This is a genomic window from Pseudomonas sp. (assembly GCF_048265905.1).
GTDB lineage: Bacteria > Pseudomonadota > Gammaproteobacteria > Pseudomonadales > Pseudomonadaceae > Aquipseudomonas.
The window spans coordinates 346,030-460,164 of sequence record NZ_JBLXAP010000002.1 but is presented as its reverse complement, the minus strand read 5'-3'; the positions used below and the strand labels follow the sequence as shown (position 1 = coordinate 460,164).

108 protein-coding genes, 1 other RNA gene and 1 pseudogene (2 of these 110 cut by a window edge) are annotated in these 114,135 nt (G+C 55.2%); 55 read left to right on the top strand and 55 right to left on the bottom strand.

All coding sequences use genetic code 11. The features are described 5' to 3' along the window. On the bottom strand, nt 1-195 hold the beginning of the coding sequence (locus ACN0UH_RS05315; RefSeq protein ID WP_417661063.1) for a TetR/AcrR family transcriptional regulator. The gene continues 465 nt to the left of window position 1, outside the view; 195 of the gene's 660 nt are visible here — the first part of the coding sequence; the start codon lies at nt 193-195; its stop codon lies off the left edge, out of view. Nucleotides 196-467: 272 nt separating this feature from the next. On the opposite strand from ACN0UH_RS05315, the gene ACN0UH_RS05310 reads away from it, so the two are divergent. The 6 genes from ACN0UH_RS05310 (at nt 468) to ggt (ending at nt 7,016) form a co-directional block, all read left to right on the top strand. Further along, entirely contained in the window at nt 468-1,898 is a 1,431-nt protein-coding gene (locus ACN0UH_RS05310; protein ID WP_417661062.1) for a coniferyl aldehyde dehydrogenase, read from the top strand. 63 nt (nt 1,899-1,961) lie between these two features. Next, complete coding sequence (locus ACN0UH_RS05305; RefSeq protein ID WP_417661061.1) at nt 1,962-2,507, top strand: twin-arginine translocation pathway signal protein; 546 nt, start codon at nt 1,962-1,964, stop codon at nt 2,505-2,507. A gap of 68 nt (nt 2,508-2,575) precedes the next feature. Beyond that, a complete protein-coding gene (locus tag ACN0UH_RS05300) occupies nt 2,576-4,171 on the top strand; it encodes a GMC family oxidoreductase N-terminal domain-containing protein (protein ID WP_417661060.1) in 1,596 nt (531 codons plus the stop codon). A gap of 150 nt (nt 4,172-4,321) precedes the next feature. Then, nucleotides 4,322-4,801: a pantetheine-phosphate adenylyltransferase gene (gene coaD / locus ACN0UH_RS05295; protein ID WP_010489480.1), complete on the top strand. Its 480-nt coding sequence runs from the start codon at nt 4,322-4,324 to the stop codon at nt 4,799-4,801. A gap of 165 nt (nt 4,802-4,966) precedes the next feature. Next, a complete protein-coding gene (locus ACN0UH_RS05290) occupies nt 4,967-5,218 on the top strand; it encodes a YfhL family 4Fe-4S dicluster ferredoxin (RefSeq protein ID WP_339488794.1) in 252 nt (83 codons plus the stop codon). 103 nt (nt 5,219-5,321) lie between these two features. Next, on the top strand, nt 5,322-7,016 hold the full coding sequence (gene ggt, locus ACN0UH_RS05285) for a gamma-glutamyltransferase (protein ID WP_417661059.1): 1,695 nt from the start codon (nt 5,322-5,324) through the stop codon (nt 7,014-7,016). Between the two features lie 158 nt (nt 7,017-7,174). On the opposite strand, the gene ACN0UH_RS05280 is transcribed toward ggt, so the two are convergent. From ACN0UH_RS05280 to ACN0UH_RS05270, 3 genes are all read right to left on the bottom strand, one after another. Further along, nucleotides 7,175-8,452, bottom strand: coding sequence for a TRAP transporter large permease (locus ACN0UH_RS05280; RefSeq protein ID WP_417661115.1), 1,278 nt, complete (start codon nt 8,450-8,452; stop codon nt 7,175-7,177). 16 nt (nt 8,453-8,468) lie between these two features. Beyond that, nucleotides 8,469-9,005 (bottom strand): TRAP transporter small permease, encoded by a 537-nt coding sequence (locus ACN0UH_RS05275; RefSeq protein ID WP_417661058.1) that lies wholly within the window; start codon nt 9,003-9,005, stop codon nt 8,469-8,471. A gap of 145 nt (nt 9,006-9,150) precedes the next feature. Then, on the bottom strand, nt 9,151-10,551 hold the full coding sequence (locus ACN0UH_RS05270; RefSeq protein WP_417661057.1) for a PLP-dependent aminotransferase family protein: 1,401 nt from the start codon (nt 10,549-10,551) through the stop codon (nt 9,151-9,153). A 272-nt stretch (nt 10,552-10,823) separates the two neighbouring features. On the opposite strand from ACN0UH_RS05270, the gene doeA reads away from it, so the two are divergent. The 9 genes from doeA (at nt 10,824) to ACN0UH_RS05225 (ending at nt 20,614) form a co-directional block, all read left to right on the top strand. Then, entirely contained in the window at nt 10,824-12,011 is a 1,188-nt protein-coding gene (gene doeA, locus ACN0UH_RS05265) for an ectoine hydrolase DoeA (protein WP_417661056.1), read from the top strand. Nucleotides 12,012-12,027: 16 nt separating this feature from the next. Next, nucleotides 12,028-13,080 (top strand): N(2)-acetyl-L-2,4-diaminobutanoate deacetylase DoeB, encoded by a 1,053-nt coding sequence (doeB, locus tag ACN0UH_RS05260; RefSeq protein ID WP_417661114.1) that lies wholly within the window; start codon nt 12,028-12,030, stop codon nt 13,078-13,080. A 39-nt stretch (nt 13,081-13,119) separates the two neighbouring features. Then, nucleotides 13,120-14,145, top strand: a complete 1,026-nt coding sequence (locus ACN0UH_RS05255) for a DctP family TRAP transporter solute-binding subunit (protein ID WP_417661055.1) — start codon at nt 13,120-13,122, stop codon at nt 14,143-14,145. Between the two features lie 112 nt (nt 14,146-14,257). Further along, nucleotides 14,258-14,734 (top strand): Lrp/AsnC family transcriptional regulator, encoded by a 477-nt coding sequence (locus tag ACN0UH_RS05250; protein ID WP_417661054.1) that lies wholly within the window; start codon nt 14,258-14,260, stop codon nt 14,732-14,734. A gap of 186 nt (nt 14,735-14,920) precedes the next feature. Then, the gene (locus tag ACN0UH_RS05245; protein WP_417661053.1) at nt 14,921-16,393 is read left to right on the top strand and encodes an NAD-dependent succinate-semialdehyde dehydrogenase; all 1,473 of its coding nucleotides are present in this window, start codon (nt 14,921-14,923) and stop codon (nt 16,391-16,393) included. Between the two features lie 47 nt (nt 16,394-16,440). After that, entirely contained in the window at nt 16,441-17,847 is a 1,407-nt protein-coding gene (locus ACN0UH_RS05240) for an aspartate aminotransferase family protein (protein WP_087518621.1), read from the top strand. Nucleotides 17,848-17,915: 68 nt separating this feature from the next. Further along, on the top strand, nt 17,916-18,911 hold the full coding sequence (gene eutB, locus ACN0UH_RS05235) for a hydroxyectoine utilization dehydratase EutB (RefSeq protein WP_417661052.1): 996 nt from the start codon (nt 17,916-17,918) through the stop codon (nt 18,909-18,911). Further along, complete coding sequence (locus ACN0UH_RS05230) at nt 18,898-19,842, top strand: cyclodeaminase (protein ID WP_417661051.1); 945 nt, start codon at nt 18,898-18,900, stop codon at nt 19,840-19,842. The genes eutB and ACN0UH_RS05230 overlap by 14 nt, the downstream gene beginning before the upstream one ends. Nucleotide 19,843: 1 nt before the next feature. Then, nucleotides 19,844-20,614, top strand: coding sequence for an aspartate/glutamate racemase family protein (locus ACN0UH_RS05225; RefSeq protein WP_417661050.1), 771 nt, complete (start codon nt 19,844-19,846; stop codon nt 20,612-20,614). Nucleotides 20,615-20,802: 188 nt separating this feature from the next. Here the strand turns inward: ACN0UH_RS05225 and ACN0UH_RS05220 are convergent, their stop codons facing one another. After that, entirely contained in the window at nt 20,803-21,150 is a 348-nt protein-coding gene (locus tag ACN0UH_RS05220; RefSeq protein WP_339513991.1) for a multidrug transporter, read from the bottom strand. 174 nt (nt 21,151-21,324) lie between these two features. Next, nucleotides 21,325-22,137, bottom strand: a complete 813-nt coding sequence (mutM, locus tag ACN0UH_RS05215) for a bifunctional DNA-formamidopyrimidine glycosylase/DNA-(apurinic or apyrimidinic site) lyase (RefSeq protein ID WP_417661049.1) — start codon at nt 22,135-22,137, stop codon at nt 21,325-21,327. A 126-nt stretch (nt 22,138-22,263) separates the two neighbouring features. On the opposite strand from mutM, the gene ACN0UH_RS05210 reads away from it, so the two are divergent. The 7 genes from ACN0UH_RS05210 to ACN0UH_RS05180 all read left to right on the top strand — a co-directional run bounded on the left by ACN0UH_RS05210 (nt 22,264) and on the right by ACN0UH_RS05180 (nt 32,000). Beyond that, complete coding sequence (locus ACN0UH_RS05210) at nt 22,264-23,460, top strand: class I SAM-dependent rRNA methyltransferase (RefSeq protein WP_417661048.1); 1,197 nt, start codon at nt 22,264-22,266, stop codon at nt 23,458-23,460. Nucleotides 23,461-23,843: 383 nt separating this feature from the next. Further along, entirely contained in the window at nt 23,844-24,959 is a 1,116-nt protein-coding gene (locus ACN0UH_RS05205; protein ID WP_417661047.1) for an ABC transporter ATP-binding protein, read from the top strand. A 105-nt stretch (nt 24,960-25,064) separates the two neighbouring features. Further along, nucleotides 25,065-26,138: an ABC transporter substrate-binding protein gene (locus ACN0UH_RS05200; protein WP_417661046.1), complete on the top strand. Its 1,074-nt coding sequence runs from the start codon at nt 25,065-25,067 to the stop codon at nt 26,136-26,138. A 77-nt stretch (nt 26,139-26,215) separates the two neighbouring features. Further along, nucleotides 26,216-27,448: an ABC transporter permease gene (locus ACN0UH_RS05195; RefSeq protein WP_417661045.1), complete on the top strand. Its 1,233-nt coding sequence runs from the start codon at nt 26,216-26,218 to the stop codon at nt 27,446-27,448. A 3-nt stretch (nt 27,449-27,451) separates the two neighbouring features. After that, complete coding sequence (locus ACN0UH_RS05190; RefSeq protein ID WP_417661044.1) at nt 27,452-28,303, top strand: ABC transporter permease; 852 nt, start codon at nt 27,452-27,454, stop codon at nt 28,301-28,303. A 328-nt stretch (nt 28,304-28,631) separates the two neighbouring features. Then, nucleotides 28,632-30,479, top strand: coding sequence for a dihydroxy-acid dehydratase (gene ilvD, locus ACN0UH_RS05185; RefSeq protein ID WP_417661043.1), 1,848 nt, complete (start codon nt 28,632-28,634; stop codon nt 30,477-30,479). 141 nt (nt 30,480-30,620) lie between these two features. Next, a complete protein-coding gene (locus ACN0UH_RS05180; RefSeq protein WP_339513975.1) occupies nt 30,621-32,000 on the top strand; it encodes a uracil-xanthine permease family protein in 1,380 nt (459 codons plus the stop codon). 115 nt (nt 32,001-32,115) lie between these two features. Here ACN0UH_RS05180 and argA read toward each other — a convergent pair whose 3' ends face one another. From argA to ACN0UH_RS05160, 4 genes are all read right to left on the bottom strand, one after another. Further along, nucleotides 32,116-33,414 (bottom strand): amino-acid N-acetyltransferase, encoded by a 1,299-nt coding sequence (gene argA, locus ACN0UH_RS05175; RefSeq protein WP_339513973.1) that lies wholly within the window; start codon nt 33,412-33,414, stop codon nt 32,116-32,118. Between the two features lie 166 nt (nt 33,415-33,580). After that, nucleotides 33,581-34,747, bottom strand: a complete 1,167-nt coding sequence (gene argE / locus ACN0UH_RS05170) for an acetylornithine deacetylase (RefSeq protein WP_417661042.1) — start codon at nt 34,745-34,747, stop codon at nt 33,581-33,583. A gap of 240 nt (nt 34,748-34,987) precedes the next feature. Further along, nucleotides 34,988-36,256 carry an inorganic phosphate transporter gene (locus ACN0UH_RS05165; RefSeq protein WP_417661041.1) on the bottom strand — a complete coding sequence of 423 codons (1,269 nt, stop codon included), beginning with the start codon at nt 36,254-36,256 and terminating at the stop codon, nt 34,988-34,990. A 38-nt stretch (nt 36,257-36,294) separates the two neighbouring features. Further along, nucleotides 36,295-36,972 carry a TIGR00153 family protein gene (locus ACN0UH_RS05160; protein ID WP_417661040.1) on the bottom strand — a complete coding sequence of 226 codons (678 nt, stop codon included), beginning with the start codon at nt 36,970-36,972 and terminating at the stop codon, nt 36,295-36,297. A gap of 110 nt (nt 36,973-37,082) precedes the next feature. Here ACN0UH_RS05160 and ACN0UH_RS05155 point away from each other — a divergent pair, with 110 nt between their 5' ends. Next, nucleotides 37,083-38,447 (top strand): inorganic triphosphatase, encoded by a 1,365-nt coding sequence (locus tag ACN0UH_RS05155; protein ID WP_417661039.1) that lies wholly within the window; start codon nt 37,083-37,085, stop codon nt 38,445-38,447. A gap of 110 nt (nt 38,448-38,557) precedes the next feature. On the opposite strand, the gene ACN0UH_RS05150 is transcribed toward ACN0UH_RS05155, so the two are convergent. From ACN0UH_RS05150 to ACN0UH_RS05140, 3 genes are all read right to left on the bottom strand, one after another. Beyond that, on the bottom strand, nt 38,558-39,574 hold the full coding sequence (locus tag ACN0UH_RS05150) for a CNNM domain-containing protein (RefSeq protein WP_417661038.1): 1,017 nt from the start codon (nt 39,572-39,574) through the stop codon (nt 38,558-38,560). Beyond that, nucleotides 39,571-40,947 (bottom strand): hemolysin family protein, encoded by a 1,377-nt coding sequence (locus ACN0UH_RS05145; RefSeq protein ID WP_417661037.1) that lies wholly within the window; start codon nt 40,945-40,947, stop codon nt 39,571-39,573. The genes ACN0UH_RS05150 and ACN0UH_RS05145 overlap by 4 nt, the downstream gene beginning before the upstream one ends. Nucleotides 40,948-41,307: 360 nt before the next feature. Continuing rightward, nucleotides 41,308-42,201: a LysR family transcriptional regulator gene (locus ACN0UH_RS05140; protein WP_417661036.1), complete on the bottom strand. Its 894-nt coding sequence runs from the start codon at nt 42,199-42,201 to the stop codon at nt 41,308-41,310. 94 nt (nt 42,202-42,295) lie between these two features. On the opposite strand from ACN0UH_RS05140, the gene ACN0UH_RS05135 reads away from it, so the two are divergent. Further along, complete coding sequence (locus ACN0UH_RS05135; protein WP_417661035.1) at nt 42,296-43,462, top strand: MFS transporter; 1,167 nt, start codon at nt 42,296-42,298, stop codon at nt 43,460-43,462. A 218-nt stretch (nt 43,463-43,680) separates the two neighbouring features. Here the strand turns inward: ACN0UH_RS05135 and ACN0UH_RS05130 are convergent, their stop codons facing one another. From ACN0UH_RS05130 to ACN0UH_RS05100, 7 genes and pseudogenes are all read right to left on the bottom strand, one after another. Then, the gene (locus ACN0UH_RS05130; RefSeq protein ID WP_417661034.1) at nt 43,681-44,550 is read right to left on the bottom strand and encodes a toll/interleukin-1 receptor domain-containing protein; all 870 of its coding nucleotides are present in this window, start codon (nt 44,548-44,550) and stop codon (nt 43,681-43,683) included. Nucleotides 44,551-44,635: 85 nt separating this feature from the next. After that, nucleotides 44,636-45,124: a hypothetical protein gene (locus ACN0UH_RS05125; RefSeq protein WP_417661033.1), complete on the bottom strand. Its 489-nt coding sequence runs from the start codon at nt 45,122-45,124 to the stop codon at nt 44,636-44,638. An 85-nt stretch (nt 45,125-45,209) separates the two neighbouring features. Next, entirely contained in the window at nt 45,210-45,596 is a 387-nt protein-coding gene (locus ACN0UH_RS05120; RefSeq protein WP_417661032.1) for a hypothetical protein, read from the bottom strand. 86 nt (nt 45,597-45,682) lie between these two features. After that, on the bottom strand, nt 45,683-46,054 hold the full coding sequence (locus tag ACN0UH_RS05115) for a hypothetical protein (protein WP_417661031.1): 372 nt from the start codon (nt 46,052-46,054) through the stop codon (nt 45,683-45,685). A 604-nt stretch (nt 46,055-46,658) separates the two neighbouring features. Further along, the gene (gene imm45 / locus ACN0UH_RS05110; protein WP_417661030.1) at nt 46,659-46,991 is read right to left on the bottom strand and encodes an Imm45 family immunity protein; all 333 of its coding nucleotides are present in this window, start codon (nt 46,989-46,991) and stop codon (nt 46,659-46,661) included. 252 nt (nt 46,992-47,243) lie between these two features. Beyond that, nucleotides 47,244-47,489: pseudogene (locus ACN0UH_RS05105) on the bottom strand (LysR substrate-binding domain-containing protein); the annotation flags it as partial. A 98-nt stretch (nt 47,490-47,587) separates the two neighbouring features. After that, on the bottom strand, nt 47,588-48,352 hold the full coding sequence (locus ACN0UH_RS05100; RefSeq protein WP_417661029.1) for an AraC family transcriptional regulator: 765 nt from the start codon (nt 48,350-48,352) through the stop codon (nt 47,588-47,590). Between the two features lie 305 nt (nt 48,353-48,657). On the opposite strand from ACN0UH_RS05100, the gene ACN0UH_RS05095 reads away from it, so the two are divergent. Next, a complete protein-coding gene (locus ACN0UH_RS05095; RefSeq protein WP_417661028.1) occupies nt 48,658-50,340 on the top strand; it encodes a 2-isopropylmalate synthase in 1,683 nt (560 codons plus the stop codon). A 115-nt stretch (nt 50,341-50,455) separates the two neighbouring features. Here the strand turns inward: ACN0UH_RS05095 and ACN0UH_RS05090 are convergent, their stop codons facing one another. From ACN0UH_RS05090 to ACN0UH_RS05080, 3 genes are all read right to left on the bottom strand, one after another. After that, the gene (locus tag ACN0UH_RS05090) at nt 50,456-50,839 is read right to left on the bottom strand and encodes a cupin domain-containing protein (RefSeq protein WP_417661027.1); all 384 of its coding nucleotides are present in this window, start codon (nt 50,837-50,839) and stop codon (nt 50,456-50,458) included. 71 nt (nt 50,840-50,910) lie between these two features. After that, entirely contained in the window at nt 50,911-51,735 is an 825-nt protein-coding gene (locus tag ACN0UH_RS05085; protein ID WP_417661026.1) for an AraC family transcriptional regulator, read from the bottom strand. Nucleotides 51,736-51,891: 156 nt separating this feature from the next. After that, on the bottom strand, nt 51,892-52,545 hold the full coding sequence (locus ACN0UH_RS05080; protein WP_417661025.1) for a TetR/AcrR family transcriptional regulator: 654 nt from the start codon (nt 52,543-52,545) through the stop codon (nt 51,892-51,894). Nucleotides 52,546-52,635: 90 nt separating this feature from the next. On the opposite strand from ACN0UH_RS05080, the gene ACN0UH_RS05075 reads away from it, so the two are divergent. The 4 genes from ACN0UH_RS05075 to ACN0UH_RS05060 all read left to right on the top strand — a co-directional run bounded on the left by ACN0UH_RS05075 (nt 52,636) and on the right by ACN0UH_RS05060 (nt 55,750). Continuing rightward, entirely contained in the window at nt 52,636-53,262 is a 627-nt protein-coding gene (locus tag ACN0UH_RS05075) for an NAD(P)H-dependent oxidoreductase (protein WP_417661024.1), read from the top strand. A 665-nt stretch (nt 53,263-53,927) separates the two neighbouring features. Continuing rightward, nucleotides 53,928-54,230 carry an ArsR/SmtB family transcription factor gene (locus ACN0UH_RS05070; RefSeq protein WP_417661023.1) on the top strand — a complete coding sequence of 101 codons (303 nt, stop codon included), beginning with the start codon at nt 53,928-53,930 and terminating at the stop codon, nt 54,228-54,230. A gap of 153 nt (nt 54,231-54,383) precedes the next feature. Then, nucleotides 54,384-55,373 carry a zinc-dependent alcohol dehydrogenase family protein gene (locus ACN0UH_RS05065; RefSeq protein ID WP_417661022.1) on the top strand — a complete coding sequence of 330 codons (990 nt, stop codon included), beginning with the start codon at nt 54,384-54,386 and terminating at the stop codon, nt 55,371-55,373. 29 nt (nt 55,374-55,402) lie between these two features. Beyond that, complete coding sequence (locus ACN0UH_RS05060) at nt 55,403-55,750, top strand: antibiotic biosynthesis monooxygenase family protein (protein ID WP_417661021.1); 348 nt, start codon at nt 55,403-55,405, stop codon at nt 55,748-55,750. Nucleotides 55,751-56,072: 322 nt separating this feature from the next. On the opposite strand, the gene ACN0UH_RS05055 is transcribed toward ACN0UH_RS05060, so the two are convergent. Further along, the gene (locus tag ACN0UH_RS05055) at nt 56,073-56,735 is read right to left on the bottom strand and encodes a tetratricopeptide repeat protein (protein WP_417661020.1); all 663 of its coding nucleotides are present in this window, start codon (nt 56,733-56,735) and stop codon (nt 56,073-56,075) included. Nucleotides 56,736-57,103: 368 nt separating this feature from the next. Between ACN0UH_RS05055 and ACN0UH_RS05050 the strand changes: the two genes are divergently transcribed. The 3 genes from ACN0UH_RS05050 to ACN0UH_RS05040 all read left to right on the top strand — a co-directional run bounded on the left by ACN0UH_RS05050 (nt 57,104) and on the right by ACN0UH_RS05040 (nt 59,256). Beyond that, nucleotides 57,104-57,883 carry a class I SAM-dependent methyltransferase gene (locus ACN0UH_RS05050; protein WP_417661019.1) on the top strand — a complete coding sequence of 260 codons (780 nt, stop codon included), beginning with the start codon at nt 57,104-57,106 and terminating at the stop codon, nt 57,881-57,883. Nucleotides 57,884-58,294: 411 nt separating this feature from the next. Continuing rightward, nucleotides 58,295-58,741 (top strand): redox-sensitive transcriptional activator SoxR, encoded by a 447-nt coding sequence (gene soxR / locus ACN0UH_RS05045; protein ID WP_417661018.1) that lies wholly within the window; start codon nt 58,295-58,297, stop codon nt 58,739-58,741. Nucleotides 58,742-58,830: 89 nt separating this feature from the next. Further along, on the top strand, nt 58,831-59,256 hold the full coding sequence (locus tag ACN0UH_RS05040) for a RidA family protein (protein WP_417661017.1): 426 nt from the start codon (nt 58,831-58,833) through the stop codon (nt 59,254-59,256). Nucleotides 59,257-59,698: 442 nt separating this feature from the next. Here the strand turns inward: ACN0UH_RS05040 and ACN0UH_RS05035 are convergent, their stop codons facing one another. Next, a complete protein-coding gene (locus tag ACN0UH_RS05035; RefSeq protein WP_417661016.1) occupies nt 59,699-60,628 on the bottom strand; it encodes a LysR family transcriptional regulator in 930 nt (309 codons plus the stop codon). A gap of 101 nt (nt 60,629-60,729) precedes the next feature. On the opposite strand from ACN0UH_RS05035, the gene wrbA reads away from it, so the two are divergent. The 4 genes from wrbA to ACN0UH_RS05015 all read left to right on the top strand — a co-directional run bounded on the left by wrbA (nt 60,730) and on the right by ACN0UH_RS05015 (nt 64,078). Continuing rightward, the gene (gene wrbA, locus ACN0UH_RS05030; protein WP_417661015.1) at nt 60,730-61,356 is read left to right on the top strand and encodes an NAD(P)H:quinone oxidoreductase; all 627 of its coding nucleotides are present in this window, start codon (nt 60,730-60,732) and stop codon (nt 61,354-61,356) included. Then, nucleotides 61,356-62,558 carry a CynX/NimT family MFS transporter gene (locus tag ACN0UH_RS05025; protein WP_417661014.1) on the top strand — a complete coding sequence of 401 codons (1,203 nt, stop codon included), beginning with the start codon at nt 61,356-61,358 and terminating at the stop codon, nt 62,556-62,558. The genes wrbA and ACN0UH_RS05025 overlap by 1 nt, the downstream gene beginning before the upstream one ends. Before the next feature lie 171 nt (nt 62,559-62,729). Then, a complete protein-coding gene (locus tag ACN0UH_RS05020) occupies nt 62,730-62,996 on the top strand; it encodes a hypothetical protein (protein ID WP_417661013.1) in 267 nt (88 codons plus the stop codon). A 218-nt stretch (nt 62,997-63,214) separates the two neighbouring features. After that, nucleotides 63,215-64,078 (top strand): hypothetical protein, encoded by an 864-nt coding sequence (locus tag ACN0UH_RS05015; RefSeq protein ID WP_417661012.1) that lies wholly within the window; start codon nt 63,215-63,217, stop codon nt 64,076-64,078. A 297-nt stretch (nt 64,079-64,375) separates the two neighbouring features. Here ACN0UH_RS05015 and ACN0UH_RS05010 read toward each other — a convergent pair whose 3' ends face one another. Both ACN0UH_RS05010 and ACN0UH_RS05005 read right to left on the bottom strand, forming a co-directional pair. Beyond that, entirely contained in the window at nt 64,376-64,612 is a 237-nt protein-coding gene (locus ACN0UH_RS05010; RefSeq protein WP_417661011.1) for a hypothetical protein, read from the bottom strand. Between the two features lie 138 nt (nt 64,613-64,750). Further along, the gene (locus ACN0UH_RS05005) at nt 64,751-65,248 is read right to left on the bottom strand and encodes a hypothetical protein (RefSeq protein WP_417661010.1); all 498 of its coding nucleotides are present in this window, start codon (nt 65,246-65,248) and stop codon (nt 64,751-64,753) included. 427 nt (nt 65,249-65,675) lie between these two features. On the opposite strand from ACN0UH_RS05005, the gene ACN0UH_RS05000 reads away from it, so the two are divergent. The 3 genes from ACN0UH_RS05000 (at nt 65,676) to ACN0UH_RS04990 (ending at nt 68,994) form a co-directional block, all read left to right on the top strand. Further along, on the top strand, nt 65,676-67,460 hold the full coding sequence (locus ACN0UH_RS05000) for a GspE/PulE family protein (protein ID WP_417661009.1): 1,785 nt from the start codon (nt 65,676-65,678) through the stop codon (nt 67,458-67,460). Between the two features lie 161 nt (nt 67,461-67,621). Further along, complete coding sequence (locus ACN0UH_RS04995) at nt 67,622-68,545, top strand: SPFH domain-containing protein (protein WP_417661008.1); 924 nt, start codon at nt 67,622-67,624, stop codon at nt 68,543-68,545. Beyond that, nucleotides 68,545-68,994: an NfeD family protein gene (locus tag ACN0UH_RS04990; RefSeq protein WP_417661007.1), complete on the top strand. Its 450-nt coding sequence runs from the start codon at nt 68,545-68,547 to the stop codon at nt 68,992-68,994. Before ACN0UH_RS04995 ends, ACN0UH_RS04990 begins: the two co-directional genes overlap by 1 nt. A gap of 51 nt (nt 68,995-69,045) precedes the next feature. Here the strand turns inward: ACN0UH_RS04990 and gcvP are convergent, their stop codons facing one another. The 10 genes from gcvP to ACN0UH_RS04940 all read right to left on the bottom strand — a co-directional run bounded on the left by gcvP (nt 69,046) and on the right by ACN0UH_RS04940 (nt 81,658). Next, a complete protein-coding gene (gene gcvP / locus ACN0UH_RS04985; protein ID WP_417661006.1) occupies nt 69,046-71,922 on the bottom strand; it encodes an aminomethyl-transferring glycine dehydrogenase in 2,877 nt (958 codons plus the stop codon). Between the two features lie 212 nt (nt 71,923-72,134). After that, complete coding sequence (gene gcvH, locus ACN0UH_RS04980) at nt 72,135-72,518, bottom strand: glycine cleavage system protein GcvH (RefSeq protein WP_417661005.1); 384 nt, start codon at nt 72,516-72,518, stop codon at nt 72,135-72,137. 142 nt (nt 72,519-72,660) lie between these two features. Further along, the gene (gcvT, locus tag ACN0UH_RS04975; protein WP_417661004.1) at nt 72,661-73,743 is read right to left on the bottom strand and encodes a glycine cleavage system aminomethyltransferase GcvT; all 1,083 of its coding nucleotides are present in this window, start codon (nt 73,741-73,743) and stop codon (nt 72,661-72,663) included. A 241-nt stretch (nt 73,744-73,984) separates the two neighbouring features. Continuing rightward, nucleotides 73,985-75,601 carry an ABC transporter permease gene (locus tag ACN0UH_RS04970; protein WP_417661003.1) on the bottom strand — a complete coding sequence of 539 codons (1,617 nt, stop codon included), beginning with the start codon at nt 75,599-75,601 and terminating at the stop codon, nt 73,985-73,987. An 84-nt stretch (nt 75,602-75,685) separates the two neighbouring features. Then, on the bottom strand, nt 75,686-76,687 hold the full coding sequence (locus ACN0UH_RS04965; protein ID WP_417661002.1) for an extracellular solute-binding protein: 1,002 nt from the start codon (nt 76,685-76,687) through the stop codon (nt 75,686-75,688). Between the two features lie 145 nt (nt 76,688-76,832). After that, nucleotides 76,833-78,053 (bottom strand): 2-octaprenyl-3-methyl-6-methoxy-1,4-benzoquinol hydroxylase, encoded by a 1,221-nt coding sequence (locus tag ACN0UH_RS04960; protein WP_417661001.1) that lies wholly within the window; start codon nt 78,051-78,053, stop codon nt 76,833-76,835. Nucleotides 78,054-78,062: 9 nt separating this feature from the next. Further along, on the bottom strand, nt 78,063-78,551 hold the full coding sequence (locus tag ACN0UH_RS04955) for a DUF4442 domain-containing protein (protein WP_417661000.1): 489 nt from the start codon (nt 78,549-78,551) through the stop codon (nt 78,063-78,065). Further along, nucleotides 78,548-79,735 carry a 2-octaprenyl-6-methoxyphenyl hydroxylase gene (gene ubiH, locus ACN0UH_RS04950; protein ID WP_417660999.1) on the bottom strand — a complete coding sequence of 396 codons (1,188 nt, stop codon included), beginning with the start codon at nt 79,733-79,735 and terminating at the stop codon, nt 78,548-78,550. The genes ACN0UH_RS04955 and ubiH overlap by 4 nt, the downstream gene beginning before the upstream one ends. A gap of 4 nt (nt 79,736-79,739) precedes the next feature. Continuing rightward, complete coding sequence (pepP, locus tag ACN0UH_RS04945) at nt 79,740-81,071, bottom strand: Xaa-Pro aminopeptidase (RefSeq protein WP_417660998.1); 1,332 nt, start codon at nt 81,069-81,071, stop codon at nt 79,740-79,742. Nucleotides 81,072-81,103: 32 nt separating this feature from the next. Further along, entirely contained in the window at nt 81,104-81,658 is a 555-nt protein-coding gene (locus tag ACN0UH_RS04940) for a YecA family protein (protein WP_417660997.1), read from the bottom strand. Nucleotides 81,659-81,960: 302 nt separating this feature from the next. Between ACN0UH_RS04940 and ACN0UH_RS04935 the strand changes: the two genes are divergently transcribed. From ACN0UH_RS04935 to ACN0UH_RS04920, 4 genes are all read left to right on the top strand, one after another. After that, nucleotides 81,961-82,170, top strand: coding sequence for a TIGR02449 family protein (locus ACN0UH_RS04935; protein WP_417660996.1), 210 nt, complete (start codon nt 81,961-81,963; stop codon nt 82,168-82,170). After that, nucleotides 82,167-82,481, top strand: a complete 315-nt coding sequence (locus ACN0UH_RS04930) for a cell division protein ZapA (protein ID WP_417660995.1) — start codon at nt 82,167-82,169, stop codon at nt 82,479-82,481. The genes ACN0UH_RS04935 and ACN0UH_RS04930 overlap by 4 nt, the downstream gene beginning before the upstream one ends. Nucleotides 82,482-82,512: 31 nt before the next feature. Beyond that, a non-coding RNA gene (gene ssrS / locus ACN0UH_RS04925) (6S RNA) lies at nt 82,513-82,691 on the top strand. Between the two features lie 55 nt (nt 82,692-82,746). After that, nucleotides 82,747-83,343: a 5-formyltetrahydrofolate cyclo-ligase gene (locus ACN0UH_RS04920; RefSeq protein WP_417661113.1), complete on the top strand. Its 597-nt coding sequence runs from the start codon at nt 82,747-82,749 to the stop codon at nt 83,341-83,343. 58 nt (nt 83,344-83,401) lie between these two features. Here ACN0UH_RS04920 and ACN0UH_RS04915 read toward each other — a convergent pair whose 3' ends face one another. Further along, a complete protein-coding gene (locus ACN0UH_RS04915) occupies nt 83,402-83,533 on the bottom strand; it encodes a hypothetical protein (RefSeq protein WP_417660994.1) in 132 nt (43 codons plus the stop codon). A 243-nt stretch (nt 83,534-83,776) separates the two neighbouring features. Here ACN0UH_RS04915 and ACN0UH_RS04910 point away from each other — a divergent pair, with 243 nt between their 5' ends. Together ACN0UH_RS04910 and ACN0UH_RS04905 are read left to right on the top strand one after the other, a co-directional pair. Further along, nucleotides 83,777-84,226, top strand: a complete 450-nt coding sequence (locus ACN0UH_RS04910; RefSeq protein WP_417660993.1) for an EVE domain-containing protein — start codon at nt 83,777-83,779, stop codon at nt 84,224-84,226. Nucleotides 84,227-84,266: 40 nt separating this feature from the next. Further along, nucleotides 84,267-86,111 carry a diguanylate cyclase domain-containing protein gene (locus ACN0UH_RS04905; protein ID WP_417660992.1) on the top strand — a complete coding sequence of 615 codons (1,845 nt, stop codon included), beginning with the start codon at nt 84,267-84,269 and terminating at the stop codon, nt 86,109-86,111. 26 nt (nt 86,112-86,137) lie between these two features. Here ACN0UH_RS04905 and ACN0UH_RS04900 read toward each other — a convergent pair whose 3' ends face one another. Then, a complete protein-coding gene (locus tag ACN0UH_RS04900) occupies nt 86,138-86,548 on the bottom strand; it encodes a flagellar basal body-associated FliL family protein (RefSeq protein ID WP_417660991.1) in 411 nt (136 codons plus the stop codon). Between the two features lie 158 nt (nt 86,549-86,706). Here ACN0UH_RS04900 and ACN0UH_RS04895 point away from each other — a divergent pair, with 158 nt between their 5' ends. Further along, on the top strand, nt 86,707-87,684 hold the full coding sequence (locus tag ACN0UH_RS04895) for an NADPH:quinone oxidoreductase family protein (protein ID WP_417660990.1): 978 nt from the start codon (nt 86,707-86,709) through the stop codon (nt 87,682-87,684). A 10-nt stretch (nt 87,685-87,694) separates the two neighbouring features. Here ACN0UH_RS04895 and ACN0UH_RS04890 read toward each other — a convergent pair whose 3' ends face one another. The 5 genes from ACN0UH_RS04890 to ACN0UH_RS04870 form a co-directional block, all read right to left on the bottom strand. Then, a complete protein-coding gene (locus ACN0UH_RS04890; protein WP_417660989.1) occupies nt 87,695-88,663 on the bottom strand; it encodes a CDP-6-deoxy-delta-3,4-glucoseen reductase in 969 nt (322 codons plus the stop codon). Nucleotides 88,664-88,688: 25 nt separating this feature from the next. Beyond that, nucleotides 88,689-90,155 (bottom strand): 4-hydroxy-3-polyprenylbenzoate decarboxylase, encoded by a 1,467-nt coding sequence (gene ubiD / locus ACN0UH_RS04885; RefSeq protein ID WP_417660988.1) that lies wholly within the window; start codon nt 90,153-90,155, stop codon nt 88,689-88,691. A gap of 309 nt (nt 90,156-90,464) precedes the next feature. Beyond that, the gene (gene rho, locus ACN0UH_RS04880; protein ID WP_087518683.1) at nt 90,465-91,724 is read right to left on the bottom strand and encodes a transcription termination factor Rho; all 1,260 of its coding nucleotides are present in this window, start codon (nt 91,722-91,724) and stop codon (nt 90,465-90,467) included. A gap of 235 nt (nt 91,725-91,959) precedes the next feature. Beyond that, complete coding sequence (gene trxA, locus ACN0UH_RS04875) at nt 91,960-92,286, bottom strand: thioredoxin TrxA (protein ID WP_010489350.1); 327 nt, start codon at nt 92,284-92,286, stop codon at nt 91,960-91,962. Nucleotides 92,287-92,403: 117 nt separating this feature from the next. After that, nucleotides 92,404-93,111 (bottom strand): FadR/GntR family transcriptional regulator, encoded by a 708-nt coding sequence (locus tag ACN0UH_RS04870; RefSeq protein WP_417660987.1) that lies wholly within the window; start codon nt 93,109-93,111, stop codon nt 92,404-92,406. Between the two features lie 284 nt (nt 93,112-93,395). On the opposite strand from ACN0UH_RS04870, the gene ACN0UH_RS04865 reads away from it, so the two are divergent. The 5 genes from ACN0UH_RS04865 to ppx all read left to right on the top strand — a co-directional run bounded on the left by ACN0UH_RS04865 (nt 93,396) and on the right by ppx (nt 97,954). Further along, the gene (locus ACN0UH_RS04865; protein WP_417660986.1) at nt 93,396-94,181 is read left to right on the top strand and encodes a transporter substrate-binding domain-containing protein; all 786 of its coding nucleotides are present in this window, start codon (nt 93,396-93,398) and stop codon (nt 94,179-94,181) included. A gap of 30 nt (nt 94,182-94,211) precedes the next feature. Then, the gene (locus tag ACN0UH_RS04860) at nt 94,212-94,877 is read left to right on the top strand and encodes an amino acid ABC transporter permease (protein WP_417660985.1); all 666 of its coding nucleotides are present in this window, start codon (nt 94,212-94,214) and stop codon (nt 94,875-94,877) included. Further along, a complete protein-coding gene (locus ACN0UH_RS04855; protein ID WP_417661112.1) occupies nt 94,874-95,524 on the top strand; it encodes an amino acid ABC transporter permease in 651 nt (216 codons plus the stop codon). The genes ACN0UH_RS04860 and ACN0UH_RS04855 overlap by 4 nt, the downstream gene beginning before the upstream one ends. Then, on the top strand, nt 95,511-96,242 hold the full coding sequence (locus ACN0UH_RS04850) for an amino acid ABC transporter ATP-binding protein (RefSeq protein ID WP_087518689.1): 732 nt from the start codon (nt 95,511-95,513) through the stop codon (nt 96,240-96,242). Before ACN0UH_RS04855 ends, ACN0UH_RS04850 begins: the two co-directional genes overlap by 14 nt. Nucleotides 96,243-96,451: 209 nt before the next feature. Next, nucleotides 96,452-97,954, top strand: coding sequence for an exopolyphosphatase (ppx, locus tag ACN0UH_RS04845; protein WP_417661111.1), 1,503 nt, complete (start codon nt 96,452-96,454; stop codon nt 97,952-97,954). Here the strand turns inward: ppx and ppk1 are convergent. Together ppk1 and hemB are read right to left on the bottom strand one after the other, a co-directional pair. Next, the gene (gene ppk1, locus ACN0UH_RS04840) at nt 97,941-100,145 is read right to left on the bottom strand and encodes a polyphosphate kinase 1 (protein ID WP_417660984.1); all 2,205 of its coding nucleotides are present in this window, start codon (nt 100,143-100,145) and stop codon (nt 97,941-97,943) included. The two genes, ppx and ppk1, sit on opposite strands and share 14 nt — an antisense overlap. Before the next feature lie 18 nt (nt 100,146-100,163). Continuing rightward, nucleotides 100,164-101,177 (bottom strand): porphobilinogen synthase, encoded by a 1,014-nt coding sequence (gene hemB / locus ACN0UH_RS04835; protein ID WP_417660983.1) that lies wholly within the window; start codon nt 101,175-101,177, stop codon nt 100,164-100,166. A gap of 425 nt (nt 101,178-101,602) precedes the next feature. Between hemB and ACN0UH_RS04830 the strand changes: the two genes are divergently transcribed. Next, entirely contained in the window at nt 101,603-102,172 is a 570-nt protein-coding gene (locus ACN0UH_RS04830; protein WP_417660982.1) for a DedA family protein, read from the top strand. A gap of 33 nt (nt 102,173-102,205) precedes the next feature. Here the strand turns inward: ACN0UH_RS04830 and ACN0UH_RS04825 are convergent, their stop codons facing one another. Beyond that, nucleotides 102,206-103,441: a sterol desaturase family protein gene (locus tag ACN0UH_RS04825; RefSeq protein WP_417660981.1), complete on the bottom strand. Its 1,236-nt coding sequence runs from the start codon at nt 103,439-103,441 to the stop codon at nt 102,206-102,208. A 500-nt stretch (nt 103,442-103,941) separates the two neighbouring features. Here ACN0UH_RS04825 and elbB point away from each other — a divergent pair, with 500 nt between their 5' ends. Continuing rightward, entirely contained in the window at nt 103,942-104,601 is a 660-nt protein-coding gene (gene elbB, locus ACN0UH_RS04820; RefSeq protein ID WP_417660980.1) for an isoprenoid biosynthesis glyoxalase ElbB, read from the top strand. 120 nt (nt 104,602-104,721) lie between these two features. Further along, nucleotides 104,722-105,192 carry a thioesterase family protein gene (locus ACN0UH_RS04815; protein WP_417660979.1) on the top strand — a complete coding sequence of 157 codons (471 nt, stop codon included), beginning with the start codon at nt 104,722-104,724 and terminating at the stop codon, nt 105,190-105,192. A gap of 45 nt (nt 105,193-105,237) precedes the next feature. Here the strand turns inward: ACN0UH_RS04815 and ACN0UH_RS04810 are convergent, their stop codons facing one another. From ACN0UH_RS04810 to ACN0UH_RS04790, 5 genes are all read right to left on the bottom strand, one after another. Further along, nucleotides 105,238-105,693, bottom strand: a complete 456-nt coding sequence (locus ACN0UH_RS04810; protein ID WP_417660978.1) for a YaiI/YqxD family protein — start codon at nt 105,691-105,693, stop codon at nt 105,238-105,240. A gap of 67 nt (nt 105,694-105,760) precedes the next feature. Beyond that, on the bottom strand, nt 105,761-107,662 hold the full coding sequence (locus ACN0UH_RS04805; RefSeq protein WP_417660977.1) for an FTR1 family protein: 1,902 nt from the start codon (nt 107,660-107,662) through the stop codon (nt 105,761-105,763). Nucleotides 107,663-107,963: 301 nt separating this feature from the next. After that, nucleotides 107,964-108,302: an enhanced serine sensitivity protein SseB C-terminal domain-containing protein gene (locus ACN0UH_RS04800; RefSeq protein ID WP_417660976.1), complete on the bottom strand. Its 339-nt coding sequence runs from the start codon at nt 108,300-108,302 to the stop codon at nt 107,964-107,966. 81 nt (nt 108,303-108,383) lie between these two features. Further along, nucleotides 108,384-109,016: a LysE family transporter gene (locus ACN0UH_RS04795; protein ID WP_417660975.1), complete on the bottom strand. Its 633-nt coding sequence runs from the start codon at nt 109,014-109,016 to the stop codon at nt 108,384-108,386. Between the two features lie 116 nt (nt 109,017-109,132). Next, nucleotides 109,133-111,049: an ATP-binding cassette domain-containing protein gene (locus ACN0UH_RS04790; RefSeq protein WP_417660974.1), complete on the bottom strand. Its 1,917-nt coding sequence runs from the start codon at nt 111,047-111,049 to the stop codon at nt 109,133-109,135. A 50-nt stretch (nt 111,050-111,099) separates the two neighbouring features. Here ACN0UH_RS04790 and ACN0UH_RS04785 point away from each other — a divergent pair, with 50 nt between their 5' ends. Then, nucleotides 111,100-111,564 carry a TIGR02444 family protein gene (locus ACN0UH_RS04785; protein WP_417660973.1) on the top strand — a complete coding sequence of 155 codons (465 nt, stop codon included), beginning with the start codon at nt 111,100-111,102 and terminating at the stop codon, nt 111,562-111,564. A 4-nt stretch (nt 111,565-111,568) separates the two neighbouring features. Here ACN0UH_RS04785 and ACN0UH_RS04780 read toward each other — a convergent pair whose 3' ends face one another. The 3 genes from ACN0UH_RS04780 to ACN0UH_RS04770 all read right to left on the bottom strand — a co-directional run. Continuing rightward, the gene (locus ACN0UH_RS04780) at nt 111,569-112,624 is read right to left on the bottom strand and encodes an AlgP family protein (protein WP_417660972.1); all 1,056 of its coding nucleotides are present in this window, start codon (nt 112,622-112,624) and stop codon (nt 111,569-111,571) included. Between the two features lie 442 nt (nt 112,625-113,066). Beyond that, the gene (gene rsd, locus ACN0UH_RS04775; RefSeq protein WP_417660971.1) at nt 113,067-113,540 is read right to left on the bottom strand and encodes a sigma D regulator; all 474 of its coding nucleotides are present in this window, start codon (nt 113,538-113,540) and stop codon (nt 113,067-113,069) included. A 299-nt stretch (nt 113,541-113,839) separates the two neighbouring features. Then, nucleotides 113,840-114,135, bottom strand: the 3' portion of a protein-coding gene (locus tag ACN0UH_RS04770) for a disulfide bond formation protein B (protein WP_417660970.1). Its footprint extends 196 nt past the window's final position; only the last 296 of its 492 coding nucleotides appear in the window; its start codon lies off the right edge, out of view — the gene reads right to left on this strand; its stop codon occupies nt 113,840-113,842.

The following is a 114,135-nucleotide window of genomic DNA, read 5'->3' as shown; positions in this document are numbered from 1 at the left end:
GACATCACGCTCATAACGAATAAACAGCTCGGCGATAATCGCCTGCTTATTACTGAAGTGGTAGTACAGGTTACCGGGTGAGATGCGCAAAAAATCAGCGATATGGTTAGTCGTAACGCTACGCTCACCCTGACTGTTAAACAGCTCAAGGCTAGCTTGGATAATACGTTCGCGGGTTTTCTGCGGAGCTGCCATATACAACAAGATCTCACTACGTGGTCAGGATTAAATGCATTAAGCGCGATGGGGCTTGAACAAAAGGTACACGCTGACGCCGCAAAAGTGTTACTGCGAGGCCTCTTTCCAGTAAACCGGCAATATTACCCAACTTTTTACATAGCCACATTTGCGAGCAAAAGCTCTATGCTATTTGACATCTTAGAGTATTTGCTCTAAAAATTCATCTCAACGTTCTAACCTGTGCTATCGCCCAGCAAGGTCCACACCGAATCGTAGAGAGCATAAACATGGTCGCCAACGTCGCTTACCTAGAACAAAACCAAGAGCAGATTGATCGGTTGGACAGCACCCTTGCCCTCCAACGCCAGGCCTATCAGGCAAACCCTATGCCGCCTGCCGAACAGCGTATCCAGTGGTTGAATGCGTTGTGCGACCTGTTAAAAAACGAACAGCAAGCCCTGATCACGGCAATATCTACAGATTTCAGCAACCGCTCAGCAGATGAAACGCTGCTCGCAGAAATCATGCCCAGCCTGCACAACATTCACTACGCAACCAAGCGCATCAAAAAGTGGATGAAGCCTTCACGGCGCAGTGTTGGCATGCAATTTATGCCCGCATCGGCCAAAGTCATCTACCAGCCAGTGGGCGTGGTCGGCGTGATCGTGCCGTGGAACTACCCTCTGTTCCTGACCATTGGCCCACTTGTCGGAGCATTGTCTGCCGGCAATCGGGTCATGATCAAAATGAGCGAATCGACCCCGGCCACCTCGCAACTGATCAAAGATCTGCTAGGCAAAATATTTCCAGAAGACTTGGTCAGTGTTGCGCTGGGTGAAGCTGAAGTGGGCATGGCCTTCTCCAAGCTACCTTTCGATCACTTGCTGTTCACCGGCGCGACCAGCATCGGCAAGCATGTGATGCGCGCCGCCGCAGAAAACCTAACCCCAGTCACTCTGGAGTTGGGCGGCAAATCACCAGCAATCATCAGCAGAGACGCCTCACTGGTTGATGCCGCTGAACGCATCGCCTTCGGTAAAACCATGAATGCCGGCCAAACCTGCGTAGCACCTGACTACGTACTGGTGCCCAAAGGCCAGGTTGAAGGCTTCGTTGAGGCGTATCGCAAAGTGGTGTTGAAGTTTTATCCGAAGCTGGAAGATAACCCTGATTACACAGCGATCATCAATGAGCGTCAGCAAGCTCGCCTCAATGGCTACCTCAGTGACGCCGAAAACAAAGGCGCCAAACTGATTCCGCTGTTTCCCAACGCGCAAGACCGTCGCATGCCGCACACAGTGCTGCTCGACGTTAATGACGACATGAAAATCATGCAGGACGAAATCTTCGGCCCACTGCTGCCTATCGTGCCGTATGAGCGCATCGAAGATGCTTTCGCTTACGTCAACCAACGCCCGCGGCCATTGGCCTTGTACTACTTTGGCTATGACAAAGGCGAACAGCAACGAGTGCTGCATGAAACCCACTCAGGCGGTGTCTGCATTAACGACACCCTGCTCCACGTTGCTCAGGACGACATGCCGTTTGGCGGCATTGGCCCCTCTGGCATGGGCCAATATCACGGCCACGAAGGCTTCCTGACATTCAGCAAAGCCAAAGGAGTATTCATCAAGCAACGTCTTAACGCTGCAAAGACCATCTACCCACCTTACGGCAAGTCGATTCAGAAGATGATCTACAAGTTATTTGTGCGCTAAACAAATCGCCGCTGATAGCACATGCTGTCAGCGGCGCATGCAATCCAGACGGTAACAATAAAAATGACAACCCCCCCCCTGAATACTGTTGAAATAAGCCGCCGAGGCTTTTTAAAAACAGGGTTGATTGGCACAGCTTTTTTAGCAACAGCAGGACTTACTGCAACGCTCAGTGGCTGCTCGGCCAGCACGCCTGCTGATGGTTTTCGAGTGATTCGCGCATCAGATATAGCACTGCTTTCTGCAATCATCCCAGTGATAATCGAAGGCGCAGTACCTCCAGCACAAATGCAGCAAGCCGTGACCGGCACCATTCAAAGCCTCGATAACAATCTCGGCCACCTTTCTCCAGAACTGCTCAAGCTCACCGTACAGCTATTCGATGTGCTCGCATTACCGGTTACCCGTGGTCCATTAACGGGCATCTGGGGTAGCTGGGAAAATGCCAGCGCAGAAGATATTCGACACTTTCTGGAACGCTGGCAGAACAGCTCGCTAAGTCTGCTGAAAATGGGTTACGACTCATTAATCAAGCTGGTGTTGATGAGTTGGTACAGCCGCCCCGAGTCTTGGGCTCACTGCGGTTATCCAGGACCACCTACCGTTTAAGTAAACGTCTTGCTCAGTTGGGCCAAAGCGCTCACTTCTAATAAGAGTTAACCAGAGAACTGCCTAATATGCCTGTACCTGACCTATTTGCCGAAGGCTTGGCCCGCGGCTGGAAAACCTACAATGGTTCACGCCTTGAGCAAGACTTAACACTAGAAGCCGATGTTGTGATTGTCGGCACAGGCGCAGGTGGAGGCACCAGCGCGGAAATTCTCAGTGCTGCTGGCTATAAGGTCTTGCTGGTTGAAGAAGGACCACTGAAGACCAGCAGCGACTTCAAAATGCAGGAAGCCGAAGCCTATCCGACGCTTTATCAAGAAGGTATCGGTCGTATGAGCAAGGACGGCGCTATCATGATTCTTCAGGGTCGCGCAGTCGGCGGTACAACCCTGGTCAACTGGACATCCAGCTTCCGTACGCCGCACCAAACCCTTGAGCACTGGGCTAAAGAGCACAATGTCAAAGGCCACAGCGAGAGCGAAATGGCCCCTTGGTTTGAGCAGATGGAACAACGCTTAGGTATTGCGCCATGGGCTATTGAGCCTAACGCAAACAATGATGTAATTCGCAGCGGCTGCGAAAAGCTTGGTTACAGCTGGAAGGTTATCCCACGTAATGTTCGCGGCTGCTGGAACCTGGGCTATTGCGGTATGGGCTGCCCAACCAACGCCAAGCAATCAATGCTGGTAACGACTATCCCGGCGACACTGGAAAAAGGCGGAGAGCTGCTGTATCTGGCGCGCGCCGAACGTTTGATACATGACGGCAACAGTGTCAGCGGGCTTGAATGTGTCGCGCTGGATGAGCGCTGCGTAGCACCGACTGGACGTAAAATCAGAGTCAAGGCTCGCCACTACATTCTCGCCGGCGGCGGCATCAACACCCCAGCCATTCTTAAGCGATCTGATGCCCCAGACCCACATGATCGTGCAGGTAAACGCACCTTTATCCACCCGGTTAACTTCTCAGCAGCGCTATTCGATAAAGTCATCAATCCGTTCTACGGCGCTCCGCAATCGATCTATTCCGACAACTTTCAATGGGACCAGGGCACCACGGGCCCACTCTCTTACAAACTTGAGGTTCCGCCGCTTCAACCAGCCCTTACCACAACGTTGGTGGGTAAATTTGGCGTAGACAATGCTTTGCGCATGGAACAGCTGCCACACACCAATATGATGTTGGCCCTGATGCGCGATGGCTTCCACCCCGAAAGCGCTGAAGGCAGCGTCGAGCTGCGTGATGACGGTAGCCCGGTACTCGACTACAAGATGACCGATTACACCTGGGATGGGATTCGCCGTGCATTTCATAGCATGGCTGAAATCCAATTTGCTGCTGGTGCCAAATCGGTAATGCCTTTACATGCCGATGCACAATACGCAAAGACGATGGCACAAGTGCGCAGTCAAATCGACAACCTAAGCCTGGAGCTGTACCGCACTCGCTTGGGCAGTGCGCACGTCATGGGCGGCTGCGCAATGGGCGAAGATCCTAAGCTTGCAGTAACCGACAGCCTCGGCCGTCATCATCAACTGAGCAATCTTTCTATCCATGACGGCTCGCTGTTTCCGACCAGCATTGGCGCCAATCCACAGCTGTCTGTTTACGGACTTACCGCAAAACTATCGAGCCTACTTGCTGAGCGTCTAAAAACGGCCTAAAGCCATAAACGGGCTCTGTCTGCAAAGTTTTTTAAGCGCAGCAGGCCCTCTAGGATAAGGTTTTGCCACAACAACCGCGTACGCAGACTTGGCCGCTGCGGACTGCTGCGCTACCATCCGACTCCCAAACGGACTCGCCAGGACGTCACGATGAATCGAGTGTTATACCCGGGCACCTTCGACCCCATTACCAAAGGACACGGTGATCTGGTTGAGCGCGCCTCGAAGTTGTTCGACAGCGTGATCATTGCCGTCGCGGCCAGCCCGAAGAAAAACCCGCTGTTTCCGCTGGAGCAACGCGTTGCCCTCGCTCAAGAAGTCACCAAGCACCTGCCAAATGTCGAAGTGGTTGGGTTTTCCAGCCTGCTCGCACACTTTGCCAAAGAACAAGGCGCCAACGTGCTCCTGCGCGGCCTGCGCGCGGTATCGGATTTTGAGTACGAATTTCAACTGGCCAATATGAATCGCCAACTGGCTCCGGATGTCGAAAGCTTGTTCCTCACGCCGTCTGAAAAATACTCGTTCATTTCTTCGACATTGGTTCGCGAGATTGCCGCTTTGGATGGTGATATCAGCAAGTTTGTGCATCCCGCCGTGGCCGAAGCACTAAACCAGCGCTTCAAGAAGTAGGCTATTACTGAGCTACACTTGATTAGACACGGCGATTTTAAGCTAGCAGCTCTGAACAGCACTGGCTTGGCGCGAACAATGGCGCATATCGCGACAATCCGGCACAATTCGCGTCTCGAAGTTAGAAATCGTCGAAGCCACGCGCTTCGACAGGAGCCGTACCGCATGTCCCTAATCATCACCGACGACTGCATCAACTGCGACGTCTGCGAACCTGAGTGCCCGAACGCAGCTATCTCCCAAGGAGAGGAGATCTACGTCATCGACCCGAACTTGTGTACCGAATGCGTCGGCCATTACGACGAGCCGCAGTGCCAGCAAGTATGCCCGGTTGACTGCATTCCTCTGGACGAAAACCACGTCGAGAGCAAAGATGAACTGATGCAGAAATACATGATCATTACCGGTAAGGCGTGATTAATCGCGGTATCTTGTCGCCCTGCCCCGTAACGGCTGATCACAGGCAATGATGCCTGGGACACCAGTCAGACCTTCGCTGCGACAACAACCGACGGTTACCATGACTCGACAGCTTTTTCTCTGCGCACTACTCCTCCTAAGCACTTTCAACCTGCAAGCAGCCTCCCGCCCCGGACAGGCTGCAGTCGCCAGCGCGCACCCCGCAGCGACGGTTGCTGGCGAAGAAACCCTGGCCCATGGCGGCAATGCATTTGATGCAGCAGTCGCGGTTAGTGCTGCGCTCGCAGTGGTCGAACCCTATAGCTCTGGCTTAGGCGGCGGTGGTTTCTTTCTGTTGCGCCAAGCCGGTGAACAACCTACTTACCGCTTTATCGATGCCCGCGAACGCGCACCGCTCGCCGCGCATTCAGATTTGTATCGGCGCGACGGAAAAATCCAGCCTGAGCTTTCCCTCAATGGTCCGCTAGCGGCTGCAATCCCCGGCTTGCCTGCAGCGCTGGTCGAGCTTGCTCAACGCTATGGCCGCCTCCCTCTGAAAGACTCGCTGTTGCCAGCTATTCGCTTGGCGCGCGACGGTGTTTCATATGACCGGGTTTATCGCGAACGAGCCCGCTGGCGCCTAGCGGCAATGCGTGACGACCCAGAAACAGCGCGAATTTTCCTGCACAACGGTGAGGTTCCAAGCGAGTTTGGCTTGCTCCGCCAGCCTGATTTAGTACGCACGCTCGAACGTATTGCCCGTTACGGCAAAGCTGGCTTCTACAGCGGCGACACCGCTGACAAATTGGTTAATGGCGTACGTAAAGCTGGCGGTATCTGGACCCTGCGTGACCTGAGTGAATACAAGGTGGTCGAGCGTACCCCACTACGCTTCCAATTAGCCGATGGCCGTGAACTGATTACTGCGCCACCGCCGTCCGCCGGAGGCATTGCTATCGCCCAGAGCCTGGCAATGCTGCAACAGTTGCCGTGGCAAAAAGCCGAGCAGGTACAACGCACACACTATGTTGTCGAAGCACTGCGTCGTGCTTACCGTGACCGTGGCCTGATTGGCGATCCTGACTTTGTCCACAACCCGGCCCCACAATTGCTCGACCGCAGCTATCTGAAAAAACTAGCTGAAGGTATTGATCCACAACGCGCCACACCAAGCGCTAGCCTACCTCCGGCTGGTAAGTTGCATGAAGGCAATCACACCACCCACTTCACGGTGCTCGATGCAGATGGCAATGCCGTGTCCGCCACACTGTCGATCAACCTGCCCTTTGGTGCAGCATTCGTTGCCCCCGGAACCGGGGTGCTGCTCAACGATGAAATGGACGACTTTGCCGCTGACATTGACGGCTCAAACGCCTACGGCTTAACCGGCAGCCGCGCCAATGCAGTAGATGCAGGCAAGCGCCCCCTGTCGAGTATGAGCCCGACCTTTATCGAAAGCCGTGACGACTTCGCTAGCTTCGGTACACCGGGCGGCAGCCGTATTCCGAGCATGGTGTTGTTATCGATCATGCAGTATCTGGACGGCCAACCAATCGCGACCTGGCCGAGCGTGGCGCGCTACCATCATCAGTATTTGCCTGACGTAATTGAGCACGAACCGAATACGTTTAGCGCCAAACAAATCGCTGAACTACAGGCTCGCGGCTATCAATTGAAAGCGCTAGACCGCCAGTATGGCAATCAACAAGTATTGTTTTGGCACAAGCAAAGTAATTTGGTTGAAGCAGCCAGCGACCCCCGCGGCATTGGCACCGCGCAAGTGATCAAAAAGGTGGTAGACGCCAGGCCCGAATAACGCTGACGCCCAAGCGGTATATGACCGAACTTGTAGGGTGGGTGACGCTTTTTCACCCACCATTTGCGGCGTAAAAAACTGCGCGGGCTGCCTCGTGAGCCTTGGTGGACAAGCTTCGCGTTGTCGCACCCTACGGGAGTGTTTCCACCAGCGGCTGCCTAGCGGAATGCCAAGTCGCGCAAGAACAGGGTGATCGGCGGGAACATGATCAGCAGTACCGACATCAGCAACAGAATCGCGAAGAACGGCAGGCTGCCCCGAATAACTTCAAAGTAAGGCCGTCTGAACACCGCAATGGCCGTGAAGATATCGCAGCCGAAAGGCGGCGTCGCCGAACCAATAGCCGCTTGCAAGGTGACGATAGTCCCTACCAGCACCGGGTCGAGACCCGAGAGGCGCACCGCCGGGGCAAAGATTGGTACCAAGATCAGCATGACCACAATTGGGTCAACAAACATACAGCCGATGAAGAAGGCGACAGAGATAATCACCAGCAACTCTGTCGGTGACGCGCTCATGATGCCGATGCCGCTGAGAATCTGCTGGGGGATCTGAGCAAATGAGATCACCCAGGAAAACGCCGACCCAGCGGCCACCAGAATAAATACAACCGCAGTAATCAGGCCTGTAGACAGGGCAATCGATGACAGTTCACTGAGCTTGACTCGCCGAAAAATCAGCACCTCGAGAATCAGCGCATAGAGCACCGACACCGCTGCGGCCTCCGTCGGGCTAAAAACCCCGGTGTAGATGCCGCCGATGGTCAATACCGGCAACAGCAAGGGCAATATTGCGCGGCGGCAGGTGACCAATCGCTGCCTCCAGCTAAATTTCTCACCCGATGGAATCCCGGTGATACGCGCATAAATGTAGCAATAGCCGCAGAGCAGGCACATCAACAACAAACCGGGGCCAATACCGGCGATAAACAACTCTGCAACCGAGGTGCCCGAAACCACGCCGTAAATGATCATGCCGATGCTGGGTGGAATCAGCAACGCAATATCCGAGGCGTTGATGATCAGGGCCATGGCAAAGCTATCTTTGTAGCCTTGCTGCAACATCTTGGGGCGCATGATGCTGCCAACCCCGACCACTGTCGCCTGAGTTGAACCCGACAACGCGCCAAACAGAGCACAACTCAAAGCCGTGGTGACCGCCATCCCACCGCGCACATGCCCAACAAATGCCATAGCCACATCGAGCAGACGGTTCGCCGTTGCGCCGCGCGTGATGATGTCTGCCGCCAGGATAAACATCGGCACTGCCACCAATGCCGCTGGACGTATACCGGCAATCATCTGCTGCACGATAAACTCTGGGCCCATGGTGAAAAACAAGGTAAAGCCTGCCGCCGAAGCAGCCAGCAAAGTAGTCATCATCGGGAAACCGCAAAGCAGCAACACCAGCATGATAATTAACAGCGTGGTCGTCATATCCATGGGTGCGGGCTCAGTGTTGCGAAGGGACGGTGGCGTCGACGTGCCGCTCTGGAGCCTCACGGCGCCCAAGCAGAACCTGCAGTTGAACATAGGCGTGGCGTGCAAACTGCAGCCCAGTCATGCCCAACCCCAAAGGAATCACCAGATAAATGTAATGCAGCGGCACTTGTAGCGCCGATGATGAGCGACCTACTCGCGCAGCGGATTCGACATAGCCCACCGAGGCCCAGGTCAACCACAGCATTAAGCCAGCGGTGCATGTATTGATGATTAACAGGGCTGCTGCGGCAGGTTTGCCGGTGAGTTGCTCAACTAATGCGCTCATGCTGATATGTCGGCTATGACGCGCGGCATAGCTACAACCAACGAACGTGACGAAGATGAGCAGAAACTGATTGAGCTCTTCGGAAAAGTAGATGCTCTGGTTGAACAAATAACGTCCAATCACGTTACCGACCGAATTCAGCGCCATGAGCAAAATGCCGCTCGCGAGGATGAAGGCTTCAAGCTTCTCCAGCATCCAGTCCAACTTGCGCAGCCAAGTCATAGCTACCTCCGGTCCGGCTCTTGTGAGCGAACTCTTTCTTGTTGTGGAGGCCAAACCTTATCGCCGACAAAAAACCATGTCAATTAATTATTTGAATCATTACAAATACCCATAAATCGGGCGCTTGTAATGATTATGCTCTGTTTTAGAACACGAAATGCATCGGCGGCGGCGTTTCAAGCACCAGCCCATTCAGGATGGTCAGCCCCGTTTCTATCCGAGAGCGACTCTGCTCGGCCCCAAGACTGATACGGATGTGTTGATTACTGCGGTCTACAGCAGCGAGAAAGGGTTCAGCTGGAAAAATCATTACACCTTCCTGCCGGGCACGCCGTGCAAACTTCTCTGGCGACCAATGCCCCGGTAGCTCAGCCCAGATGTGCATGCCATTGGGGTCGGCCTTGAACTCACAGGCCGTCAAGTGCTCGCGGGCCATGGCCTGGCGCACAGCAAACTCCTGCTGCTGGAAACTCACCATACGATCGAGCGTGCCATCCTGCATCCACCAACTGGCAATTTCGAAGGGCATCAGGGTCGCCATCCAGGTCGTGCTGCGCAGCCGCCCGATCGCTTGCTGGACCATATTGGGCGGAGTCACCAGGTAACCGGCGCGCATACCAGGCAGGGAAATCTTGGTTAGGCTGGTCGCATAGAAACTGCGCTCAGGAATGAATGCGGACAACGGCGGATGACGATCGGGCTGCAGCGCGCCGTAGACATCGTCTTCAACAACCTGGAGGTCGTACTTTCGCGCCAGATCTGCAATGGCCTGACGCCGCTCAAGCCCCATGGTGTCGGTGGTTGGATTGTTCATCGTCGGCGTACAGAACAGCACGCGCGCGCCACCCTGCTTGCAGGCGGCCTCCAACGCATCAGGCAAAAGCCCCTGATCATCAGTCGCCAGCCCCTTGAGCTTGAAGTGCAGGGTCTGCGCCAATGCCATGAGCAACATGCCGGTTTCATGCTCACAGAGCACGGTATCGCCGGGCTTGAGCAGCGTTGACATGGCAATAGTCAGGGCGTGAGCTGCACCATTGCAGAACAACATATTGTCCGGGTTAACCGGTAATTTTTGCTGCGCCAGCCAGCCACAGACCACCTCGCGGTGCAGGGTCAAGCCCTGAGTCGGATGGAATGAAGTGATGAAGTCATCTCGCCCCTCACGCGCGACGCGTTCGAGGCTTTCGCGATAAAGCTTGACGTGGCGCTGGGTGCACACCGGATGTGCGGTGGAGAGGTCGATGCCACGACTCGGGTCGTCATGCTCATCGGTCGAAAGGTAATCCGATTCGTGACTGATATGCCGGCTGCGAACAAAGGTGCCGCTGCCCACCAAGGCATAAACCGCACCCTGTTTTTCTGCATGGGCATAGGCATTGCTTACGGTCTGCACGCTGACGCCGAGCGTATCGGCCAGTTCGCGGTGAGTAGGCAACTTGCTACCTGGGACCAACACTCCGGTGTTGATTGCCTCAGTGAGCGCATTACCGATGGCCAGGTATTTAGGCTGACCGGGGCGCATAAATGGTGCCAAGTCAATTGTCATAGGTCAATAAATTCCTTGACGATGATTGTAATGGTCATGATATTGATCTCCAAACGTATTGACCTGCATTTGTCATGCTTACTTTAGCAGGCTTCAGTACAATTTCTCCACTGAGTGCTCATCCGTATAAAAACGATTGAGCACGCCGCGGGGGCTCCATCGAATGACTCTCAGCGGTTTATCGATGGCGCGCAGCACAGGTGTCCGTCAAGCACTGCCAACGGACTGATTGAGTTCTGAACGTTTTTGACGTTCGTTATCGAGATGCTGTCATGAGTGAAATTGCGTTGAATTTCAGCCGTGCAGAGTATGCCCAGCGTCTGACCAAGGTGCGCGCCGCCATGGTCGCAAAAGGGATCAATACTCTAATTGTTCACGATCCATCAAACATGGCTTGGCTGACTGGCTATGACGGCTGGTCGTTTTACACCCCGCAGTGTGTAGTGGTTGGCGAACACGGCGAGCCATTGTGGTTCGGTCGCGGCATCGACGCCAATGGTGCGCGGCGCACGGTTTATCTGGCCGAAGAGAACATCACGTCATACAGCGACAATTATGTGATGAATCCGCCGCATCACGCACTCGATTATCTGTGCGAGCAAGTGCTGCCCGCTCGCGGCTGGATCAGCGGCATGATCGGCGTGGAAATGGACAACTATTACTACAGCGCCACCGCTCATCAGGCACTGCAGCGCGGCCTGGCAAAGGCGCAACTGGTCGACAGCACAGGACTGGTCAACTGGTGCCGGGCAATCAAGTCAGATCAAGAAATCGAATACATGAGTGTGGCCGCGCGCATTGTTGAAAACATGCACCGTGCCATTCTCGAGATGATCGAACCCGGCTTGCCGAAAAACATCCTGGTGGGTGAAATCTACCGCGTTGCCTGCACCGGCCACGACGGTAAATTCGGCGATTATCCGGCAATCGTGCCGATGCTGCCGTCAGGCAAAGATGCTTCAGCGCCGCACCTGACCTGGGACGACCGCCCGTTTATCAAGGGCGAAGGCACATTCTTTGAGATCGCCGGTTGCCACAAACGCTACCACTGCCCGTTGTCACGCACGGTTTACCTGGGCGAACCCTCGGCAGCATTTCGCAAGGCTGAAGAAGCTATCAATGCTGGGCTAGAAGCCGGCCTTGCGGTGGCTAAACCAGGCAATACCTGCGGCGACATCGCTCGCGAACTAAACAGCACCCTGCGCCGTTACGGTTATGACCGTGGCGACAACCGCTGCGGTTACCCAATCGGCCTGAGCTATCCGCCAGACTGGGGCGAGCGCACCATGAGCTTGCGTGAAAGCGACACCACGGTCTTGCAACCCGGCATGACCTTTCACTTTATGCCCGGCCTGTGGCTGGACGACTGGGGCCTGGAAACCACCGAAAGCATTCTGATTAGCGAAACAGGTGCTGACACCTTTTGCGATTATTCGCGCCAACTGTTTGTGAAGCCCTAACATGAGTATTGCAGCAATGAATATTTCAGCTGATGCCGAGCAGCGGTCTGTCAGCGGTGCTGGACAGGTCGCGGCAAGCACCATCAGCGCAACCGTGGATTTTGATCGTGACGGCGTACAGCACGGCTTTCTCAAGCTGCCCTACTCCCACGACTTGTCTGCATGGGGCTGCATCATGATCCCAATCACCGTGGTGAAAAATGGTGACGGTCCGACCGCGCTGATGACAGGTGGTAACCACGGTGATGAATATGAGGGCATCACCGCCTTACTCAAGTTGGCCAGCGAGCTGCGTGCAGATGAAGTTAAAGGTCGAGTGATCATCGTTCCGGCGATGAACTACCCAGCCGTACAAAGCGCTAGTCGTACCTCACCGATCGACAAAGGCAATATGAATCGCGCGTTTCCCGGCAATCCCCACGGCAGCATGACGGAGCGGATTGCTGACTACTTTCAACGCACCTTAATACCGCTCTGCGACTACGCGCTGGATATCCATTCCGGCGGCAAGACGCTGGATATTTTGCCGTTCTCGGCAGCTCACCGTCTGCAAGATCCGCAGCAAGAGGCCAAATGTATTGAAGGAGCTAAAGTCTTCGGTACAGCGGCCAGCATGATCTTGTTTGAGCTTGATGCCGCCTCGTTGTACGACACCGCGGTCGAATCGCAGGGCAAGGTATTCGTCACCACGGAATTGGGAGGCGGGGGTACCAGCACGCCAAAAACCATGGCGCTGGCAGACCGTGGCGTACGTAACTTTCTCAAATTCGCAGGCATCACCGAAGGCCAACTTGAACCTGCGGACGAGCCGCTGATGTTATTGGATATGCCCGACGCAAGCTGCTACGTACAGAGCCTGCATCGCGGCATTCTCGAGCTTAATTTAAGCATCGGCGATCGGGTTAAAAACGGTGATTTGATCGCTCGCGTACACAGCTTTGAACGCACCGGTACTCCAGCAGTTGAATACCGCGCCGAGCGTGATGGCTTGCTCGTTGCAAGACGCTTTCCGGCGTTGGTCGACATAGGCGATACCCTCGCAGTAATAGCCGACATAGTGGATAACTGACACAACCCTGCATACAAAAAAATAAATGGAGAACTAACCATGAGAAATTTCAGCACACTGAAGAAGGTAGCCTTAGCTACTGCAATGGGCTTAGTTTTAGCGGGTCAGGCAGCAGCAGAAGAATGGAAGTTCGCACTCGAAGAAATCAGTGGCAGCGTGCAAGACGCTTATGCGCAAAAATTCAAACAACTGGTCGAAGAAAAAAGCGACGGCAAAATCACCGTCACAGTTTATCCCTACGGCTCACTTGGCGAGTCGGAAGACCTGACTGAATTGGTTGCCAACGGCGTCATTCAATTCACCCATGGCTCAACCGGAATTCTAGGCTCGACCGCTCCATCCATGCAGGTGTTCTCTGTGCCTTACCTGTTGTCACAAGACAACCAGGTAAACCTCAAGGTACTCACCGAAAGCCCGACCATCTACGGCCCAATGGCTGACAAACTGAAGACGCGCAACCTGCGGCTTCTAAGCATGTATCCGGAAGGTGAAATGGTCTGGACCACCAACAAGGAAATCCACAAGCCTGCAGATTTCGAAAACGTCAAAATGCGCGTCATGGCCTCACCGATGCTGGTTGAAGCCTACAAAGCCTTCGGCGCCGTACCGACCCCACTGCCTTACTCCGAAGTCTATGGCGCACTGCAGCTGAAGATGGTCGACGGTCAGGAAAACCCAATCTTCGCCATTGAAGAGATGAAATTCTACGAGGTCAACGATGTGCTGACTTGGTCGGGCCAGCAGCAGTTCACCGTAGCCGTATTATCGGGTGAATCCTGGTATCAGGGCCTGCCTGCCGACGAGCAAAAGATTATCGATGAAACCATAACCGAGCTCGGTCCGTACATCTTCGATAAGCAAGAGGAATACAGCAAAACCCGCCTGGCAAAAATCAAAAAGGCCAAGCCGGACATCAAAATCGTACACCTGACTCCAGCCGAGAAAGATGTCTTCCGCAAAGCCAGCCTGCCACTGCGTGAAAAACTGGTCGATCTGGCCGGCCCAGATGCCGGTGCAGCGCTTAAAGCGCTGGAAAAAGAAATTGCTGATCTAGAAAAACAGTAAGCACAAGCCCTCCAGGGAGCCTCTGAAAAGCATCAGGGGCTCCCCCGCTGGCAAGACCTCTCGCCAGCTTTGTTACATCAGGTGCGCAGGTGCTCTGCGCCGGAGCAGAAGTATGCGTCTGGACAGTTACGACCTGAAGATTCTGCAAATCCTGCAGAACAATGGCCGCATCACCAAATCCAGTTTGGCCGAAGCGATCAACCTGTCGATAAGCCCTTGCTGGGAACGGGTCAAGCGCCTTGAAGAAGCAGGGATTATTCGTGGCTATGGCGCCCACCTAAACCCCGAAGTGCTGATCAAGCGAGCTCCGGTTATGGTTGAAATCAGCCTCAAACAACACAACCGCGAAGCCTTCCAACGTTTTGAGCGCGCCATCAACGAATGCGCCGAAGTCACTGAGTGCTACGCCACCGGCGGCGGTATCGACTACATCATCAAAGTTATTGCCCGCGATATCGACCAGTACCAGCGCCTGATTGACCGCTGGTTAATGGCCGATTTAGGCATTGAACGCTACTTCACCTACATCGTTACCAAAACCATCAAGCACTGCGAGCCACCACTGGAAATCAACGGCGATCTTGCCTGAGACGCTGGTCACAATCATGGCGCTGAGCCTACCCAAAAAAACACCACCTTAAGTGCCCGCAAAACAAAAAAACCTTGGAAAGAACCCACACGAAGAGAAAAAAACGACAGCCAATCCCTCCTAAAGTGGAAGCCATAAACAGCACCATGCTCGCGCCAACGCGGGCCAGTAGAGAGGATGCACTGCATGCACAATTTCGAAGACCCACGCTTGATACGCCAGCTGGCTTATATCAATGGCAAATGGACCGCAGGCAGCTCCGGTCGCGATGAAGCGGTGATCAACCCCGCGACCGAAGAAATCATTGGTCGCTGCACTCAGCTCGACGAGCCGCAAGTGGTGCAGGCCATTGCGGCCGCCAATGATGCATTTCCAGCCTGGCGGGCGATGTCACTTGAAACCCGTGGCGAGATCCTCAAGAAATGGCACGACCTGTTACTCGAGCACAAACAAGACCTGGCCCGGCTTATGACCCTCGAGCAAGGCAAGCCATTGTTCGAAGCGCTGGGCGAGATCGACTATGCGGCCTCATTTATTACCTGGTTCGCAGAAGAGGCACGCCGCAGTTATGGCGAAACCATTCCGAGCCATATCAACAACGCGCAACTCGGCAGCGTCCGCGAGCCCATCGGCGTCGCCGCACTGATCACGCCCTGGAATTTTCCCTGCGCGATGATCACTCGCAAAGCTGCAGCGGCGTTGGCCGCAGGTTGCACCGTAGTGATTAAGCCCGCAGGGGAAACACCCTTTTCGGCACTGGCCTTGGCCGAACTGGCTGAGCGTGCAGGTTTCCCGGCGGGTGTATTCAACGTCATCGTCGGCGAGCCAGAAATGGTTTCTAAGGTGCTCTGTGCCAGCGACAAGGTTAAAGCCTTGTCATTCACCGGTTCGACCCGCGTTGGCCGCTTGCTGCTGGAACAATCTGCAGCAACGGTGAAAAAGTGCTCTATGGAGCTCGGCGGAAATGCACCCTTTATCGTCTTGCCCGACATGGATGTGGAGCAGGCTGCGCAGGCGGCTATCGATGCAAAATTCCAGACCACTGGCCAGGATTGTCTCGCGGCTAACCGGATATTCGTACACCGCTCGCTGTACCAGCCATTCCTTGAAAGCTTCGCCCGGCGCATGGGCGAACTGACGCTAGGTAACGGCCTGGTGCGAGGCGTTAATCAGGGCCCGTTGATTAACCAAAAAGCCGTCAGCAAAGCCCAAGAGTTGGTCGACGATGCTCTGGCCAAAGGCGCACGCCTGCTGGCTGGCGAACAGGACCAGACGCCGGGCCGCAACTTCTTTGTACCCACTCTGCTGGCTGACGTAACCGCTGAAATGCGCGTGTACCGTGAAGAGAATTTTGCCCCTATCGCAGGCGTGCTGCCCTGGGACGACATCGAGCAATTGATCACCCAGGCCAACGACACCGAGTACGGCCTGGCCGCCTATGTATACGGCTACGACATCCGCCAGATCTGGCGACTGTTGCGCGCTTTGGAGTTCGGCATGGTCAGCGTCAACTCGGTGAAGATGACCGGCCCACCGGTGCCATTCGGCGGCGTCAAGCAGTCAGGGCTGGGCCGCGAAGGTTCGAGCCACGGCCTGGATGAATACACCCAGATCAAATACTACTGCCTGGGTAACTTGCCCAGTGTCAGCGGTTCCTAATTGCGTTCGGTCAATTGAGCGCCAACCTATCAACCAAGGACATAATTATGACCCTCGACACCCAGAAAATCATCGAGATTGATCGCCAGAACGTCTTCCACGCCTCGACTCATCTCAAGCAGCATGCCCATGGTGAAAGTCCGGCGCGCATCATCACCGGCGCCCAAGGCATTCGTATTCAGGACTCGCTTGGCAACGAGTTTATCGACGGCTTTGCCGGTCTGTATTGCGTGAACATTGGCTATGGACGCACTGAAATGGCTGAAGCCATTTACGAGCAGGCCAAGCAGTTGGCGTATTACCACACCTACGTTGGCCACACGACCGAAGGCATGGCACAGTTGTCGGAGCGCATCGTCAAACTCGCCGGTCAAGGCATGAGCAAAGTCTATTACGGCATGTCCGGTTCCGATGCCAACGAAACCCAGCTCAAACTGGTCTGGTACTACAACAATATCCTCGGTCGAAAAGACAAAAAGAAAGTTATCTCCCGGGATCGTGGTTATCACGGTTCGAGCATCGCGTCAGGTTCGATGACTGGCCTGCCGGTCTTCCACGCCCACTTCGACCTGCCGCTTGAGCGCATCAAGCATACAGTCGCGCCGGTTTACTATCGCCGCGAAGATGACGCAATGAGCGAGCAGGAGTTCTCGGTTTACTGCGCGCAAAAACTTGAAGAAATGATCCTCGCTGAAGGCCCAGACACCGTAGCGGCTATGATCGGCGAACCGGTACTCGGCACCGGCGGTATCGTGCCACCGCCAAAGGGCTACTGGACTGAAATCCGTAAGGTGCTGGATAAGTACGACATTCTGCTGATTGCCGACGAAGTGGTCTGTGGTTTTGGCCGTCTGGGTGTGGATTTCGGTTCGCAGTACTACGAAATGAAGCCCGACCTGATCACCGTAGCCAAGGGCCTGACCTCTGCTTACCAGCCACTTTCCGGGGTGATAGTCGGCGAACGCGTATGGCAAGTGCTTGAACAAGGCACAGATACCTACGGCGCCATCGGCCACGGCTACACCTACTCAGGCCACCCGATGGGGATCGCCTCGGCAATCGCCAATCTGAACATTATCGACCGTGAAAACCTCACCGGTAATGCCCGCGATACCGGCGCTTATTTGCAACAGCGCATGCAGCAAACCTTCGGCGATCACCCGTTGGTCGGTGAGACGCGGGGCATTGGCCTGCTGGCTGCGCTGGAGTTCTCCAGTGACCGCAGCAAGCGCCAGCACTTTGACCCGAACTTAAAGGTCGGCGCACAGATTTCCGCAGCCTGTCTGGAAGAAGGCCTGATCGCCCGTGCCATGCCGCACGGCGATATTCTGGGCTTCGCCCCGCCGCTGATTGTCAGCCGTGACGAAGTGGATGACATCGTCGCTCGCGCGGAACGTGCGGTGAACAAAGTCACCGACAAGTTGATCAGCAGCGGTGCCTGGCAAGCCAAGTAACACCCGCCAGCTAACCCGGCCGGACGCCTTCAGCCTCCGGCCTTTTAATTGTTGGGACGGGAAATAACATGCACACCGAACTAACCCTGAAAGACATTTACCTCGCGCAGCAACGAATTGCCGGGCTGGCTGAATACACACCTTTGCTGCGCAGCGAATCGCTTTCCCATCGCTGGGATTGCGATGTCTGGCTCAAACTCGACAACCTACAACCCACCGGCGCGTTCAAGCTGCGCGGTGCAGTCAACGCATTGCTTGGTCTGGATGACGCCCAGCGTGAACGCGGCGTAGTGACCATGTCGACCGGCAATTTTGGTCGCGCCTTAGCTTACGCCGGGAAACACCTGGCGATTGCCGTGACGGTATGCATCTCTAAGCTGGTGCCGGACAACAAGGTTGCCGCCTTACGCGAAAGTGGTGCGCAGGTGGTGATTGTCGGTGACACTCAAGATGACGCCGACATCGAAGCGCGGCGCCTGCAACAAGAACAAGGCTTGGCCTACATTTCCCCGTTTGATGACCCCTTAGTCATCGCCGGCCAAGGCACTTGCGGGCTAGAGATCATGGAACAACAACCGCAGATCGACACGGTCTTCGCTGGGCTTTCCGGCGGCGGCTTGATCGCCGGGATTGGTCTGGCCGTCAAGTCGATCAACCCGCATGCCGAAGTGATTGGCGTAAGCATGAATCAAGGCGCGGCAATGCTTGAGAGCCTGGCCGCTGGCAAGCCGGTGCAAGTTCAGGAAGTGGCCTCGCTGGCAGACAGCCTGGGCGGCGGCATCGGTCTTGAAAATGCGTGGACCTTCGCCATGACGCAACGCTATATGGACCGTGGCTTTCGGGTCGACGAAGAACAAATTGCTCGCGCCATGTTGCACCTGTTCAACCATGAGCGCCTGGTTGTTGAAGGTGCGGCGGCGGTCGGCATCGCGGCAGTTGAACAGCACAAAATAGACCTGCGCGGTCGGCAGGTGGCGCTGGTGATCAGCGGCCAGAATCTATCCAACAACACCTTTGCCCAAGCCTGCCAACTGGCTGGAGAGGCCAACTATGCACATCTATAACCGTGAGCAGATTAGCGAGGTGGTCAAGCTCGACCCAGCCGCACTAGAGGCCGTGGAAGCAGGCTTTGCTGCGCTTGGCCGTGGCGAAGTTGAAATGCCGCCGATTCTCAGCATGAATATTGCCGAAAGCAACGGCGAGGTCGACGTCAAAACCGCGCATATTCGCGGTTGGCCACGCTTCGCGATCAAGATTAGTCCCGGCTTTTTCGACAACCCCAGCCTCGGCCTACCCAGCCTCAACGGCTTGATGCTATTGTTCTCTGCCAAGACCGGGCTGGTCGATGCGGTGCTGTTTGATGAAGGCTACCTGACCGATATTCGTACTGCTCTGGCCGGCGCGATTGCCGCCAAGCATTTGTCGCGCAGCAATTCACAACGGGTTGCGGTAATCGGCGCGGGCTTACAGGCCGAACTGCAAGTTGCGGCTCTGCTACTGGTGCGTGATATCCGCGAGGTGCATGTGTACACCCGTGACCGCAGCAAGGCGCAAGCGTATGCGGCGCGCATGCAGGAGCAATACGCTCTTAGCGTGAGCATCCATGACAGCGCTGCCAGTGCCTGCGCACAGGCTGACATCGTGGTCACAACCACACCCGCGCGGGAGCCAGTTTTGAACTGGGCTGATCTGCCCAAAGGTGTTCACGTCACAGCCATGGGCTCGGACAACCCACATAAAAATGAATTGCACCCGACCATTCTGGCCAGCGCCGATGTGTTGGTGGTTGACCGTCTCAGCCAGTCTCGTGCGCTCGGCGAACTGCATCACGCGCCTGCATTGCAGCGCGAAGTATTTGAGCTCGGCAACTTGATCAGCAATCAGCAAAATGTGCGCAGCAGTGACCGACAAATCACGGTGTGCGATCTGACCGGCACCGGCGTGCAAGACACGGCCATCGCCAACTATGCAGCACGCCTGCTCGAAGGTGCTTGAAATGATCGAAACCTTCGCCGAGTTTCAAGCGCTGCAACAACACTTCGAGCATCAAAGTTCAAGTGATGATGGCTGCGTACGCATCGGCTTGGTGCAACTGGCCAGCGATTTCACTCTGGAGAATGAATGGCGCCAACTGCTCGGCGAACGTGTTGAGCTATACAGCACGCGCACACCCTGCAGCCCGACGGTTACCCCAGACGGTTTGCGCAAAATGGCGCAAGACCTGACGCAATCCGCCACCTTGTTAGTACCGGGAATGACCCTTGATGTACTTGCGTTCGGCTGCACCTCCGGCAGCATCTTGATTGGCGAGCAGGAGGTCAGTCGGCTGATTAATGAGGCACACCCGGGCATACCTGTAACCAATCCGTGGAGCGCGGTTAAAGCTGCACTGCGTGAGCTGAACGCAAAGAAAGTGGCTGTACTCACGCCCTATATTGGCGAAGTTAACTTTCCGATTTATCTCGGCTTGCAGCAGGCAGGGTTGGAAATCAGCGCATTCGGCACCTTTGCCGTACTGGATGATGCGTTGATCCCACGCATACCAGCGGATGCAGTTGTCCGCGCTGCCGAGCAGCTGTTGCTCGGCAGCAAGGCGGACGTATTGTTCTTGTCATGCACCAACTTGCACACCCTTGAACTGCTTGATGAGCTGGAGCAGCGTTTGGGCGTACCGGTTATTTCCAGCAATCAGGCGCTGTTTTGGCATGCACTGCAACTGACTAACTGCATTCACCGTCCGCAAAACTTTGGCAGCTTGCTACGTTAGAAGAAAATGTCTGGTGCGGCCGCTCGTAAGATGCGGCAGCGCGGATATTGCCCGCCACGGCTCAAGCGCTGAAAGGCATGAAGATAGGCCAATAGTCACCAGTGGTGGACAAAAAAGCGTTGTCCACCCTACGTACTTCAGGCACAAAAAAACCGGCGTTTATCGCCGGTTTTTATTTTGCGTAGAACTCAATTATTGCCTTTGTAACCTACGCTGGTGCAACCCAGGCAACGCTGGAAAGCCTCGCGGCCCGGCTCTTGAATCAGCGCAGTAGCGGCTTCGTCAATATTACCACCGAGAGCGGTAAATGGCAGGCTGACGATAAATGCAGCCGTACCAATGATGGTCGCACCAATCAGCAGTGGGCGTGCGATCAGCAGATCGCCAATCATCGAATATGCTTTGGGGGCGTTGGCGGTGTAGATCGGGTCACCGCTGGTATTGACGTCTTCCTGAACCACTTCAGCCGACGCCGGTAGTGCCAGCAGGCCAGAGGAAAGCGCCAGGACAACAGCGATCGAGCGAAACAGATTCATGGAGTAATCCTTCAACGATACAGAGTCAGTGCTTATAACTATATCAGCGCTACGCCAATTGTCAGCGTGATTAGCTTCAATATCCGTGAACAAGCACCGTTGAACTGACTAGAACGCAGACTGCATCACTCTTTAGCCACGCTCAGTCGCCTCTGAAAAGTCGGCAAGCGCCAGTTAGCGCTGGCAATGAGAGCAATAAACACTGGCCCGCTGCCCCAGTTTGAGCTCACGCAATGTACTGCCGCAGACCTTGCAAAACTCACCGCCGCGACCATAAGCGAACAGCTCTTGCTGGAAGTAACCGGGCTGGCCATCACCGCCGATGAAATCGCGCAAGGTGGTGCCGCCACGTTCGATGGCATGGGCGAGGATGCGTTTAATCTCCACCGCCAGCTTGGCGTAACGCGCCTTGGAAATACTGCCGGCTTCGCGACGTGGGTCAATTCCGGCGGCAAACAGTGCTTCGGTCGCATAAATGTTCCCCACGCCGACTACCACCGCGTTATCCATGATGAAGGGCTTGACCGCCATCGAGCGCCCCCGTGACTTTTCATACAGTCGCTCACCAGAAAACGCATCAGTCAGCGGCTCGGGCCCCAGTTTGCTCAGCAGAACATGCTCAAGTGGCATGTTACTCCAGAGCAGCGCACCAAAACGACGCGGGTCGGTGTAGCGCAGCGCCATGCCCGACTCCAACTCAATATCGACATGCTCGTGCTTGGCCGCAGGCGTGCCACATGGCACTAACCGCAAATTGCCAGACATGCCCAAGTGGCTAATCAAACTGCCGGTTTCGAGCTTGATCAGCAAATACTTGGCGCGGCGCTCGACGCACTCAATACGCTGGCCCGAGACCAGAATATCGAGGTCTTCCGGGATCGGCCAACGCAAGCGTCGGTCACGCACAATCACCCGGCTGATACGTTGGCCAACTAAATGAGGCGCAATGCCGCGACGGGTGGTTTCGACTTCTGGGAGTTCAGGCATAGTTCGCCAATTCGGTAGATATTTCAGCGATTAATTTTCACATTATCCTGTCGCTAAAACCAGCAAGCACGGCCCTAAGAAGTCTGCGCTGCGCTATAATTTCGCTCTTTTTTCGGAGAGCACCCAATGTCCCTGCCCAGCCTGCGCCTGAAAGCCAATGCCGACCGACGCCTGCGCGCCGGCCATCTTTGGGTCTACAGCAACGAAATTGATGTCGCCGCCACGCCACTCAACAGTTTTGCAGCCGGTGATCAAGCCATTCTTGAGGCCGCAGGCGGTAAGCCGCTTGGAGTTGTCGCGCTCAGCCCGAACAACCTGATCTGCGCGCGCCTGCTGTCGCGTGACGTCAAGCATGTGCTGGACAAGTCGTTACTGGTGCATCGCATCAACGTGGCATTGAGCCTGCGCGAGCGACTGTTCGACAAGCCTTGCTACCGCCTGATCTACGGCGACTCTGATCTGTTGCCAGGCTTGGTCGTTGACCGCTTTTTCGACATTCTGGTCGTGCAATTGGCATCCGCGACTATGGAACGACACAAGGATGATGTGCTCGCCGCACTGATTCAGGTGGTCAAACCCAGCGGTATCTTGCTCAAGAATGATTCTGCCGCACGCGACGCCGAAGGCCTTGAGCGTTATGTCGACACCGCCTTTGGCGTAGTGCCTGAATGGGTAGCGCTGGAAGAAAACGGCGTTAAGTTCGAGGCGCCGGTCATCGAAGGGCAAAAAACTGGCTGGTTCTATGATCACCGCATGAACCGTGCTCGCTTGGCACCGTATGTAAAAGGCAAGCGCGTGCTGGACCTGTTCAGCTACATCGGCGGCTGGGGCGTACAAGCCGCTGCATTTGGTGCCACTGAAGTCATGTGTGTCGATGCTTCAAGCTTCGCCTTGGACGGCGTTGAGCGTAATGCCACGCTTAATGGTCTGTCTGAACAAGTGATCTGCGTTGAAGGCGATGCCTTCGCCGCGCTCAAGGAATTGAAGTCAGCCGAAGAGCGCTTCGATGTAGTGATTGTTGATCCTCCTGCATTCATCAAACGCAAAAAAGACATGAAGAACGGTGAAGCCGCTTACCGCCGCCTCAATGAACAGGCCATGCGCCTGCTCAATAAAGACGGAATTTTGGTCAGTGCCTCGTGCTCCATGCACCTGCCCGAAGATGACTTGCAGAACATCTTGCTGACCAGCGCCCGCCACCTGGATCGCAATATCCAGCTGCTTGAGCGCGGAGCGCAAGGTCCTGATCACCCGGTGCATCCAGCCATCGTTGAGACTCGCTATATCAAGAGCCTGACTTGCCGGTTGCTGCCAAACAGCTAATCCTCGATGTACCTGCCACATTCACGACCAATGAATGTGGCAGAGCTGCTCACTCGCCAAAACCTCCCGCCCCAACTACACCCAAAGCAACCACGCACTAATACCGTGCGAGTAGATGGGTGCCTGCCACTAATTTTATGCTCGGAAACTGTTACAACTTTCCACACCATAATGGCCAAAAGCCAAGATGCGACTAGCCTTTACTGATAAAGCGACGCTTCAAATGGGCCATCTGATTTGCTTGGCGTAGTAATTGCTTTGATCTGTGCATAAGCGAGTCAATAACAGCAGATCGCAGATGAGCAGGCGCTACTGCTGGTAAAAAATATACAAGTACTGGTCATGAGCCGGTGCTTGTTTTTTGTTTTCGGGCGGGGAGATGTATGGCTGACCAAGCTGGGGACAAACCGTTCCTGCAATTCACCAATGTAAAAAAGACTTATGACCACAAGAGCCTTGTGGTCAAAGACTTCAACCTAGATGTAGCGAAGGGCGAATTTATCACCCTGCTCGGCCCATCAGGCTCGGGCAAAACCACCTGTTTAATGATGCTCGCCGGTTTCGAAGATGTGACCAGCGGCGAAATCCTCATCAATGGCCGCTCAGTGACCAGTATTGCGCCTTACCAGCGCAACATCGGCATGGTCTTCCAGCAATACGCCCTGTTTCCACACTTAACTCTGCGCGAAAATTTGGCGTACCCGTTAAAGGTTCGCAAAATGGGTAAGGATGAAATCAACGCCAAGGTCGATGAATACCTGGCGCTGGTTGAGTTGCAAGACTTTGGCAATCGGCATCCCGGCCAACTTTCTGGCGGCCAGCGCCAGCGTGTGGCCTTAGCCCGAGCGCTGATTTTCGCCCCGGATATCGTGCTGATGGATGAGCCGCTTGGCGCTCTCGACAAAAAATTGCGCGAGCAAATGCAGTTCGAAATCAAACGCCTGCACCAGCAGCTCGGTTTCACCGTGATTTATGTCACCCATGATCAGACTGAAGCGCTGACCATGAGCGACCGCATCGCAGTATTCAACAACGGGATCGTCCAGCAGTGTGCTGCGCCACATGTGCTCTATGAGCGCCCGGCCAATCTGTTCGTTGCGGGCTTTATCGGCGAGAGCAACACGCTTAAAGGCACCATTGCCTCAGTCGAGGCCGACACCGTCACCGTACGCCTTGAAGACGGCGCACAAGTCAGTTGCCTGAAGGCCAACTGCACAGAGGTTGGCGCGCCAACAACCATTTCAGTACGTCCCGAGAAGCTGACCTTTACTGATCGCCTTGGCACCACAGGCAACCAGATCAAGGCCCGCTTCGTCGCTCGCCACTATGTCGGCGAATACATTCGCTACCAGTTCGAAGCCGCAGATGGCACTGAGTTGGTGGTCAAGAACCTGAACGACAGTTCAGCTCCGCAATTCAGCGCCAAAGATGAAGTCGCCTTGGCCTGGCTTGCTCAAGACAGTCAGGCGCTTGACCGGCCTGCGCCACAGACAGCTTAGGTAAAACGACACAGCTTCGGTAGCGGTGAAGGGGGCGCAGTGGTTTTAGCAGACTCCCCAAAGCAGCTTTGCAACACACATAAAAACAGGCAATGGAGCACGGATATGGCTAGATCACTATGCACCAGTATTTCCGCTTTCACTCTTACGGCTGCCTTGGGCTTGGCGTCGTTTGGCGCGCACGCTGAAGACAGTTTGACTGTTGTGTCCTGGGGCGGCGCTTACGGCGCAGCACAAAAGAACCACATGATTGATCCGTTCCAAAAGGATACCGGCGTCAAGGTACTGTTCGAGGATTACTCCGGCGGTGTGGCCGAAATGAAGGCTCAGGTTGAGTCCGGCAACATTCAGTGGGACGTGGTCGACGTTGAAGTAATCGACCTTGAGCGCGCCTGCTCCGAAGGTCTGCTGGAAACCATCCCGCGTGACATCCTGCCAGCAGGCGTAGACGGCACACCGGCTGAAGAAGACTTCATCCCGGATGCCCTGTCCAGCGAATGTGCGATCGGCAACATCGTATGGTCGGTGGTGTTTGCCTACAACGAAAAAACCATTGGCGACACCAAGGCGAGCAGCATTGGCGACTTCTTCGACATTGCAAAAATCCCGGGCAAGCGCGCCATGCGTAAACGTCCGCAGGTAAATATGGAATGGGCATTGCTGGCTGACGGCGTTGCTCCTAAAGATGTCTATGAAGTTCTGGCAACTCCTGAAGGTCAGGAACGCGCTTTCAAAAAGCTCGACACCATCAAGAAAGACATCGTCTGGTTTGACTCCTGGTCGCAAGCGCCACAACTGCTGAATGATGGCGGTGCGGTGTTGGTGCAATCGGCTAACGGTCGCTTCTATGACTCGATCCGCAAGGAAGGCAAACCTTTCGTTATCGTCTGGAACGGCCATGTGTATGACCTCGACGCTTGGGCAGTGCTGAAAGGCTCGCCGAAGAAAGACCTGGCATTCAAGTTCATCGCTTACGCCACCCAATCCAAGCCACTGGCGGGTATGAGTGACGTGGCTTACGGCCCAACCCGTAAGTCTTCAACACCGATGATGGACCCTGCCGCAGCGCCGCACCTGCCAACTGCGCACCTCGATGAAGGTATCCGTGCCGGTTCTGAGTTCTGGGCAGACTACGGTGAGTCGCTCGGTGAGAAGTTCAACGAGTGGTTGCTCAAGTAATTTACCGCCACCAGTTGGGCGACAGCTAAGTCGCTCAGCTGGATTTACGACTGCCCCCAGATCTACGGAGTTCACGCTTGTCATCGTTAACCACCACTGAAGCCAGACAAGCAGCCAGCGCGCAACGCAAAAAACGTCTCACCGCGTTTATGTTTGTGGTGCCACTGCTGGTGTTTATATTACTGACCTTCGTTGCCCCCATCGCCAGCATGCTCTGGCGCAGCGTTCATCACCCAACAGTGGCCGAGCTGATTCCGCACACCCTGATTGCGCTGAAGGACTGGGACGGCAAAGCCGTACCCGAGCAACAAACCCTGCAAATTTTTGCAGTCGAGCTTAATGGCCTGGCCAAAGAACGCCTGTCGGGCAAGCTCGCTGAAGAGATCAACCGTGCCTACGCGGGCATGTCTAGCGTGGTTAAATCCACAGCGCGTAAAGTCAGCCGACTTAAAGGCAATGACCTCAGCGAAAAAGGCGCCGAAACCTTGCTTGCCGCCAACCCCAAGTGGCAACGCACCGATCTTTGGTACGCCATCCAACGCGCTGGTGAGAAGTACACCTACGACTATTACCTGACTGCGCTCGACCTTGAGCTGAAACCCGACACGGGTATTCAAGTGCGCGAAGAAACTCAGATTTACCTGCAGCTTTACAGCAAAACGCTGACCATGGCGCTGGTGATCACCCTGCTCTGCGCCGCACTTGGTTATCCGCTTTCCTACTATCTGGCCGGGCTCTCGGAGAACCGCGCAAACCTGCTGCTGGTGTTGGTACTGCTGCCATTCTGGACATCATTACTGGTGCGCACGACTGCATGGATTGCGCTGTTGCAGACTAATGGCGTGATCAACTCATTCCTGATGGGCGTCGGACTAACCAATGAGCCGTTCGAGATGCTCTATACCTCGTTCGCCACCGTGGTCGCGATGACCCACATTCTGTTGCCATTCATGATTCTGCCCCTCTACAGCGTGATGCGTGGCATTGACCTTAGCTACATGCGCGCCGCCTTGTCGCTGGGAGATAAACCGATCCCGGCGTTCGCCAAGATTTACTTTCCCATGACCCTGCCCGGCCTTAGCGCTGGCGCCTTGCTGGTCTTCATCATCTCAGTGGGTTACTACATCACCCCGGCGCTGGTCGGTGGCACCGACGGCCAGATGATCAGCAACATCATCGCTTTCCACATGCAGCGCTCGAACAACTGGGAGCTGGCCGCTGCGCTGGGCTCACTGCTACTCGCGCTGATTCTTTTGCTCTACTGGCTGTACGACCGTTTTGTCGGCGCCAGCAATATCAAGTTGGGTTAGACCATGGCCAAGACTCCTGCATATTTCGGTTTCTGGTATCGACTTGGCTCATGGCTGCTCAAAAGCACCTCGTGGTTGGTGCTGTTTTTCCTGATCATGCCGATTCTGGTGATCATTCCGCTGTCGTTTAACACCGAACCTTTCTTTAGCTTTACCAAGGGCATGCTGACGTTCCAACCCGAGGCGTACTCGCTACGCTGGTACAGTGCGATTTTCAGTGATCCGAAGTGGATTCTGGCGATCCAGAACAGCTTCTTTATCGGCATCTGCGCAACGATTATCGCCACGGTTTTGGGCACCTGCGCCGCAGTCGGGCTGGCACGCGACGATATGCCTGCACGGCGCTTGATTACTGCTTTGCTGCTGTCACCGATGATCGTGCCGCTGATCATCACCGCCGCAGGCATGTTCTTCTTCTACTCGGACCTAGGCTTGGCGGGCAATTATCTTGGAGTGATTCTGGCCCACGCTGCGCTCGGTACACCCTTTGTCATCATCACCGTGACGGCGACATTGGCGGGCTTCGACTATTCATTGGTGCGCGCCGGGTTAAATCTGGGCGCGCGACCGGTGAGAGTGTTCTGGGACATCATCATGCCGCTGATTCGCCCCGGCGTTATTTCCGGTGCACTGTTCGCCTTTATCACCTCGTTCGACGAAGTGGTGGTGATCCTGTTCATGGCCGGGCCTCAGCAGCGCACCATCCCCCGGCAAATGTTTTCGGGCCTGCGCGAGCAGATCAACCCGAGCATTCTGGCGATTGCCACGCTGCTGATCATCCTGTCGATCATCATGTTGGTGACCATCGAACTGCTACGCCGACGCTCAGCCCGTTTGCGTGGGGTCGAGGCTTAATTGCAGGATTAAGCCATCAGTAAAGCGGCGAGCAAACCATCAATAAAGCGCCAAACAACCCGTCCGTAAGTCGCCACAACCCTTTCGCCAAACCGCTTGCAGGGATTAGAATCAGAAGTCTCCTGCCACACCTCGGCGGAGCTGGTCGCTGCCGCGCTAACCCTGTGCCGCAAGTGACCTCAAGCCAACCCCCGGACATTTCCGTTTGCGTTGTGCCTGAACCCGGCTCACTCTACGTATTTAAGGGCGCTTGTAAAAACCACTGCGTTACCCGCCACAGTTGTTTTTACAGGCTCCCGCCAACCGTTATTAGCTGCAGGAACCCGTCATGCCTGATTATCGCTCGAAAACCTCCACCCACGGCCGCAACATGGCTGGCGCCCGTGCCCTATGGCGTGCCACTGGCATGAAGGATGAGGATTTCAAGAAGCCGATTATTGCCATCGCCAACTCCTTCACCCAGTTCGTACCTGGCCACGTCCACCTCAAGGACATGGGCCAACTGGTCGCCCGCGAGATCGAAAAAGCTGGCGGCGTGGCGAAGGAATTCAACACCATCGCAGTCGATGACGGCATTGCCATGGGCCACGACGGCATGCTGTATTCGCTACCAAGCCGCGAGATCATCGCCGACTCGGTTGAATATATGGTCAACGCCCACTGCGCCGACGCCATTGTCTGTATATCCAACTGCGACAAAATCACCCCCGGCATGCTGATGGCCGCGTTGCGCCTGAACATCCCGGTGGTATTCGTCTCGGGTGGGCCGATGGAAGCGGGCAAAACCAAGCTCGCCAGCCACGGTCTGGACTTGGTTGACGCCATGGTGATTGCCGCTGACGAAAGCGCATCGGATGAAAAAGTTGCCGAATACGAGCGCAGCGCCTGCCCAACATGCGGCAGCTGCTCGGGCATGTTTACCGCCAACTCGATGAACTGCCTGATGGAAGCGCTGGGTCTGGCATTGCCCGGCAACGGCTCGACCCTGGCCACTCACTCTGACCGTGAGCAACTGTTCCTGCGCGCCGGTCGTTTGGCAGTTGAACTGTGCCAACGCTATTACGGCGAGAACGACGACTCGGTGCTGCCGCGCAACGTTGCCAACTTCAAGGCGTTCGAAAACGCTATGAGCCTGGACATCGCCATGGGCGGCTCGACCAACACCATCCTGCACTTGCTGGCCGCTGCGCAAGAAGGCGAAATTGCCTTCGACCTGCGCGACATCGACCGCCTGTCACGCAAGATCCCGCAGTTGTGCAAAGTGGCGCCGAACATTCAAAAATATCACATGGAAGACGTACACCGTGCCGGCGGGATATTCTCGATCCTCGGTGAACTGGCACGTGGCGGCCTGCTGCACACCGATGTATCGACCATCCATAGCCCGAACATGGCTGAGGCGATCGCCCAATGGGACATCACCCAGACCCAAGATGAAGCAGTGCACACCTTCTTCCGCGCAGGCCCTGCTGGCATCCCAACGCAAACTGCATTCAGCCAGTCGACCCGCTGGGACACCGTGGATGACGACCGCGCCAACGGCTGCATCCGCAGCGTAGCCAACGCTTATTCACAGGAAGGCGGCCTGGCGGTGCTGTACGGCAACATCGCACTGGATGGTTGCGTGGTAAAAACCGCAGGCGTCGATGAGTCGATCCACGTGTTTGAAGGCAGCGCCAAAATCTTCGAAAGCCAGGACAGCGCGGTAAAGGGCATCCTCAATGACGAAGTCAAGGAAGGCGACATCGTTATCATCCGCTACGAAGGCCCGAAAGGTGGCCCGGGTATGCAGGAAATGCTTTACCCAACCAGCTACCTGAAATCCAAAGGTCTGGGTAAAGCCTGCGCATTGCTCACCGACGGTCGTTTCTCGGGTGGTACCTCCGGTTTGTCCATCGGTCACGCTTCGCCAGAAGCCGCTGCCGGTGGCGCGATTGGCTTGGTTGAGGAAGGCGATAAGATCCTTATCGATATCCACCAGCGCAGCATCAACCTGTTGATCAGCGATGAGGAACTGGCCGCACGCCGCGCCGAGCAAGACAAAAAAGGCTGGAAACCAGTAGCGCCACGCACGCGCAAAGTGACCACGGCGCTCAGGGCCTACGCCCTGCTCGCCACCAGCGCCGACAAAGGTGCAGTGCGCGACAAGGAATTGCTCGACAAGCTAGTGCCCTAAGCCATACCGGAAGCCGCTTTAATAGCGGCTTCCGTCATTTTATCCACAGCGTTGAACAAGCCACGGCTGACCTCAGGTCAGCCAAGCATCGTCCGCCCAAGCACAATTCTGTAGAATCGCGGCTTTTTGGCGGACGGTTGTATGACTTCCCTAGCAGATTCTCCCCTACCTGAGCCAACTCAAAGCGAACTGGTGTATGGCCCCGACGCCCGGCCCAAGCCGTTTATCGCCTTGGTCGCGGCGCTCCAGCACTTGCTGGCAATCATCGTTCCCATCGTCACTCCCGGCCTGTTGATTTGCCAGGCGCTGGGTGTGTCGGCACGCGACACCAACCTGATTGTGTCGATGTCACTGGTGATCTCCGGAATTGCCACCTTTGTCCAATGCAAACGCTTCGGCCCCTTTGGCGCTGGCTTGCTGATCGTGCAAGGCACCAGCTTCAACTTCGTCGGGCCGCTGATTGCAGGCGGCGCATTGATGGTCAAGCAAGGCACGCCGGTAGAAGCGGTGATGGCGGCGATTTTCGGTGTGGTAATCGCCGGTTCATTTGTGGAGATGGGCGTGTCGCGCATCCTGCCCTTTGTTAAACGCCTGATTACGCCGCTGGTGACCGGCATCGTGGTGCTGATGATTGGCCTGACGCTGATCAAGGTTGGCTTGATCAGCATGGGCGGCGGCTTTACCGCGATGGGCAATGGCACCTTCGCCAATGCCGAGAACCTGATGCTGTCGGGCACCGTGTTGGCGATCATCGTAATACTCAACCGCATTCCGGTTGTGTGGATGCGCAGTTGCGCGATTGTGATCGCCTTGGCCGCCGGTTACGCAATGGCGGCCTCTATGGGTCGCCTGGACTTTAGCGGCATGCATCAGGCAGCTGCGTTTCAACTGCCGGTCCCGCTGCATTTTGGCCTGGGCTTTTCCTGGTCATTGTTTATTCCGATGCTGGTGATTTATCTGGTGACTTCGCTCGAAGCCATTGGTGATATCACGGCCACCAGCAAGATTTCCGGCAAACCGGTGGACGGCCCGCAATGGATGCAACGCATCAAGGGTGGTGTATTGGTCAATGGTGCCAACTCGTTGTTGGCGGGCGTATTCAACACCTTCCCCAGCTCGGTGTTTGCGCAGAACAACGGTGTGATCCAACTTACCGGCGTGGCCAGCCGGCATGTCGGTCTTTGGATTGCCGCGATGTTGATCCTGCTTGGCCTGTTCCCCAGCGTTGCGGGGGTGATTCAAGCCGTACCGGAGCCAGTATTGGGCGGTGCCGCCTTGGTGATGTTTGGCGCAGTGGCGGCTTCGGGGATCAACATTCTCGCCAGCATTCAGCTTGACCGCCGCGCCCTGTTGATTATTTCGGTGTCGCTGGCGCTGGGATTGGGCGTTTCGCAAGTACCGGAGTTTCTTGCGCACATGCCTGCGGCGCTGCGCAATGTGCTGGAGTCTGGCGTGGCCACCGGCGGTATCAGTGCGCTGTTGCTTAACTGGTTTTTACCAGAGCAGCCATCACAGAAGTAACCCGGCACCAGTGATGGCTTGGACATCGGTGGGCAAGCTGCGCGTTGCCCACCCTACACGCATGGGTGGATGACGCTTTATCCATCCACCACTCCAACCGCTAACCAACACAGCCTCACAGCGGTTTTTCAAACACCTTGGAATTGCGCTGGAAGTTATACAGCGACGCCCTTGCCGCTGGCAGACGCTCGACACCGCTAGGGCTGAAGCCACGCTCGCGGAACCAGTGGGCGGTTCGTGTGGTGAGCACCATCAGGTTTTTCAGACCCAGGGCCCGCGCCCGCTCTTCAATGCGCTCAAGCAGCTCGTCACCGCGACCGCCGTGGCGATAGGCTGGATTGACCGCCAGGCACGCCAGCTCGCCGTAATCGGAATCCGCAATGGGATACAGCGCGGCGCAGGCGATGATCAGCCCTTCGCGCTCAACGATACTGAACTGCTCGATTTCACGCTCAAGTACTTCACGCGAGCGCCGCACCAGAATGCCCTGATCCTCCAGCGGGCTGATCAGCTCGATCAAGCCACCGACATCTTCAATGGTCGCCTCACGGATCGACTCAAACTGCTCTTGCGCAACCAAGGTGCCGTTGCCTGTACGGGTGAACAGCTCATTGAGCAGCGCACCGTCTTCGATATAACTGACAATATGGGTGCGCCGCACACCGTCGCGGCAGGCCTGGGCGGCCGCATCGAGCAACTCCGCCTGATAATTACTGCCAAGGCGCTGCACATAGGCCGGTACCTGCTGCGGCAACAGTTCACGCACCAGCTTGCCGTTCTCATCGAGCAAGCCTTGTTCCGGGCTGTACAGGATCAGCTTGTCGGCTGACAGATCAATAGCTGCGCGCGTGGCAACGTCTTCACAGGCCAGGTTGAAGATCTCGCCAGTCGGTGAATAGCCCAGCGACGAGAGCAGGACAATGCTGCGCTCATCCAGCAAGCGACCAATACCTTTGCGGTCGATACGCCGAACCTCGCCGGTGTGGTGATAGTCCACGCCATCGACTACGCCAATCGGCCGCGCTGTAACGAAGTTACCGCTGGCAATGCGCAAGCGAGCGCCTTGCATCGGCGAGGCAGCCATGTCCATCGACAGGCGCGCCTCGATGGCAATGCGCAGCTGGCCCACAGCATCAATCACGCATTCCAGCGTCGGGCTGTCGGTGATGCGCAGGTCGCGATGAAAATGCGGCGTCAGCCCACGTGCGTTGAGCCGCGCTTCAATTTGCGGGCGCGAACCGTGGACCAGCACCAGGCGCACGCCCAAGCTGTGCAACAGCACCAAGTCGTGAACGATATTGCCGAAATTTGCATGGGCAACGCCGTCGCCGGGCAGCATCACAACGAATGTGCAGTCCCGGTGGGCGTTGATATAAGGCGAAGCGTGACGCAACCAATTGACGTAATCGTGCATTCCCTAAAACCTGTGAGTCGAGTACATGACGCAGAACACGGCGCGCTATAAAGTTTGCGGCGCCAGACAGATGAAAAAGCAAAGCCTTGCCGTTTTATCGTCGCAGTTGAGACTTCGTCACGCGTACGCTCCTCCTAAACAGGTTCAACAGCAGCAACTCGGTTTCCTAGGGCTTCGGTTGCTCGCTGGATGGGTTAAGACAATAGCTTTTAATCAACTCACGTAACAGACGTACTGTCGGCTCAATACGTGACATTTCCAAGAACTCACCCGGCTGGTGAGCGCAATCAATATCACCTGGGCCCAACACCAGCGTCTCACAGCCAAGCTGTTGAAGATAAGGGGCTTCTGTACCAAACGCTACTGCTGCGGCTTGATGCCCGGTTAGTTGTTCGGCCAAGCGTACCAGTTCGGCATCAGCCGATTGTTCGAATGGCGGCACACTGGGGAATAACGGCGCGTAATCAATTTTGACCTGATGCTGCTCGGCTAACGGTTTTAGCCGTTGCTTGATTGCCGCGCGCAACGCTTCCGGCTGCATGCCGGGCAGCGGCCGCAGGTCGAATTCCAGCGAGCATTGCCCGCATATGCGGTTGGGGTTATCGCCGCCGTGGATGCAGCCCAGGTTGAGCGTGGGCTGCGGCACAGTGAATTGCGGGTTGCGGTACTCGGCTTGCCACTGTTTGCGCAGTTGTTGCAGCTCGCCCATCACCGCCTGCATGGCTTCAAGAGCGCTGTGGCCCAGGCTTGGGTCGGATGAGTGACCGCTCTGGCCGAGGATATCAATGCGCTCCATCATGATGCCTTTGTGCATGCGAATCGGCTTCAAGCCTGTCGGCTCCCCAATTACAGCGGCGCGCCCAAGCGGTCGACCCGCATCGGCCAGGGCACGGGCTCCCGACATCGAGCTCTCTTCATCGCAGGTGGCCAAGATCAACAAAGGCTGCTTGAACGGCTGATCGAGCAAGGGCTGCACAGCCTCGATGATCAGCGCAAAAAAACCTTTCATGTCGCACGTGCCAAGCCCCAGCCAACGGCCATCGATTTCTGTCAGTTTCAGCGGGTCGGTCTGCCACAGAGCTGCGTCAAACGGTACGGTGTCGCTGTGTCCAGCCAGCACCAAGCCGCCTGGGCCAGAACCGTAGCTGGCGAGCAGATTAAATTTACCGGGGGTGATTTCCTGCGTCTCACAGGTAAAGCCAAGGCTTTCCAGCCAACTCGACAACAACTCGATCACCGGCCTATTGGTCTGATCCCAATGGGCTTGGGTGCAGCTCACCGACGGCGCAGCAATCAGCGCGGCGAATTGCTCTTTAAAGCTGGGTAGTTTCATGGCCAGTCTCCGCTTGCGAGCCCCATCATAGGGGCAAGGCTAACCGAGATGAAACCACCGAGTTGATTTCACCGCACAAGCCAAGGCTTATGCGGCAAAAAAGACCAGCCCACGAACCACCGTTATATGGCTAATCCCGTTTGAACAATGGTGGACAAGCTTCGCGTTGTCGCACCCTACGGGCCATACGGTTTTTTATCAGCCATTAACCCGGGTTAGCGGATTAATGGCTGGGTCCTATCAAGCCCCGCCGAAAATAGCGCGCAGGATGTAGAAGAAGAAAATCGACAACGCAGCACCAACCGGCAGCGTGATCAACCACGACATGAAGATCTTGCCGATCACGCCCAGGTTCAATGCGCCAATGCCCCGGGCAATACCAACGCCCAGTACCGCACCGACCAAGGTATGCGTGGTTGATACCGGCAAGCCTATCGCCGAAGCCCCCACCACAGTAGTCGCAGTCGCCAACTCAGCGGCAAAGCCACGGCTTGGCGTCAGTTCGGTGATTTCCTTACCGATGGTGGCAATAACTTTGTAGCCGTAGGTCGCCAGACCAATCACGATACCCACCGCGCCCAGCAGCAGCACCCAGCTTGGCAGAGCCGCTTTGGCACCGACCATTTCGCCACCGGAGTTAATCACACCAACAACTGCCGCCAGCGGGCCAACGGCGTTTGCAACGTCGTTGGAGCCGTGGGCGAACGCCATCGAACAGGCGGTGAAAATCATCAATACCGCAAACACTTTTTCAACGCTGGCGAAGTGGAAGTCTTTATCGGCTTCAACGTCAACTTTGATCCGGCTGAGCAAGATGATGCCCAAGATCATTACCACCGCGCCGACAGCGACCGAAAGCATAAAGCCTTCACCCGCGGTAAGGTCCAGGCCGATGTGCTTGAGACCTTTGGTCATGGTCATGATCGAGACCATAAATCCGGTGGCGAACATATACAGCGGTACAAAGCGCTTGGCGTTGGCAAAGGGTTCATCAGTGTCGATGATCAGCTTCTGTACGCTCATGAACACGCCGAATGCGACCACACCTGACAACACCGGAGAAATCACCCAGCTCGCCACAATAGGCATCACGCCAGACCAATGCACCGCATCAAAGGACACACCTACTGCGGCAAAACCAATAACCGCGCCGACGATCGAGTGCGTCGTCGAAACCGGCCAGCCCTTGGTCGAGGCCACCAACAGCCAGGTTCCAGCTGCCAACAATGCCGACATCATCCCGAGCACCATCAACCCGGGGCTGATCATCGAGGCATCGACGATCCCACTTTTGATGGTTTCAGTAACCTGTCCACCGGCCAGATAAGCGCCCGCGAACTCGAAAATCATGGCGATGAAAATCGCTTGTTTAATGGTCAGGGCACGTGAGCCAACCGAGGTCCCCATGGCATTGGCAACATCGTTCGCACCAACGCCCCATGCCATGAAAAAACCGAAAAGGCAGGCAAGGACAAGTAGCACGAAGCCGTAGTCCGCAATCAAAGACATAAATTAATTTCCGTCATTCCTAGAAAGAGTACTAACGCTTAGCGCGCCAGCAGTTGTTCCAGTCGGTTACCTACACGTTCAGCGCGGTCGGCTACATCGCCGAGCCATTCGATGACCTTGTATAGAAACATCACATCGACCGCAGGAAGATCCTTTTCCAGTTTGAACAGCGCACGACGAACAGACACTTGCATGACGTCTGTTTCGCGCTCAATTTCTTCAAGTTCCATGACCATCGACTCAACCAGCGTCGCCTCGCGACCACCGAAACCGGCCTCAAGCAACGAATCGAGTTCTTTCATCGCTTTGAGCGCTTGAGCACTGGCATCAACACAGCGCTGCACATAAGTACGCATCTCGGGCTGCAGCGATGTGGCAATGGTCATACGCCGGCCAAGCATCAAGCCTGCAATGTCCTTGGCCCGGTTAGCGATTTTGTCCTGTACACTGAGCAGTTCAAGCAGATCCGAACGGGGCACCGGCAGGAACAAGTTTTTTGGCAAGTGCAAGCGCACGCTCTTTTTGAGCTTGTCGGCTTCGTTTTCAAGCCGCGCCATTTCCTGTTGTACCTGTTCTACCTTGTCCCAGTCTTCAGCCATAACGGCTTCGAAAAAAGGCACAAGGTTCGCCGCGCATTCGTGGGCTTTGGCGATATGTTGCTGCATAGGGCCGATGGGTGAACGACCGAACAGGCTTACAAACGGATTGATTGGCATAGGGTGGACCCCTGATTAAAGAAGGCGGCAAGTATACGGATCACACCTTATGCTCGCCAGCACGGTCATCGGACTGTCATAAATTTATACTAGGCGTAAAACGCACCATCATGCTCAAAGAAACAGAAATTAAGTTACGCGTCAGCCGCGAAACCCTGGAAGCCCTGCGGGCTCACCCCTTGCTGAAAAAGCGCAGTAAAGCAGGCTGGGAGCAGCACGAGCTATTAAATCAATATTTTGATACCCCTGATCGTGATCTGGCTCAAGCCAAAGTCGCTTTGCGCCTGCGCCGCGATGGTGAAACATTTATTCAAACACTGAAGACCCGCGGCCAAAGTATAGCCGGCCTCTCAGAGCGCAATGAGTGGGACTGGCACCTGCCCAAAGCCAAGCTTGATGTTAAGAAGCTCGATGACAGCTGCTGGCCAGCGGCTCTGGCTGAACTCGACAAAAAACAGCTGAAACCCATATTCACCACTGACTTTACTCGCCAGAAAGCCGATATCGCCTGGGGCCGGGGCAAAAGCAAAGTGGTGATCGAGGCCGCTCTGGACCTCGGCAAAGTGATTGCCGACGGTAAAGAAGAAGAAATTTGCGAGCTGGAACTCGAACTACGCCAAGGCGAGCCAGAGGCACTGCTCGAACTGGCAGCCGAACTGGCAGCAGACCTGCCCTTGATGCCCTGCGACATCAGCAAAGCCGAGCGCGGCTATCGTTTATTCGATGCCAGCAGCTACTCGCTGAGCTTGCCCGCCCCTGAGCTCAACGGCGAAATGAGCCTTGATGATGCCTTTAGTGCGATTGCCTGGCACCTGCTCGCCAGCAGCCAGCGTCTGGCTGAGCAATATCGCTTCAACGGTCATTGGCGCTTGCTCAACGACTGGTTTGAACAACTGGTTGACCTGCGCGCCCTGCTCGGCAGCCTGGGCCAAGCGGCGCCACGCTCAAGCAGCAGCGACCTGCGCCAGATACTCGACAGCTTGCTAAACGACTGGCGTCCACGCCTACACGCGGGCCAGTGGGATGAAGCCGCACGCGCAAGTGCCCCGGCGCAGTTTGTCGAGGAACTCAACAACACACGTTGGGGGCAACTGTCGCTGAACCTGTCGCGCTGGTTACTCGCGCGTAGCTGGACCGTTGAACGCAACAACCGCGGTAATCGCCAAGGCGCGGCGCCACTGGCCAACTGGCTGCCAACCTTGATCGCCGAAGAAGGCGCAAGCCTGCAACTCAAGCGCTATCAACAGCAACCAGAAGACCTTGCAGAGCAGTTGCCCCGCATCGAACGCCTGCTGGCATGGTTGCGTCTGGCGCGCAGCACCCTTGAGGTGGCCGAGGTTGATCGCCTGTATGGCGAAATGATCAAACTCAGTGAATTGGCCCATCGGGACATAGACGAAGAATGCCTGAGCGCACGCAAAGCCCAGGCAATTGCCGTTGCCAGCCTCAAATCCTGGCGCCAACTGGTTAAATAAGCGGCGCCCACTGCAACACTTACAAGCCGCGCCTGCAACGGGCGCGGCGGCGAATTAAGCGACAACCCTCCCGCCCAATCCGACTGGACAAAGTGTTTTAACCGCCCTGACTATGAGTTAGAGGCAACCGGAAGCACTCGTTTTAGAATGTCGGCCAGCGTTACAACACCGAGCAAGCGCCCCTCTCTCACGATCAAAGCAAGCTGAACACTCGACTTGCGCATGCGAGTCAGCGCTTCATAGACGGGGGTTTTCGCGTCGAGCACAAAAGCTTCCCGCGCAAGCTCATGCGCCGGTCGAGCCGCCGACTCAAGCAAGGTGTCGCGTACGTGAACCACCGACGGCTGGATTCCCTCTGCGCCCAACACCAGAATACGAAGATGCCCAGACTCAATGGCCGCAGTGCGAACATCCGCCACCGTCGCACCCCGAGTAACATGAACCAGTGCCTCACCCTCGACTATCAGAACTTCGACTGGCAACGAGCCAAGGTCGATCAAACCTGAAATCTGCTGCTGCAACTGAGGCTTCAGCGTGCCGACCTTCGCCGAATGCTCAACAAGCTGTCGGATGGTTTCAATATCCTGACCGCCAACAGCGGCGCTTTCGACTGGTTCAACACCCGAGGCCTTCACTAGGCGGTTGGCGATTCGATTCACCCAGCTCAGCAGCGAGCGCAGCGGCCAGATATAGATACGCGAGACCATGCCAATGGCAAGAGCGGATCTTTCAGGGTGTGCAATGGCCCAGGACTTGGGTGCCATCTCGCCGACAACTAGGTGCAGGAACGTCACCAGGAAAAGCGCGAGTCCAAACGCTGCACCGCCAGCAGCCCAATCGGGCAACCCCCACGCCGTGAACACTGGGCCGAGCCAAAAATCGACTGCAGGTTTGGTTACTGCACCCAGGGCGAAAGTACAAAGCGTGATGCCTAACTGAGCACCAGCAAGCATCAAGGTCAAATCATTCATACCGCGCAATGCGGCCCGAGCGGACGGGCTATTGACAGCCAACTCTTCAAGGCGATGTCGGCGAGCGCCGAGCAAAGCGAACTCAATAACGACGAATAAGGCACTCAGGGCGATGAGCGCGACTGTAGCTATCGTGACTACCAGCGGATCATTCATTGGTCTTCCTCCGCCATAGGCACCTTGAGCAGCCGTACGCGAACTTCAGTCGGAACGTGTCGCTCAATGCGCAGCACATCGACTTCAAGTAGATACCTCACGGGTTCGTCGGAAACTAATTGGGCGGGGTCAATAGGCAGCTCAATAGTGACGGTGTCACCTTCAACTGGCAGTGCGCCAAGCTCTGCGATAAGCATACCGGCTACAGTTTCGACATCACCATGAGGCAGGTCGTGACCGATGACGCGCCTGACCTCGTCGAGGTGAACATCACCTTCAATGGCCCAGGTGTCGTCACCCTCAGACACGATTGCTTCACCGACGTCAGCATCATGCTCATCGGTGATCTCTCCGACGATTTCCATGGCGAGATCTTCAATTGTTAGCACCCCAGCGAAACCGCCGTACTCATCAATGACGCAGGCCAACTGATTAGTTGTTTGAACCAACTGATCAAGAGCATCTGGCAGCAGCATCAGCGTCGGCAGCACCTTGGCAGGCCTCATCAACGATGCAACAGTCTCGCTACTTTGCCCCAAGTCGAGACGTGCAAGCACGTCGGCGAGGTGTACTACGCCCACAGGTGCATCATCGTCATCAATCACTGGATAACGGGAGTGGGCACGCGCCATTAGCCCTCGCAGCTCTTCGAGCGTCGTATCAGGCTCGACCCAGTCAACTTGTGACCTGGGCACCATCGCGTGTTCAACGTTGCGTTGCGGGAAGTCGAGGATGCGATCCATCATGAGCGAAAGCTCACGCGGCAGATCACCACTGTCGCGCGAGTCAGCGATTATATGAGGTAGATCGGTAGCCGATGCGCTCACGTCAAGGTCATGAATAGGCTCGATACGCAGCAACTTCAAAAGCAGGTTGGCAGACTTGTCGAAGAAACTGATTAGCCAGCCGAAGGCCGACATATAAAAGAGTGTCGAGCGGGCAAGCCCGAGCGACAGTGGCTCAGGGTTCGCAATAGCAAGGTTTTTCGGATAAAGCTCGCCCACGATCATCTGAATGATCGTGGCGACCACCAAAGCCAGCCCTGTGCCGACGGCCACTCTCGCTTCAGCCGGAATGCCCGCCCCTCCAAGCAAAACGCCCAGCGATTCGCCAACCAAAGGCTCTGTGACATAACCAACCAGCAGTCCGGTGACGGTAATGCCTAGCTGGGCCCCCGAGAGCATGAAGCTTGTGCGCTGCGTAACAGCCAGTGCGCGCTTGGCCGACGCGTTACCAGCAGCTGCCAATGCTGCGAGCCTGGTGCGGTCGACGGCCATGTATGCAAATTCTTGCGCAACGAAGTAACCGTTCACGGCAATAATCGCCAGAATGACCAGGACACCAAGAATAAGGGTAAGAATAGGTTCGATCATTTGATCGCTGGCCCCTGTTCAGGAAAGAAGCAGAGAGCGGGTGTAACGGGGCTGGGGTCCACGAAGGGTTCCGTGCGAATAAGGGATAAAAATAATACTGGCGATTGCCGCCCACCGTCCAGTGAGAGAGTTTGTCCGTTTGTAAGCGTCGGTGATGGGTCGCAAACTGGCCTATCACCAAAAGCCTTCGACCAATCTTGGCCATTTACGACGTGCAGACTAGACGTCAATGCCATGGCTTCCGACTATTGCAGTCAAGCACATCACCGCATTGATAGCGCGCCCAACGATGCGTTGGCCACTACTTGCTTCATGCGAACAGCACCATGAGTCCCTACAAGGACCGGGTAACGCCAGCGCTTACATCCGATGATGTTCCAGCAAGAAATCCACAAACAACCGCACCCGAGCCGGCATTGTTGAGCCGCCTACGAACACCGCATGTATGGGTTCCTTGTCGCCGGGGTTCCAAGCCTCAAGCAGCGGTATCAGGTCACCGCGCTGCAGATCCTCGCTCACGCTGAACTCGCCGATACGCGCAATGCCGGCACCAACTCGCGCGAATTGTGCCAACGCTTCACCACTGCTGCATTCGATATTGCCGCTGACCTTCAAGGAAAACTCTCTTGCGTCGCGGATGAACGGCCAGTTGGGTTCGGCCCGCCGGAAGTTGAAGCGCAGGCAGTTGTGCAGCAGCAGGTCTTCCGGTTCTTGGGGAATACCGTTGCGCTGCAGATACTCGGGCGATGCCACCACCACCTGGCCGCTGTCGCCGATCCGGCGCGCGGTCAGCGGGCTATCAGGCAAATGACCAAAGCGAACCGCCACGTCGGCCTGGCCACCAAGAATGTCGACCACTTCGTCGCCGAGGGTGAGATCGACGACGATCTTCGGGTAGCGGGCGCTGAATGCTGCCACCAAGGGGACGATGGCCTGCCGCCCATGGCCAAGGGCAGCGCTGACCCGCAATCGTCCTTTTGGTACGCCCTGGTCGGCAATGGCTTCTTCGACCTCCGCCATGTCGGCCAAGATGCGTCGGGCGCCGCGCAGAAAAGCCTCGCCCTCGGCGGTGAAGGTGATTGCTCGGGTAGTGCGCAACAGTAACCGGGTGCCAAGACGCTGTTCGGTACGCGCGATGATCCGACTGACCGCCGAGGGTGTCAGCCCCAATGCACGCGCAGCGGCCGACAGGCTGCCTTCCTGCGCCACGGTGACGAACACATCCATTTCACCTGACCTGCCGTTGAAGTCCATTTGTGCTCCTCACGCAAAGGTGATTGCCAGAAATGCTATCTACCGCCTGAAATAACCAGATCGTAGCATTAGCGGCATAGATAAGGAGCCTTCCATGCGTATCAATCCACCACTTGTTGCACTCGCTATTGGTGCCTTTGGCATCGGCGTTACCGAGTTCGCTCCCATGGGCATGTTGCCGGGTATCGCTGCGGACCTCGGCGTTTCCATTCCCGCTGCAGGTCTGTTGGTCAGTGCTTATGCCTTGGGCGTACTGCTCGGCGCGCCGCTGATGACCCTGACCACCGGCAGGATTCCCCGGCGTTATCTGCTGATCGGACTCATGGCGATTTTCACCCTGGGTAACCTAATGTCAGCCTTGGCTACCGATTACTACAGCCTCATGGTCGCCAGAGTGGTGACCTCACTGAACCACGGTGCGTTCTTTGGCGTTGGCTCCATCGTCGCCGCCAGCGTAGTCGCCCCGGAAAAACGTGCCGGGGCGGTTGCGGCAATGTTTATGGGCCTCACCCTAGCCACCATCGGCGGTGTGCCGCTGGCTGCTTGGTTTGGCGAACTGTTCGGTTGGCGCACCGCATTCTGGGGTATTACCGGCCTCGGCGTGGTGGCAATGACCGCATTGTGGTTCGCCCTGCCCAACCTGCCAACGCCGCAAAGCGTCGGTGTACTGGCTGAAATCCGGGTACTGGGCCGTGGTCCGGTGCTGGGGGCGTTGGCCCTCACCGTAGTCGGTTCGAGTGCAATGTTTACCGTATTCACCTACATCGCGCCGATCCTCAGCAGCGAGACCCACGCGTCTACCGCCTTCATCACAGCCATGCTGGTGTTGTACGGCGTGGGCCTGACCCTAGGCAATATGTGGGGCGGCAAAGCCGCAGATAGTTCTATCGACCGCACCCTGATTGTTTCGCTGAGCGTACTGATTCTCGTCTTGCTGGCGTTCACTGTATTGATGCGCTGGCCGCTGCCGGCCGCCGTTGCCATCCTGATCTGGGGCATCGCCAGTTTCGCCCTGGTGCCGCCACTACAAATGCGCGTCATGGAAGCTGCCAAGGACGCACCCAATCTGGCCTCGGCGGTGAACATCGGTGCCTTCAACTTCGGCAACGCGATTGGTGCGGCGCTGGGCGGAGCGGTGATCAACGCCGGGCTGGGTTATCCAGCGATATCCTTAGCCGGAGCGGCAATGGCGAGTCTGGGGCTGTTGATGGTATTGGCTTTTGCCTGGCGATCCAGATCAATTTCAGCAGCGGTAGCGTGACGGTGATATAGGCAGGCTGTTAGTCGCCGTTGAGGAGTAACGGCTAGCGGTCATCTAGCGACTACGGCACCAGGGGAGACTCACACGCCACCATGCCATTTAACGCCCGGCTCACCAGTGCCCAAACCGGAGAGCTTTTTGTGGTAAATTAAGCGCAGCAAAAACCACAAAAAGAGTGTAGGGTTGGGCGTCTGCGTGGAGCCGTTTGTTAGGCATTTTTACATGTTGTAGTATTTGGTTCCAAAGCTTACAGTTAAAGGCGCCCCCTCATAAGAGCACATTACGGTGACTTTCATTCTTCTTTTATGATCATAGTATGTGTGACAGTGGTTTTTTTTACGGTTTAGCTCCAGCTCATGAACTCCTATGCTCAGAGCTCCCAATAATGGCTCACTATCAAATTCTGTATTTTGTGAGTGTGGACCAGTTTTTAATAGGTCCACATCTATGAAGCTAACAAAATTTCCTTCGCCCCATAACACCATTTTGCAATGCTCATTTTCTACAATAATATTTCTAGCGCTGTTTGCTTTCTCACCAACTACCCCCTCAACATCCGCAATACTCATACCCAAATATTGAAACGGTCTATGGAAAGGGGCGGAAACTATCGGCAACCCTTTGAAAACCGCAGCATCCAATGAGTCTCCGAGATTCTTATTTGATTTCTCAGCAATCACATTAGAGTTAAATGCAACTCCCATGCTATTGATTAGACTCTTCAATTGTTCATTATAACTGTCTGGGTTGGTAAAATTTCCATAGAGTTTTCCCACGAGAAAACTTGGTGGCTCAACCATAGATAGGACTACAGGAAGAATCTTTATCTTTCCTTGAATTTGGTAATTCATAGCAACATCAAGCTCATTCACTACCCATGGTGCTTCCACTGAATTTTCAGAAAGAATTACAGCAAAATAGTCCACACTATCAATTCCTTCCCTGATTTTCTGGACTAAAGAATCACCGATTTTCATTTCTGCTTCATCTATCCAGACTTTGATACCGTGAGCGTCTATATCTCTAGCGAGCTTTCTAACGAAGTCTTTGTCTTTATGATTGTGACTTAGGAATACGCTTGTTCGCATGATTTTTTCCTTGCTGCCTAACGTTTGGTTAAGGGGCGGGCTTTAGCCCGTCCCAGCGAACGAAGTGAGCGATTTGAACCACTAGTTAGAAGCACGATACGCCGACCTCTACAGCCTTGGGATGATATTCAAAGCCGTTTTCGTCAAGCGCATTGAAAATATCCAAGCTACCACCGCCTGTGAAATGAATTAGTAAGCGCGTCCAAATTTCTATTTCGCTGCCACCCACTGTCATTGCTCCTTGTGCTAAAGAAACTGACTCAACGGTACGCCCAATAGCAGCGTCTAGATGGATATTTCCGCTATCGATCCAGCGCACTGTGCTCCCACAAAGTGAAAAAGGCAGAACACGATCAACCTCTATAGCGAGCTCATCAAACTTTTGCCATGAGATAGAAAGCTCACCTGAACCAATTGATAAAAATACTGGTAGGTCATTCCACTCGCTCCAAGCGGCGGTTTCCTCACACCAAATTTGCGCTAACTCATAGCCTACAATTTCTTTGCCAATCAACTCGGAAAATTGGTGGTGAACTAAGTCTGTTTTTTCTTTAAGGCTGGCGCAATATTTCATGTGCTTCTAACGCTCGCAGCACAGGCCGAAACCTGCGCAGCGGTTGAGGTCCAGGCCACACAGTGGCCGATTGTGACTGCGTTTGTTAGGCATTATTCACCAACGGATTAACTAGATCAAATGATGCTTCTGATAAAACTTCGCCTGAAATTGCTCCCAATATAGCCATTTCGAAACGTTCCTTAAATTCATAAAGCTGCTCTGAGTTAATATTACTTATCTCGAATACATCGTTTTTATTGAAGTGGGCTGATATCAAATTGAGAACTCTTTGCTGAAGATACAAAAGCATATATGCCAGCTCTCTTTCAACAGGTAAATAGGTGTTCTGATGTTTAGCAATTTCCAGCAAATCAAGATGAAGTGCCCAAAAAGACTTTGAGTTCCACTCACCGTATTCGGTAAGTCGCTCATAAAAAGAGCCTTCCCATCTCGTGTTTCCCGGAATATTTCTCTTTAGTTCGGAGTGCATCACTTCTTCCTGAAATACCTAACGCCTGGTTAAGGGGCGGGCTTTAGCCCGTCCCAGTGAGCGCAGCGAAAGGTTTGAACCATTTGTTAGGCTGCTGCCAGCGCAAGTGAAATATTATGTGCGGCCACTGTGACAACGCCAAAGTCTCCGATAATACGGTACTCACCCCGCCCAGTTTGAGCCAAGCCGTCAATGGTGCCGTAATCAACGCTGCCGTCAGGGTCTGTGGTGTAAACGACGGACTCCTGTGGCAAAAGCCCGCGAACCGAAGAAACGTTAGAGAACTCAATGATGCCCGGCTTATAGCAGGCCCACTCGCCTGCGGCCGGCACTGAAGCGTCTGGGTGGGACTGCAACAGACTTGCTAGAACCTGGAAGGTAAGAATGTCGGCGTCCTGATGCCAGGAAAGGACGAACGTATCTTCCAGCAGAATGTTGTCAAACACCTTGATGCTCATGTGCGGCCTAACGATTAAGCTAAGGGGCCGGCTTCGCCGGTCCCTGCGAACGAAGTGAGCGCTTTGAGCGCATTGTTAGAGGGCTCCTGCACGATATAGCTCTACCTCATATTGCTTAATTTCGAATGTATATGGGCCAACGCCTGAAATTGGCCTTGGATCTTCATAGCCATTTTCATATGCAAAGTCTCGCCAGACGTAGGTGCCACCAGCACGCTCAACGAAAGCACTGTAAGCACCGCAGCCAATATCCCCGCACTCTGGGCAAACGTATAAAAGGACTCTTCCTGACTCTGAGTCTGGAGATGTCACACACGTGAGCCGCTCCACTGCTTGAACGTTTTGCTTCGGGAAACCGCGTACTAAGCAACCCATAAAGTCATCGTGACCGCCATCAATTTTTACGATGTTTGTAAGTAGAGATGTGCCGTTAATGAGGAAATCAACCGATAACCGCTCTTGCGCAGTAGTTGCTCCGGTATCAGTGCCTAGTCTCACCAGGAATTTGTGTGATAGAACATCCACTGCCGTGATCTCTAACGTTTGATTAAGGAGCCGGCTTTAGCCGGTCCCAGCGAGCGGAGCGAGCGATTTGAACCACTAGTTAGGTTTTCACACCGTGGCCCGGTGGATAGCAGTTCACGTAACTGACGGTTTCAACTTCGCACTCGGGATAAATCCAAGTTTGCCAATTCTTCTTTAGCCAAGCCACTGACACTGTGCCAGCCTCATGTTTCGCTTCGGCTGGAAACACCAACTCAGTTTCCCCGGCATGATGGCCAGATGAACATATCAGCTTATAAAAGGTTGGTGAATCATGTTCTTCGATAATCATAAAGTCGACGATTTGCTCAAATGGAGCTTTTGCCGGGAAGCGGAATACCACACCTCTTCCAAAAGATTTTTTCTTGCAATTTGCAAGTGGGCGCCAATTCATCTTGTAACTTAACAGTTGAGTGGACTGACAGCTTTATGATTGCATATTAGTGACTTCTGCATAACAACACCTCGCCCGACCGATTCAATACGTAAATTTTCTGTATAAAACAGTTGGTTATATTCTTGCTGTTGCATACGGCCTGTATTCGCTTGACTTCTTCTTTTTGTGCAATCAATAGCACTGCACAAACATACAGTATGGATGCGATATTAGGGCGAATCACTACAGCATTCGCCCAGTTGCTGTCGTTTAACAGGAAAACCGCTCAGCCAGGTTCTGCGATTCGAAGTGCTCGACGAGACAGTCCACAAAGGCGCGAGTTTTCGCCGGAAGCAATTTATGCGCGGAGAAGTACACCGCGATATGCCCCGTATCCACATACCAATTGGGCAGCACCCGCAACAGGCTGCCTTGGTCCAGATAAGACAGGGCGTGCGGTAAGCTGACTAGGGCGATACCCAACCCCATTTCCGCTGTGCGGCAGGCCGCATCCGCGGTCGGTCATAGTGATGCGTGCCGACTTTTCGACAGTCAACGTCACTTTCATCCCGTTGGAATTGATCTAGCTAATACCCAGAGTCTCTGCTCTCTATTCAGCTGTAGAAGCTCGAAGGCGGAACACCGAACTGCCGGCGAAAAGCCGCAGCGAAGGCGCTTTGGCTGTCATAACCGTGCTGCAGGGCTACTTGCAGCACCGGCAACCCTTCAGCAAGGGCCTCCAGCGAGAGCAGCAGGCGCGCTTGTTGGCGCCAGCGGCCAAAGGTGATGCCGGTGCTGCGAAGAAAGCGCCGGTGGAAGGTCTTTGGGCTCATAGCCAGTTGTTGCGCCCAGTGCTCGGCGCCACCTTCCTGCGCCGGGTTGTGCTCCAGAGCGCGACAGACCCGGGCGATGCGTTCATCGTCCGGCCAAGGCAAGTGGAAGGGCAACTCCGGCAAGCTGCGAAGTTCGTCCAGCAGGAAACGCATCAGGCGACCATCCCGGCTGTCTGCGCAGTACTGCACTGGTACCTGGGTAGCGGCCTGGATGAGTTCGCGCAGCAGTGGCGATACATCGATCACGCAGTTGCCCACGGGCAGGCCGTCGATGGCGTCGGGGTTGACAAACAAGCTGCGCATGAACGCTGTACCGCGCATGCGCAGGGAGTGCTCGACGCCGGCCTGCAGCCAGACGCCACGGGTTGGCGGTATGACCCACCGCCCCACTGGGGTCTCCACCACCAACACCCCGGAGATGGCATAGATCAACTGCGCGCGCGGATGGCTGTGGGCGGGCACTTGATGGCCACTGGGGTAGTCGACTGCGACGCCAGTGACCGGCATGGCCAGGGATTCGTAGGGCAAATAGCTGTGGTCGACCATGGGCGGATCCAGGGTATACGGCTGGCTAGCTTAGCCGCAGAAATGACCATTTGGCGATAACGATGGACCATTTGCCGTAAATACCCAGGCGCACGGCTTCCTATACTCGGCACATGTCTCTACGGAACCCCGCCATGAACGCTCGGCCACCCTCGCTAACGCTACTCGCCCTGAGCCTCGGCCGGGGTCTGTCGCCACGTGTTTGGCGGCGACTTGCGATCTCCCCCAGATCCCGACCTTAAACAGCCCGCCATGGCGGGCAGGGGAGATCGACACCAACCGTTTTCCCGTTCGAGGTCCGACCCATGCTCCGTAATCCGCAAACCAAGTACCGCCCCTTTCCCGCCATCGACCTGCCTGATCGTCGCTGGCCTTCACGCCGTATTACTCAGGCGCCGGTGTGGCTGTCCACCGACCTGCGCGACGGCAACCAGGCGCTTTTCGAGCCGATGAGCCGGGAGCGCAAGCTGCGCCTGTTCAACGAGCTGGTGCGACTGGGATTCAAGGAGATCGAGATGGGCTTCCCGGCCGCCTCGCGCACCGACTTCGAGATCATCCGCCAGTTGATTGATGAGGGCGGTGTTCCCGATGACGTCACGCCCATGGTCATGACCCAACTGCGTGGCGACCTGATCGACGAGACCGTGCGCGCCGTGGCTGGCGCGCGGCGGGTGATAGTGCACCTTTACAACGCCATCGCCCCTGTGTGGCGGCGCTTGGTGTTCGGCCTCTCGGTAGACGAAGTCGAGCAGTTAGTGGTACGCCACGTGCAGTTACTCAAGGATAAAGTAGCCGCACACCCGCAGACCGAGTGGGTGCTGCAGTACTCTCCGGAAACGTTCTGCATGGCCGAGTTGGAGGTATCGCTGCGCATGTGCAACGCAGCCATCCGTACCTGGGATGCTGGCCCCGACCGGCCGATCATCATCAACCTGCCAACCACTGTGGAAGTGGCGACGCCAAACGTCTTCGCCGACCAGATCGAGTGGATGCACCGGCGTCTTGAGCACCGTGAGCACGTGGTGCTTTCAGTTCACCCACACAATGATCGCGGCACCGGTGTAGCCTGCGCCGAGCAGGCGCTGCTGGCTGGCGCACAGCGCGTGGAAGGCTGCCTGTTCGGCAATGGCGAACGCAGCGGCAATCTCGACTTGGTAACCCTGGCATTGAATCTTTACACCCAAGGCGTCGACCCGAGCCTCGACTTCTCCGACATCTCCGGCGTGGCGCGGGTTGCCGAGGCCTGCACCGGTTTGCCGATCCACCCACGCCATCCCTATGTCGGCGATCTGGTGTTCACCGCCTTCTCCGGTTCACATCAAGATGCCATCGCCAAAGGTTTTGCCGCACAGGACCCGGAGGGTCTGTGGGAAGTGCCCTACTTGCCGATTGACCCCAAGGACCTCGGACGCACCTACGACAGCATCGTGCGAGTCAACAGCCAGTCAGGCAAAGGTGGAATAGCCTACCTGCTGCAGCGTGACCACGACGTGTTGATGCCGCGACGGATGCAGGTGGAGTTCAGCGCTATCGTGCAAAAAATGGCCGACAGCAGCGAGACAGAACTGACCAGCACCGAGCTCTGGGAACTGTTCCAACGCACCTATCTGGCTCCCGCGCGCCCCGGTGGAGACCTAGTCTATATCGGCCATCAGCTGTTCGAGGACGAAGCCCGTCAGGGTGTAGTGCTGGAGATCGCGCTGCCCAACGGCCGCCAACAGCGTCTGCAAGGCATGGGCAACGGTCCGATCGACGCGGCAGTCGCCGCCCTCGGCCTGCCCATCCGCGTCGACGGCTACGAAGAGCGCAGCCTGGGTGGTGGAGCTGGAGCCCAGGCTCTTGCGCTGGTCGAAGTGGCTTGGCCCGGCATGGCTGGCTCACGCTTCGGTGCCGGTAGCCATGCGAATATCGTCGTTGCCTCGATCCAGGCGCTGCTCGTCGCGGTGTCACGCTTCGATGACGGACAAGCGCAGCTGACCGTCCGCTGATCACTTAGCAAGAAGTTATCCCAATAGCGCCTCCACTTTCGGCCAGCAGACATTGTCCGTCGCTGACCGAAAGTGGCGTGTCACCAGCACTAAGAGCAGTGCCCGCACCACCGAATCAGATCCATAGGTCGTTCACAGCAGTTCGTTCACCACCCTGGTGGCCAGTGTTCAAAATGCCCCGTGGCTCGATCATCATTAGCTTCGCTTCACCATGTGCAGCAGTTCGGTGCTCCACGCCCCTTGGTACGACATATAGCTCCCCTGGCCTCACATGAACACAGCCTTCAGCTAGATCGATGCGCAAGACACCTTCCAACACAAGAAACGCCTCGTCAGTCTCCGGATGCGAGTGCCAGATAAACTCACCCTCAATTCGCACGACCTTAAACTGATACTCGTTCATTTCGGCGACTACCCTCGGGCTCCATTGCTGCTCAATTAGCAAAGCCTTCTGCAGCAGGTTGATGGGCTGGGTTGCTTGGTGATGGGCGTCAGTCATGACAAATCCTCTAAGGTCGGAGTGGTCAGCCTATAGAGGAGAAAAGCGGCGCTCTTGTACGATCCTGCAAGTCAGTACCTAAGACGCAAACGTTCCAGCCAGCGCAAAGGCGACACACCATAGCTGCGGGTAAAATGTCGAGTCATGTGGCTTTGGTCATGAAAGCCGGCAGCCAGCGCGGCATCCACCAGGGGAAAGCCGTCCAGAGCCAGGCTACGAAAGCGATCCAAGCGGCGCAGGGTGACAAAGCGATAAGGGCTGGTGCCGTAGAGCATGCGGAAGTCACGTGACAGGCTCCAGCGTTCGCGACCGCTGGCCTGCTCGAGCATTTCCAGGGTAATACTCAGGTGTAGGTGCTCCATAATGAAAGCCCGGGCACGCTCTGCTGCGGGGTAATCCAGCAGCTTTCGGCCTCGCGGCTTACCCGCGACAGCCTGTAATGCAATCGCTAGGTCATACAGTGCGTCCTGCTCCTCTAGCGCTTCCAGAGGATGGTCAAGCGCTTGCACGAACGCTTCGCTGGCACGGTACAAGCGAAGATCGCTCGAGAGTCCACCGGCTATGAAGGGCAGCGGTTGTCCGCGCAGTACGCTCTGGATCAACGCCGGATCTACGTAGGCCATGCGGTAGCGGAAACCCGCGTTGGTACCGGCCATGCCGTCATGCAGTTCGTCAGGGTGTAACACGAGCGTATTGCCAGGAATACCGTGACGCAGAGTCCCCTTGTAGTTGAAGCTCTGCACGCCAGCGAGGGTTCGTCCGATCGAGTAGGTATCGTGGCGATGCGGATCGTAGCCATGTCCTCCGAACCATGCCTCGATACGCTCCACACCATTGGCTAGAGCGCTCCGAATGACCCAGTCACAGGGGGCTTTCGGGTTTACTTTACGATCCATGAGGGGGCTCCCGGTCATGTCAGCTACTGCGGGCAACTACCAGAATACTTCGACAATACTAAAGTGCTCGCCTTCAAGTGTCCGGTATTAGCCGAGTCTGCGTGAAAACGTATTCGATCCACAGAAAAGGACGAAAGCAGCCACTCGCTATCAGCTTCAAGTACGCTCTAACGTTCGACTTGGCAATTCCCCTCGCGCGTTCCTTTCCACCATTGCAACGATCACGTCCAACAACTCATCCTTGGCCTGTTCGGCTGTAATCTCGCCGCTGGCTGCAGCCCCTGAAAGTGCTTCGGCAGCCCCCAGCATCGCGTGCAGGCTGGCCAATTTCAGTTCGCCGGTACCCACGAAGGGCAAAAATAGCCTGTGGCATTTGTTCAGGAAAACCGCTTCATATTCGCGTTTGGTTTTTTCCAGCTCCGGCGTGCTGGCCAACGCCGCAATAACGCCAGGGATCTCCCGGCCTTGGAGTAGCACACAGTCGACATAAGACGAAGCGATGACCGTGGCCCTGCTCAACAAGGTCGGTTCGCTAGCCTGCACTGCGGCGTCCATGATTGATGTCTGACGTTGATCGAAGTCTTTGTACAGCGCAGCGAGCAATCCAGGGCGGGTTGAAAAATGGTCATAGACCACCGGTTTAGTAACCCCGGCCTGTTCGGCAAGCCTACCGAGCGTGAGCGCTTCGGTGCCTTCATCGCTGACTATTTGCCAGGCCACGTCGAGCAACTGGCGAAGTCGTTCCCCCCTTGTCAGCCGACGACGCGGCTTGAGCTTCCCGTCAACATTGCCCTGCTTAGTGATTGACATCGCTATATACCATTAGTAACTTAAAGATGTAAGTTACTAAAAGTATATAGCCGCCTTTCTTGCGGTTCAATCTACTCAGGAGGTTTCGACATGCACACACTCATCGTTGTCGCTCATCCAGAACCTGAATCACTGTCTCACGCCGTCGCTGCGCAAATAGCCAGAGGCATAAACCTGGCAGGTCAAAAGCACACGTTCGAGGTTGCCAACCTCTCACAGGAAGACTTTGACCCCCGTTTCACCGCGGCTGACCTGGCCGTACACCGCCAAAAAGCACTGCCCTCTGCCGATGTGCGAGTGGAGCAAGCCCGAATCGACCGAGCGGATGCTTTGGTACTGGTTTTCCCCGTTTACTGGTGGTCCATGCCCGCGCTTATGAAGGGGTGGATAGACCGTGTGTTCTCGAACGGCTGGGCATTCGACTTCAGTCTGCAAAGTGGGCTGATCAAGAAGCTGTCGCACTTGAGCGTTCACTTGGTGGGTATTGGCGGCGCCGATACGAAGACCTATGCCAAGCATGGCTATGCGGCGGCAATGAAGGCGCAAATCGATCATGGGATATTCGACTACTGCGGGGCTCAGGTGATGACCTCGAAATTGCTATTGGATAGTGAAACCGCTGACTCGGGCCAGGTGCTGCACGCAGCCGAGCAGATCGGCCGTGAAATCTCAGCGACGATGAGCACGCCAGTATCATTGTCCGGAGGCTTGCAATAACGCTAGGAAGGGCGACTGGCCGGCCTGGCAGGCCAGTCGCCGTAAAATGAAACTATCACACCCGAAAGCCGAGACGGATAGCGATTCCTGGGTTGCTTTCATCCTTCTATGTGGCTCAAAAGCGCTTTAAACAGTATCGGCCAAAAGCGGGCATCCAGAACCGTCTGCGCATTGCACCACACTGCTGGCAATCAACAGAAGCGGCGAACCAAGCTCTTCGCCGTCCATTCGGACGACGCGCTGACGCGAAGCAACTTCAAGTCATTCGCTCTACTGTCGCAGTGCTTAGCTGGGCGCTTCTGCCATTTCCGCAATATATAGCTCACCCTAGGCCTTCATTGCCTCCAAGGTCTGAGCTAGAGATTGCCCGCGATGTATCAGAATGTCTGGCCGCTGGGGCCTATACACCAGAAATCGGGAAGAGGTTCGGCCTGAACAACATTATCCAGGCCCATTAAGAAGCGATGGAGTCAGGCTAGATCGTGGGCAAATCATCATTGATGTTTCAAATGACTGTTTAAGCCAGCGGCTAGGGCCGCTCAAGAACTTCATAATCTTGGCCGGCCCCCGGTTGTTCTCTACAGGCAACAACTCTCGAACTACATCCCAGACGAGCGGTTGATTCCTGTATTGACATATCGGTAAATCTCGATATTATCCAACCCATGGAATTGATCGAAGTATTCAAAGCCCTCTCCAACCGCACGCGTCTTGAAATCCTCAAGGGGTTGAAAGATCCGGAGAAAAACTTCCCCCCACAAGATGAAGGGGACGTTCATACGGTCGGGGTTTGCGTAAGCAGCATTCAAGAAGGCGTCGGCCTGTCGCAATCGACGGTGTCCGATTACCTGGCGACGCTGCAACGAGTGGGCCTGGTCGAAGTCCGTCGCATCGGGCAATGGACCTACTACAAGCGCAATGAAGCAAACATCAGCGCTCTTGCCGAGATCATAGGCAAGGAGCTGTAATTTTTTATCGATGGCACATCGATAAATCCCGATATTCCGTTTTATCGAAGAGGACATTCAAAATGGATTGAGCCAAGAGAAAAACTCGTAAATTTTTTGCCGTTGCATATCGAAAAATACCGATATCTCTTTTTACAGAAACAAGGATCTACAATGAAAGCGCAAATACTTAAATCATTTGGTGGCCCAGAAGCGTTCGAGCTGAGCGACGTACCCAAGCCAGTGCCAAACGCTGGAGAAGTTCTGGTGCGGGTACACGCAACCTCTATCAATCCGTTGGATTTCCAGGTTCGACGTGGCGACTATTCCGATTATGTGCCCCTGCCGGCCATTACCGGGCATGACGTGTCCGGCGTTGTTGAAGCCGTCGGGCCGGGTGTGACGAGCTTCGTGCCTGGCGATGAAGTCTGGTACACCCCGCAAATTTTTGACGGCCCTGGAAGTTATGCCGAGTACCACGTTGCAGCCGAAAGCATCATTGGCAAGAAGCCTTCAGCACTGAGCCATCTCGAAGCAGCCAGCCTGACCCTGGTTGGTGGGACAGCATGGGAAGCATTGGTCGTGCGTGCGGCACTCAGGGTTGGAGAAAGCATCTTGGTCCACGGCGGCGCGGGAGGCGTTGGCCATGTCGCGATCCAAGTTGCAAAAGCCATGGGCGCCAAGGTGTTCACCACCGTACGCGAAGCAAACTTTGAGTTCGCCCGAAGCCTGGGTGCCGATGTGGTCATCGACTACGAGAAAGAAGATTACGTCGACGCCATTCTGCGGGAAACCGGTGGCAACGGAGTCGATGTGGTGTTCGACACCATCGGCGGCAATACATTGGCGCGTAGCCCCGACGCACTCGCGCAACTTGGCCGCGTGGTCTCGATTGTGGACATTGCCCAGCCACAAAATCTGGTGCAGGCCTGGGGCAAGAACGCCAGTTATCACTTCGTGTTCACCAGACAAAACCGCGGCAAGCTCGATGAGTTGAGCGCTTTGGTCGAGCGCGGTCAGCTGCGACCGCATGTAGGCGCTGTCTACTCCCTTGCCGATATTGGCCTCGCCCACGCCCTGCTGGAGAGTCGCAACAATGGTCTCCGGGGAAAAATCGCGATTGCAGTCGAGCCACAGGCTCATCTCGTCAGCGCGAATGTTTAACCGTTGAACTCAAATTGAGAGGATGTCCCATGATTTATGAAATCGCTCTGCTTCCCATTCACAAAGAACACATTGAAAGCTTCAGACAAGCCTTTGCAGAGGTCGCGCCTTTGCTCAGGCGCGCAAAGGGTTACGGCGGGCACATGCTCGCCCAAGGGATCGAAACGCCCGAACGATTCAACCTGATTGTGCGCTGGCAATCACTTGAGGATCACAAGAGCTTCGAAGCGGGTGAAGACCATCAGGTGTTCATGGAACGTTTAGAGCAATACTTCGCGGAAGAACCGACGGTCTACCACATTGAGGGCGCCGCTTTTGCGACGGGAGAAGATGATGATCAACACAGCTTTTTTGACAGGGTGTTGCCAGCGTCTTAGGCGGTTTAATGGCTTTAAACAATTGGTCGCGGTAAGGAATATACAAGCTTGATGTGGCTAATTTGCAGTGATCGCGATTTGACCTGACAGTCCTGCGTTGACGTCTACGACTGGCAGGTCAAATTCAACTTTTCGGTGCGATGATTTTATTGCGGTCAAGCTAAATAGGCACTGATCAGTGACTAGATCGATTGGCTACTCTTGGCAGGCTGCAGCCTTTCGGGATGGGCCGCGCTAGGTCATTCACCACCAAGCGTGATCGACTAGCACCGCTCAAGAGCCTCATAACACTGGTCTGTCCCTTATTGGCGCGCGCTCAAGCCTATTGCGATTCGCCGCCTGCGGTATTCGTCGTGGTTTTCAAGTATTGGTCCAGCGGTTTCAGCAGATTTTGGGCTTGGCCCAGTTCAGCCGAAAGTGCTTGGGCTGTCGTGACCATGTTGGTGGTTAACCCCTTGGTCGCTGCAATGTTCCTTTTGGCATTATTTGCGGGCGAGTTATCCATGGTTGCCGACAGTATAAGCAGCGCCAGGCCGAGATTTTTGTCCACCTTCACACCATCGCCACGCATATAGAGCATGCCAAGATTACCGACAGCTAACGCATCGCCTTGCGCTGCTGCCTTGCGATACCACTGATTGGCCTGCGCATAATCCACGGCAGTGCCACGACCGTTTTCATAAAGCACACCGAGATTGAATTGCGCGTTGGAGTTGCCTTGCTGCGCAGATTTTTCGTACCAACTAAGGGCTTGTGTTTCGTCCTTGGTGACCCCGATGCCCTGCTCGTACATGAGCGCGACATTAAACTGGCCATCGGCGTTGCCTGTGTCCGCAACGGCGCTAAACTCCTTGAAAGCCAGCGGCAAGTCACCGGCTTGATAGGCCGCAACGCCCTCCTCCAAACCGGCTTGCACTGGCCCGCTCAGGAAGCTGAAGATCGTCACAAGCGCTAGGGCCGTGACGGGCTGAAGTACTCGACTCATCGCTATCATGTGAAAGACTCTGGTTAGTTGGTTAAGACCGCTGACCTATAATTAACACGTCTGATGGCAACCAGAGGCAGACTAGGGTTGGGCCTGTTACGGTTTAATCCTAATCTATCCAGCCTCCACCATGCCCTTTCTCTGACCTGCATCCCGCAAGCCAGACAATGTTCTACGAACAACGACTGGGTTCGTTCCGCGCCGTTCCGGCGTTACTGACCCACCGTGCTACGCCATGTGCACCAGGATATGTAGCATTCGCAAAGACGGCTGTCGTAACGCATCGTTTGCTCCTTTGTTTCTGATACTTGGCAGAAAGCATCAACTCATGATACTTATAAAGTTACATGAGTTTTGAGGGCTGCGCGATGCGCGAATTTGAGAATCCTGATCACTGGGACGTTGCAGCAAGGCACTATCAGAAAACGGCGCACCCCTTCACTGCACATTTCGCAGAGGCGGCGCTCGCACGGATCTCGCTAACGCCGGAAAGCCGCGTGCTGGATGTCGCGACTGGCACCGGGGCCCTTGCATTTGCAGCCGCACGAACTGGCGCACAGGTGCTGGCAACGGACTTTTCCCCCGCAATGGTGGCTTGTGTGAAGAGCGCAGGACTTCCCAATATAGAGGCCCGGGTCATGGACGGCCAATCGCTCGACCTGCCAGATGCAAGCTTCGACGCGACGTTCTCGATCTTCGGTGTAATCATGTTTCCTGACTGGCGCAAGGGCCTAGCCGAAATGCAACGCGTCACTGCCATCGGGGGATACGGCATTGTCGCAACGTGGCAAGAAATGGGGGCGGCGACGTTTCTTTTATTGGGGAATGTCAGGCGAAAGCTTTTCCCGGAGCGCGAGGGAATGTCGATGCCCGAGGCAGTAAAAGCGTTGAGCAACACATTGGATTTCGCCCGCGAACTGATCGCCGCCGGATTCCGGGCCCCTGTCATCGAGAGCGTGACACATGCCTATCAGTTGGATGTGAAGTTGCTCGACACGCCTGAAACACTGTTTGGAATGTCGCCCGACTGGACGAGCCTGACCGATACGGAAAAGGCAGCAGTAATTGCGCACGTCAGGGAAATGGCAGGCAATAATCCTGTCTTGCCCATTCCATCTACCGCGTTGATCGCGGTTGCGCAGCGATAACAATCAGTACCTGTCGAACGATGAGAAGAACATCGAGGGGCGGCTGGCTTAAAAACTCTAAGATAAAGGCAGATATTGGCCGTTTTCCGCCGATCATGGCCACGAAGCGGGCTGGTTAAATTTCATGCAGCAAACTGCGGCATCGACATGGAAACTACACAGGCTGGCATTACGGTAGCTGGCTACAAGATTCGACAGCCGTGCGCACCTTTGCCGCTTTCGTCAACGTTGACCCAAAGCCATCGCTGAAGACCCCGGCGACGTGGTCAAGTCTTACCACAAATTTTGGTACCTGGGTCAGGTACAACCCATGCACGTGGCTGCCGCACAGGCGCGATCTCGCGTAGTGCAATGTGCGGCTGTTAGGCTAGCGGACTTCACGATTTTGATGGATGTAGGCTGGAGCGAAATATGGTCAAAAGCTTGAGAATGCTCTCGGTCGGCGAGGTTGCGCGGCGTGCCGGGGTGGCTGTTTCAGCGCTGCACTTTTACGAAAAGAAAGGTCTGATCGCTAGCGTCCGCACCAGCGGAAATCAGCGTCAGTTTCCGGCGCACGTACTCAGATACGTCGCCGTAATCAAGGTCGCGCAGCGCGCAGGCATCTCACTGAAAGAGATCAAACAGGCGCTTGATGCTTACCCGTCAAACAGCAAACTGGCGGCTGGCCAATGGCGCGATATTTCGTCGCACTGGCGAGACAACCTCAACGAACGAATCATCATGCTCACGCGTCTTCGCGACGAGCTGGATGGCTGCATTGGCTGCGGTTGTCTGTCGCTCGAAGACTGTCCGCTACGAAACCCGGCCGACAAGTTCGGCGAGCATGGCCCGGGGGCTGGACTGCTGGAGCGTGATTAAGCGGCAGGCACAGATTCGGCAAAAACGGGCTTGACCTCAACATATGTTGAGGTCTGACGATACGACTTCATTCAATTGGAGAGTCCGTTATGCCTTCAGACATGTCATCGCCCGCGTTCACCCTGTCCAACCCTGCCGGCCTTTACGACCCGACGGACAACGCCTATTCGCACGTCGCTCAGGTGTCCCTCAACGCGCGGATCGTGCACCTCGCCGGCCAGGGTGGACAAGACCGCGAGGGCCATCTTGCGCCAGGCTTTGCGGAGCAGGTCCGGCAAACAATCGCCAATGTAGAGATCGGCCTTGCCGCGGCCGGCGCTACGCTCAACGACGTGTATAAATTAACCATACTGGTGGTCGATCACTCCGAGTCGCGCCTCGCCGAATGGGCTGCCGAGGCAAAGCAGGTCTGGGGCTCGCACCTGCCTACCTGCACACTGATCGCTGTTCCGCGGTTGGCGCTGGACGGTATGCTGGTGGAGGTTGAGGCGATTGCCGCACTGCCGGCGGTATAGCTGGGAATGCCATCCTGAACCGACGTTGATACGGTTAGTGGGTATGATTCGTTCATGCCCACACCCCTGCCCAACCTCCGCGACGATGCTCAAGCCCAGGCGAAACCGTGGTCTTGTTCGAAGGCATACGCAGGTTATGCAGTTGGCTGGCATCTACCATCAGCAATTTCGGTGGAGTTCAATAGTTTCACGACTCGTTGAGCTTTTAGGGTGTCGATCGTAGATCGCCTCGCCAATCATTGCTCAAGTTCCATCAGGCGTGCCGTGGTCGCGTGCTCAAACGCCAGGTACAGCGCCTTGATACTCGGTGTGGCCCTCTGTTGCGTTGGCGCCTGCGCTCTGCTTGTATCTGGTCATGACGCGAACGTCTAATCGGGGTGACACGTTTGCCTTGGGCGGAAACTGAGGTGAGCTTACTCTGAACACCCCGTCATATGAGGATCTACGTCGTTGGAATGTGGTCACTGCCCGAGCTGAGTTCTGCCAGGACTTCGGCTAGTTTACGGGCGGCAGGCCCCATTGGCTCGTCGAGGCGGTGAGCCAGATAGGCCTCCGACACGATTTCACCCTTGCGCCCCAACGAACTAGTCTCCAGCCGAACAAGTCGGCCTTCACTCAGGTCGCGCGCAACCAACCAAAGCGGAAGCCGCCCCCAACCGACGCCAGCAAGGATCAGCCCATGCTTAGCATCCTGGGTACTCACGCGGCAGGTTTGTGGCGAGAGGACACCGAAATCGCGACCTTTTGAAACCTCAGAGGGATCGGATAGGACAACTTGCAGATGATCGGCAAGGTCCATAACGCCAATATTGTGGCTGATATCCTGCCTCGCCAGCGGATGCTCAGCGGCAACCACCGCAACTTGTGCAACTGAACACAAGGCCTCGAAGGTGATGCGCGGATCGCGAAAATCTTCGCCGACCATGATAGCAAGGGTGCAGCGCTTTTCTTTGAGGGCAAGCAACGGGCCGCCGAGAGGCTCAATCGCAACTCGAAATGTGACCGAAGGGTAAGTCGCCCGCACCCGGGTGATCGCCAAGCCCACCTGCTGGATCGGAAAGAGTGTGTCGACGCAGATTGGTAGTTCTAACTCCAGGCCCTCGCCAAGCCCGCGCGCCTTCGCCCGCAGCGCATCGACGCGCAGCAGAATGTCCCGCGCGTTGCTGAGCAGCACTCTTCCTTCGGGCGTCAGCACTGGCCGATGCCCGGAACGGTCGAACAGCAATACGCCGAGTTGCGCCTCCAGATTGCCAATGGCGACGCTCACCCCAGACTGCACGCGATACAGCTTACTTGCAGCCGCGCGGAAACTGCCACTGTCAACAACGGTGACGAACGTGCGCATTTGATCGAGGGTAAGCGCATCTAACATGATCACTCCAAATGATCGACTTGATGCAATTTATATCACTTATAGAGAACAGTTAAATAGAGCACGCTTAGCCCACTTAGAAAAACCTAGTGAGGCAAAAAATGATCAAGTTATTGGTGCTCTATTACTCATCCTATGGCCACATCGAAACCATGGCGGCGGCAGTCGCAGAGGGCGCACGCCTCGCGGGCGCGGCTGTAGAGGTAAAACGTGTTCCCGAACTCGTGCCTGAAATAGCTGCCAAAAAATCGGGTTACAAGATGGGCCAAAAAGCTCCGGTCGCCACCACTGCCGAACTGGCCGACTATGACGCGATCATCATCGGCACGCCGACCCGATACGGCAACATGGCCTCACAAATGAAGAACTTTCTCGATCAAACCGGCAGACTCTGGTCCGAGGACAAGCTCGTTGGCAAAGTGGGTAGCGTCTTCGCCTCGACAGGCAGCCAGCATGGCGGCCAGGAAACCACCATCCAGTCCACGCACACCGTACTACTTCACCTCGGCATGCTCGTGGTTGGCCTACCTTACAGCTTCAAAGGTCAGCTGCGAATGGACAAAATTACTGGCGGTACGCCCTATGGAGCCTCGACCCTGGCCGACGACGGTGAAGGCGGCGATCGCCAACCAAGTGACAACGAGTTGGATGGTGCCCGTTTTCAAGGGCGGCATGTCGCCAAGATTGCCCTTGCACTGGCTGCCGGGCGAAAACAAGAGGCGGCGTAATGGTTGACCCCGCGCACACCTCAGAACCCATCTCGACGGACTGGGCCAGCGTATATCTGATCGTCAGCGCCGGCATCGTGGCAGCGCTCCAGGTGGGAAAAGCGGTCATCGCGGCTCCCATGCTGCAAACGGATCTGGGAATTGGCCTTGCAGGCATTGGTTGGCTGACAGGGGTTTTCGCTGTTCTGGGACTGATCGGCGGCATACCAACCGGCGCCCTGGTCGGGAGTTTAGGTAGCCGGCGCATTCTGAGCTTGGGCCTGCTTACCACAACCATTGGTGCGGCGTATGGTGCTGTAGCCACACCCTTGCCAGCGCTCTTGCTATCGAGAGTCGTTGAGGGCGCAGGCTTCCTTCTGATTACAGTTGCGGCTCCATCTATCCTTGCTCAGGTTACCAAGCGCTCCGATCGCGATTTCGCCTTCGCCCTCTGGAGCTGCTTTATACCTGCGGGTATGGCAATCGCCATGCTCGCAGGGCCTCTATTCGATAGTTGGCGCACGGTTTGGTGGACAAGTTGCGGGATAGCCTTGGTAGTTTGGCTCTTGGTGCCTGTTGTCATCCCCCTTACCGGCGAGCGGCAGGCTTGGTCATGGCTAAATTTGAGTCAGCACGCAATTGATGTCTTCAAAGCCCGTGAGCCAGTAGTGCTCGCCGCTATGTTCGCACTCTATAGCCTGATGTTTTTCGCCCTGTTTAGTTTTCTGCCCGTGCTTCTCATGGAGCGCATGGATGTTACGCACAGGAGCGCCGGTTTATTGAGCGCACTCGCGACAGCAGCGAATATCCTCGGCAATCTTGCTGCGGGCGTTCTACTGTCGCGTGGAGTAAAACGGTCTGCCCTTCTGGTCGGCGCAAGTCTGACAATGGGTATCACCAGCCTCGGTATCTTCCTGCCGGTGTTGCCGGATACGGCCACCTTCATTCTCTGTGTCGTCTTCTCGGCTGTGGGTGGGCTGATTCCCGCAACGGTTCTATCTGCTGCCCCGATTGCAGCGCCGGTAGCAGGTCTTGTGCCGGTAGTCCTTGGTCTGATTATTCAAGGCAACAACCTTGGTCAGATCATAGGCCCCATTGCTATCGGCAGCGCAATACAGGCGTATGGCTGGAATTCGGCCGCATTCTTAGTTGCCTGCGCGGCACTTACAGCCGCCACTGTCGCCATGACGCTGGGCCGTACGCCGCGAAGTGCGTCGCTGTAATGCATACGGTAGCTTCCGCCCCCTCAGCAACGACACTATTTTTGCGGCGCACAATGAGTAGGACACTCGCGTTCTAGCTGAGGTATTCGGCAGTAAAAACCTCATAATCGAGGTCTGTTCCCGGTTTTTATTCAGACCCACATCCTAACAGACGGAACTATTTTTCTAACTTTGCAAGCAATGTGGGAAGGTGGTATTAGAACTAAAGCTTTGAGCAAAACAATCACAGAGGCTGATTTTTACTTTGCTGAACAGCGTGTGGCGATTTTTGTTGATTCTGTAGCTCATCATTCTTCTGAAAAAGCCATAGCTAAAGATAAAGCAATAGATGACAAGCTAGAAGCTATAGGAATACGCAGTATTAGAATTTCGGGTCCCGATATCATGAATTCGCCGATAACTTGTGCTCAGCGTGTCTTCGATATCATCGAAAATTAGGTATAAAAGGTATTTAAGAGTGATTCCCAACGCTTGGCATTTTCAGTTCATGGTTGGGTTTCGTGTTTAGGGTGCAATGGTTTGGGTTTGGTGGCAGCGTTGCTCGCACCTCAACGCGGCGTTAAAAGCACCAGGGTGACCAAGCTCATGAAAGGTGAAATTTGAATCATTACAAGAACAGACTGATATGCTTCTTAGATGTCCTGGGCTTTTCGGCGATGGTCGAAAAATTGGGAATCGAAGAGATTTATAATAAATATTCAGAATTCGTCGATGTTGCAAGAAATAAGGTTTTTTTTGGAGTGCCTGAGGACTACGAAGGGCCTAGCAACAATTTTGAGATATCTGAAATTGTTTCTGACTCAATACTTTTGGTTTCCTATGATATCGATAATGTGGCTTCTGTTAATAATTTCATAGGGTCCATTAATTTCTTTTTAGAGCTAGGTCTGAAAAATGGCTTTATGTTTCGTGGGTGTGTCAATCAAGGTGATATCATTTTTGATAAAGAGAGAAGTATATTTTTAAGCAATGAGTTTAACGAATTAGCAAAGTATGAGCCGAAAATAAATGCTCCAGTTTGCGTAATCTTTGAAAAAGCTAAAGCTACGGTCGTGTCCTCTTTATTTGGTGATGAAGTATCCAGTCGTGGAGTAGCTCCCTCGAAGTCATTGCCCGTTATTAAGTTTAATGTTCCTTTAAAAGACAACAAAGAAGAGTCATTTTGGTGTGTTAATTACACATACTTTTGCAATCAAATCCATCTGAGTAATGCGATGGAATATCTGGAAGGTGACCCCGTAAAGAAGAGCAGTTTTATTCTCTACATTGAATTCCTTGGTGCATTGCCAGAAGATAGGCTGATTCCTAATGAGGTTAATAGTGATGGGAACTTCGTAAAGGTTATGAAAAGCAGGAGCGGAATGCGAGTAGCAATCACGAATGGGGTTGGCGACATCGTCCAAACGCCTATTCAATGGGGGTTTCCTCAGGTATTCATTAAGCCGCCAGAAGAAATAGAAATGAAAATAGATCCAAAAACCGGAAAAGTTAGTTTCAAAGCAAAAGGGCGATGGTATTAGGTTGGCTTCAAGAGTTAGCGTAATAACTTTTAACAAGGCGCTGTTGTCGGATTAATTTTTCACTGCGCTACAAATTGGCCGCAAACGCGACGTTAAATGGCGTGGCGAAGTGTGAGTTGTCCTTGGTGCCGTAGTCACTAGATGACCGCTCTTGGCCGCTCTCTGCCAGTCGTGACCAACTGGAGTCGCCCAAGAGTTTCATAATCGTGAGCTGCCCCTATTGCCCCCTAATTTTTCCGACGCGTTGAGCTGTGTTTGACGTATGTCAGCGCAGGCAGATATCTGACCATGGATTAATCATTCCCAGCCCAGTTTTCTGTAGAGTGTTTTGTCTTGTTCAGGAAAGTCAGTCAGGTATTTGCCCCACTGCATGTACGCATAATACTTAGTCATCGCCTCGAAATGACTTTCAGCCTCGACCTCCCAAATAAGTTTTGCTTCTGAATGCATAAGCGCACGCGCACTATCACCGTGAGCACCAGCTAGACAAAAGGTCTGACAACCATCAGGCTCCTGCCAAAGTTCATGATTCATCTTCGAGTTTCAGTTTTCTAAGGTTGTTATGATGCCCCAAACTCTGACGGCTCGTTTTGCTAGAAGAAACTGAATACGAACGCCGACTTTTTCAACAGAATCGGCCGAAAGCAGACAGCCAAGTCAAACTCCCCACTTTTAAGTACGAGCGCCTGAAGGGCTGCGGGCATTTTTCTTTTGCAGGATGATTGATGCTTCATCGTAGGCCACCTGAAAGGCGTCGCCACCGATCCATTCAACTGCCGTGTCTTCGTCTTCATCGTGGAAGATCCCACGATAGGTGATCAGCAGTCCCATCATGAAGTCGGTGGCTGAGTCTTGCGCTTCCTCGGCGATCACCAGCTCCAACACTGGGTATTGCAAAAATACCAGGCACATCGCGAGCAAGCTGATGCCTTCGCCATATTTCATCGCTTCAAACAGGTCGTTGAAATGCGCGGGGTCGAAGCCGTTTTCTTCGATGTCTTTGAAGTCGAAGGTGCTCAGGTCGATCTCAACATCATCGAACGGCTCGTCGATCAGCGGATTGGCCAGCACCGGATGTATGACATTCGGCTTAGCCTTGCCCGAACGGTTTTGCTTGGCTTTTGCTTTGGCCCGCTGGGCGCGTTTTTGCTGTTTATCTGGCGAGGCCATAGCGGAGAATTCCTAGTTCGGTGCAGCCATATTCATGGCCCGGGATAATCGAAGGCACATTGTAAACAGTCTGAGCAGAGTTCGGCGGCCAGAGGGCGCAGATTTATTTCAGGGCTTAAGCATTTGCCGCTCGCCCTTCACTGCTCGCCAAATCTTGCTCACTGGCCAACTCACATATGCCTGCGCAGCACGGTTCATAAATACCCCAATAACGATTACTGAACCTTTAACCTGCATTGCTCAAGCAATGTTGTTGAGCAACGCGCTTTCGAGCATTCTAGGCGACAGTTCTACACACAGTGCCTGAGCCACGCCAACAGCACAGGTTCGCGCAGCCGACTACTCTACAGAATCAGTAGCGGCTAGCTGACAAGCTCGCCACTTGGCTTCAAGCTAGGTGCATCATGAAATGACTGCAGGAAAATCCATGTCCGTAATGACTTCGTCCACACCCGACCGCGTTCTTGATCTCGGCGACCTGCTGCGTGAGCTGGTTACGCAAGGCCGGGTTGATCAGGACAACGCCGAACAGTGTCTGGCGATCCGGCGCAGTGCAGTCAAGAACCAACAACACCCGCTTGAATTCCTCGCCGCGCAACAGCTCGACGACTTAGCGCGTCCGGGCAAAAAGCTTGACCTGGAAAGCCTGACAACATGGCTGGCGGAATATGCCAACCAGCCGTATATGCGCATTGATCCGCTGAAAATTGATGTCGCCGCGATCACACCGCTAATGTCTTACGCCTTCGCCCAGCGGCACAAAATTCTCGCGGTAGCGGTGAATCAGGAAGCGGTCACAATCGCCAGCGCTCAGCCGCTGATGCGCAGCTGGGAAGATGACTTGCGCCATGTACTCAAGCGTCCCATCAAGCGTGTCGTGGCCAATCCGGTCGATATCCAGCGCTTCACCGTCGAGTTCTATCGACTGGCCAAGTCGGTTACCGGCGCCACTGCGGTGGACATGAAAGTCAGCGGCACCGGTAACTTCGAGCAACTGCTCAACCTTGGTGCGCAAGACCAGGAGCCCGACGCCAACGATGCGCACATCGTCAATATCGTCGATTGGCTGTTTCAGTACGCTTATCAACAGCGCGCCAGTGATATCCACATTGAGCCACGCCGCGAGCAGGGCAGCGTGCGCTTTCGTATCGACGGCGTGCTGCACACGGTTTACCAATTCCCTCCGCAGGTAACGATGGCGGTTGTCAGCCGCTTGAAAAGTTTGGGGCGGATGAACGTTGCCGAAAAGCGCAAACCCCAGGACGGCCGGATCAAGACCAAAACCCCGGATGGCGGCGAAGTCGAACTGCGTCTGTCGACCATGCCGACCGCATTCGGTGAAAAGCTGGTAATGCGGATTTTCGACCCGGAAGTTTTGCTAAAAAGCTTCGACCAACTGGGTTTTTCGGCAGACGATCTAAAGCGCTGGACCGGCATGACCGGCCAACCCAACGGTATTATTCTGGTCACCGGCCCGACCGGTTCGGGTAAAACCACCACGCTATACACAACCCTCAAGCAGTTGGCCACCGATGAAGTAAACGTCTGCACCATTGAAGACCCAATCGAAATGATCGAGCCGGCCTTCAATCAAATGCAGGTGCAAAGCAACATTGATCTGACGTTCGCCAGCGGTGTGCGCTCATTGATGCGTCAGGACCCCGACATCATTATGGTCGGCGAGATTCGTGACCTTGAAACCGCTGAAATGGCGATTCAAGCGGCGCTTACCGGGCACTTGGTTCTGTCCACACTGCATACCAACGATGCACCCAGCGCGATCACCCGCTTGCTTGAATTAGGCGTACCGCATTACTTGCTCAAGGCAACATTGCTCGGGGTTATGGCGCAACGCTTGGTGCGTACGCTTTGCCCACACTGCAAAACCCCGCAGACGCTTGATGAAAGTGACTGGCAAAGCCTGACCAAACCCTGGAATGCACCGCTGCCAACTGGCGCGCATGCAGCCGTTGGTTGCCTGGAGTGTCGCGATACTGGTTATCGCGGCCGGGCCGGGGTTTACGAAATCATGCTGCTCAATGACGGTATGAAGTCGCTGCTCAGTGCCGAAACAGACCTTGTCACTCTGCGCCGTCAGGCCTTCAAGGAAGGCATGCGTAGCCTGCGTTTATCTGGCGCGCAAAAAGTGGCCGCCGGACTGACTACGATTGAAGAAGTACTGCGGGTAACACCGCAAAGTGAGCAACGCTAACGCAACGCATCTCAACAACAATAAGGCAGCGCTATAAAGCTGAAACCTTAAAGTTTTATTTTACTGAGATGACTCTGCTGAGAGCTGCTTGGCGACATTAAAAAATCAGCCGTGTTTAGATGGTTGGCTAACAACGCCTGCACACATTTAGGATTAAGCGTATGGAAATCGGCAGCGTCATCTTTCTCTTCGTCGGCCTCGCGATTGCCGTCGTATTCATGGGCTTCAAGGTTGTACCCCAAGGTTCACAATGGACAGTTGAGCGTTTCGGGCGCTACACCAACACCCTTAAACCGGGGCTGAACATCATTGTGCCGCTGGTTGATCGCATTGGCCGCAAGCTCAGCGTGATGGAAACCGTGCTCGATATTCCACCGCAGGAAGTGATCAGCGCCGACAACGCCATCGTACAGATTGATGCGGTGTGTTTCTCCCAGGTGATCAATGCCGCGCAGGCCGCATATGAGGTCAACAACCTCGATCACGCCATCCGCAATCTGGTGATGACCAACATCCGTACCGTGCTGGGCTCGCTGGAACTCGATGCAATGCTCAGCCAGCGTGATGCCATCAACGAGCGCCTGCTGCGCACCGTTGATGAAGCCACCGCGCCGTGGGGCATCAAGATCACCCGTATTGAAATCAAGGACATCACCCCGCCCGCCGACCTGGTCAACGCCATGGCCAGCCAAATGAAGGCCGAGCGTTTGAAACGCGCACAAATCCTTGAGGCCGAGGGTTCGCGTTCCGCTGCAATTCTGACCGCTGAAGGCAAGAAACAAGCGCAAATCCTTGAGGCCGAAGGCGAACGCCAAGCCGCCTTCCTCGAAGCGGAGGCCCGTGAGCGAGCCGCAGCAGCAGAGGCCGAGGCAACGCGCATGGTTTCCGAGGCAATCGCTAACGGTAATGTGCAGGCGATCAATTATTTCGTTGCGCAAAAATACGTTGATGCCTTAGGCAAGCTGGCCAGCGCCGACAACAGCAAAGTGGTGTTGATGCCACTTGAAGCCAGCCAGATCATCGGCTCTGTCGGCGGTATTGGCGAAATTATCAAAGCAACTTTCGGCGACAAGCAGGCTCAGTAATGCTCAATTTTCTACAACACCTGACGTTCTGGGATTGGTTGGCGCTTGGCACCTTGCTGTTGATTCTTGAAGTCTTCGGTGCCGGTGGCTACTTGTTGTGGATCGGCGTTGCGGCTGCCGGTGTCGGCATCATCACCTATGTGATTCCTGAGCTGCCGTGGGCATTGCAATTTGTCTTGTTCGCGGTGCTCTCAGTGCTGAGTGCAGTTCTATGGTGGAAACGCCAACGCAACGCCGGGAAAGCCTCTGACCAACCCGGTCTGAACGACCGTGGCAGCGAGTTACTTGGCCGCCAATTTACCCTGCATGAAGCTATCAGCAGCGGGCGCGGCAAGATCAAAACCGGTGATACCTTGTGGCTGGTCAGCGGCCCTGATCTGCCAGTCGGCAGCACGGTGCGGGTCACCGGCCAAAACGGTGTGATGCTCTTGGTTGAGCCCTACCAATAGCCGCCACGTTGAATAACTGTAGCGCCAACCACGGCGCTACAGGCTTGCACACTAATCGCGATAGGCGTCCAGCGGCACACAGGCGCAGAACAGATTTCGGTCGCCATATACGTTGTCTACGCGGTTAACCGTCGGCCAGTATTTATACTGGCGCGTATGCTCGCTTGGAGTCACTGCCTGGGCAATACTGTAAGGTCGCTCCCAGATCCCAACCATGTCCGCCAGCGTATGGGGTGCTCGCCCCAGCGGATTGTCATCTTCTGGCCAATCGCCATTTTGCACCTTGGCGATTTCCGCACGGATGCACAGCATGGCCTCGATAAAACGATCCAGTTCATGCTTTGACTCACTCTCAGTGGGTTCGATCATCAGCGTACCGGGCACCGGAAACGACATGGTTGGCGCGTGAAACCCATAATCGATCAGGCGCTTGGCGACATCTTCCTCGCTGACGCCGGTCTGCGTCTTGAGCGGGCGTAAATCAATAATGCATTCATGGGCGACGCGGCCGTTGCGGCCACTGAACAGTATCGGGAATGCATCCTTGAGGTTATGCGCCAAGTAATTAGCGCTGAGTATCGCCACTTCAGTGGCGTCGGCCAGTTGCGGGCCCATCATGGCGATGTACATCCAACTGATCGGTAAAATACTCGCACTGCCCCAAGGTGCCGCGCTTACCGCGGTATTTTCAGGATTAGGGCCTTTCAGTTCGATCACCGGATGATTGGCCACAAACGGCGCCAAATGCGCCCGCACACCAATTGGCCCCATGCCGGGGCCACCGCCGCCATGGGGAATGCAAAAGGTTTTGTGCAGGTTCATATGCGACACATCGGCGCCGATGTCTGCCGGACGCGCCAAGCCAACCTGAGCATTAAGGTTGGCGCCGTCCATATAAACTTGACCGCCATTGGCGTGGATCACCTCGCAGATCTCAACGATCCCCTCCTCATATACGCCGTGGGTTGAAGGATAGGTCGCCATCAAACACGCCAGCCGTTCACCCGCCTCGACCGCTTTGAGCTTGAGGTCTGCAAGGTCGACGTTGCCTTCGGCGTCACACTCGACAATCACTACGCGCATGCTGGCCATCTGCGCTGATGCGGGGTTGGTGCCATGCGCCGAAGCCGGAATCAGACAGATATTACGCTGCGTATCGCCGCGACTCTGGTGATATTTGCTGATCGCCAATAGGCCTGCGTATTCGCCCTGCGCCCCGGAGTTGGGTTGCATGCAGATCGCATCAAAACCGGTAATCGCCCGCAGCCACTCCTCCAGCTCATTGATCATCAAGGCATAGCCATGGGCCTGATCGAGCGGTGCGAATGGGTGCAGGTTGGCAAACTCGGGCCAGGTGATCGGCAGCATCTCGCTGGTGGCGTTTAGCTTCATGGTGCACGAGCCCAGCGGGATCATTGCTTGGTTTAGCGCCAGGTCTTTATTCTCAAGCTGCTTGATATAGCGCAGCATCTCGGTTTCGCTGTGGTGGGTATTGAACACCGGGTGCGTCAGGTAGCTGGAGCTGCGCTGCAGGTTGCTCGGAATACCCTCTTCGACCTCGCCTGCATCAAGCTCATCAACACTCAAGCCATGATCAGCGCCCAGGAACACTGCAAATAAACGCTCGACAGTGTGTTCATCACAGCTTTCATCAAGGCTGACGCCAAGCTTGCCTCGGCCCAGAATGCGCAGATTGATCTCTGCCGCTTTCGCTGACTCAATAATCGCCGTCTGGCTACCGCCGACTTCCAGAGTCAGGGTGTCGAAAAAGTGTTGGTTATCACGCTCAACACCTTTACTTTTCAGGCCAGCAGCCAGAATTGCAGTTAGCCGGTGAATCCGCTGAGCAATGGCTTTAAGCCCTTGCGGGCCATGATATACCGCATAAAAACTGGCGATATTGGCCAGCAACACCTGCGCGGTGCAGATGTTTGAGTTGGCTTTCTCACGGCGAATATGTTGCTCGCGTGTTTGCAATGCCATGCGCAACGCCATATTGCCGCGCGAGTCTTTCGACACGCCAATGATGCGCCCCGGCAGCGCCCGCTTGAAGGCATCACGCGTGGCAAAGAACGCGGCATGCGGCCCGCCGTAACCCATCGGCACACCAAAGCGCTGGGCGGAGCCGAGCACCACATCTGCCCCCATTTCACCGGGCGGCGTCAGTAACAGCAAACTCATCAGGTCCGCCGCGACACAGGCCAGCGCCTGCTGCGCATGTAGCTGGGCAATCACTGGCTGCAGATCGCGGATATCACCGTGGGTGTCCGGATATTGCAGCAGCGCGCCAAATACTGAGTGCTCGCCGAGGCTGGCGACGTCAGCAATCAGCAGCTCAAAGCCAAAGCCGGCGGCACGGGTCTGTACCACCGAAATAGTTTGCGGATGACAGTTGTGATCCACGAAAAACAGATTGCTCTTCGACTTGGCGACCCGTTTGGCCAGCGCCATGGCCTCGGCCGCAGCAGTGGCCTCATCGAGCAGCGAGGCACTGGCCAGCTCGAGCCCGGTAAGATCGATAGTCAACTGCTGAAAGTTAAGCAGCGCTTCGAGACGACCTTGGGCAATTTCCGGCTGATATGGGGTATAGGCGGTGTACCAGCCAGGGTTCTCCAGCACATTGCGCACGATCACCGTCGGCGTAATGGTGCTGTGATACCCCATGCCGATCAGGCTGGTCCACAGCTGATTCTGCTCGGCATAACCGCGCAGCTTGGCCAACGCCGCTTGTTCATCAAGCGCAGCGGGCAACGCCAACGGGCGATTCAAGCGGATAGATGGAGGTACGGTCTGCTCGATCAACGCGGCTCGGCTAGGTACTTGTAGCGCAGCCAGCATGGCCTGTTGCTCGGCGGCATCAGGACCAATATGGCGTCGTAGAAATGCATCCGGCTGCTTGAGTTGCGACAATGACGGCGTTGCAGACATGGTTGAGAGCCTCTAGAAATGACAAGGCCTCGCCATTGCGCACGTTTGAATCACCCAACCGGGTATTCATCCGCTGCAATACGAGGCCTTATTAGCTTAGAAAACTCTCAACTATCTGCACGAAGGTTTTAAACCTGCGTAGCTGTTGCTGCGCATTTTACAGTGCGCAGCAACAGTCCCGGCCCGAAGTGAGCCAGGGCTTAGCGGTGGTTTTAAGCGTCAGCAGAAGCTTTGTACGCATCTGCGTCGAGCAGCTTGTCGAGTTCACTGACAGCGCTTGGCTTGAGCTTGAAGAACCAGTTGCCGTACGGGTCAGTGTTGACGTTTTCTGGGCTGTCAGCCAGTGAATCATTGATCGCGATCACTTCGCCGCCAATAGGTGCGTAGATATCCGATGCTGCTTTCACTGACTCAACCACACCGGCTTCCTGACCCGCAGTCAGGGTTTTGCCCACTTCTGGCAATTCGATAAAAACCACATCGCCCAGCGCTTCCTGCGCGTGGTCTGAAATACCTACTGTTACGCTGCCATCGGCTTCTAAGCGAGCCCATTCATGGCTGGAGGCGTAGCGCAGATCGGCGGGGATATTGCTCATGTCGGATTCCTCATAAGGCATGACGGCGATCGCGCCGTCAGGAAAATTTAGCAGGGCTTGGCAACTTCGACAGCTTTCAGCCAAACCGTTGGTCACACAAAAGGGTTCTGCAATTGTCTTTCAGAACCCTGGATAAGCTGGATTAAATCAAAGCTTTGCCATAACGAACGAACGCAGGCTTAACCACGCGAACGGGATACCATTTGCCGCGAATTTCGACTTCTGCACGTTCACAAGTTGCAACCGGCAAACGCGCCAGTGCAATCGACTTGTTGAGTGTCGGTGAAAAACTTCCGCTGGTGATTTCACCCTCACCGACACCCTCAACACGTACAACCTGGTGAGCACGCAAGACGCCGCGCTCCTCCAGCACCAGGCCAACCAACTTTGTCGATATACCGCGTTGCATCTGTTGCTGCAATGCTTTACGCCCGACAAAATCACGATTAGCCGGCTCCCAAGCGACACTCCACGCCAAGTTCGAGGCCAGTGGAGTGACGCTTTCATCCATATCCTGACCGTACAGGTTCATCCCGGCTTCAAGGCGCAAAGTGTCGCGTGCACCCAGACCGATAGGTGAAATCCCGGCACCAACCAAGTCATTGAAAAACGCTACGGCCTGATCGCTCGGCAACATGATTTCCAAGCCATCTTCGCCGGTATAACCCGAACGTGCGATGAACCAGTCACCTTCAAATAGCCCCTGAAACGGAACCAACTGATTGATCAGCGCAGCACAAGCCTGGCTGACCTGCTCAGAAGTTTTTTCCCGCGCATGGGGGCCCTGAATCGCAAACATCGCAAGGTCGCTGCGCTCATGCAACTGCACAGCAAAACCTTCGGTTTGCTGGTTCATCCAGGCTAAGTCTTTGTCACGCGTTGCCGCATTAACCACAACCCGATAACCAAAATCAGTCAGATAGACCATCAGGTCATCAACCACACCGCCTTCGGTGTTGAGCATGCTGCTGTAGAGCGCCTTGCCCGGCCCTTGCAGACGCTCAACATCATTGGCCAGCAGGCGCTGTAAGTATTGTTTTGCCTGGTCGCCGTGAATATCCACCACGGTCATGTGCGAGACATCAAACACGCCACAGTCTCGACGGACCTCATGATGCTCTTCTACTTGCGAACCATAATGCAGCGGCATATCCCAGCCGCCGAAATCGACCATTTTGGCACCCAAAGCAAGGTGCAGGTCATAAAGAGGTGTGCGCTGCCCCATGGGGTTCTCCTTCCGGGCTTTGGCAAAACTGCAGCCCTGTTTGTGAGTCCGCAACGGCTTGATCAACAAGACGTGCAGCCAGCTTACAAACGCCCATCCTGTAAGGCTGGTTGCAGCAAATCGCGTGCATTGTATCCGCAAGGTGCGAGCGGGTCATCTTGGGCGTGAATATCTGCAGGGTGGACGCCCGTGCAAATGCTCCGAGAGCAGCGGGAATAGATCCTTCATACAGTCAAACTCCTTAACCGCGTGTCTGTGCAGAGCGGCGAATCAAAGCAACTACTGGCAGCAAGCCAACTGCCACCAATGTCAGCGCTGGTAGCGCCGCACGGGCCCATTCACCCTCGCTAGTCATTTCAAAAATTCGCACCGCCAAAGTATCCCAACCGAACGGGCGCATTAACAGGGTAGCGGGCATTTCCTTGAGCACATCAACAAATACCAGCAACGCTGCCGATAACGCACCGGGCAATAATAAAGGTAGGTAAACCTGGGCAAACAACTTCACTCCGCCGACGCCCAAGCTACGCGACGCTTCGGGCAGTGAAGGCCGAATCCGCGCCAGACTGTTTTCCAGCGGGCCGTACGCGACCGCCATAAAACGAATCAGATAGGCCAACAGCAGCGCTGCCAAGCTGCCAAGCAGCAGTGGTTTACCTGCGCCGCCGAGCAGCGTCGAAAGCGGGATTACCAACTGATTATCGAGATAACTGAAAGCCAGCATGATCGCCACCGCCAACATCGAGCCAGGCAAGGCATAACCCAAGTTGGCCAGGCTAACAGTTGAACGCATTAGTCGTGTCGGGGTTAATCGCCGGGAAAATGCCAGCAGTAAAGCGACGCTGACGGTGACCAAGGCAGCCAATGAGCCGAGATACAGAGTATGCAGGATCAGCGCAGCGTAGCGCTCATCCAAATCAAAGCGGCCGCGCTGCCAGAACCATACCAGCAATTGCAGCAGCGGAATCACAAATGCGCAGGCAAACACCAGCAAGCACCAGCCGCTGGCTGCCAGCGCCTTGAAACCAGTCAAGTTGTACAATGCCTTGCCGCGTGGCCGCTCATTGGTTGGACGGACTGCCCCGCGCGCTCGACGCTCGCCATATAGCACCAGCATCACCACCAGTAACAACAAACTTGCCAATTGAGTGGCGCTGGTCAGGCTATAGAAACCGTACCAGGTCTTATAAATTGCCGTGGTAAAGGTGTCGAAATTAAATACCGAAACTGCGCCAAAATCGGCCAGCGTTTCCATGATCGCCAGCGCCAGACCAGCACCAATTGCCGGGCGCGCCATCGGCAGTGCCACGCGCCAAAATGCCTGCCAAGGATTATGTCCAAGCACCCGCGCCGCCTCCATCAAACCTTTACCTTGCGCGAGGAAGGCATTACGGGCGAGCAGGTAAACGTAGGGGTAAAACACCAACACCAGAACAGTAATTACACCGCCGGTAGAGCGCACACTCGGAAAGCGCACACCGTTGCCAAACCACTCACGCAGCAGCGTCTGGACCGGCCCGGAAAAATCCAGCAGTCCGACGAACACGAAGGCCAGCACGTAAGCTGGAATCGCAAACGGCAGCATCAACGCCCAATCCAGCCAGCGCCTACCCGGGAACTCACAAAGGCTGGTGAGCCACGCGAGACTCACGCCAAGCACGGTCACGCCAACACCCACGCCGGTAACCAGGATCACAGTGTTGCCAATCAGCCGGGGCATTTGCGTTTGCCACAAGTGCGACCAGATTTCGCGGTCGATTTCATGCCAGCTGAATAACATCACACTCAACGGCAAAAGCACCAACAGGGCGACCACAAAGGCGATGGGATACCAGCGACGCTGGGCAGGATGGGCCACGCAAAATCCTCAAAACAGAAATAACAACGCCCCGGAGCTAAGCCGGGGCGTCGAGTATAACGGGTCGCTTTCTTGAAACCGTACTCAGTTCCAGCCAGCGCGATCCATCAACATGATGGCTTGGGCCTGTCGCTTACCGGCAACTTCAACCGGAATGGCGTCGGCCTTAAATGTGCCCCAAGCCTGAACTTCTTCAGATGCCGGCACTTTCGGATTAGCCGGGAACTCCTGATTCAGGCCAGCAAACAGCCCTTGCGCCTCTTCAGAAGTCATCCACTCCAGCAGTTTTTGCGCAGCCTCTGCATGGGGTGCATTCTTGGTAATACCGGCACCAGCAAGATTGACGTGCACGCCACGGTCTTGCTGGTTAGGCCAGAACGGCTTGACCTTAAGCTCCGGGTTTGCCTTGTGCAGGCGACCGTAATAGTAAGTATTGGTGATCCCGACATCACACTGGCCCGCATCAATCGCTTGCAGCAGTGCGGTGTCATCAGCGAACACATCGGTTGCCAGGTTGTTCACCCAACCCTTGATGATCTCTTCAGTTTTCGCTTCGCCGTGGGTTTCAATCAAGGTTGCGGTCAGCGACTGGTTGTACACCTTCTTGCTGGTACGCAGACACAGGCGGCCTTCCCAGTTTTTGTCGGCCAGCGCTTCGTAGGTCGACAACTCGCTCGGTTTGACTCGGTCGGTTGAGTAGAAGATGGTCCGCGCACGCAGCGACAAACCCGTCCAGCTGTCAGTGCTGGAGCGATATTGAGCAGGAATATTAGCGTCGATTGTTGCCGACTTGAACGGCTGCAGCACGCCAGCTTGTTCAGCCTGCCATAGGTTACCCGCATCCACGGTAATCAGCATGTCAGCTGGGGTGTTGGCACCTTCGGCTTTGAGACGCGCAATCAGTGGCGCTTCTTTATCAGTGATGAACTTGATCGGCACACCGGTCTTGGCGGTGTATGCATCAAACACAGGCTTGATCAGCTCGTCGATTCGCGAGGAGTAAACCACCACTTCATCAGCGGCTTGAACGCCACCAGCAAGAGCGGTCAGAGTGAACATGGCGAGTAATCGCTTGCTTGGCTGCATGGGCGTGGCCTCTTGTTAAAGTTGTTGAGTTAATCTGCAAATGATATTGAATAGCATTTAGCACCACAACCAACCACTGCCCAGCAGATGTTACGGCGAATTACACGACCCCCTCACCCCGGCAACGCCGGGCTTTATAGCGCACTCAAGGCTTGGCCAGTGTTGGCAAATCTCCACTCAAGCCTAACGCCTGACGCACAAACAAGGCTTTAGCTTCAGGTAAATCATCAATCCAATTGAGCCCGGCGTTACGCAGCCAGCGCACAGGCAAAGGGTCTGCTTGAAACAGGCGCTCAAAGCCCTCCATTGCAGCCATCATCGCCAAGTTGTGCGGCATCCGCCGACGCTCATAACGACTCAGTACGCGCTCATCGGCTGGCGACTCACCACGCGCCAGCGCATGCAGGAGCACATCGGCCAACACCGCCGCATCGAGAAAACCCAGGTTAACGCCCTGCCCGGCGAGTGGGTGAATGCTGTGCGCCGCGTCACCGATCAATGCCAGACCTTGTTCGACATAACGCTTGGCGTGGCGCTGACGCAGCGGGATGGCAACTCGACGATCATTGTGCAGAACCTTGCCCAAGCGTTGCTCAAAGGCGTTGCCAAGCTCAACACAGAATTGCTGATCATCAAGCGCCATCAACCGCTCGACCTCAGCGGGCACTGCCGACCAAACAATCGACGACCAATGCTGGTCAGGCTGGTCACTGGCCAAGGGCAAGAAAGCCAGCGGGCCGTCATCGGTGAAGCGCTGCCAAGCCGTCGACTGATGAGGTTTTTCCGTGCGGACACTGGTGACTATGGCGTGGTGCAGATAATCCCACTCACGAGTTGCGCAACCGGCCAGACGGCGCACGGCAGAGTTGGCACCATCCGCTGCAATCAATAGCGACGCACGCAACTCGCGCCCGTCCTCAAGGGTTAACAACCATTCGTGACCGGAGCGGCGCAACTGCTCCAGCTTGGCATTTCCCAGCAAACCAATGTTGCTTTCATGCAACTGCTCAAGCAGCGCATCTTGAACCACGCGGTTTTCGACAATATGCCCCAGGGTTTCGGCGTGCACACTGGCAGCGCTGAAGTGAATATTGCCAGTGCCAGCGCCGTCCCACACATACATGTCGCGATAAGCGCTGCTGCGTCTGGCCTCAATACCCGGCCATACATTGAGCCGCTCAAGCACTCGCTGGCTGGCCATCGACAAGGCACTGACGCGCGCCTCAAACGGAGCATCGGCGGCAAACGGCTCCAGACTCAAAGGGCTACCGTCGATAACCAGAACTTCCAGGCCGCTCGACTGCAGCGCCAAGGCCAGTGTGCTGCCAACCATTCCAGCACCAACGATAATTACATCCGCGTGCATATTCATTCCTTAAGCAGCCTGTCTGGCGCGAGGTTTTAGCCGCACATACAAGGTTTTGTGCACCTTAGCGATCAACGCACCGGTGCCATCACGCACCTCAACCTGCAACTCGGGCAAGTATTTCTCCCCCTCGGCAGTGCGCGCGCGAATGGTATCGAGCAGGCCATCATCAATGCTGAATTCAGCAAACACTGGGCCTTTACCGGGTGCAATAAAGTCGATACTGGCAGCTTTATCCCAAACGATGTAATCGCGACTGAGGTTTTCCATCAACATCAGCATGAAAAATGGATCCGTCATCGAATACAGGCTGCCGCCGAATTGGGTGCCGACGTAGTTACGGTTATACCAGCCAAGGCCCATTTTTACTTGGACACGCTTAAAGTCCGCGCTGATATGCCGCACACGAATGCCAGCGCCTAAATACGGCGGATAGAGATTAAGCGCCCAGCGCAGAAAACGGGCCTTACGCGCTGTTTTTTGCAGGTTGCGAGTCATGGCTGTGATCGCGTGCCTATGCCCATGGCCTGACGCGCAAACCAGCGCTTGGCTGACGGCAACAGATCAAGCCCGAGCAAGCCAAGGTTACGCCCAGCCACACGCAACGGCTCGCCAGAGCTGAACAGGCGGGTCACTTGGTCGGAGAACCCCACGGTCAGTTGTTGATCCAGTTGTTGGCTGCGCAGATAACCCTGCAAAGTGGCGAAATCGCCAAGCGGCGCATCACTACCAAGCAGGCAATCGGCCAGCGCAATAGTGTCACGCAGAGATAAGTTGTAGCCCTGCCCAGCAATTGGATGGAGGCTGTGTGCAGCATTGCCTAGCACCACTAAATGTGGGCGAACTTGCTCTTGTGCCTCAACCAGCGCCAGCGGATACAGATGCCGCTCACCGACGTGGGTAATAGCGCTGAGACGGTAGCCAAATGCCAGCTGCAGTTCAGCAATGAACGCGGCGTCCGGTAAGCCCAGTAACCGCTCGGCATCAGCAGTCGCACGGGTCCAGACCAACGCGCTGCGGTTGCCCGCCAGCGGTAACATGGCCATCGGCCCTTCCTCGGTAAAACGCTCAAACGCCTGCCCCGCATGTGCATCACGGGTGCTGACGTTAGCGATCAAGGCGCTCTGGTCATAAGGTGTTTGCTTGACGTTGATGCCCAACTGCTCGCGCAAACCTGAGCGACCGCCTTCGGCAAGAATGGCCAAGTCGCAGTCGAGAACAGCGTCATCCTGCAGAGTCAGCCGATAACCATCACCCAGCGCGTCGAGGCGTGTGACCTGTGCAGGACTGCGCCAGGTCACCACTGATTGATCAAGCGCCTGCCACAAACACTCACCGATCCAGGCATTTTCGACCACATAGCCCAAGGCGGGCACACCTTCTTCAAGCGCACTCAGTCGAGCAGCGGCAAAACGTCCGCGATCAGACACATGAATGTGTTGAATCGGCTCGGCATGCTTGGCGATCTGCTGCCAGATCCCCAGGCGCTGATAAATTTTCTGCGAACCATAGGACAGCGCAGTCGAACGTGCGTCATAACTCGGTTGATAACCCGAGCCCGGCGTAAATGGCTCGATCAGGCAAATCTGCCAGCCGCGTTTTTTTGCCTCGCCTTGTAGCGCCAGCGCTAAGCTGGCGCCCACCAGTCCACCGCCAATGATTGCCAGTTCGACGCGCTGCATTGGCTCAGGCAACTTGATGCGCGCCAGCCATCAGCGCCTCGATTTCAGCGACGGTTTTTGGCACCCCGGTAGTCAGAATTTCGCAGCCGGTTTTGGTGACGACGACGTCATCTTCGATACGCACACCGATGCCGCGCCATTTTTTCGCAACATTTTGATTGTCCGGCGATATATAGATACCCGGCTCAACCGTCATTGCCATGCCGACCTCCAGCACGCGCCATTCGCCACCGACTTTATAGTCACCGACATCGTGCACATCCATGCCCAGCCAGTGACCGGCGCGGTGCATGTAAAAGGCTTTGTAGGCCTCGCTGGCGATTAGCTCGTCAACATCTCCGTCAAGCAAACCGAGCTCGACCAAGCCCGCAGTAATCACCTGCACGGTAGCTTCGTGCGCCTGATTCCAGTGTTTACCGGGGCCAATCTCCAGGAATGCAGCTTCCTGCGAAGCCAACACCAGCTCGTAAATGGCTTTCTGCTCAGGTGAAAATTTACCATTTGCTGGAAAGGTACGGGTGATATCGCTGGCGTAGCAGTCGATCTCGCAGCCAGCATCGATCAGCACCAGATCTCCGTCCTTCAGAACCGCGTCATTCTCGTGATAATGCAGGATGCAGGCGTTCTTGCCCGTCGCGACGATCGAGCCGTAAGCGGGCATTTTTGCCCCGCCCTTGCGGAACTCGTAATCCAGCTCGGCTTCGAGGTGAAACTCAAACAAACCGGGGCGACTGACGCGCATCGCCTGCACATGAGCGCGCGACGAAATCTCGGCCGCTTCGCGCATTACCTTGACCTCGTTAGCGCTCTTGTACAGGCGCATATCGTGGAGCAAGTGGTTGAGCGCGACAAATTCATTCGGCGGCTGCGCACCTTGGCGCGCTTTAGAGCGGATCACGTTGATCCAGTCCATCAGGTGACGGTCGAACTCCTGATTGGTGCCCATCGAGTAATAAACCCGTTCGCGGCCTTCAATCAGCCCCGGCAGGATGTCGTCGATATCACCGATTGGGAATGCGTCATCAGCGCCAAAACGACTCATGGCGCCGTTCTGACCTGCGCGCAAACCGTCCCACAACTCACGCTCCGGGTCACGCTCGCGGCAAAACAATACGTACTCGCCATGCTCGCGCCCCGGAATCAGCGCAATCACCGCCTCGGGCTCAGGAAAGCCTGAGAGGTATTGAAAGTCGCTGTCCTGACGGAAGATGTGCTCGACATCGCGATTACGAATGTACACCGGCGCAGCAGGCAAAATTGCGATGCTGTTGGGTTCCATCTGCGCCATCAGCGCCTTGCGCCGACGGGCATATTCCGACTTTGGGATGCTGATCATGGCTGACGGGTTCCGCTCGTTGAGACTTAAAATCAGTGCAGCGACGGCTTTGGGGCTGGCGCTTCAGGTTTGGCAAACTCGCTAAACAACAGCAACGGCGCTACGCGCAGGTATTCCATGACTTCCATATAGTCATTTTCACCTTCCTCGGACTCCTCCAAGGCGTTTTGTACTTGGGCGATTGCTGACAGGTCTTGCAACACCTCCATCGCTTCTGTGCTCAGCGCGGTATCACCGGCCACCAACCCAAAACCACCGAGGAAGCCCTGACACCACTGGCCTAGAGCCACTGCACGCTCGCTGAGTGGCGCCTCGTCAGATGGCAGCAGCAAAACCACGGTGACCTCGCTGCCAGTCAGTTCAGTCTTGACCATTTCCTGCAGGCCAATCAGCGCTTGGCGCACGGTATCAACAGGCGCGGCACCGAGCAGTTCGGCAGCGTCGACCATCCAGCTGTCGACCTCAAAGCCTGCGCCCGCGCAGCTGCGGCCAAGCAGCAAGCCTTGCAGTTCGGCAGGGGAAATAGAAAACCCGTTGCTGGTTAGCAACGCGGCGAATGCAGAATAAGGAGAATTAGAAGTTGGCATAGATTACTAGGCGCCAGACGGCGCAATCACTAGAATAGAGGCTTGGTATCCTAGCATTTGCAGACCCACCAAGACCATCGACGCTAGATGAGTCGGTCATCGAATTGCTGATCAGAGCTAAACAGGCACAACGCCTCAGCCTGACGGATGTTGCAACTGCTGGCTGTGGCCCTCAGGATGCCTACCCCGTCGTAGATCGGCATTTGCAGTTTGACCCCAGACGGCATCGCGCCTATATCCTAGACTTACGAAAACGCTTACGAAGACCCAGCCCCGATCAATCTTTGCCTTAGCGAGACCCCATGGAAGACGCCGATCTGCAAGCCCTGTCGAGCAAACTGGAACTACTTGTCCAGCGTGTTGAGCAGCTCAAGGCTCAGAACAAAGTACTGATTGCACACGAGCAAGCGTGGCGCGGGGAGCGCGCTCATCTGATTGAAAAGAACGAATTGGCACGGCATAAGGTCGAATCAATGATTTCGCGCCTTAAAGCCCTGGAGCAGGACTCATGACACAGTCGAATACCGTAAACGTTCAAATCCTCGATAAAGAATATTGCATCAACTGTCCGCAGAACGAACGCGCAAACTTAGAGGGCGCTGCGCGCTATCTTGATGCAAAAATGCGCGAGATTCGCAGCAGCGGCAAAGTCATTGGTGCCGACCGCGTGGCGGTAATGGCCGCCCTGAATATCACCCACGAGCTGTTGCACAAGCAAAGCGACCTGGATCAGCAGACCTCATCAACCCGCGAACAGGTACGCGACCTGCTGCAACGGGTCGATAACGCACTTGCGGATGATATTGGTGGTCAGCCGAGCTGATCCACGCGATGCTTTCAGGTATACTCGCTCCTGCTCCCTGGAGTGTGCGCCAGTTGGTCATGTCCCTGAGCCGATACGCACAACCCCGGGGGTTGCAAGTTGGGGCCGGTGTGCATGTCCGCTCGACGGAAAGCCTGAACGCCTCCTTCAACCTCCACCTTGAACTTTCGGGTTCAAGGGCTACACCGACAGCGGCACGTCGGGGAGTCACTCTATTCATGCTTGTTGCCCGCTTTGGCAGCAAGCGATCTTGCAGACGCTTCTGATGCTCGATCCAACCCTTCTCAGTCGCAAACAACTGCGCCGTACATTACGTCAGACGCGCCGCGCACTCTCGCCAGCCGAGCAACGCCGCGCCGCGCAAGGCTTATACAGACAGCTTGCGCAGCACCCTGTATTTCGTCGCGCCAAGCACATCGCCCTGTATTTGCCGAATGATGGCGAGATCGATCCGCGCCTCCTCCTGCGCGCCGCACAGAAACGTGGCAAAGCGACGTACCTGCCAGTGCTCAATGCCTGGCCGCGCAGCAAGATGGTGTTTCAACGCATTCGCCCAGCTGAAAAATTGCGACGTAACCGTTTTGGGATATCCGAACCACGCGCGAACTCAGCACAGCAACGTAAAGTCTGGGCACTCGATTTGATTTTATTACCACTAGTCGGTTTTGACAGTGAAGGAGGGCGCCTCGGTATGGGCGGCGGATTCTACGACCGCAGTCTGGCTTACCGAGCAAGGCGCAAAAATTGTCACAAACCGACGCTTCTAGGCCTGGCGCATGAGTGTCAACAAGTCGAAAAGCTGGCCATGGCTAGTTGGGATGTGCCACTTAATGCGACGGTAACGGATCAACAGTGGTATTGAACCGGGTGCCTGTCCATGGAGTTGCGCCGCATCCTGCAGCGCCGTTCAATCCTGACAACTACGACTGATGCGTCTCACTCACTGCCGTATCCGCCTTTTGATCCCACAGGCTCTGTGTATAACCAGTTGTCACCACGCCCAAACTGAACAGAATCACTAGCACCCACAACAAGTCTGGCTTACGTCTCATAGAATGCCTCCCCCTTTGAGGCAATCTGCGCACGGTGTTACCGGCGGCATTTATTATAGAACTACCAACTACTAAACCCATAGAAACGCTGGCATTGTGTGCTTGTGCCTAGCACTCGGCAATTACAGGCGCCCAACGGTCAACTGCTGGACTCCTTACAACCCGAATACTCGATATTCCTGCAACTTGCCGCTCTGCGGGTATCCTCAAGGACTTAAGGACATAATTGCTGGAGCAAAGTTCATGCCCAATTGGCTAATGAAATCAGAACCTGACGAATTTTCAATCCACGACTTGCAGCGCTTAAGGGTTGCGCGCTGGGATGGGGTACGTAATTATCAAGCACGCAACTTTATGCGCAGTATGAAAACCGGGGATTTATTCTTTTTCTACCACTCAAGCTGCCCTGAACCCGGTATTGCAGGCATCGCTCGCATTAGCCGCGAAGCCTATCCCGACCCAACCGCGCTTGATCCTAAAAGCCATTACTTTGATGCAAAAGCTACTACTGAAAAGAACCCATGGAGCGCTGTAGACATCGAATTCGTAGAAGCCTTCAAGCAGGTTATTAGCCTCGCCGACCTGAAAGCACAGCATGCGCTGCTCGAGTTGCCGCTTGTGCAAAAAGGCAGCCGCTTATCAGTAATGCCGGTATCAGAAGACCACTGGCAAGCAATTTTACAAATGCGCTGACATCTAATAACAATACAACGACTAGAGTGGACTCAGTTATATGGCGCAACGCCTGCCTCAGACATGGATTGCCCGATTTGCACTGGCGGTACTATTAAGCGGGCTTTATTTTGCCAGCCTGACCGTTTGGCAGCAGATGGTTCAGGATCAACAGCAATCCATCGCTGAACGGGTTAGCTCCCAAGCAAAAAACCTCGCAACACGATTGCAAAACAACCTCGACTATCAGGTTCATGATCTTTATCGCGTCGCTCAACTATGGAACCAGCGTGGGCGTATTCCGAAAGATCAGTGGCTGCTTGAGAGTCAGTTTTCCCTGGACCACTTCAAGGCCTATCAGTCGATTCAGTGGCTCGGCCCAGACCTGCGTATGCGCTGGGTTGCCCCCACCACTGGCAATGAGGCTGCGCTCAATTTTGTCCTGAAGCCTGACCATCCCAACTATTCGCTGGCATTACGCGCCCGCGACACCGGCACCCCTCAGTTTTCCAATAGCTTTGCCCTGGTTCAAGGCGGCCGCGGTTTTGTTTTATATACCCCGCTGTATATCAAGAATGAACAGGGCAAGCGGGTATTCGATGGCTTTTTACAAGGCGTATTCAAAGTTGAACCGCTCATGGATCAGTTGTTATCTGAAGTTGATCGCGACTATTTCAGCGCCGATCTACTGGAAAACGGCAAACCGATCTACAGCCGTGAGCAACCCGACACAAAGGCGGAATTCGAACAGAAGATTGCCTTTCACCTGTTGAACAATCAAAGCTTTGCTATCACCTTGAACCCCAGCCCAAAGCTGCTCGCCAGGCTGAACTCGCCACTGCCGACATTTGTCCTCTGTGCCAGCTTGATCATCAGCACATTGCTGGTCGCTGCATTGGCGCTGGCCCTGCAAAGCCATCAACGTGCCAACGACCTACAAAACAGTAACCAGCGCCTGAATAAAGAGATAGCCCAACGTGAGCACATTGAACACGTGCTGATAGAGAGCCGCGAACGCTTGCAGCTGGTTATCGACATGACCGACTCAAGCAGCGATGGTCTATTTATCGTCAATCCCGATAACCGTGAAATCCTTTACATGAATCGCGCCACCTATCGCTCGCTTGGTTACAGCGCCGAGGTGTTCAGTGACTTATTCAAAGAGAACCCAGACCGTTTATTACCTAACTTTACTAACTGGCTCAGCGAACTGCGTAAGTCTCAAGACAGCAGCTCCTCGCAGATGTCACAGCACCAGTTACTCCGCCGCGACGGCAGCACGCAACCGGCTGAAATCAGCGCACAACTGGTCGTGATCAATGAGCACGAATATTTGATCTGCGTGTCGCGCGACAATAGCGAACGCCTGCGATTTGAGGCACAACTAAAAATCTTGTCGCAGCAGGATGGATTAACCGGGCTGTTTAACCGGCGCTACTTTGACAATCAGTTGGAGAGCGAATGGCGGCGTCTGCAGCGCTCGGGCTCACCGCTGACCTTGATGATGCTCGATATCGACTACTTCAAGGCCTACAACGATCAGCGCGGCCACTTGGCAGGTGATGATGCATTGCGCCATGTTGCCAAGATCATGCAGGACTGCCTGCACCGTGAAGGCGATTCAGCCTACCGTTACGGCGGTGAAGAGTTTGCGATCATTTTGGCCAACACCGGTGTCGAAGGCGCCGCTCACATTGCCGCCCAACTTCACCAGAAGCTGGATGAAGCACGCATCAGACATCTCAGCAGCCCATTCGGCAGGCTAACCCTGAGCATTGGCATTGCCAGCATCAACGCAGATAACGAAGACCTGCCAGACAGCCTCATCGAACGCAGCGACCAGGCGCTGTATCAAGCCAAGCACGAAGGGCGCAATCGTACGTGCATAGCTCGCCCAGTGAGCTGAGTCCTCAAGCATTTATGCGCGAGTGACTACTGCAAGATCAGGTTGTTGAACAGCAAGTCCTTGACCAGCGGCTCACCCTCCTCCTGCGTCAGCACCTGCTGAACCTGCTTCAAGGCTTCTTCGCGCAGCTTTTCCTTGGCATCTGGTGCACTCAAGCCATCTTCGGTTTGCTCGGAAAACAGCATCACCAGTTGATTGCGAATCAACGGCTCATGGTGCGTGACCTTGGCCTCAGCCTCCGGCCCTTCAACACGTAGCGACACATCCGCTTTATAAAACTTCAACTTAGGTCCAGAGCCAAAGTTACCCACCAGCGCTGGCGTCAGATTGATGTAAGCAACTGCTGGCGCTACGGCCTCGCCGTCGGCTTCAGCTTCTTCAGCCACGGCGTGCAGCGGCAAGATCAGGGCAATCAATAATGCGAGGATGACTTTCACAGGACTCACTCTCCGTAAGGGTTGTGCCAAGCATAGCGACTACAGCGCCAGTGCCCAAGCACAATGCTTATGCTGCACCATTACAAGCAACCATGCTTGTTGACCCGACCTATCAGAACTCTACACTGCACTTCATTACTTGAAAAAGGATGTGCCCGATGAAAGCCGTGCTATGCAAAGCCTTTGGCCCTGCTGAGACATTGGTGGTGGAAGAGACCGCCAACCCTGAGGCGAAGAAAAATGAAGTAGTCATCGACGTACATAGCGCCGGTGTCAACTTCCCGGACACGCTGATCATCGAAGGCAAATACCAGTTCAAGCCACCCTTCCCATTCTCTCCGGGTGGCGAAGCAGCAGGTGTTGTCAGCTCAGTCGGCGAAAAAGTCAGCCACCTGAAAGTCGGTGACCGGGTCATGGCGTTAACCGGCTGGGGCAGCTTTGCCGAACAAGTGGCAGTGCCCAGCTATAACGTGATGCCGGTGCCCAAATCGATGGACTTTCCAAGTGCAGCGGCTTTCGGCATGACCTACGGCACCTCGATGCATGCACTTAAGCAACGCGCCAACCTACAGCCGGGAGAGACCCTGCTGGTGCTCGGCGCATCGGGCGGGGTCGGCCTGGCGGCCGTTGAAATCGGCAAGGCTATGGGCGCCAAGGTAATTGCCGCCGCCAGCAGTGCTGAAAAACTCGAAGTAGCTAAATCGGCAGGCGCTGATGAGCTGATCAACTACAGCGAAAGCAATCTCAAGGAAGAAGTAAAACGCCTTACCGGCGGCCAAGGCGCAGATGTTATCTATGATCCGGTCGGCGGCGATTTGTTTGATCTTGCAGTACGCAGCATTGGCTGGAATGGTCGTTTGCTGGTGGTTGGCTTTGCCAGCGGACGCATCCCGGAAGTACCAGTCAACCTGATGCTGCTCAAGGGCGCTTCGGTGGTCGGCGTATTCTGGGGTTCATTCGCCCAGCGTCAACCGCAAGACAACCTGGCCAACTTCCAGCAGCTGTTCGCCTGGCATGCTGAAGGCAAACTCAAGCCACTGGTGTCCGAAACCTTCGCCCTGGAAAAAGCCGCCGACGCAATCAACCTGCTAGGCCAGCGCAAGGCTGTTGGCAAGGTCGTGGTTCAGGTTCGCTAACGATGCAAGGCTACTCACGCGGGGCATAGGCAAACACATCAGCGCGCATCTGGTGTGCATCCATCCCCGCCTCTACCAGCGCATCAAGCGTTCCGTAAACCATTGGCGGTGAGCCGCTGGCATAGACATGCAGTGATTTAAGGTCGCTGAAGTCTTCGCTCACCGCTTCATGCAGCAAGCCACAGCGCCCCTGCCAGCCGCATTGGTCACTGACCACTTTATGCAGGGTCAGATTTTCCAGTTTTTGCCAGTCAGTCCAGTGCGGCAGGTCATAGAAATCATCCGGACTGCGCGCGCCCCAATACAAATGCACCGGATGCTTGAAGCCTGCTTCGCGGCAATGCTCAATCAAACTGTGCATCTGCGCCATGCCGGTGCCTGCGGCGATCAACACCAAGGGCCCAGCAGGTAACTCAGCCAAATGGGTATCGCCGAATGGCAACTGCACACGAACGAACCCCTGCTGCTGTAATCGCCCGATCAATGCCAAGGTTTCTTCATCTCGGGCAAGGATGTGCAGCTCAAGATCGCGCCCAGCATGCGGAGCAGAAGCCAGGGAAAAGGCGGTGTAGTCGTCTTCAGCACGTTGCAGCAGCAGATACTGACCGGCGTGATAACGCGGTAACTTGCCCGCAGGCGCGCGCAGGCATAGGCGGTAGACATCGCCGCCCACGTCTGTACAGCTAACAATCTGGCAAGACAACTCGCGCACTGGTAACTCTCCCGGCGCCAGCACCCCGTCCCAATGCACAATGCAGTCTTCTAACGGCTCGGCCAGACAGGTGAATAACTCACCGTGGTCAATCTCGCTGCCATTTTGCTTAACCCGACCTTCAATCAGCAGCGCCGCACAAATGTGGCAATTACCGTTGCGGCAGCTTTGCGGACAATCAAAGCCCTGACGCCGTGCCGCATCAAGAATGGGTTCACCCGGCTGCACTTCAACTTCAGCGCCTGAAGGTTGCAAGATGACTTTCATAACGCTTTCCGACTCCAATGCAGCATCAATCAATCCCTAGCTCGGCCCACATATCATCAACCTTTCGTTTGACAGCATCATCCTGAACAATCGCCCGACCCCATTCGCGAGTGGTTTCGCCCGGCCATTTATTAGTTGCATCAAGCCCCATCTTCGAACCCAAGCCCGAAACAGGTGAGGCAAAGTCGAGGTAGTCGATCGGTGTATTTTCAATCATTACCGTGTCGCGAGCCGGATCCATGCGCGTGGTAATCGCCCAAATCACATCATTCCAGTCACGGGCATTGATGTCGTCATCGGTAACGATGACAAATTTGGTGTACATGAACTGGCGCAAGAATGACCACACACCGAGCATCACGCGCTTGGCATGGCCCGGGTACTGTTTCTTCATTGTCACCACCGCCATGCGGTAGGAGCAACCTTCGGGCGGCAGGTAGAAGTCGGTAATCTCCGGAAACTGCTTTTGCAGAATCGGGACAAACACCTCATTCAGCGCCACCCCCAAAATCGCGGGCTCATCGGGTGGCCGACCGGTATAGGTACTGTGATAAATCGGTTTCTGCCTACGGGTAATGCGCTCAACCGTGAACACCGGGAAACGATCCACTTCATTGTAGTAGCCGGTGTGATCGCCATACGGGCCTTCATCGGCCATCTCGCCGGGATGAATCACCCCTTCGAGAACGATTTCAGCGCTGGCGGGCACCTGCAAATCGCTGCCACGGGCCTTGATCAGCTCAGTCTTGTTGCCCCGCAACAAACCAGCAAATGCATACTCGGACAGACTGTCCGGAACCGGTGTGACTGCGCCAAGAATGGTCGCCGGGTCAGCGCCCAATGCAACCGCCACCGGGTATGGGCGATCCGGATACTTTTGACACCACTCACGGAAATCCAGAGCGCCGCCACGGTGGCTGAGCCAGCGCATGATGACCTTATTGCGACCGATCACCTGCTGGCGATAAATACCCAGATTCTGACGTTCCTTGTTCGGCCCCTTGGTAATGGTCAGCCCCCAAGTGATCAGCGGGCCAACATCGCCAGGCCAGCAGGTTTGCACCGGCAGCTTGGTCAAGTCGACGTCATCACCTTCTTCGATTACTTCCTGACAAGGCGCATCCTTGAGTACCTTGGGCGCCATCGAAAGCACTTTGCGGTAGATCGGCAGCTTGTCCCACGCATCTTTCAGGCCTTTGGGTGGCTCGGGCTCCTTGAGGAACGCGAGCAGCTTGCCAATTTCACGCAGCTCACTAACGGCCTCGGCACCCATGCCCAACGCTACGCGCTGCGGCGTGCCAAACAGGTTACCGAGCACCGGCATATCGAACCCAGTCGGGTTTTCGAACAGCAACGCTGGCCCCGCTTTACGCAAGGTACGGTCACAGATTTCAGTCATCTCCAGCACCGGGGAAACCGGAGTCTGGATACGCTTGAGTTCGCCGCGCTTTTCCAAGCCGCTGATAAAGTCGCGCAGGTCGCGATACTGCATGCAGGAGCCTCGTGTCAGGCAGAGCCATCGAAACGCAAAGTTTAACGCCCCACTGGGTTATTCAGAAGGCCAAAAGCCAATTCACACAAACACAAAAGCCGGGATCAGTAATGATTACCCGGCTTTTGCGAAATCTTACAGCGCAACAAGTCACTTGATCTAAACACGACTCACCGCAAACCGAGGTCGCGTGTGCAAAGGTCAGGCAAGGCAGAAATTACCGAGGTCGCGCAGTGTACGAGTAGTACATGAGCACGCCGAGGTAATTTCTAACGCAGCATCACCGCAGCACACACGGCCGCAAGCCAACTACTTACGCTTCATGGACATGAAAAACTCTTCATTGGTCTTGGTCGCTTTAAGCTTGTCGATCAAGAATTCAATGGCGGCAATCTCATCCATTGGGTGCAGCAACTTACGCAGAATCCATATGCGCTGCAGCTCGTCTTCCGCGGTCAGCAACTCTTCGCGGCGGGTACCGGAACGGTTGATGTTGATCGCAGGGAAAACGCGCTTCTCAGCGATACGACGATCCAAAGGCAGTTCCATGTTACCGGTACCTTTGAACTCTTCGTAAATCACTTCGTCCATCTTCGAGCCGGTTTCAACCAGCGCGGTCGCCAGAATGGTCAGCGAGCCGCCTTCTTCGATGTTACGGGCAGCACCGAAGAAGCGCTTTGGTTTTTCCAGGGCGTGCGCATCGACACCACCGGTCAACACCTTGCCGGAGCTAGGAATTACGGTGTTGTAAGCACGCGCCAGACGAGTGATCGAGTCGAGCAGGATAACTACGTCTTTCTTGTGTTCAACCAGACGCTTGGCCTTCTCGATAACCATTTCAGCAACCTGCACGTGGCGGGTTGGCGGCTCATCGAAGGTCGAAGCAACCACTTCACCGCGCACAGTGCGCTGCATTTCAGTTACTTCTTCAGGGCGCTCATCGATCAACAGAACGATCAGGTGGCACTCGGGATTATTACGCGTGATGTTGCTGGCAATGTTCTGCAGCATGATGGTCTTGCCCGCTTTTGGCGGCGCAACAATCAGACCACGCTGACCTTTACCAATCGGCGCACACAGGTCGATAACGCGACCGGTGATGTCTTCAGTGGAGCCATTACCGGCTTCCATAACCAGACGCTTGGTAGGGAACAGCGGCGTCAGGTTTTCGAAAAGAATTTTGTTCTTCGCATTCTCAGGACGGTCGTAATTGATCGTGTCGACCTTGAGCAGTGCAAAGTAGCGCTCGCCTTCTTTTGGCGGGCGAATTTTACCGACGATGGTGTCGCCAGTACGCAGGTTGAAACGGCGGATCTGGCTTGGCGAAACATAAATATCGTCTGGGCCAGCGAGATATGAGGCATCCGCAGAGCGGAGGAAGCCGAAACCGTCCTGGAGGATTTCCAACACGCCATCACCGGAAATTTCTTCGCCGCCTTTAGAGTGTCGTTTCAGTAGCGAGAAAATCACGTCCTGCTTGCGCGAGCGGGCCATGTTATCGATGCCCATCTGTTCGGCCATTTCGAGCAGTTCAGTAATCGGCTTTTGCTTGAGTTCGGTCAGATTCATAGGAATGACGTAATCATTGTGAGGAGGGAAAATAAGCTATTAGCTTGGGAGGCCGCGCCGCACTTGAAGGCGACTGGATCGCGAAATGATTCATAAAGGAATGCGTCGGCGACGGCTATGCAGGGGGCTGTATAGGAAATACAGCGAGGTCGAATGTAACATCGTGCAAATACGCACGTCTAGCCTTTAAATACAAAAAAAGCCCCGATATTTCGGGGCTTTTTCACAAAACGACTTAGATATTGCTATCCAGGAACGCTGTCAGTTGCGACTTCGACAGTGCGCCAACCTTGGTCGCCTCAACATTGCCGTTCTTGAACAGCATCAGTGTTGGGATACCGCGCACGCCGTACTTTGGTGGCGTTTCCTGGTTTTCGTCGATGTTCAGTTTGCAGACTTTAAGCTTGCCCTGATAAGTCTGGGCAATCTCGTCGAGAACCGGTGCAATCATTTTGCACGGGCCACACCATTCAGCCCAGTAGTCGACCAGAATAGCGCCTTCGGCTTGAATAACTTCTTGGTCAAAACTTGCGTCGCTGACGTTGGTGATGAATTCGCTCATGGAAATCTCCGTGTTCGGAAGCAACAAAATTGGCAGACATCATAACGCGGCTTTGCAATCACAGCCAGAAAAGCACAATTGCGTTTTTCAATAACCCAATACAATTTTCGTATCGAACTAGTCTCCAAGCGTGACGAAAGCGATGCCTGTGCGCAAAGCAGCGGCGCGTATGTGCTGCTGCATAGCCTTCTGCGCTGGTGCTTTTGCACGACGTCCAAGCGCCCTGAGAATCTTAGTATGTTCCTTCCACGTTTCCAGCGCACGCTCGGGACGAATGAATGGCAACTTCTGACTTTCGAGGAAAATATCGGCGCTCGAAGTGACAATGCCCAACATCGCCTGATTACCACTGGCCTGCAAAATACGCCGATGAAAATCAAAATCCAGCTGTGACGCGCGCTCAAAATCACTGGCCCGCAGTTCTAACCGCATCTGTTCGACGTTATCTTGCAGGGCATCCAGCTCTTGCGCACTCAAGGTCACGGCCGCGAGCCCGCAAGCAAACCCCTCTAATGCGAAACGCAACTGAAAGGTATCGGCCGCAGATATCTGAGCGGCAAACGGCCAGGCGAACCCATTATTAGCGGCCAGCTGAGTTGTCGGCGCCTGCACAAACACGCCTTTACCGGGCTGCACACTGACCAGGCCCAGCGCACTCAGCGATGAAAGCGCCTCACGCAATGAAGTACGACTGACCCCAAGCCGCTCGGCCAAATCACGCTGCGAAGGCAACGCATCGCCAGCGCGGTAATCCTCTTGCTCGATCAGATCGCGGATTGCTTGCAGGGCATATTCAGGTACCGCGCGAGGGGTAGGAGCATGCATAACTGTTCGGGCCGGTCAGTCCAGTGAGACTGTCTTTGTAAGGCCATTTCGCACCCACTGGCAAGTTACGCCCCGCCTTTGCGCGCCCTTGAAACTGGCGCACTGAGATGGCGCAAAAAAATTCCCGACTAACCAGTCAGATTCTTAACTGTTCAGACCAGTAAGACCTTGTTTTGCAAAAGCAATAATCGTAAGTACATGAAACTACTGACTATTGGCACAACTGATGCAATCGGGCACTTATCGAAATTGTTCGAATTTAATTACCCAGTCGGGAGACAGCCATGACCCACGCTAACCGCAGCCTACTCAGCATCCTGTTCGCTAGCTTGATGTTCGGCATGACCACAGCCAGCGCTGACGGCCTCAGTGACATTAGCGAGCGTGGGGTGTTGAAAGTTGCAGTTCCACAAGATTTTCCGCCCTTTGGTTCGGTGGGTCCTGATCTGAAACCTCGTGGTCTGGATATCGACACCGCACAACTGCTGGCTGACAAACTCTCGGTAAAACTGGAACTCACGCCGGTTAACAGCACCAACCGCATTCCATTCCTGACCACTGGCAAAGTTGATCTGGTCATCTCCAGCCTGGGTAAAAACCCTGAGCGCGAATCGGTAATTGATTTCTCGAAGGCTTACGCGCCCTTCTATCTGGGTGTGTTTGGTCCGGAGGATGACGCTGTGAAATCACTGGCTGATCTGTCTGGCAAAACCATCAGCGTCACCCGTGGCGCCATTGAAGACATCGAGTTGAGCAAGGTTGCACCTAAAGATGCAACGATCAAACGCTTCGAAGACAACAACTCGACCATCGCCGCCTACCTTTCTGGCCAGGTTGATCTAATCGCCAGCGGCAACGTCGTAATGTCAGCCATTGCTGAGCGCAATCCAAAGCGGGTGCCCGCGATGAAGCTCAACCTTAAGAACTCCCCCACTTATGTGGGCGTGAACAAGAACGAGCCAGCCTTACTCGACAAGGTGAACCAGATCATCACCGCCGCCAAGACCGACGGCAGCCTCAATAGCATCAGCGAAAAATGGTTGAAACAACCGCTGCCTGCCGACCTATAAGCCTTCACACCCAGTTGGAGGCCTGACTCGATGGCGTACCAGTTCAACTTTGTTCCCGTACTTGAAAATGCTGACCTGCTGCTGCAAGGCGCAATGTTCACGCTGGGCCTGACTTTCGTTGGCACGGTATTCGGCGTCGGTTTAGGAGTTATTGGCGCGGTATTACGCGCCTGGCAGATCAAACCATTCAATCGGGTCTTTGCGGTCTACGTTGAGCTGATACGCAACACGCCCTTTATTGTTCAGTTGTTTTTTATTTTCTTCGGCTTGCCCGCCCTTGGCGTACGCATGAATGAGTGGGAAGCAGCCGTGCTGGCGATGGTGATCAACCTCGGTGCCTATTCCACGGAGATTATCCGCGCAGGGATTCAAGCTGTTCCGTACGGCCAGATCGAAGCTGCTTCGGCATTGGCCATGAGCCGTTTTGAGATATTTCGCTATGTGGTCTTGCGCCCGGCGTTGAGCAAAGTCTGGCCCGCGCTATCAAGTCAGATAATCATCGTCATGCTGGGCTCCTCGGTGTGCTCGCAGATATCCACTGAAGAGTTGTCATTCGCCGCCAACTTCATTCAATCACGTAACTTCCGCGCCTTTGAAACCTATCTGGTCACAACACTGCTGTACCTGGCCATGGCGATCATTATTCGCCAGTTGCTGGCGTGGGTTGGCCGTCGCTTTATTGCAGGAGCGCGCTGATGGACTTCACCCTTTGGGACATTATCCGCAACCTGCTCACTGGCTTGCAGTGGACGCTGCTGTTGTCATTGGTGGCATTTGTCTGCGGCGGCATTGCCGGGTTGCTGGTATTACTGGCGCGAATCGCCCCGCTGCAGGCTTTGCGGGTTCTGGCTCACGGCTACATTGAGCTATTCCAGGGCACGCCTTTGCTGATGCAGTTATTTATGGTGTTTTTCGGCGTAGCCCTGCTTGGCATCGATGTTTCACCCTGGCTGGCTGCCGCCATCGCCTTGACGCTGTTCACCAGCGCGTTTCTCGCCGAGATCTGGCGCGGTTGTGTTGAGTCAATCCCGCGCGGACAGTGGGAAGCGTCAGAAAGCTTGGCCTTGTCGCGCCTCGAAGTATTGCGCCATGTGGTGCTACCGCAAGCCTTGCGTATCGCCATCGCGCCAACAGTCGGCTTCTCGGTGCAGGTCGTCAAAGGCACAGCGGTGACATCAATCATCGGCTTCACCGAACTGACCAAAACCGGCGGCATGCTGGCAAATGCCACATTTGAGCCGTTCATGGTTTATGGCTTTGTTGCGCTTGGCTACTTCCTACTCTGCTACCCCCTCTCGTTTGCTGCACACCGCCTGGAAAGGAGGCTCAATGTCACTGCTTAACGTCAGCGCCCTGCACAAATACTACGGCGACAATCACGTGCTCAAGGGGATCGACCTTGAGGTTGCCGAAGGTGAAGTAGTGGCCATCATCGGCCGCAGTGGCTCGGGCAAAAGCACCTTGTTGCGCACCCTCAATGGCTTGGAATCGATCAATGACGGGGTGATTGAGGTCGACGGCGAATACCTCGACGCCGCGCGTGCCGATTTACGCAGCTTGCGGCAAAAGGTCGGCATGGTGTTTCAGCAATTCAATCTGTTTCCACACCTGAGCGTTGGCGAAAATGTGATGCTCGCGCCTCAGGTCGTGAAAAAGATACCCCGCGAACAAGCTGCAACCTTGGCCCAGCAAATGCTCGATCGCGTCGGCCTTGGCGAGAAGTTTGCCGCGTACCCCGAGCAACTTTCAGGTGGTCAACAGCAACGCGTTGCCATTGCACGTGCCTTGGCCATGTCGCCCAAGGTGCTGCTGTGCGATGAAATAACCTCGGCGCTCGACCCGGAGCTGGTGAACGAGGTGCTGGCGGTGGTCAAACAATTGGCCAGCGAGGGCATGACCCTGATTATGGTCACCCATGAAATGCGCTTCGCCCGTGAAGTCGGCGACAAGCTGGTGTTTATGCATCAAGGCAAAGTGCATGAGGTGGGCGACCCAAAACAACTGTTTGCCGAACCGCAAACCGCAGAGCTGCGCAATTTCATTAGCTCGGTTCATTTATGAGCAAGGCCTGCAACAATCACTGTTGATGTCGTTATAAATGACTTTGCAAGATTTATTCAGGCTTTACAAAAACCTCAGCAGGCGCCCGCCTGCTGGTGCGGTAATGTCTTTATGACTAGCAAAAATATCTGCTACCAGATTGCTAGGCGTTGGCGTGACCGATTGATCGTGGCACGATGACCGAGTTCAGCATCGAGATCTCACATGCCATGCCAGAAAACTCTAACGAGTCATACCCATTGATTGCCGCTATCGACCTTGGCTCAAACAGCTTTCACATGGTGTTAGCCAAAGCCGATCATGGCGAAATCCGTATCCTTGAGCGCCTCGGCGACAAGGTGCAACTCGCCGCAGGTATCAATGAAGAGCGGGTTCTCAACGAAGAAGCCATGCAACGCGGCATCGACTGCTTGCGCCGCTTTGCTCAACTCACCGCAAACCTGCCTCAAGGCGCGGTACGCATAGTCGCTACCAATGCCTTGCGTGAAGCCCGTAATCGCGCGGAGTTCATCCAACGCGCCGAAGAAGTGCTGGGCCACCCGGTTGAAGTGATTTCAGGGCGTGAAGAAGCCCGACTGATCTATTTGGGTGTATCACACAGCATCGCCGACACCCCCGGAAAGCGCCTCGTTACTGACATTGGCGGTGGCAGCACCGAATTCATTATCGGCAAACGGTTTGAACCCCTGCTACGCGAAAGCCTGCAAATGGGTTGCGTGAGCTATACCCAGCGTTTTTTCAAAGACGGCAAGATTACTCAAGCGCGTTACGCTCAGGCTTACACTGCTGCACGTCTCGAAATAATGGGTATCGAGCATGCACTGCGGCGCATGGGCTGGGAGGAAGCCGTCGGCGCTTCTGGCACCATCAAGGCAATCGGCCTGACCATTCAAGCAGCAGGCTTGGGTAAAGGTGAAGTCAACAGTGAAGGTCTGGCTTGGCTCAAGCGCAAAGTACTCAAGTTGGGTGACGTTGAAAAACTCGACCTCGATGGAATCAAAACAGATCGTCGCGGCATTTTCCCGGCTGGCCTGGCAATCATGGAAGCCATTTTCGATGCCTGCGAACTGAACTGCATGTCGCATTCAGAAGGTGCGCTGCGAGAAGGTGTGCTTTATGACCTGCTCGGCCGCCATCATCATGAAGATGTCCGTGAGCGCACACTGAGCGCGCTGATGGAGCGTTATCACGTTGACCTTGATCAAGCCGCCCGCGTCGAATCGAAGGCTCTCGAGGCACTCGCACAGGTTGAGAAAACGTGGTCGCTAAAAGAAGATTGGCACAAAGAGCTGCTGGTCTGGGCCGCACGCGTCCATGAACTGGGTTTGGACATCGCCCACTACCAATATCACAAGCATGGCGCCTATCTGGTTGAGCACTCTGACTTGGCCGGTTTCTCACGCATCGACCAGCAGATGCTGGCCTTACTGATACGCGGCCACCGACGCAATATCCCCAAGGACAAGCTCGCCGAATTCGGCAAAGAAGGCGTCAAGCTGATTCGCCTGTGCGTGTTGCTACGTTTTGCGATTCTGTTCCATCACATCCGCAGCACTCAGGATATGCCCAAGGTGGAACTAAATGCCTCTGGGCAGAGCCTTGAATACCGCTTCCCGGATGGCTGGCTGGAAGCCAACCCGTTAACCCAGGCTGACTTCACTCAGGAAGCCGAGTGGTTAAAGCGCGTCGGTATCGAGCTTAGCGTGCGCTAACCAGCGGTACAGTCAGCTTATCAAGCAACCCAGCCTGCGCACTGCGCGGGTTCTGGTTGCCGGTCGGGCTGCTTTGCAGGTAGCGACCGTCAGGCTGCAATACCCAGCTGTGGGTGTTGTCGCTGAGGTACATTTCCAGCTCTTTCTTGACCCGCATGATCAGCTTTTTGCCCTCGACCGGAAACGCGGTTTCTACGCGCTTATCGAGGTTGCGCTCCATCCAGTCAGCACTCGACAGGTAAATCTTCTCCTCGCCTTCGTTGAGGAAGTAGAAGACCCGCGTGTGCTCAAGGAAGCGACCAATAATCGAGCGCACCTGAATGTTGTGCGAAACGCCCGGAATACCCGGACGCAGGCAGCACATGCCACGCACAACCAGGTCAATCCTGACCCCGCTCTGACTGGCTTTATACAAGGCACGAATAATCTTCGGGTCAGTCAGTGAGTTGAACTTGGCCATGATGTGAGCAGGCTTGCCTTCAGTGGCCAGCAAGGTCTCTTTGGCGATCATGTCGAGCAAGGTCTTTTTCAGGGTAAAAGGCGCATGCAGCAACTTCTTCATGCGCAGGGTTTTACCCATGCCGATCAACTGGCTGAACATCTTCGAGACATCCTCACACAGCGCAACGTCCGCCGTTAGCAGGCTGTAATCGGTGTAAAGACGCGCGTTGCCCGCATGATAGTTACCCGTGCCCATATGCGCATAACGCACAATATCGCCACTTTCACGGCGCAGGATCAGCATCATCTTGGCGTGGGTTTTAAAGCCGACCACACCGTAAATAACCACCGCACCTGCAGCCTGCAAACGGCTCGCCAGCTGTAGGTTGGACTCTTCATCAAAGCGAGCGCGCAGCTCAATAACCGCCGTCACTTCTTTACCGTTGCGTGCTGCTTCAACCAGCGCATCGACAATTTCCGAGTTAGCACCCGAGCGATACAGGGTTTGCTTGATCGCCAGTACGTGCGGGTCTTTGGCCGCTTGGCGCAGCAAATCCACGACCGGTGTGAATGACTCAAACGGGTGCAGCAACAGAATGTCTTGCTTGCTGACAACGTTGAAGATGTTGTCACTGTTTTGCAGCAGCTTGGGAATAACCGGGGTAAAAGGCGTGTATTGCAGCTCTGGATGGCTTTCCAAACCAGTGACGCTGAACAGTCGCGTCAGGTTTACCGGGCCGCCGACACGGTATAGCTCGCTGTCGGCCAGGCCGAACTGCTTGAGCAAATAATCGCTGAGGTTTTTCGGGCAGGTATCAACTACCTCAAGACGCACCGCATCACCATAACGCCGCGAGAACAGCTCGCCGCGCAGCGCACGCGCCAAGTCTTCCACATCCTCGGTATCAACCGACAAGTCGGCGTTACGTGTCAGGCGGAACTGATAGCAACCCTTGACCTTCATGCCGACGAACAAGTCATCAGCGTGGGCGTGGATCATTGACGACAAAAACACATAATTATCGCCCGCACCACCAACCTCTTCCGGCACGCGGATAATCCGCGGCAGCAAGCGTGGCGCTGGGATAATCGCCAAGCCCGAGTCGCGACCGAAAGCATCAACACCTTCGAGCTCAACGATAAAGTTCAGGCTCTTGTTGACCAACAATGGGAATGGGTGCGTTGGGTCAAGACCGATCGGGGTGATGATCGGCGCAATTTCATCGCGAAAATAGCGCCGCACCCATGCCTTGATCTTGGTATTCCAATGCCGCCGGCGGATAAACCGCACATTGTGTTTTTCCAGTGCCGGCAACAGCGTTTCATTCAAAATCGTGTACTGACGCGTGACTTGCTCATGCACCAGCTCAGAGATACGCGCCAACGCCTGATGCGGCTGCAAACCGTCAGCAGCCGCTTGTTCACGGGCGAAAGTGATCTGTTTTTTCAGGCCCGCAACACGAATCTCGAAGAATTCATCCAGATTGCTGGAGAAGATCAATAAGAACTTCAGGCGTTCCAACAACGGATATGACTCATCCAGCGCCTGCTCAAGCACGCGGATATTGAATTGCAGCTGCGACAGCTCGCGGTGGATATACAGGCTGCTGTCATCCAGGCTCGGCACCACCATTGGCGGCGCCGGATGCGTCTCTGCGACAACAGGTGCAGCAGGCTCAACAACCTGTGCCGGAGCCTCAACGACAACCGGCTCTTCAGTTTGCAATTCAGTCAATCCTTCGGTGTTCATTCGCGGGGTTCCTAGGGGTTATTGCCCTTGTTTTAACAGTTCGGCCGCACGCACGGCAAAGTAAGTCAGAATACCGTCAGCGCCTGCACGCTTGAAGCCAGTCAGCAACTCAAGAATGACTGCCTCACTGAGCCAGCCATTCTGAATGGCAGCCATGTGCATGGCGTACTCACCACTGACTTGATAGACAAAGGTTGGCACCTTGAATTCCTGTTTGACGCGCCAGACGATGTCGAGATACGGCATACCCGGTTTAACCATGACCATGTCCGCGCCTTCAGCCAGGTCGGCGGCCACTTCGTGAAGCGCCTCGTCACCGTTAGCCGGATCCATCTGGTATGTATTCTTGCTGCCTTTACCTAAGTTAGCAGCTGAGCCCACGGCGTCTCGGAATGGCCCGTAATAGGCGCTGGCGTATTTGGCGGAGTAAGCCATGATCCGCACATTGGTATGGTCAGCCAATTCCAGTGCTTCCCGGATCGCCTGAATACGCCCGTCCATCATGTCCGAAGGGGCAACAACCTGAGCACCCGCATCGGCATGCGACAGCGCTTGCTTGACCAGTGCATCAACGGTGATGTCGTTCTGCACATAACCGTCTGCATCGAGAATGCCGTCTTGACCGTGAGTGGTGAATGGGTCCAATGCCACATCGCTGATCACACCCAGCTCTGGGAAACGCGCACGCAATGCACGAATCGCGCGCTGGGCAATGCCTTCAGGGTTCCACGCTTCACTGCCATCCAGCGTTTTTTTCTCAAGCGGTGTGACCGGGAATAAAGCCAAGGCTGGAATACCCAACTCAACCCACTTTTCAGCCGCTTGCAGCAACAAGTCGATACTCAGCCGCTCGACGCCCGGCATCGAGGGGATTTGTTCGCGGCGATTGTCACCGTCAAGTACAAAGACCGGCAGAATCAGGTCATCAACACTCAGGCGGTTTTCGCGCACCAGGCGCCTGGAAAAATCATCACGACGGTTACGACGCAGGCGTGTGGCGGGGAACAGACGGTGGGCAGGGGTAAAACTCACGACAGGCTCCATAGCCCGTAGCAACGGGCGAGTGTGACAGTTATAAACCAACATTATGACCAATTAATGACAGTCTTCAGCGAACTGCGACTGCGCGTCGCAGTCAAACCAATCAACGTCAAAAATAGCGATACTCGGCCTATCTAAACGAGCGGGCGAGGACGCGGGCAACGACTCATCGGATGATTGTACCCTCCAGCCGTGCGCCGTCGAGCGCAGCCGAGTATTTCCCGAGCAGCGGAAGAGGTAATCTAGGCGCCTTCATGGCTGAGACACCTTCAGGAACCTCTGAAAAACTACTGCGCTAGATATTACTGCGTTAAAAAACTGCTCAAAATGCTCATTTACAACACGTAAACTCCGCTTTTTCGCATTTTTTTGCCTTGTACTCCCGTCGCTCGCTACCTTTTTCAGAGGTCCCCTTAATGCTCGAACATTTCATTCATCAGTTCGGTTATGTGGCGCTGGTTATTGGCACATTTATCGAAGGCGAGGCCACGGTACTGCTCGGCGCGTACCTTGCCTTACAAGGTTATTTGAAGATTGAGTGGGTGGCGTTTTTTGCCTTCTGCGGCACCCTGGCGACAGATCAGTGGTGGTACTTTCTCGGTCGTCGACACGGGCGCAAGTTACTCGCAAAGAAACCGAAATGGCAAAAGGCTGGCGATAAAGCGCTGCATCACTTACGGCGCAACACAGACTTATGGGTTCTGAGCTTTCGTTTTATCTACGGTATGCGCATGGTCATGCCGCTGGCCATCGGTATGACCGGCTACTCATGGCGACGCTATCTGCTGCTAGACAGCATTGCCGTTGCGGTCTGGTCGATTGGCATCAGCTACGCTGCCTATCACTTGGGCAGCGCGTTGCAGTCGGTGCTCGGCGATTTACGCCGCTATGAGTTTTACCTGCTGGGCAGCATCGCAGTGATCGGCTTAAGCCTTTGGCTATACAGCTTGCTCAAAGCGCGCCGCAAGCAGCCTCCAGCGTTATAAACCGCCAGCTAGAAGCCTCAAGCAATAACCCGTTCACGCCGCAACGGGCTGGTCACTGCGCCGCTCAGCCAGCAGCGCAACACAGCTCAAAGCGCTGTATGCCGCCACAAGCAGCCAGGCCAGACCGCTCATGTGGAGCACACTCTGTAAGTCAGCCAACCACAGCAGCGGCACATTGGACGCCAGGCGCAGCAGTTCAATACGCGTCGACCAATCACGGTTTTCCAACCACACTCCAATGCAGTACAAACCAAAACCAACCCAGATACAGCCAACCAATAATGCCAGCACACTCAACTGCTCGGCGTTGGCCATGAAGTAACTGCCGCCGAGCACATAAACGCTAAATTGCAGCGTGGCATAAACCTTACGATAAGCACTCAGCGGCACATCAAACTTAACAAACTGGCTCAGGTCGGGCTTGGCTTGCGGATACGCAGCAGCCACATCGGCCGGCCGCCAGCCAGTGCGCATAAACCATATGCGCAGTTTGTCCCAGGTTGATGACGTGCGCTTGGCGTCTTGCCACAGCGCCGCATACACCTGCAGATTGGCCCATAGTGGATTCCAGCTGGCCAATGGCGTGGTTACGCCAAACACCACCGGATGTTCGTCGAGTTCTTCTTGAAAGGAACCAAACAAACGATCCCAGAGGATAAATACACCACCGTAGTTACGGTCCATGTAAATCTGGTTTTGCGCGTGATGCACACGGTGGTTTGACGGTGTGATAAACAACCACTCGAACCAGCCCAGCTTAGGGATGTGCCGGGTGTGGACCCAGAACTGATAAAGCAGATTCAACGAGGCCACCGCCAGAAATACCAGTGGCGGCACCCCGACCAGCGCCATCGGCAGGTAAAAAATCCATCCGAAGAGAAACCCTGTGCTGGTCTGACGCAAGGCGGTGGTGAGATTGTATTCTTCACTCTGGTGATGCACCGAATGTGCCGCCCAAAGCACATTGCGCTCGTGGCCCAAACGATGATTCCAGTAATAACAAAAATCGTATACGACAAAGGCAAACAGCCACACCCAAAGACTGTCTGCGGCTAATTCAAACAGGCCAAAATGCTCCCAGGCAACGGTATAGGTAAGCAAACCAATGACTTTGGTCACCAGCCCAACCGTGGTCGACAACACGCCAGCACTGATGCTGTTGATCGAGTCAGAAAGCCTGTAGGTACTGACGCCTCGCCAGCGATCAGCCAACAGCTCAAGGGCGATCAACACAAAGAAAAATGGCACTGCATAAAGAATGTAATTCATATCTCAGCCGTATCGTTATGATTATCCTGGCGCGAAAGCCTGTAACTGGTTCATCACGAAAGGTGAACAAAACCGCAACAGACTCTACTATCAAGCGTAAGTCAGCCGGACGCCTCATTCGCGGCCGAACAAGCCAAATACAGTGGCAGATGACGACACAAAACCTGCACTGATAGCCGGCAAGCGGTCGACTCACCCTGCGAAGACAAGCATAGCCACATGCAACAACCGGCCTAATTAACAGTCGAACATTTATAGCGTGCGTGATTTGGCGCCGCAGTACCGACTGGCGCAGCATTTATGGGGAGCCAGCCCGCATTAAAATTATGTTCACTGGCCCGAAGGGCGGTCGTCAGCGAGTCAAACGGGCGAGAAGCGACTGGAGTTGCGCTCGATTTTACGGGCGGCAAATAACTACCTGTACAGATTTTTAACGTGGTATCGACTGCCTCAGTCATACTAAGCGCAGTAGTTTTTCAGCGGTTTCTAAGGGGAACTCAATGAATAAAAAAGTTGCTGTAATTCTTTCAGGTTGCGGCGTGTATGACGGCGCCGAGATCCACGAAAGCGTAATCACCCTACTGCGCCTGGATCAACGAGGCGCGCAGGTACAATGTTTTGCGCCAGATGTGCCGCAACTGCATGTGGTCGACCATCTGACCGGCGATGAAACCAGTGAAACGCGCAATGTGCTGGTCGAGTCTGCACGCATCGCCCGTGGCGAAATCAAAAATGTCCATGAGTTGAGCGCTGAGAACTTCGACGCGCTAATCATTCCTGGCGGTTTTGGTGCAGCGAAAAACCTGTCTGACTTCGCTGTCACTGGCGCCAGCTGCACAGTGCAGCCTGACGTATTGAAGGCTGTGCAGAGCTTCGTCACGGCGAACAAACCGGTTGGCTTGATGTGTATCGCTCCCGCCATGGCTGCGCGCTTCTTCGGCGAAGGCGTCAACTGCACCATCGGCAACGATCCTGACACCGCCAGTGCGATGACGGCGATGGGCGCAATTCATCACGACTGCGAGGTCAGTGAGATATTTGTAGACGAGCCGCGCAAGCTAGTCACAACACCCGCTTATATGCTTGCGCAGTCGATAAGCGAAGTCGCATCGGGCATCTACAAGCTTGTTGACCGGGTGCTGGAGATGACCCACAAGTAGGTTGGTTTGTAACTTTATTGCAGGGTTATCTGGCCAATGAGCGCGGCACTCCCGCCGCGCCTCTGGCTAAAACCTGCGCGCTAGGCCAGCGTGAGTAAAACCTCAAGCAAGCGATCACTCATGATCCACCCGGCCTTTACTCTGACTGACGAAATGAATCAGGCGATCAGCGCCTTCTTCCAACGCATCCCGTTTAACCAGTCGCTGGGCATCACCATCGACCACCTTTCAACAGAGTCAGTGCGCATGAGCCTGCCGATGAAGCCTGAGCTGATCGGCAACTTTGTCCACGGCATTCTTCACGGTGGCGTTATCGCGACCATCCTTGATGTGTCAGGCGGTGCGATGGCGTTGATTGGCGCATTTGAACGCCATCAACACCTCGACAGCAACGAGCGCATGGCCCGCCTGTCAAAGCTGGGCACCATCGACCTGCGCATCGATTATTTGCGACCGGGGCGTGGACAGAGTTTTACCGCAAACGCTGTACTGCTTCGCTCTGGCAACAAAGTCGCGGTTGTTCGCAGCGAATTGCACAGCGATGACGGCACTCTGATTGCTGTCGGCACCGGCACCTATTTATGCGGCTGAAGCTTTAGGTTATTCGGCTGAAGCTATAAACCAACGCAATACCGCTCAGACCCGCGTCAAGCGCGTGAGGATGCGATCGAGCGAGTTGGCAAACTGTTGGCGGTCTTTGTCTGAATAAGCCCCCTGTCCGCCGCCCATCTGGCCTTGCTCACGCAAATCGGTGAACAGGTTACGCACAGCCAGACGCTCGCCCATATTGCGCTCATCAAACTCTTTACCGCGCGGGTCGAGCGCCGCCACGCCCTTTTTGACCAAGCGGTCCGCGAGCGGCACGTCACTGCAGATCACCAACTCACCGGGCACCGCGTGCTCGACCAAATAATCATCGGCGGCATCTGGCCCGCTCGGTACAACGATCAAGCGCACACAAGCAAAGTTAGGGCGCGGTTGCGCTTGCCCGGCAACCAGCACGACCTCAAAGCCGCGCTTCAGAGCGAACTTCACCACTTGATCGCGCGCAGCTCTCGGGCAGGCATCTGCATCTATCCATACACGGGTCATGCAGGTTTTCCTAATGGGTTAGCGGCGAGCACAATGGCAAGCCGGGTTTGGTTTTTAGCCTTGGCTGTTACTCAGTGCTAACCGTTGCGCGCTGCCGATCATTCAACCAACTGCGACCGTAAAGCAATGCGATCGCAATCAACGCCGCCGCTTGGGCGCTAAGGCTGTAGGCGTCTGGGTGGATACCCAACCAATCAAACTCGAAGAAGTTGACCGGGCGCGTACCAATCACTCCAGCCTCTTGCAAGGCTGCCACACCGTGGCCAGCAAACACTACCGAAAGCACGCACAGCAGAATCGCATTGAGGGTGAAAAAGGTGGCCAACGGCAACTTGCGCGAACCCCGTAGGATTACCCAGGCAATGCCCAGCAACAGTACTAACGCAACACCTGCACCAGCGACGACCATGTCGTGGCCTGCGGGCCCGGCCTGCAGCCACAGGGTCTCGTAGAACAGAATCACTTCAAACAGTTCGCGGTATACCGAGAAGAACGCCAGCAGGGCAAAACCGAAACGACCACCGCTGCCAACCAGACTGCTTTTGATGTAGCTCTGCCAAGCAGCCGCATGCCGCCGATCATGCATCCACACACCAAGCCATAGCACCATGACACTGGCAAACAACGCCGTTGAACCTTCGAGTAATTCACGCTGGGCACCGCTGACATCAATCAAGTAGGCCGCCAAGGCCCAGGTGCCGAAACCTGCCAGCAGAGCCAAGCCCCAACCGACATGCACGCTGCGCACCGCTTTTTCCTGACCGGTGTTGCGCAGGAATGCCAGAATCGCAGCTAGAACCAGAATGGCTTCAAGGCCTTCTCGCAGCAAAATCAACAGACTGGAAATAAAGGTCAGTGAAGCCGACATGCCATCGCCGCTGTCGAGCTGCGCGGCGGCCTTGCCGAGCTCCGCCTTTGCCTGCTCCAGACGTTGCGCCGCCTCTCCTACCGAAAGATTGTCCTGCAACGCCTGACGATAAGCCATCAGCGACTTCTCAGTGGTCTTGCGCTGTACCGAATCGATGTTGTCTAGCGCGCTCTCAACCAGCTCGAAGCCTTCAAGGTAAGCGCCGACTGAAAGATCGTATGCCTGTTCCCTATCACCACCGCGATACGCCTTGAGGCTTTTTTCCAGGGTCTGCTCGGTGTGACTAATCAGCTGCGCGGCTCCGCGCTTCTCAACCGGCGGAACGGCACGCTGGGCACGGAACAGTGCAGCCGCCTCTTTGCCTTGAGCTGACTCCACTTCGGCAGGTGTTTGCTCAGCCAAGCTGGCGATACCGAACGGCTTGCCCTTGAGCGATGCGTCTGCGGTGAAACTGGCAATATAGCTGGCCAAATCCCAACGCTGACGATCATCTAGTTGATCAGCAAAGGCCACCATGTCGGTACCTTCGATACCTAATCCGATGGTGTTGTAGATGTCATAAAGGCTCAAGTGATCCATTCGCGCTGCATTGCGCAGGTTTGCCGGTGGCGGCTCAAGACCAATGCCAGCCGGGCCATCGCCAGCACCTGTAGCGCCGTGGCATACCGAGCAGTTCTGCGCAAACAGTGGCTCGCCACGCGTAGGGTCTGGGGTGATAGATGGCGCCTGAGTTACTTCATAACTGCTTGCCAGCAACGCGGCCAGTTGCCGCGCTTGCAGCGCTACCACTATGCCTTCGTCACGTTGCTCGACGTGTTTACGCAAGCTGGCGACGCCTGTTTCCAGCTGGTCACGATTGTCGTTGGCGGGCAGGGCCACGATTAAACCTTGGAGTACACCAAGAAACTCCAGCTGCTCGCGGTATTCGCCAGCATCAACGACTTCACCGTTGGCAACCGTCGCGGGGTAGTCCGCCCCCAAATACCCCAGCATATGTAATGCCTGAGCCGCTCCATCGGTTGGCTCGGCCAAGGCTGACAGGCTGCAAAGCACCATCAACGGCAACAATAGCCAAGTAAAAATACGACGTTGAAAGTGCATATGGAACTCAATGTCAAATACGAATGTGTGTCGTTATATTGTTATCTCCCTAACGACTTTCCTCAACCTCTGAGTTCCGGATGACGGGCGACTATTTGTCGCAAACCGTCGACATGAAAAGTCGCAAGCTTCGCAAGAGCGCGCTAAGCAATTACCAAATCGACGAAATATTGTTTTGCGCTAAACCGTTTAACACACAACCTGTGTTGATAGGCATTAACCAACACGCACGATTAAGCGCCTAAGCCTACAGGCAGCAGGCTAGTTTTTGCGTATGGCGTTGAGGGCCGTCGGCTGGGGACTAGCCGTTATAAAATGGCGTGCAACTTTGGCGCAACGACTCTGAAAGCGGGTCGTCTGAAAGCACTAGCAAATCCAGGTCGACATCTTCCGGTAGCATCTCGGCGACAGCCGCTGCTAGACGCCGCTGCGCAGCAATCCCGACCGGGCTGATAGCGAGTAACAAGCGGGGTGACTGGGTATCACCCTGCGTGCGCAAGGCGGCGAAATAAGCCTGCGTAATCGCCAACTCTGCACAGGTCGCAATCAAGGCTTTTTCTAGGGGCGGTAAGCTCAATGCAGCAATAGTTAAACGTGGCTTTTGTTCAGTGACATCTGGCTCAACTAATGTGCGCGTCATTCTGTTACTCAGTCAAATTAATACAGACCAAAGCCTCCCAAGAGCGATGACACTCTCAGGTTTAAGCACGAGCGTACCACATCAAGCAGCAGTGCGACGAACCGTTGCCAATAAGCTTGCAGCACCCACAAAAAGAACCGCAAAGCTCCGGTTCATAAGCCGCTGCTGGCTGGGCGAACGCAACATGCGCAAGACCCGTGAAGCAAGCCCTGTGTAACCCGCCATGACAATCAGATCGACAAAAATCATGGTCACACCCATCACTGCATATTGCGCCACCAATGGCTCATGCGGATTCAAAAACTGGGGCAACACGGCGAGCATGAAGACGATGGCTTTAGGGTTGCTGAAGTTGACCAGAAAGCCACGCAAGACCAAGGTCAACGGCCGCCCGATTGGGCGTTCTGACGATTCGGCGCTAAGGTCGCTTGGCAGCGCCCGCCATTGCCGATATGCAAGGTAGACCAGATAGAAAACGCCAAACCATTTGATCAGGCTGAACGCTAAGGCTGAGGTCGCGAGAATCGCCCCAACCCCAGCCGCAACAATGATGATTTGCAAGGCCAAACCGATCTGCAGGCCAAGCGCATTCCAGTAGCCGCGCCAAAAGCCGTACTGCAGGCCAGCCGACATGGAGGCGATAGCGCCAGCACCCGGCGAGAGGCTAATGATCCAGCACGCCACAAAAAAAGCCAGCCAGGTTTCCAGCGCCATGATCCTGTCTCCGCACACATAAAGAAGGCTAGCCAGTAGCCTACCCTTTTCCTCTAAAACCGCCCAGCCTCGGCGGTACCATAATTGCGCAGACGCAAGCTTAATCCGATGAGCGCTTATGAAGCCTCTTCAAGTTGCTTTTGCAATGACTCAAGCGTTTCCAAGGCTTCCATCCAGCGCTCTTCGAGATCCGCCTCAAGGCTCTTGAACTTGGCTTGCTCGGCCAGCAAGTCGCGTAACTCATCTTTACGCGCCGCTTCATAAATCGCCGCGTCACCGAGCTTGCCTTCGACCACCGCAAGCTTGTCGTGCAGCTGACCTAATTGTTTCTCCAGCGAGTCGGCTTCGCGCTTATGCGGTGCCAACTGTTGACGCAATGCGGCAGCGGCCTGACGTTGCGCACGCTTGTCTGTTCTGTCCACACCCGCATCGGTACGCGCAGTGGTTACCGGCGCTTGGCGAGCACGGTAATCAACCAACCAGCGGGTATAGTCTTCGAGATCACCATCAAATACACGCATGCCGCCATCCGCCACCAACAAGAACTCGTCGGTGGTGCTTTTTAGCAAGTGACGATCGTGCGAAACCACAACCACGGCGCCGGTAAATTCTTGCAAGGCCATGGTCAACGCCAGACGCATTTCCAGATCGAGGTGGTTGGTCGGCTCATCGAGCAGCAGCAAGTTGGGCTTGCCCCACGCGATCAATGCCAGCGCCAATCGCGCCTTTTCGCCGCCGGAGAAGTTCTTTACCGGCTCGTCGCAGCGCGGGCCTCTGAAGTCAAAACCACCGAGAAAATCGCGCAACGTTTGTTCACGCTCAGTTGGCGCTACACGCTGGAAATGTAAAAGCGGACTGGCTTTGTCATCTAACGCATCAAGCTGATGCTGGGCAAAATAGCCGACAACCAGATTTTCTCCACGCTGCAAGTGACCTGAGATTGGTTGCAGTTCATTGGCCAGGTTTTTAATCAGTGTCGATTTACCTGCGCCATTCGGCCCGAGCAAACCAATACGCGCACCCGGTGCGAGATTGAGTTTCACATTCTGCAGAATTACCGTGTCGCCATAGCCGAGACGCGCATCATCAAGATCCAGCAGCGGGCTGGAAATCTTATCGGCTTCACGGAAGCTGAAGTCGAAAGGTGAATCAACATGAGCCGGGGCCAGTTCTTCAAGTCGCTCCAGTGCCTTGATTCGGCTCTGCGCCTGACGCGCCTTGGTGGCTTGCGCCTTGAACCGGGCGATGTACTTTTCCATGTGCGCGCGCTGTGCCTGCTGCTTCTCGAACGCTTGTTGTTGCTGGGCCATACGCTCGGCACGAGTGCGTTCGAACGCTGAGTAACCGCCGCGATAGAGCGTGAGCTTTTGTTGATCAAGGTGTACAACGTGATCAACCACCGCATCTAGAAAATCGCGGTCGTGAGAAATCAACAGCATGGTGCCGGGATAGCTTTTCAGCCAGCCTTCAAGCCACAAGATTGCATCGAGATCGAGGTGGTTGGTCGGCTCATCGAGCAGCAGCAGGTCGGATGGACACATCAACGCCTGCGCCAGATTCAGGCGCATACGCCAGCCACCGGAAAAATCGCCAACTTGACGATCCATCTGTGCATTATCGAAACCCAGCCCGGCGAGCAGTTTGCGTGCGCGAGCCTCTGCGGTATAACCGTCAAGGCTATCGAGCGCCGTATGCAAACGCGCGACAGCTGCGCCGTCCTGCTCAGCTTCAGCCACGGCCAACTCAGCTTGCACCTGACGCAGATGTACGTCACCGTCGAGCACATAATCGACCGCGATGCGCTCAAGAACGTCGACCTCTTGGCGCATATGGGCGATGCGCCAGTCAGCGGGCAACAGACAGTCACCCGCGTCGGCACTGAGTTCGCCACGCAACAAGGCAAACAGGCTGGATTTACCGGCGCCATTGGCGCCGATCAGACCGGCTTTGTGACCGGCGTGCAGGGTCATCTCAGCGTCTTCTAGCAAACGTTGAGGGCCGCGCTGTAATGTAAGGTTCAAGAGTCGAATCATAATGGCGGCGGAGTCTATCAGAGTCCTTCGCGACAATCCCGGAAAGCACTATGTCCTCTGATCTGTGGCGATTCGCCGAAAGCTTTTATCAACGCCCCGAAGTCGAGCAGGCCTGCTTAACCCTGCAAGGCTTGGGTAGCGACGTGTGCTTACTGCTTTGCGCAGCCTGGCTGGGTAAGCGTGGGGTTAGCTACAACCCTGAGCATGCAGAGAAAATGCGCTTGCTCGCGCGCCCATGGCAACACGGAGTTGTGACGGCCCTGCGTCAGCTACGTCAAGATTGGCGTACAGCGGCTAACCATGACAGCGAGTTGGCGTTGCTACGTGAGCAAGTCAAGCGTCTGGAAATTGAGGCAGAACGAATACAGCTGCAACGTCTGGCCGCGTTGACACTGGGCTGGCAGGATGGCCCCGAAGAAACGCTAAAGGCTTGGCTGCAAGGCTTGGCACCCGTGCTTAACGAGACAGGCCGCGACGCGCTGGAACAACTGCACATCGCGGCCCAATATCGCTAACAGCTTAGGACTCAGTTGCAGGTTTCGCAGCTGGAGTCGTCACGCTGGCAGGTGTTGCAGGTGTTGATGCAGCAGGTGCAGCAGCAGGTGCCGGAGTTGCGGGTTTTGCTGCTGGCTTAACGGCGGGCTTGCGGACTACTGGTTTAGCCGCAGGTTTGGCGGCTGGCTTGGCCACTGGTTTCGCGGCAGGCTTTGCGGCAGGTGTTTTTGCAGCAGGAGCCTTGCTTGCAGGAGCCTTAGTTGCGGCAGGTTTAGCGGCCGGTTTTGCAGCTGCGGGCTTGCGCGCAGCCGGCTTGGCTGCTGGCTTGGCTGCTGGCTTGGCAGCAGGTTTTGCAGCTGTAGTTTTAGCCACTGGTTTGGCTGCAGCTGCGCGAGCTGGGGTCGGTTTTGCAGCAGCAGGTTTAGCCGCTGCGGGCGTCCGGGCTCCCGGTTTGCGTGCTGCGGGCTTCTTCGCTACCGGCTTGGCTGCAGGTTTCGCAGCAGGTTTCGCAGCTGTAGTTTTAGCCGCTGGCTTTGCAGCAGCACGTGCAGGCGCAGGTTTTGCTGCAGCGGGCGTCCGGGCTCCCGGTTTGCGCGCTGCCGGCTTACGGGCGACCGGTTTTGCCGCTGCCTTGGCTGGTGCAGCTTTAACGACTACGGGTTTGGCGTCGCGGCTAGCAATCGCTTTGCTCGCAGCTTCTTTAACTTTGCCCACGCCTTGGGCAAGCTTCAGGCTTTCCTGAGCATCACGTTTCAGCTTGACGATGTAGCCACGCGTTTCTGTCTGGCGATCTTTCAACGCATCCAACAGGTCTTCAAGCTCAGCAACGCTGGCTTTGGCTTTTTTCTGCGCTTTGTTTTTGCCAGCGTTGGCAGCGTCTTCCAACTTGCCACGCGCTTTGTGCAACTTTTCTTGGGCAGTGCCGCGTTGCTTCTCAAGCTTGGCGAGCAGTTTTTCTGCATCAACCAAGGCTTTGCTGCAAGCATCTTCCAAGAGCTCCATTAAGCTACCGGAAAGTTGCTGAAGTAGGTGCAACGGGGTCGAAACCGATTTTTTGTTTGCGCTCTTTTTCGCCGACATGGCTCGCCTCCTGGCGGTTGTTGATGAGCCCATACTAGACGCCTGACTGCACAGTCGCTAGTTATCTGCTCATTTGTTGAATTATTGGCGAAAATATTTCCACGTATGATCAACCACTTTACGCACTGAAACCGCCAATAATCGGACCTGACTTATTCTGACCAGCAATTCAACCGAATGTGCCGCAAGCCGCGCAAGCCGATATCACAGGCAACAAAAAAGCCCGGCACAGTCAGCCCATGCAGGCACCACAAAGTATCGTTAATAGAAGATTATCATCGCTGAATGCGAGAGATAGGACGCGGCTAAAAACACAGATTAAACAATGTCTTCAGCGCTAAGCTGCACAGAACCGAGCAGCTAGATGCAGCGTGTAATAGGTGTGTCGAGCCTAGTTGCTCACACACCCATTAAAGCGCCAACTATCGATTAGCCACAGCGCTTAAACCGCTGCAGTCGATTGCTCTTGATGCGCATTGTGCAACACTTCAATCAAGCAATCTTCGAGCTCGAAACGCTCGTGAAGCAATTGGCCCAATCGATTCAGTTCCGCAACCAATGAAGCATTGTCACGGCAGTCACCATTGTCACAGCGATCGTTAAACGACAGTGCAACCTCAGTGATGACGTCAATGCGTGGCCAGATCTGCTTGGCGAGTTCAAGACCGCGCTCATCACCAAAAGCTTTAGCTTCGTTGGTGAGTTGCTCGTAGACCTCGAAGTGGCCTGCTGAAACGTAATCGACCAAAACCTCGCAGAACTTTTGCACAGCAGGTTCATTGGTGCTTGCAGCGGTGGTCGGCACACTGGCTGCAGAATATGCCAAAACCAACTCTTCGCGTTCCTTGAGCCAACGATCAATCAGCAGGTGAACACCACCCCATCGTTCCTGAGCGTTCTGACAACTATCGAGCATGATGACCTCACTCCCCTTATCGGTTTCTCTGTTATACGCCCGATTAGAGACACTTTCCTAACAATCGGCTTATTCAATTTGCGACAGGAACCCTAAACGACGGGTGCCAACTGTTCTTGTAAAAGCCAGAGTATGCTCCCCGCCAATCACCATCAAGGCACTCTGTCGAGAAAATTTCATACGGGCGTTTAATCTGTGCCCCGCGCAAAGCAGGGCTTAGGGCTTAAGACTGGGGAATTGGTCGCTGCGCAGCCGCAAGACTGCGCAGCTGCAAAAGCAAATACTAGCTAGGTGAAGATTCACACGCGGCGAAATAACTGCAGCATTGAGAAGATGATCATCGCGATGAATGCCAACAGGCTCCATTCAGGAATGCTCATACCAAACAACGTCCAGTTGACCTCAGCACAGTCGGCTGAACCGTGTAATACCACGCGGATAATTTCTTGAAACGGCAGCGCGTTCATCATGTATTCAAGGCTGGGCAAGCAAGCAGGTAACTGGTCGGCCGGAACGCTTTGCAACCAAATCTGGCGGGCGGCAGTGCCTGCGCCGATCAAAGCACTAAACAAAGCGAGGCCAGCATATATTCGCC

Coding starts and splice junctions, on each gene's coding strand:
- ACN0UH_RS05310 (WP_417661062.1), top strand. CDS start 468: ATGGTCGCCAACGTCGCTTACCTAGAACAAAACCAAGAGCAGATTGAT.
- ACN0UH_RS05305 (WP_417661061.1), top strand. CDS start 1,962: ATGACAACCCCCCCCCTGAATACTGTTGAAATAAGCCGCCGAGGCTTT.
- ACN0UH_RS05300 (WP_417661060.1), top strand. CDS start 2,576: ATGCCTGTACCTGACCTATTTGCCGAAGGCTTGGCCCGCGGCTGGAAA.
- coaD (WP_010489480.1), top strand. CDS start 4,322: ATGAATCGAGTGTTATACCCGGGCACCTTCGACCCCATTACCAAAGGA.
- ACN0UH_RS05290 (WP_339488794.1), top strand. CDS start 4,967: ATGTCCCTAATCATCACCGACGACTGCATCAACTGCGACGTCTGCGAA.
- ggt (WP_417661059.1), top strand. CDS start 5,322: ATGACTCGACAGCTTTTTCTCTGCGCACTACTCCTCCTAAGCACTTTC.
- ACN0UH_RS05280 (WP_417661115.1), bottom strand. CDS start 8,452: ATGACGACCACGCTGTTAATTATCATGCTGGTGTTGCTGCTTTGCGGT.
- ACN0UH_RS05275 (WP_417661058.1), bottom strand. CDS start 9,005: ATGACTTGGCTGCGCAAGTTGGACTGGATGCTGGAGAAGCTTGAAGCC.
- ACN0UH_RS05270 (WP_417661057.1), bottom strand. CDS start 10,551: ATGACAATTGACTTGGCACCATTTATGCGCCCCGGTCAGCCTAAATAC.
- doeA (WP_417661056.1), top strand. CDS start 10,824: ATGAGTGAAATTGCGTTGAATTTCAGCCGTGCAGAGTATGCCCAGCGT.
- doeB (WP_417661114.1), top strand. CDS start 12,028: ATGAATATTTCAGCTGATGCCGAGCAGCGGTCTGTCAGCGGTGCTGGA.
- ACN0UH_RS05255 (WP_417661055.1), top strand. CDS start 13,120: ATGAGAAATTTCAGCACACTGAAGAAGGTAGCCTTAGCTACTGCAATG.
- ACN0UH_RS05250 (WP_417661054.1), top strand. CDS start 14,258: ATGCGTCTGGACAGTTACGACCTGAAGATTCTGCAAATCCTGCAGAAC.
- ACN0UH_RS05245 (WP_417661053.1), top strand. CDS start 14,921: ATGCACAATTTCGAAGACCCACGCTTGATACGCCAGCTGGCTTATATC.
- ACN0UH_RS05240 (WP_087518621.1), top strand. CDS start 16,441: ATGACCCTCGACACCCAGAAAATCATCGAGATTGATCGCCAGAACGTC.
- eutB (WP_417661052.1), top strand. CDS start 17,916: ATGCACACCGAACTAACCCTGAAAGACATTTACCTCGCGCAGCAACGA.
- ACN0UH_RS05230 (WP_417661051.1), top strand. CDS start 18,898: ATGCACATCTATAACCGTGAGCAGATTAGCGAGGTGGTCAAGCTCGAC.
- ACN0UH_RS05225 (WP_417661050.1), top strand. CDS start 19,844: ATGATCGAAACCTTCGCCGAGTTTCAAGCGCTGCAACAACACTTCGAG.
- ACN0UH_RS05220 (WP_339513991.1), bottom strand. CDS start 21,150: ATGAATCTGTTTCGCTCGATCGCTGTTGTCCTGGCGCTTTCCTCTGGC.
- mutM (WP_417661049.1), bottom strand. CDS start 22,137: ATGCCTGAACTCCCAGAAGTCGAAACCACCCGTCGCGGCATTGCGCCT.
- ACN0UH_RS05210 (WP_417661048.1), top strand. CDS start 22,264: ATGTCCCTGCCCAGCCTGCGCCTGAAAGCCAATGCCGACCGACGCCTG.
- ACN0UH_RS05205 (WP_417661047.1), top strand. CDS start 23,844: ATGGCTGACCAAGCTGGGGACAAACCGTTCCTGCAATTCACCAATGTA.
- ACN0UH_RS05200 (WP_417661046.1), top strand. CDS start 25,065: ATGGCTAGATCACTATGCACCAGTATTTCCGCTTTCACTCTTACGGCT.
- ACN0UH_RS05190 (WP_417661044.1), top strand. CDS start 27,452: ATGGCCAAGACTCCTGCATATTTCGGTTTCTGGTATCGACTTGGCTCA.
- ilvD (WP_417661043.1), top strand. CDS start 28,632: ATGCCTGATTATCGCTCGAAAACCTCCACCCACGGCCGCAACATGGCT.
- ACN0UH_RS05180 (WP_339513975.1), top strand. CDS start 30,621: ATGACTTCCCTAGCAGATTCTCCCCTACCTGAGCCAACTCAAAGCGAA.
- argA (WP_339513973.1), bottom strand. CDS start 33,414: ATGCACGATTACGTCAATTGGTTGCGTCACGCTTCGCCTTATATCAAC.
- argE (WP_417661042.1), bottom strand. CDS start 34,747: ATGAAACTACCCAGCTTTAAAGAGCAATTCGCCGCGCTGATTGCTGCG.
- ACN0UH_RS05165 (WP_417661041.1), bottom strand. CDS start 36,256: ATGTCTTTGATTGCGGACTACGGCTTCGTGCTACTTGTCCTTGCCTGC.
- ACN0UH_RS05160 (WP_417661040.1), bottom strand. CDS start 36,972: ATGCCAATCAATCCGTTTGTAAGCCTGTTCGGTCGTTCACCCATCGGC.
- ACN0UH_RS05155 (WP_417661039.1), top strand. CDS start 37,083: ATGCTCAAAGAAACAGAAATTAAGTTACGCGTCAGCCGCGAAACCCTG.
- ACN0UH_RS05150 (WP_417661038.1), bottom strand. CDS start 39,574: ATGAATGATCCGCTGGTAGTCACGATAGCTACAGTCGCGCTCATCGCC.
- ACN0UH_RS05145 (WP_417661037.1), bottom strand. CDS start 40,947: ATGATCGAACCTATTCTTACCCTTATTCTTGGTGTCCTGGTCATTCTG.
- ACN0UH_RS05140 (WP_417661036.1), bottom strand. CDS start 42,201: ATGGACTTCAACGGCAGGTCAGGTGAAATGGATGTGTTCGTCACCGTG.
- ACN0UH_RS05135 (WP_417661035.1), top strand. CDS start 42,296: ATGCGTATCAATCCACCACTTGTTGCACTCGCTATTGGTGCCTTTGGC.
- ACN0UH_RS05130 (WP_417661034.1), bottom strand. CDS start 44,550: ATGCGAACAAGCGTATTCCTAAGTCACAATCATAAAGACAAAGACTTC.
- ACN0UH_RS05125 (WP_417661033.1), bottom strand. CDS start 45,124: ATGAAATATTGCGCCAGCCTTAAAGAAAAAACAGACTTAGTTCACCAC.
- ACN0UH_RS05120 (WP_417661032.1), bottom strand. CDS start 45,596: ATGCACTCCGAACTAAAGAGAAATATTCCGGGAAACACGAGATGGGAA.
- ACN0UH_RS05115 (WP_417661031.1), bottom strand. CDS start 46,054: ATGAGCATCAAGGTGTTTGACAACATTCTGCTGGAAGATACGTTCGTC.
- imm45 (WP_417661030.1), bottom strand. CDS start 46,991: ATGAATTGGCGCCCACTTGCAAATTGCAAGAAAAAATCTTTTGGAAGA.
- ACN0UH_RS05100 (WP_417661029.1), bottom strand. CDS start 48,352: ATGGTCGACCACAGCTATTTGCCCTACGAATCCCTGGCCATGCCGGTC.
- ACN0UH_RS05095 (WP_417661028.1), top strand. CDS start 48,658: ATGCTCCGTAATCCGCAAACCAAGTACCGCCCCTTTCCCGCCATCGAC.
- ACN0UH_RS05090 (WP_417661027.1), bottom strand. CDS start 50,839: ATGACTGACGCCCATCACCAAGCAACCCAGCCCATCAACCTGCTGCAG.
- ACN0UH_RS05085 (WP_417661026.1), bottom strand. CDS start 51,735: ATGGATCGTAAAGTAAACCCGAAAGCCCCCTGTGACTGGGTCATTCGG.
- ACN0UH_RS05080 (WP_417661025.1), bottom strand. CDS start 52,545: ATGTCAATCACTAAGCAGGGCAATGTTGACGGGAAGCTCAAGCCGCGT.
- ACN0UH_RS05075 (WP_417661024.1), top strand. CDS start 52,636: ATGCACACACTCATCGTTGTCGCTCATCCAGAACCTGAATCACTGTCT.
- ACN0UH_RS05070 (WP_417661023.1), top strand. CDS start 53,928: ATGGAATTGATCGAAGTATTCAAAGCCCTCTCCAACCGCACGCGTCTT.
- ACN0UH_RS05065 (WP_417661022.1), top strand. CDS start 54,384: ATGAAAGCGCAAATACTTAAATCATTTGGTGGCCCAGAAGCGTTCGAG.
- ACN0UH_RS05060 (WP_417661021.1), top strand. CDS start 55,403: ATGATTTATGAAATCGCTCTGCTTCCCATTCACAAAGAACACATTGAA.
- ACN0UH_RS05055 (WP_417661020.1), bottom strand. CDS start 56,735: ATGAGTCGAGTACTTCAGCCCGTCACGGCCCTAGCGCTTGTGACGATC.
- ACN0UH_RS05050 (WP_417661019.1), top strand. CDS start 57,104: ATGCGCGAATTTGAGAATCCTGATCACTGGGACGTTGCAGCAAGGCAC.
- soxR (WP_417661018.1), top strand. CDS start 58,295: ATGGTCAAAAGCTTGAGAATGCTCTCGGTCGGCGAGGTTGCGCGGCGT.
- ACN0UH_RS05040 (WP_417661017.1), top strand. CDS start 58,831: ATGCCTTCAGACATGTCATCGCCCGCGTTCACCCTGTCCAACCCTGCC.
- ACN0UH_RS05035 (WP_417661016.1), bottom strand. CDS start 60,628: ATGTTAGATGCGCTTACCCTCGATCAAATGCGCACGTTCGTCACCGTT.
- wrbA (WP_417661015.1), top strand. CDS start 60,730: ATGATCAAGTTATTGGTGCTCTATTACTCATCCTATGGCCACATCGAA.
- ACN0UH_RS05025 (WP_417661014.1), top strand. CDS start 61,356: ATGGTTGACCCCGCGCACACCTCAGAACCCATCTCGACGGACTGGGCC.
- ACN0UH_RS05015 (WP_417661012.1), top strand. CDS start 63,215: ATGGTCGAAAAATTGGGAATCGAAGAGATTTATAATAAATATTCAGAA.
- ACN0UH_RS05010 (WP_417661011.1), bottom strand. CDS start 64,612: ATGAATCATGAACTTTGGCAGGAGCCTGATGGTTGTCAGACCTTTTGT.
- ACN0UH_RS05005 (WP_417661010.1), bottom strand. CDS start 65,248: ATGGCCTCGCCAGATAAACAGCAAAAACGCGCCCAGCGGGCCAAAGCA.
- ACN0UH_RS05000 (WP_417661009.1), top strand. CDS start 65,676: ATGTCCGTAATGACTTCGTCCACACCCGACCGCGTTCTTGATCTCGGC.
- ACN0UH_RS04995 (WP_417661008.1), top strand. CDS start 67,622: ATGGAAATCGGCAGCGTCATCTTTCTCTTCGTCGGCCTCGCGATTGCC.
- ACN0UH_RS04990 (WP_417661007.1), top strand. CDS start 68,545: ATGCTCAATTTTCTACAACACCTGACGTTCTGGGATTGGTTGGCGCTT.
- gcvP (WP_417661006.1), bottom strand. CDS start 71,922: ATGTCTGCAACGCCGTCATTGTCGCAACTCAAGCAGCCGGATGCATTT.
- gcvH (WP_417661005.1), bottom strand. CDS start 72,518: ATGAGCAATATCCCCGCCGATCTGCGCTACGCCTCCAGCCATGAATGG.
- gcvT (WP_417661004.1), bottom strand. CDS start 73,743: ATGGGGCAGCGCACACCTCTTTATGACCTGCACCTTGCTTTGGGTGCC.
- ACN0UH_RS04965 (WP_417661002.1), bottom strand. CDS start 76,687: ATGCAGCCAAGCAAGCGATTACTCGCCATGTTCACTCTGACCGCTCTT.
- ACN0UH_RS04960 (WP_417661001.1), bottom strand. CDS start 78,053: ATGCACGCGGATGTAATTATCGTTGGTGCTGGAATGGTTGGCAGCACA.
- ACN0UH_RS04955 (WP_417661000.1), bottom strand. CDS start 78,551: ATGACTCGCAACCTGCAAAAAACAGCGCGTAAGGCCCGTTTTCTGCGC.
- ubiH (WP_417660999.1), bottom strand. CDS start 79,735: ATGCAGCGCGTCGAACTGGCAATCATTGGCGGTGGACTGGTGGGCGCC.
- pepP (WP_417660998.1), bottom strand. CDS start 81,071: ATGATCAGCATCCCAAAGTCGGAATATGCCCGTCGGCGCAAGGCGCTG.
- ACN0UH_RS04940 (WP_417660997.1), bottom strand. CDS start 81,658: ATGCCAACTTCTAATTCTCCTTATTCTGCATTCGCCGCGTTGCTAACC.
- ACN0UH_RS04935 (WP_417660996.1), top strand. CDS start 81,961: ATGGAAGACGCCGATCTGCAAGCCCTGTCGAGCAAACTGGAACTACTT.
- ACN0UH_RS04930 (WP_417660995.1), top strand. CDS start 82,167: ATGACACAGTCGAATACCGTAAACGTTCAAATCCTCGATAAAGAATAT.
- ACN0UH_RS04920 (WP_417661113.1), top strand. CDS start 82,747: ATGCTCGATCCAACCCTTCTCAGTCGCAAACAACTGCGCCGTACATTA.
- ACN0UH_RS04915 (WP_417660994.1), bottom strand. CDS start 83,533: ATGAGACGTAAGCCAGACTTGTTGTGGGTGCTAGTGATTCTGTTCAGT.
- ACN0UH_RS04910 (WP_417660993.1), top strand. CDS start 83,777: ATGCCCAATTGGCTAATGAAATCAGAACCTGACGAATTTTCAATCCAC.
- ACN0UH_RS04905 (WP_417660992.1), top strand. CDS start 84,267: ATGGCGCAACGCCTGCCTCAGACATGGATTGCCCGATTTGCACTGGCG.
- ACN0UH_RS04895 (WP_417660990.1), top strand. CDS start 86,707: ATGAAAGCCGTGCTATGCAAAGCCTTTGGCCCTGCTGAGACATTGGTG.
- ACN0UH_RS04890 (WP_417660989.1), bottom strand. CDS start 88,663: ATGAAAGTCATCTTGCAACCTTCAGGCGCTGAAGTTGAAGTGCAGCCG.
- ubiD (WP_417660988.1), bottom strand. CDS start 90,155: ATGCAGTATCGCGACCTGCGCGACTTTATCAGCGGCTTGGAAAAGCGC.
- rho (WP_087518683.1), bottom strand. CDS start 91,724: ATGAATCTGACCGAACTCAAGCAAAAGCCGATTACTGAACTGCTCGAA.
- trxA (WP_010489350.1), bottom strand. CDS start 92,286: ATGAGCGAATTCATCACCAACGTCAGCGACGCAAGTTTTGACCAAGAA.
- ACN0UH_RS04870 (WP_417660987.1), bottom strand. CDS start 93,111: ATGCATGCTCCTACCCCTCGCGCGGTACCTGAATATGCCCTGCAAGCA.
- ACN0UH_RS04865 (WP_417660986.1), top strand. CDS start 93,396: ATGACCCACGCTAACCGCAGCCTACTCAGCATCCTGTTCGCTAGCTTG.
- ACN0UH_RS04860 (WP_417660985.1), top strand. CDS start 94,212: ATGGCGTACCAGTTCAACTTTGTTCCCGTACTTGAAAATGCTGACCTG.
- ACN0UH_RS04850 (WP_087518689.1), top strand. CDS start 95,511: ATGTCACTGCTTAACGTCAGCGCCCTGCACAAATACTACGGCGACAAT.
- ppx (WP_417661111.1), top strand. CDS start 96,452: ATGCCAGAAAACTCTAACGAGTCATACCCATTGATTGCCGCTATCGAC.
- ppk1 (WP_417660984.1), bottom strand. CDS start 100,145: ATGAACACCGAAGGATTGACTGAATTGCAAACTGAAGAGCCGGTTGTC.
- ACN0UH_RS04830 (WP_417660982.1), top strand. CDS start 101,603: ATGCTCGAACATTTCATTCATCAGTTCGGTTATGTGGCGCTGGTTATT.
- ACN0UH_RS04825 (WP_417660981.1), bottom strand. CDS start 103,441: ATGAATTACATTCTTTATGCAGTGCCATTTTTCTTTGTGTTGATCGCC.
- elbB (WP_417660980.1), top strand. CDS start 103,942: ATGAATAAAAAAGTTGCTGTAATTCTTTCAGGTTGCGGCGTGTATGAC.
- ACN0UH_RS04815 (WP_417660979.1), top strand. CDS start 104,722: ATGATCCACCCGGCCTTTACTCTGACTGACGAAATGAATCAGGCGATC.
- ACN0UH_RS04810 (WP_417660978.1), bottom strand. CDS start 105,693: ATGACCCGTGTATGGATAGATGCAGATGCCTGCCCGAGAGCTGCGCGC.
- ACN0UH_RS04805 (WP_417660977.1), bottom strand. CDS start 107,662: ATGCACTTTCAACGTCGTATTTTTACTTGGCTATTGTTGCCGTTGATG.
- ACN0UH_RS04800 (WP_417660976.1), bottom strand. CDS start 108,302: ATGACGCGCACATTAGTTGAGCCAGATGTCACTGAACAAAAGCCACGT.
- ACN0UH_RS04795 (WP_417660975.1), bottom strand. CDS start 109,016: ATGGCGCTGGAAACCTGGCTGGCTTTTTTTGTGGCGTGCTGGATCATT.
- ACN0UH_RS04790 (WP_417660974.1), bottom strand. CDS start 111,049: ATGATTCGACTCTTGAACCTTACATTACAGCGCGGCCCTCAACGTTTG.
- ACN0UH_RS04785 (WP_417660973.1), top strand. CDS start 111,100: ATGTCCTCTGATCTGTGGCGATTCGCCGAAAGCTTTTATCAACGCCCC.
- ACN0UH_RS04780 (WP_417660972.1), bottom strand. CDS start 112,624: ATGTCGGCGAAAAAGAGCGCAAACAAAAAATCGGTTTCGACCCCGTTG.
- rsd (WP_417660971.1), bottom strand. CDS start 113,540: ATGCTCGATAGTTGTCAGAACGCTCAGGAACGATGGGGTGGTGTTCAC.